Raw genomic sequence first — 115,343 nt, forward strand, 5'->3', positions numbered from 1 at the left:
TCCGATAGCAATACGTTATCCTAGAGGAAAAGGTGTTATTGAATATTCTTGGAAATTGCCATTTGAGAAAATTAATGTCGGAAGTGTTTCTCAAATCAAAAAAGGAGATAAATTTGCATTTATCTCTACAGGAACTATTGGTAATAATGTAGTTAGAGCAATGGAGTTTTGTGATAGTACTGAGTGGTCACATTATCACTTTATGTTTGTAAAACCATTGAATGAGGAGGTATTACATCGTATCTGTCAGGAGCATGAAAGGATAGTGACATTAGAAGATGGAACAGTAATAGGAGGTTTTGGTAGTATAGTAAGCCAGTTTGTTACCAAGTATTATCCTCATATTGCGGTAGAAATATTAGGAATAAAAGATACATTTATAGAACATGCAACTGTGTTAGAACAACAACAGTTATGTGGAATAGATACAGAAAGTATAGTTGCAATAATAAAGAATTAAGTTTTGGGAAAGATTAAGAAAGGTTTACTTGGTTTAATTGTATTAGGGAGTTGTTTACAGACGTATGGACAAGAAACGACAGAAAGTAAACAACCAGAAAATAAGAATGTTCAAAATGTAAAGAAAGATACTTTGCGTATAGAAGAGAACCCATATAATCCATTAATGGGAGTGATTCCATATAAAGATTATAGTGGAGGGACGATTATATACGATAAGAATGATAGAGGAGAACCTTTCTTAAAACCTGCAGTGTATGTAGAGAGAAAGAAACCTAAAATGAATAAGATAAAGACTAATTATAATCCTAATATAAATTTAAGTCTTTTACCTATTAACAACGAGATAATAGGTTATTGGGAAAAAGAAAATCGCTTAGGGTTAGACTTTAATCAGATTGCTTTTGTCAATTGGAGTGCTGGAGGAGATAATTCTATTTCAGGACTTTTAAAAGGAGAATTTGGACGTAAGTATATTAAGGGGCGATTATTATGGGAAAATACATTAAATTTAAGATATGGTCTTAATAAGCAGTCTGGAAGAGAATCTCGTAAGACAGATGATGTATTAGAATTAAACTCTGCTTTTGGGTATAAGTCTTCTGCAATTTCGGATTGGTATTATGTAGCGAAGCTAAACTTCAAAACGCAGTTTACCAACGGATATAATTATCCTGATACTGATAATCCTGTATCAGCTTGGTTTGCTCCTGCATACTTATTCGTCGGGGTCGGAGCGGAGTATATAGATCCTAAGACAGAGATGAAGTTTTATATTTCACCATTAACGCATAAAGCAACATTCGTTTTAGATCAGACATTAGCAGATCAAGGAGCATTCGGTGTGACTAAAGCAGAGAAAGATGACTTAGGTAATATTATTAGACGTGGATCTAAGTATAAAGCTGAGATAGGTTTTTTATTGAGTAGTGAATGGAAGAGAGAGATATTTAAAAATATGTTTTATCAACATAAACTAACTTTGTATAGTGATTATCTAAACAACTTTGGTAATGTAAATGTCATGTTTGAGATGAAGTTAGACCTTAAGGTTAATGATTATGTACGTGCTAATGTAGGAACGTATATGATTTATGATGATAATGTAAAGAATAAAGTTGTGAGAGATGGTGTGCAGGTTATGGAAGGCCCTAAGGTGCAGTTTAAACAAACTTTAGGAGTAGGATTAACTTACGCGTTTTAATTCTAAGAAGCTATGAGAAAATTACTAGTTATAGGTACTGTATTGTTGAGCAGTTTTATCGCTCATGGACAAGAATATATTGAGTCAAACGAAAATATAAATGAAACTGTTCAGGATTCTTTAAAAACAGTTGATTTTAAATATAGAGAAGATCAGTTTTACTTCGGTATCACACATACTTTAATGCAAGATAAACCTGCTGGTTTTTCTCCAAGTTCTGTATCTATAGGAATGAATGGAGGTTTTTTAAGAGATTTTCCTATTAATAAATCTAGAACAGTGGCTATAGCACCTGGAGTAGGATACTCGTATCTAAACTTAAGAGGTAATCTTGGGATTACACCAGATAATGAACATGTTATTTTAGGCTCTTATAAGAAAAGTAGTTTATCATTGCATGCTATTGATTTTCCTATTGAGCTTCGTTGGAGAAACTCAACACCATATAGTCATAAGTTTTGGCGTGTTTATTTAGGATTTAAGGCTAGTTATGTTTTTGGAGATCGTACGAAAACCACTACAGGTGATTACTCTGCTACATTTAAGGGGGATCCTAATGTGAATAAATGGTTGTATGGAGTTTATCTATCAGCAGGATTTAATACATGGAATGTTTATATGTATTATGGATTGAATAATGTATATAAAGATGAGGTATTGAAGTGGGATTCTAATAAACTAAGACTTCTAAATGTAGGAGTAATGTTCTATATTTTATAGTTGATAAAAATATAGACTAGTGAAGGTATAATCCCAATACAAAAACCTTGAATAATTTCTTTAGATGTATGTGCTCTAAGTAGTAATCTAGAACAAGCAACTATCCCGATTAAAAAGACGAAAAGAATTACCCCGATAATATTAGGTTGTTGTAGTTCCACTAGTACATGAATGTAAAACATAAAACTAGTAACTAATGTAGTGATATGGACACTTGACTTCTGTTTTAGTAACCCAAATAATAGAAGTAGGAGATAACTATTCATTAACCCCCAAATGTATAAGCGTATTGTATAAGCACTATTGTTATATAGAATATAATCCTTTAGCATAAACAATAAAACAATGTTAATGATAAAAGGGATGATACGCTCTTTTCTTGAGCTGACCATAACAGAAGTATTGACAAGCTTAAGAGATCTCAACAAAAAGTATATGCATATAGGCAATAGGCAGGTCGTAATTAGAACTTGCCCTAATATAATAGACATTTCTACTGAAGAAAAGTAGAAATGAGCCAATGAAAAATACAATAAAGTCGTTAAGAAAGGGACTGTTATTGGATGAAAAATATAAGAGAATAATTTCGCTGTTTTTTTCATTTAATAATCAGTATTAAATACGTTTACGCATTCTCGCTACAGGAATGTCTAATTGCTCTCTATATTTGGCTACTGTACGTCTAGCGATAGGATAGCCTTTATCTTTAAGTAACTCTGCTAGTTTGTCATCAGGATAAGGTTTTTTCTTGTCCTCTTCACCGATGATGTTTTGTAATATCTTTTTAATCTCTAGCGTAGATACTTCTTCACCTTGATCATTAACCATTGCTTCAGAGAAGAAGTTCTTGATTAGTTTAGTACCATAAGGAGTGTCTACATATTTACTGTTAGCTACCCTAGATACAGTAGAGATATCTAGTCCTACTAAATCAGCAATGTCTTTTAAGATCATTGGCTTTAGTTTGGTCTCATCTCCTGTCAGAAAGTATTCTTCTTGGTATTCAACGATAGCGTGCATGGTTACAAATAATGTTTCTTGACGCTGTTTTATTGCGTCGATAAACCATTTAGCACCATCTAGCTTTTGTTTGATGAATTGTACAGCATCTTTCTGTGCACTAGAAGATTTTGCAGATTCCTTATACGACTGTAGCATCTCTTGATAATCTTTAGAGACGTGAAGTTCAGGTGCGTTTCTTCCATTTAATAAAAGCTCAAGTTCACCTTCATTAATCTTAATTGTAAAGTCGGGCACTACATGTTCTATAGTGCGTTCATTACCGATATAAGCTCCTCCTGGTTTTGGATTTAGTTTTTCTATTTCATCGATAGCGTTTCTAAGTTTTTCTTTAGAAACACCATATCTCTGTAATAGTTTATCGTAATGTTTTTTTGTAAAAGCATCGAATTGATCTGCTATAATTTCCGTAGCTAGATCTACAGCATCTGACTGTGTTTTGTGTTTTAACTGTAACAGAAGACACTCTTGTAAGTCTCTAGCGCCTACACCAGCAGGGTCTAGTTCTTGTACGATTAGTAATATTCTTTCTACAGTCTCTTCGTCAGTATAGATACCTTGAGTGAATGCTAAGTCATCTACTAGATCTTGAGTTTCACGTCTTAAGTATCCCATATCATCGATACTTCCCACTAAGAACTCTGCAATCTTTCTGTCGCTATCATTTAACATGAAGGTGTTTAATTGATTTAACAGATCTTGATGAAATGATTCATGTGCGATGATAGGCATTTCGTACTCATCATCATCTTTACTGTAGTTATTCGCTTGTAATTTATAGTCAGGAGTTTCATCATCACTTAGATATTCATCTATATTGATGTCTTCTGCTTCTATGCGCTCATTGTCATAGTCTTCAAAGTCATTGTCAAATTCATCCACGTCTGTAGACTCATTTTCTTTACCAGTCTCTAGCGCAGGATTCTCAATTAGCTCTTCCTTCAGCCTTTGTTCAAAAGCTAAAGTGGGTAATTGTATTAACTTCATCAACTGGATTTGTTGAGGAGATAATTTTTGAGATAATTTGAGTTGTAAACTTTGTTTAAGCATTCTTTTGAATATTAATTACAAATAAAAAAAATGTTTACTTTAAAACATAATCTTTTTCAAATTTAATGAAAATATGTGATAAAGTAAACACTTTTATAAAGGTATTATGATGTTAGAACTCTGCGTTCTGCGGTGTTCTAGGGAAAGGAATTACGTCTCTAATATTCGTCATTCCTGTCGCAAATAATACAAGACGTTCAAAACCAAGTCCAAACCCACTGTGAGGAGCTGTTCCGAATTTTCTTGTATCTAGGTACCACCAAAGTTCTTCTTTGTCAATGCCCATTTTTTCAATTTTCTCTAAAAGAACATCGTAGCGCTCTTCTCTTTGCGAACCACCTACGATCTCTCCGATACCAGGGAATAAGATATCCATTGCTCTTACTGTTTTACCATCTTCATTCATTCTCATGTAGAATGCTTTGATTTCAGCTGGGTAGTCAAATAAGATTACTGGACACTTAAAGTGTTTTTCTACTAAGTAACGCTCATGCTCACTTTGTAAGTCTGCACCCCATCCATCGATGATATATTTAAACTTTTTGTTTTTATTAGGCTTACAGTTTCTTAAGATATCTACAGCCTCAGTATAGCTAACACGCTTAAAGTTGTTGTCTACTACGAAGCGAAGTTTTTCTAATAGACTCATTTCACTGCGTTCAGCTTGAGGTTTTGTTTTTTCTTCATCTTGTAAACGCTTATCTAAGAAAGCTAAGTCATCAGCACATTTATCTAATACGTAGTTGATTACATATTTGATAAAGTCTTCTGCTAAGTCCATATTGTCGTCTAAGTTATTAAACGCAACTTCTGGTTCGATCATCCAGAACTCTGCTAAGTGACGAGATGTATTTGAGTTCTCAGCACGGAAAGTAGGTCCGAATGTATATACTGAACCTAATGCCATAGCATAAGTCTCAGCTTCTAATTGTCCAGATACAGTTAAGTTAGTAGTCTTTCCAAAGAAATCTTGTGAGAAGTCTATCTTTCCTTCTTCTGTACGAGGTAGATTATTTAAGTCTAAGTTCGTTACTCTGAACATTTCTCCTGCTCCTTCTGCATCAGATCCTGTAATGATAGGTGCATTGAAATAGAAGAATCCATTTTCTTGGAAATATTTATGTACAGCATAAGATAAAACACTACGCACTCTCATAATTGCTCCAAATACATTTGTACGGATTCTCAAGTGAGCATTCTCACGTAAGAACTCTAGAGAGTGTTTCTTAGGTTGTATCGGATACTCTTCTGGATTAGCTTCTCCATATACTTTAAGATTTTCAACTTGTATTTCTACAGTTTGACCAGCCCCTTGGCTCTCTACTAATGTTCCTCTAACTGAGATTGCAGCTCCTGTGTGAATCTTTTTTAACAACTCTGCTGGGAACTTATCTAAATCAACAACACATTGAATATTGTTAATCGTAGATCCATCATTCAAGGCGATAAATTGGTTGTTTCTAAACGTTTTTACCCATCCTTTTGCTTTAACTTCATGGAGTAGACCTTTGCCTGCCAGTAGATCGTTAATTTTCGTATGTTTCATCGTGATTTATAATTTTAATAATCAGTGTCTTATTTAGACAATTTCAAATACTTGCAAAAATAGTAAAATATTGTGTATTATGGAATAAAGAAATTGTCATAATGAGGTAATAATTATGAGAGAATAAAGAATTCGTCGATTATAGATAAGGAATAGAAGTGCTCTAATCGTAGTGAAGAGTAGAGAACTATGTAATGAACGAGTGTTAGAAGGGAGAAGCAAAAGAAAAGCAGCCTAACCATAGACTGCTTTTTAAACGATTATTTAGCGTTTTTCTTTTTGTTGATTCTGTCTTCCGCTTTTTTCATAGCAGCTTGTTGAGAAGTAATATTGTGCTCTTTAGCATAATTAAGAACTTCTAACGTGGTGTTATAGATGTTTTCAGTGCGTTTTAAAGCTTCATCTAAGCCATAATGAACAATCTCACCAAAAACATTAATAATTCCTCCTGCATTGATTAAAAAGTCGGGAGCATAGACGATACCTCGTTCTTGTAGTCTTTTGCCGTGTATAGCTTCTATTGCTAATTGATTATTAGCTGCTCCTGCTATTACTTTTGCTTTGATTTTTTCGATAGTATCATCATTGATAGTTGCTCCTAAGGCACAAGGAGAATAAATATCTACTTCTTCTGAGTATAGGTCTGTACCTGTAAATATCTCAGTATTGTATTTTTTAGCAACTTCAGCTACTCTCTCTTCATTGATATCTGTGATTGTAACTATAGCTCCACTAGCAGTTAAGTGTTTTACTAATGTCTCGCCGACATTACCTATTCCTTGTACTAGCACTTTTTTGCCTTCTAGGTTATCTGATCCGAACTGATAATGTACTGCAGCCTTTAATCCCATAAATACGCCATAAGCAGTCACTGGTGATGGGTTGCCTGATCCTCCTAGACTTTCTGATATACCAGTCACATGAGGTGTAATGGTATGGATTAGATCCATATCAGCAGTAGTAGTCCCTACGTCTTCAGCTGTGATATATCTACCACTAAGAGAGTTGACATATTGAGCAAAAGCTTTGATGAGTTCTGGGCTTTTATCCTTTTTAGAATCTCCCATGATTACAGCTTTTCCTCCTCCTAAGTCTAGTCCAGAGATAGCAGATTTATAAGTCATTCCTCTAGAGAGGCGTAGCACATCATTTAGAGCTTCCCACTCTGATGTGTAGTTCCACATTCGTGTTCCACCTAATGCAGGACCTAATGTAGTGTTGTGTATACCGATGATTGCTTTTAAACCAGAATCTTTATCATGGCAGAACATGATTTGCTCGTGATTATCAAAGGATAGTTGACCAAATACAGGTGCTATCTTTTTGAGTTCTTCTGGTGAATAGATTGTTGTATTCATAATCAATGTATTTTGGTGTTAGTTATCTATAAAGATAAGTAAAATGTGTTGATTATGAGTGTGGTAACTTTTGTTTCCGATAAAAATAAGGATATCGCAATAACAACTCTCTAATTAGAAAGTATATGACAAAAAAAAATCCGCATACTTGCGGATTTTTTTAAACTTTCATGATTTCTGCTTCTTTTACAGCTAGAATATCATCTATTTTTTTTACGAAACCATCAGTTAATTTCTGAACTCTTTCTTCAGCATCTTTACAGATATCTTCAGATGTTCCGTTTTTCTCTTCTTTTTTGATATCGTTATTTGCGTCTTTACGAGCATTTCTGATACCTACTTTAGCATCATCTGCTTCAGATTTAGCTTGTTTAGCTAAGTCTTTACGTCTCTCCTCTGTTAATGCAGGGATATTGATGATAATGTTGTCTCCGTTATTCATCGGATTTAACCCTAGATTAGCGATCATAATCGCTTTTTCGATAGGTTGTAACATGTTTTTCTCCCATGGAGTAACTGTTAATGTACGTGCATCAGCTGCATTTACATTCGCTACTTGAGATAGTGGAGTCTGTGATCCGTAGTAGTCTACGAATACTGCTCCTAACATCTGTGGAGATGCTTTCCCAGCACGGATGTTTAATAATGTTTTTTCTAAGTGAGCTACAGTATTGTCCATAGACTCTTTGGCAGCGTCGATTATTAAATTGATTTCTTCTGTCATAACTATAGATTAATTAACGTTTACGGATACAGTAGTTCCTACTGAATCTTCTCCTTGGCAAACTTTTAATAAATTATCTTGTTTATTCATATCGAATACTACGATAGGCAATTCATTCTCTCTACTTAGAGTAAATGCTGTAGTATCCATTACATTTAGTCCTTTTGTCAAACAATCGCTGAAAGAGATTTTTTCAAATTTAACTGCTGTAGGATCTTTTTCTGGATCTGCAGTATATACACCATCCACTCTTGTTCCTTTTAAGATTACATCAGCGTTAATCTCTACTCCTCTTAATACAGCAGCTGTATCAGTAGTGAAGTAAGGGTTACCTGTACCAGCACCGAAGATTACGATTCTTCCTTTTTCTAAGTGACGAACAGCTCTCCTTTTGATATAAGGTTCTGCTACAGCCTCTATTTTTAAGGCAGTTTGTAATCTAGTTAACATTCCAGCAGCTTCTAATGCTCCTTGTAATGCCATACCATTGATAATGGTAGCAAGCATTCCCATGTAGTCACCTTGTACTCGGTCCATTCCTACATTTGCTCCAGCAACGCCTCTAAAAATATTTCCTCCACCTATTACAATCGCAATTTCAACACCTAAATCGTGAATTTTTTTTACTTCAGCAGCATACTCTGCTAATTTCTTAGGATCAATACCATATTGTTGATCTCCCATTAAGGCTTCTCCACTTAATTTTAGTAGAATTCTTTTGTACTTCATTGAAAGATATTTTTAAAGTTTTGCAAATATAAAGATTATATGCTTCTATGGAATAGCTTTTTTAAAAATATGTTGATTCTCTTCGAATGTCTCTTTGGCTGTTTGATATCCTAAGTCATAAATCTCATCCATTTTCTTTTTACTGCGTTCGAAGGTAGAGTAGAGTGTAAGCTCTTTGGGCTCTATAAGCCAGTCACATAGTTTGCTTAACTTAGCATTATTGATTGTTGTCATCAGTTCATATGCTCTGAAGGTTACAGATCGTATAGACGTTAGACTATCAGCACTTACTTGTTGAATAGGTGTCACATTACTTCCGATGATATAGTCACATTTGCTTTTTAGGAGCTCGATAGGGAAGTTATTGATAATTCCTCCATCGCTATATATTTTATTACCTATCTGATAAGGTGAGAATATACCTGGGAAGGCACTAGACGCAAGGATTGCATCTACTACTTTTGTTTTTTTAGTGAATACGTGCAGTTTTCCATTGACGATATCAGTAGCATTAATGTAAACAGGAATGTCTAATTCACCAATGGTTAAGTCTCCAAATACTTTGTTTAGGTATTTATCAAATGCGTTTACATCCATTAACCCTGCTTTCTTTAGAGTGAAGTGTTGCCAGTTGAAGATATTGACAGATTTAAAGAACATTAATATCTCTTTAGGTTCTATGCCTCTTGCATATAATGAAGATACTATAGAGCCTGCACTAGTACCTGCTAGATAGTCTGGTTTGATATGTTGTTCGTCTAAAAACTGTAATACTCCTGCATGGGCTATTCCTTTATAACCACCACCTGATAACACTAATCCGATTTTGGTTTTATGTATCATAATTTAAATTATTAAGCACGTCTAAAATGATCTATTCTATTAAGAAATACGTTACCCTAAGCTATTAACGGTCTAAACATGTCGCTTAGGTGTTAAATTTGCTTGGACAAATTACCTCTCTGACTTTTGTCATCATTTTATTTGCTGTAAAAGGTTTATCTTTGGTAATAACAAACAATAAAAGTACACAAAATGATAAACATTGATTCAAAATACATTGACAAAAGTTTTAGTTATACTGAATTTAGACAATTTGTTACTGATGCACTGACTAATGATAAAGCTTCTCTAGAGCTAAGCGACGATTATTTAGCTTATGCAGAGCTAAATGAGGCTAGACTTCACCGTTTAGACAAGACCATGAAGGTAGAAGAAGAAGTAGCTAATAAGTTAATTAGCTTAAAGAAAAAGTACACTTGGATAGTGATAACGGAATGTTGGTGTGGAGATGCAGCTCAGATTGTACCTATTCTTAATAAGATGGCTGAAGTAGCTCCTAATATTGAGATGAGATTAGTATTGAGAGATAAGAATCTAGAACTGATGGATGCATTCTTAACGAATGGAGGTAGAGCTATCCCAAAGATGATCATTGTAGAACAAGATACTTTAAAAGTATTAGGACACTGGGGTCCAAGACCTGCTTTAGGACAAAAAGTAGTGACAGATTATAAAGCTGCTCATGGTGTAGTAGACGAAGCTGGTAAAGTAGAACTACAGAAGTGGTACACGAAAGATAAAGGACATGAAGTACAAAAAGAAGTAATCGAGTTAATGACTTCTTTTGAATAATAACTAAAAAACGCTCTTTCAAATTTTTGAAAGAGCGTTTTTTAGTTATAAATAAATGATTTTAGCCTCACTGAAGGATCTGTAATCAATAAAGTAATGTTTTAAACATAGAGAGTAAAACTATCTAACGATAGGACCTATGATGTTTAGCCTAGGGTCTAATGACATTCCAGCAGGATTACATCCAGGTGCTCCTTCAGGTATAGTCTGTCCTAATTTTTCAAAGTATGTTGCCCATACAGGGAATGTTTCTTTAGTGTACTTTGACTTATACGTCATTGGGTATAGATAGAAAAAACTTTTATTCTTATTAGATGCTTTAAAGGCTTCATAGATAAGTTCTGAACAGTAGTATTTACCATTAGCATATAGATAATTGACATCATAAGGAACACCTACTTGTTTTATAGCAAATTCCTTTGCAGCAGGAATTAGTTTAGTCAGTTTACCTTTTAGACGACCTATGTACATAGGTTCTTTTGTTTTGTTTAGGAAGTCTTCCATCGGCGTAATACATACTTCAGGCCAAGTAGCTTCTATGACTTGTAGACTACCCTCGTGTTCTATAACCATCCCCATATGATTAAAATTTAAATCATTATAACCAAAAGTTACTTCATTAATAGCATCACATAAGGGACCACAATCTATGTTTTGAAAAATAAGGTCACCTTCTTGATATTCTGTTTTTTGTCCCCAAGATAGTTGTGTGATAAAAATAAATAGGAAAAGTATATTACGCATAAGTTATGTTTTTAACCCAAAACAGATAGTAAATAAAGGCAGAGGTGTAACTATGACTATTTATTATCATTGTTCTAATGTGATATTAGAGGTGATAAAAGCAGGATAGGATACACTTAGTTAGTGCTATTTATCTATTATTTATTTTGGTTTTAGGCAAAGATAGGTGGAACATTACTGATTTTCAAATCGTTTTAACCATTAGTATGAATGGTTTACTAAGAAAAAGCCATGCTTTACTTATTTGTGGTGGGTGAAGAGTATTAGTATGCCTATTTTCGTGCTAAGAAAAAAATGTTATGTCGTTGATTATAAATAATAAAAAGTGTGTTTTATCTATACTAGGGCTTTTTCTTTTATTAGGCTGCAAAAAAGTAAAAGAGGATCCTAAAGGAATTGATGATTACCAGAAGTTAGAGAAAATGGAATATACCCCAAATGAAAAAGAAAGTGAATTATCATTCTTTCTTGTGGAAGGGATGGATCGCGAAGGCTTGCATTATACTGGTGAAGTAAAACTAAAAGGAGATGTCGGTGCTGGGTATATAGCGAGTGACAGTCTAGGTATTCGATTTTATATCGAGATAGAACGCTCTCAGGAAGGAGGACTCTTAGGTATGGATACCAATGGTAATGTCTATCAACTTGCTTTTAAAAGAGAAGAGTAAAAGGCATGATGATTTAACTGTAAGATGATTACAACTTATAGGATCGTAGTAAAGTAGGTAGGAATATTCATTTTATCACTCCCTCTATCTCTCCTCAGCCTTCAGTGCTTCTAAGACAGACCGCGCTCCATAAATAACCCCTTCATGCGTATTATTACTCGAAGAATATTCTCTTGACTTTATTTCTTTTATGATTTTCTTTCTGACTTGACGGATGAGCCCAGGTGGTAGTTCTTTTTTAGTTGTGGACTCTTCTTCCATAAGAGAGTTAGGAGGTGAAGATTCAATTATATTATCAGCTGTAGGTACAAGTGTTCTCTCGCTTTCAGTTCTCCTATTCCCAGTTTCTCTGTTCTCATTTTTCTCATTCTCTGTTCCCTTGTTACTTGTTCCACGGTTCCCAGTTTCTCTGTTCCCAGTTTCCATACTCTCCGTTCCCTCGTTCCCCGTTTCCTCAAATCCAGTTCCCTCGTTCCCTGTTTTCTGTTCCCCGTTTTCTGCTTCTAAGATCCCATGAAAGCAACTTGTACTATGTACACTACCATCTTCTGCTTTCCACATACTCCACAGGTAGACTTTCCCCTCTTGCCATTCTTTTGGTAGAGCGAAGTGAGCATATCTATCTTTGCGTTGTCCGATAGTAGGGATAGTCATGAATTTATCTAATTCTTCGTGATACGCCATGATCGTTAGTGCGTCTGTATCGAGCGTCAGCGGATTAATCAGATGATTATCCCACTGTACTTTTAGCTTACCTGTCTTTAATCTATTGATTTTCTTGATCACAGCAGGAGCTAGGGTTCCGATAGAGAGCAGCACCTTGTCTATTTGTACATATTGCTCTCCTTCATGCATTGTGATGCCTTGTTTCATCAGCCTAGAGATCATTTGTTCTTTTCCTGTCATCCATTTCTCTCCGTTGTACACCGCAGGGCAATGCGCATTGACAAAATCCTTGAATTTACTCGCAAAGGTAGAGACGAGACTCATATTATCCCATTGTTTCAACTGTGCTTCCGTCGCTTTTTTACTTGATTTTAGCGGCTTAGCGCGGAGTATATTTCTCCCTCTCCAGAGTACGCCCACTACGGTTCCTACCTTTCCTACTACAGCGCCTAATATTCCTTCTTTGATTTCTGCCATGATTATCTCTTTTTTTGGTTATTACAAGGTATAAAATACTGATATATGATTATTTAACTGTTCAAACAATCGATAAAAGAAGTTGTCCTAGTGTACATCACACTTTATAAAAATGAGGACATGAAATGAAGAATATCAAAGCGAATGATTTCGCCTTCTATAGAGCTTATTTTGAATATCTTATAATCACCTATCGTTTTCATAAAAGAAGAATAGAAGAAGTATAAAAGGACTATTATTGAGCAAAAGTTGCTTTAACCCCGTTATCATCCTAGTATTGTCCTATAATTGCCCAAGAAAAGGCTCTTATGGTTCAGTTTTACTGACTTTGTCAAATGGTTGGTGTGATTTCTGTTTTTAATAAATGACTGATATACAATCTATAATGTTTTTATGCAATTAAAAAAAATTAGAAAAAAGGAACCTTTTAGCAGGATTGGTTTTCTTCAAGTGGAGACAAGTGAAGGAAATAAGAGAAATTAGAGAGGGTATTCTTGTTTTTTGGCTGTAATAAGAGCGAAAAGAAGAAAAAGTGTTTTTAAATTTTTGGGTAATGTGATGTCGCGGATTATAAATCCGCGCCAACGAGTCTATTGAGTTAATTCTGTAAGTCACTGATTTAAGGTTACTTATTCGTTATCTATGTCACACTGACGATAGGAAGGGTCTCACACGTAACTCTACAATCATGTAGAATGAGATTCTTCGCAAGCTCAGAAGGACAACGAGAACGGATGTGTAGGATGGGGGTGTTCGCAGGCTCAGAATGGATATTGGGAGTGGAGTAGTGTAAGTCACGGATTATAAATCCTCGACAATAAGCATGAGATTCTTCGCAGGCTTAGAAATACAATAGGCGTAAACGATACGATACAAAAAAAGCCACAAGATATCTTGTAGCTTTTTGATTATATATTGTTAGCGATTGCTTTTAATACCTGTTCTTCGAACTCTTCTGGAATAACTGCGTAGATAACATCGAAGCCTCTGATTTTGCTTTTGGGTAAGGCGCTCAGAGGTACTTCAGGGGTTACTTTGCTTCCAAAGATATAAACTAGAGATTAGATATAAGTCACTTAGCCTATCATATCAATAGTTAGTCTGTCTCGTCATTTAAGTACATTATGGCGAAGATAAATATCCTTAATTTCTAATTAAGTGAAGTGTTCTTCATTCTTTATTATATCTCATAATACTCGCGTTCCCATGTAGACTTAGGATTCCAGTTTATTAGGCTGTCTCCATATTTTTCTTTTTGATACGCCTGCATTAGTTTCAGTTTTTCTGGCATTTCATTCCAGTTAGGTATTGCAGATTGATTGCGTTTGCCTTTTAAGATAGCATCTACACTAGCATAGATACGCTCTGGCTGTATCCAATGAGTAAAAGGAGTGATGTCGATTAGTTTAGACATAGTCAGAGCATCAATATCTTCCGTGTAGTGTTTATCTATGGTCTCTAGAATATTCATGAGATAACTGTATTGTTCTTGTACAAAGTCTACGCCACATATAGCGCCATGACCAGGAACTACTATTTCGGGTTTGATCTCATTGATGATGCGATCTAATACTTTTACCCAATTTATGATACCTTTTTCACTGTAAGCAGAGCAGCCATTGAATACCACATCTCCTGCGAAGAGTACTTTCTCCTTTGGCATCCATAATAGTACATCACTATTAGAGTGGGATGGAGCTACATTTAGTAATTGTAACTCAGTGTTGCCAAGGTTGATTACCGTGTCATCAGTTATTTGTATATCTGGATTTATCCATTCAACTCCTGTCAAATCAAAACCTTCGAATTCGGCAGCGAAGAAGCGCTCCCCAATAGTAGACTCTAATGAGTCTTTACCGCGTTTAATAACAGCATCCATCCATTGAATATTCTCTGTGAGACGTTCTTGTACTGCGTTGTGGTGCATAATGATACACGAGTCTTCAAATACCTTGTTTCCCCATGTATGATCACTATTGTAGTGAGAGTTTACTACATAAGCAGGAGTTTTATTATTACTTATTTCGGTATATGCCTCTTTCATTTCTTGTGCATGAAATAGGTCAAAGAACGTATCGTATACCAGACCTTTTCCACGGTTAATGAAACCAGCATTAGCCCAACTTATTCCTCTGTATGGTGATATAGCAGCGAATACATTATCTGCTATTTCGTAGACTTTTATCCTTTGTTCTTGGATAATTCTTCCTCTTTTCTTTAAGTTGTTCATAGCTATGTGTTTAAATGATTTGTAATACAAAATTAAGATGATGATTAGAAAAGAAATGCACAATATAATGGTTAATAATGTGCAATTTGTTATCTTGTAGTTATGGGATTTATACTTGAGTAGGATGAAAAAAATAGAGAGATATAGTTTTAATTCGATAATAAAGAATCATACAGATCTAACTGCGTCTGGCGTCTTTATAACAAATGGAGAGGAAGATATAAAAGACTATTTTGCGTTTATTCCTCATAGTATAGATGCTTGTGTTATTGGATTAGTGACAGGTGGTGAGGCACAAGTAAGTATTAATTTGAGAGAATATCATCTAAAGAAAGGAATGCTAATCGTACTGCCTCCTAATGCTATAGTGGTGCCGATTAGTTTTACAGAAGATCTAAAGATGAAGTCTATCATGTTTACTTTTGACTTTGTGGCTCCACTCGCTTTGATACACGATTTTAGTATTGATCTACAGCTGTATAAATCTCCAGTGATTACTTTAAATGAAGCAAATTATAGTGTTGTAAAGAGGCTTTACAAGCTGATCAGTCAATGCTATTATGATACAGTTAATTTTACTCCGCATGATGTGTTAGAGCATCTGCTTTATGCATTGATTATTCAGATTAGTCAATTAATGAAAACCTTGAAATCTAAAGCAAAAAGTAGTAGTCGTGCAGAGTGTATTACAGAGGATTTCTTTGTGTTACTGTATAAACATTATAAGAGGGAGAAGGCGGTAAGTTTTTATGCGGATAGATTAAGTATTTCGACTGCTTATTTGACAACCACAATTCGCAAACAGACAGGGCATTCTATTCTTCACTGGATAAGTGAAGCTGTTGTATTATATGCGAAGTCATTGTTGAAGTCTTCTAGGATGAGTATTAATGAGATATCTGAAGAATTGGGCTTTAAGGAGACTACCTTGTTTTGTCGTTATTTTAAACGTTATACTGATATGACACCTAACCAATATCGAGGACTTAAAGTGTGAGGTTTTTTTGGTTGACAGTTTACAGTAGAGGGTTTACAGTTTACAGTTTTGCCCTTTGGGCATTATGTACTTAAATGATTAATATAGTAGATTAAACGATAAAAAAAAACGATTTCACAGTTTCACCGAAAGACGATTTTATGGTGTGATTATTGATAAGATTATTTGGTTGTAAAATATTTAATATTAGTATTTTAAGTAAATAATTAATTGTTTTAGTTCGGTAATAAACCGAACTTATGTATCTTTGTAATCGTTAACTATGAGGCTAATCGGTAAGAAATTACTTCTTAAAGCAAAAAAGAAGAATATTGGAAATAAATTACTTTGCCTTGCAATTGATAAATTAATTGAGGATTTAGAACGGTTTGTTTCTTCTAAAGAAGATATGTATATGCTGAGAGCAGATATGGATTGTGTGCACAGTGAAGGATTCTATTTCTTTGATATTCATATCCATAGGACTCTTGTGTTGATTGAGTTTGATGAGGAAGGGGAGGCGACTATATTATGGGTTGGTGCTCATCAAGAGTATGAAAGTATCTTTAACCCAAATTACGCATTAGCCAAATACTACAAAGCAATTCTACTTCATAGTTCTTTCATTAGCTCTAAAACCATACTATAGTATGCTTTAATCACTAATTCAGACCTATTTTGTATAATTACTTTTCGTTTATATGTCTATTGCATAATTCGGGTTTAAAAATAATAAAAAGACAATAGAGAAGTGGTTGAGAAATAATAATTACATTGAATAGATGAAGGCATATTTTGATATAGACGCATTGGTTGAGTCAGGCTTGATTAGAAGTGAGCTAGAGTATGAGCGTGCATTAATCGCAGATAGAAAACTGCGTATATTAGCTAAAGACAATAGTAAGCTAAAGAAGTTGCGTATGGAGCTTAGAGCGCTGATAGAGAGTTATGAGAAAGAAGAATGGAGTGACGTAGATACTTTGACTGTTGAGAAATTGAGAGAGAGTGATGAGGCAGAGCGTATTGCTGAAGTAGAGAGAATGTTTTTTGAGGAAAGAAAGCAATTGATTAGAAAAAAGCTAAAGGAATTGGATTTGACACAAGAGAATTTAGGTTTTGTTCTAGGGCATAAGAGTAAGACGCATATGTCAGAATTAATGAATGGTATAAAACCTTTTACTTTGAAGGATTTGATTATAATCAACAGGGTTTTGCAGATAGATATAAGTGTGCTTGTTCCTAGGTTTTTATCTAAAGAAGATCAAGCTAAGATTAATAAAGCTGTTGAAGGATTGAATAAACCTAAAGTTAGGTTGGTGTTTTAAGTTTTCGTTTAATACTTAACGGTAGATAGTTCACAGTTTTGTCTTTCGGAGGACCATGTACATAGATGATATGAATGTATTGTGTGACACGCATAATAATGCGTCTGTACCTTGATGTAATAAATGTGAATTGGATTGTGTGAAAAGCTGGTGTATTATCGAAGTATTTAAAGATGTTTTTAAGAGAGAGAACAGTAATTAGTTTTGCCCTTTGGGCATCATGTACTTAAATGATTAATATAGTAGATTAAACGATAAAAAAAAACGATTTCACAGTTTTACAGAAATACGATTTCACAGAAAAACAAAAAAGCCACAAGATATCTTGTAGCTTTTTGATTATATATTGTTAGCTATTGCTTTTAATACCTGTTCTTCGAACTCTTCTGGAGTGACCGCGTTGATGACATCGAAGTCTCCGATTTTGGTTCTGCGTAGGGCGCTTAGGTGTGCTCCAGAGTTTACTTTGTTTCCAAAGTCATAAGCTAGAGAGCGGATATAAGTTCCTTTAGAACACACGACTCTAAAATCAACATTCGGAAGGGCTGTCTTCATTAATTCAAACTCTTCTATGGTGATAGGTCTAGTCGCTATCTCCACTTCTTCTCCTTTACGAGCGTGCTCATACAGACGTTTTCCATCTTTCTTAAGCGCAGAGAAGATAGGAGGGCGCTGTTCTGTAGTTCCCATAAAGGATAGTCTAGCTTCTTCTAGCAGATCCTCTGTAATATGCTCTGTAGGGAAGGTCTGGTCTATCTCTGTCTCTAAGTCATAAGATGGAGTAGTACCCCCTAGTGTGATCGTCCCTGTATATTCTTTTATTTGTCCCTGTAATTCACTGATTTGTTTTGTGGCTTTACCTGTACAGATGATAAGAAGTCCTGAGGCTAAAGGGTCTAAAGTCCCAGCATGTCCTACTTTAATCTTTTTTAAGTCAAAGTGCTTTTTTAATAGCCATTTAATTTTGTTTACTGCCTGAAATGATGACCAGTGCAGCGGTTTGTCTATTAATAGTATTTGCCCACTCTGAAAGGCTTCTGTATTGTATTGTATCATTCTTATTTAAGGTATCCGAAGTATAATAATAGTATAGCTCCAGCTATAATTCTGTAGTATCCCCAAGGTTTAAAACCGTACTTTTTAATGATTCCGATGAAGAATTTAATAGCAACAATTGATACAATAAATGCAATAACATTCCCTAATAAGAATAACTTCATATTATCAGGATTGTCAAGTAGTATCTCATATCCGATTCTTCCTGATTCATATTTTTTTAGTACAATAGAGTACACGGTCACAGCTGCCATCGTAGGCACAGCTAAGAAGAATGAGAACTCTGCAGCTACTTGTCTAGAAAGTCCTTGTTGCATACCTCCAATGATAGATGCAGCAGAACGGCTCGTACCTGGCATCATCGCAAGACACTGCCAAAACCCAATAGTAATAGCTTGTTTAACAGTAATGTCTTCTTCGCGAACTGTCTTAGGGTTCTTAAAGTATTTGTCTATAAAGATTAATACAAAACCACCAATAATCAACATAATCGCGATATAGATAGTCTCTCCTAATACCTTGTCAATGGCTTCGTCAAATAGCTTACCTAATACTAGAGCAGGGATAACTGCTAAGACTAGTTTTTTATAGAAGTTCAGTTTGCTGAAGTCAAAGAACTTTCTCCAGTATAGTGCCACTACGGCTAGAATAGCTCCAAACTGTATAGCTGTTTGAAATAATTTTACGAATTCGTCTTCTTGAATACCATAAGCAGAACTTACGAATATCATATGTGCAGTAGAAGATACTGGTAGATACTCTGTTAATCCCTCTACTATGGCTAGGAGGATAGCTTGTATTAAATCCATTTAATGTAGTTATATTATTTATTGTCTTTTTTAAATATTGCATAAACTGCTACCCCTATCCCGATAAAGAATACTGTAGGAGCTAGATGAATACGTCTAAAGCTATAGATGTCTTCATTAAACTCTGTAGGAACATCGTTAGTAGCACCAGCCATTAAGAAAAAACTAAGTGCAATTAAGGCTATACTTACCAGTAGTATAATATAGTTCTTCTTCGTAAAAAGAAGTACATTCTGGTTTTGATCTTGATCTTTCATATTTAATAAAGTTCGTCTGATTTTAGGTTTAAGAATCTTTGTGTTGCAAAGAATGTACTGATACTAGTGATGATTCCTCCTAAGATTAATATTCCACAGGATACGATCACTAGAGGCATATAATCTTCTTTAGGGTTGATATTTAGATCAGGTAGTTTACTGTCTGCATAGAATGTTAGGGCAGTAATAGCCATGATAGCTAGCAGAGAGCCTATTAGCCCTAGCTTCATACTATGTCTGATAAATGGGCGTCTGATGAAGCGCTTTGTCGCTCCTACCATTTGCATGGTCTTAATCGTAAAACGACTAGAGAAAATTAATAGACGTAGAGAACTATTGATTAATAGCATAGATATAACCGTAAGAAAAGCTGCTATAATAAGCACCCACTTCGTGATCTTATCTACATTCTCATTGACTAGATCTACTAGTTGTTTGTCATATTTTATATCGCTTATCGCTGTATTAGCATTGAATTCTTTAAGGATAATATCTATACTGTCATTAACGACATATTCTCCTTTTAAGTGAATGTCGTAAGAGTCTTGTAGCGGGTTGAATCCTAAGTAATCGACGAAGTCTTCACCTAATGTCTCTTGGTGTTCTTTGGCAGCATCTTCTTTAGATACGAAACGATGTTCCTTTATATAGGTGTGCTTTTCTAGTTTCTTTCCAAATTTCTCTAATTCAGCTTTAGAAGTATTCTTCTCAAAGAATATAGTCATAGGTATATTCTCTCTAAAGTTGTCAGAGATTTTTTTAGAATTAATAACGAATAGACTTAGCGATCCTAATAGGAATAGGACCAAGAAAATACTAAGTATAACTGAAAAATAAGACGAAATTAGTTTTCGCTTTTGATATTTTTCATAAGAGCTAGCCATATATCAAATTTTAAGTGCGTAAAAATAACAAACAAAAATGTTTTTATTGAGACAATAACGATTAAAGTTTTCTAATTGTTATAAATATAGTTTATTTTTGCCTGAATTGACGGTTTTTTTTGTCAAACTTAGAATAGTGCTAGAAAATTAGTTTTGTTTATTTAGGATTCAAGATGAGTTTTCTAGATTATTACAGTGTGATCGAAGAACTAACCAAAGTATAAAAATTGATATATATAATAGTATGAAGTATTATCCAAACGAAATTGAAGCTAAATGGCAGAAATTTTGGAAAGAAAACCAAACTTTCAAAACAGAGAATAATGTTGACAAGCCTAAGTATTACGTATTAGATATGTTTCCTTACCCATCTGGAGCAGGATTACATGTGGGGCACCCACTCGGATACATAGCTTCGGATATTTTTACTCGTTATAAACGTCAAAAAGGTTTTAATGTTCTTCATCCACAAGGATATGATAGCTTCGGGTTGCCAGCTGAGCAATATGCTATCCAGACAGGACAACACCCTGCTGTGACTACAGAAGTAAATATTGATCGTTATAGAGAACAATTAGATAAGATCGGTTTTTCATTTGACTGGAGTAGAGAGGTGCGTACTTCGAATGCGGATTATTATAAACACACACAATGGATATTTATCCAATTGTTCAATTCGTGGTATAATAAAGTAAGTGATAAAGCAGAATCTATAGATACATTAGTAGCTATCTTCGAAAAAGAGGGGAATGCAAATGTACAAGCTGTGTCTGATGATGCAATCGAGATCTTTAGCGCTGCTCAGTGGAATGCGTTATCAGCTGATGAGAAAGAGGTGATTCTATTAAAATATAGAATGACTTACTTAGCAGAAACTGAAGTAAACTGGTGTCCTGCTTTAGGAACGGTATTAGCGAATGATGAGATTAAAGATGGTCTGTCTGAAAGAGGTGGGCATCCTGTAGTTAGAAAAAAAATGAAGCAGTGGAGTATGCGTATTTCTGCTTATGCAGAACGTCTACTTCAAGGGCTAGAAGATATCGACTGGACAGAGAGTATTAAAGAGAGCCAAAGAAACTGGATAGGGAAATCTGTGGGAGCATCTGTAGTATTTAACTTAAAAGAAAGTGATGATACAATAGAAGTGTTCACTACTAGACCTGATACTATCTTTGGGGTGAGTTTTATGACTCTTGCTCCAGAGCATGATTTAGTAAGAAAGATTACTACTGCAGAACAAAAAGAAGCTGTAGAAGCGTATATAGATGCTACTTCTAAGAGAAGTGAGCGTGACCGTATGGCTGATGTGAAGACTATCTCTGGTGTGTTTACTGGAGCGTATGCTGAGCATCCGTTCACGAAAGAACCTATCGAAATCTGGATAGGTGATTATGTGTTAGCTGGATACGGTACAGGAGCGGTAATGGCTGTTCCATCTGGTGATACAAGAGATTATGCTTTTGCAAAACACTTTGGTATTACAATCAAAAATATCTTTGACCAAGATATCTCAGAAGAGGCGTATGCAGAGAAAGAAGGTTTCTTATTAATTGAATCTGATTTTTTAAATGGATTAGGATTTAAAGAAGCTACTCTTAAGGCTATCGAGGCATTAGAGAAAATAGGACAAGGAAAGGGGAAAACAAACTACCGTTTGCGCGATGCGGTATTTTCACGTCAGCGTTATTGGGGTGAACCATTCCCAGTGTACTATGTGAATAACCTTCCTAAGATGATTGATAAAAAATATTTGCCAATCGTTCTTCCTGAAGTAGAAAAGTATTTGCCTACAGAAGATGGTCAACCACCTTTAGGTAATGCTGCTGTATGGGCGTGGGATACTGCTAATAATAAAGTAGTAGAAAATGAAAAGATAGACGGGGTAACGGTATTCCCTCTAGAGTTAAATACAATGCCTGGTTGGGCTGGTTCTTCTTGGTACTGGATGCGTTATATGGATCCTCAGAATACAGAAGATATCGCTTCTCCAGAAGCATTAGCGTATTGGCAAAATGTAGATTTATATATAGGAGGTAGTGAACATGCTACTGGACACTTATTATATAGCCGTTTCTGGAACAAATTCTTAAAAGATATGGGAGTAGCTCCCACAGAAGAGCCTTTCAAGAAATTGATTAATCAAGGAATGATTTTAGGTACTTCTGCCTTTGTTTATAGAATAGAGGGCACAAATAAATTCATTTCTAAAGATATGATCAAGGATGAGAAGGTTCAACAGCTATATGCTTATGTTGGATTAGTTAATTCTTCATCAGAATTAGATACAGAAGGATTTAAAGCATGGAGACCTGATTATGCAAATGCAGAGTTTGTATTAAATGCGAGTGGTAAGTATATCGTAGGACACGAAGTAGAGAAGATGTCTAAGTCGTACTTCAATGTAGTGAATCCGGATGATATCTGTGATGAATATGGAGCGGATACACTTCGTCTGTACGAAATGTTCTTAGGGCCATTAGAACAAGCTAAACCATGGAATACAGCTGGTATCTCAGGTGTAGCTGGTTTCTTAAAGAAATTATGGAGATTATATGCTGATGATAATGGTGTAATCGTGACGAATGATGAACCAACAGCAGAGATGTATAAATCACTTCATAAAACGATTAAGAAAGTGACTGAGGATATAGAGAATTTCTCTTTCAATACTTCAGTTTCACAGTTTATGATTTGTGTAAATGAATTGTCACAGCTAAAATGTAATCACAGAGCTATTTTAGAACCATTAGCAATTGTGGTATCTCCTTATGCTCCACATATTGCAGAGGAATTATGGTCTATGCTAGGACATACTACATCTGTGACGTATGCAGAGTTCCCAGAATTCAATGCATCTTACTTAGTAGAGAGTGCAAAAGAGTATCCTGTGTCGTTTAATGGAAAGATGAGATTTAAGATTGAGTTACCATTAGATTTATCAGAAGAAGAGATTAAAGCAATCATCTTAGCAGACGAAAGAACAGTAGCTCAACTTCAGGGTAGAGAGCCTAAGAAAGTAATTATTGTTCCTGGTAAGATTATTAACTTAGTTGGATAAATTACGGAATGATTTAAGTCTTAAAGTGTACTTAGAATCACAGATAAATAAAAAGCCTCAACAGTGATGTTGGGGCTTTCTTTTTAATTAAAAAAAGGTTATTAGATTTAACTAATAACCCTTTGTATTATATGGTGTGATTTATTTGCCTGGGCGCAATAAAAGTGAGAGTTCAAAGTCTTTTTGAATAGCTCTCAGGTTGCGTTCTGCTTCTAGTCTAGTTTTATAATTTCCTACTAAAACTTTGTAAGAAGGATTGGTATAAATTATCGTAGCATTAACATCTGGGTAAAGTCTTCTAAAGTTGTTTAAGGCAACTCTCGCTTCTGCGTTTTTGCCGTAAAAAATCTGAATTTTGTATTTATCGTTAACAGTTGTTGACGTATTTGTGTTTTTCTTCTTATTTAGTAGTTCTTTTATGGCTGAGGGTTCGTTTAAAGTGGTTTTAGACGATTGAGCTATAATTACGTGATTAGTAAATAGAACTAGAATTAAGACAAGAAAATTTCTTAAAAATCTCATAATGAATAATGTTTATGGCAAATTTACAAATTATCTTGATAATGAGGTAATCGTATGTTATTTAGAACGTATATAAATTGTATTTTAAGCATAGTAAAGGTTTTAAGAGTAACTCATAAATTGTATTTTTGTCGGAGTTTGTAAATAAGGTGTATAAGATAGCGGTCTAATTGGCTGTTAAATAAGACCAAGTTTAGTTGAAAATCATTTTATAACTATGAAAAAAGTGGGTAACCATAATTCGTTTTCAAAGATTTTATTCTTTTGTTTAGCGTTAATGCTATCGTTTACTACAATTTCGTTTGCTCAAGATGTAGCAAAAGGTAAGGAATTGTTCAACTCTAACTGTGCGGCTTGTCACAAGTTAGATGGAGTGTCTACTGGACCAGCTCTTCGTGGAGTAGTTGATCGTCACGATGGAAATGTAGAGTGGCTACACAAGTGGATCAAGAGTAGTTCTTCATTGATTAAATCTGGAGATGCTGCTGCTGTTAAATTGTTTAACGAGTGGAATAAGGTTGTTATGAATGACTTCCCTGGATTATCAGACGAAGACATTGATAATATCTTAGCTTATACTTCAGAAGAGAAAGCTGCTCCAGCGCCTACAGGTGATGTAGCAGGAGGAGCTGCTGGGCAATCTAACAATGATGGTGTTTCTAATATTATTGTATTAGGGGCTTTAGTTGTTGTATTGATGCTTCTAGTAACTATGCTATTCTTCGTTAAGAGAGTATTAAACAAAGTAGTAGAGGTTAATGGATTAACTCCTGAAGTACGTAAATCAATTCCATTGTGTACAGCATTCGTTAAAAATAAATTTTTAGTGATTGTTTCTGTTATCGTATTAGTGTTATTCGGATCGTACTTCGCGTATGGATGGATGATGCAAGTAGGTGTTGACCAAGGGTATGAGCCAGTACAACCAATTCACTTCTCTCACAAGATTCACGCTGGAGATAACGGTATTGACTGTAAATACTGTCACTCTGCTGCAAGATCTAGTAAAACTTCAGGTATTCCTTCATTGAACGTTTGTATGAACTGTCATGAGAATATCAATGAGTTTACAGGTGAAGCTGGAAAAGACTACGGTAAGTACACTCCAGAATTCTATACTGCAGAGATTCAAAAATTATATGATGCAGTAGGATGGGATCCTTCGACAAATAAATATACTGGAAAAGAGAAACCAGTTAAGTGGGTTAGAATTCACAATCTTCCTGACTTCGCATACTACAACCACTCTCAACACGTAAATGTTGCAGGTTTAGAATGTCAAACTTGTCACGGACCAGTTGAAGAAATGGAAATTATGAGACAACACTCTCCATTAACAATGGGATGGTGTATTGACTGTCACAGAAAAACTGACGTTAAGTTAGAGAGCAATGAGTACTACGCTAAAATTCACAAAGAATTATCAGAGAAGTACGGAGTTGAGAAATTGACTGTAGCTCAAATGGGAGGTTTAGAGTGTGGTAAATGTCACTATTAATAAATTAAGAATAAGAAGCTAATATATATATACAATGGCATCAAACAAAAAATACTGGAAAAGTGTTGAGGAGCTGAATGAAAATAGTTCTATTGTTGAGTCGCTAAGAAACAATGAGTTTGTTGAAGAAATTCCTACTGATGAATTTCTTGGAGATCAAAGTAAATTGTCTTCTTCATCAACTACTCGTCGAGACTTTTTGAAATATGTAGGTTTTTCTACTGCAGCAGCAACTTTAGCTGCATGTGAGGGACCTGTTGTGAAATCTATTCCGTATGTAGTACAGCCAGAGGAGATCATTCCTGGTGTTGCAGATTATTATGCAACAACTATTGCTGATGGATTTGACTTTGTAAACGTTCTGATCAAAACTCGTGAGGGGCGTCCAATCAAAGTTGATAATAACAGACTAGCTAATGCTTACTCAGGAGCTAACGCTCGTGTGAACGCATCAGTTTTATCGATGTATGATAGCCTTCGTTTGAAAGGTTCTAAAATCGGAGGTAAAAGTGCTTCATGGGATGAAGTAGATGCAAAAGTTAGAGCAAGTCTACAAGATGCAAAAGCAAATGGAGGAAACGTTGTATTATTAACGAATACAATGGCTAGCCCATCTACTGATAAAATTATAGCAGAGTTTATCGCTGCTAACCCAACGGCTAAACACGTTGTATATGATGCTGTATCTTCATCTGCTGCTGCAGATGCTTATGAGAAAGCTTATGGTGTACGTGGATTAGCAGATTACGATTTCGGTGCTGCTGATGTAATCGTTTCTGTAGGTGCTGATATCTTAGGAGATTGGCAAGGTGGAGGATACGATTCAGCTTATGCTCAAAAACGTATTCCTAAAAATGGAAAAATGTCTAAGCATATCCAAATGGAGGCAAATATGTCTTTATCAGGAGCTAATGCTGACGTGAGAATTCCATTAACTGTAGCTAATCAAAAAGCTGCTTTAGTTAAGTTATACAATGCTATCGTAGGAGGAAGTGCTTCTGCTCCAGCTGTAGATAAGTACGAAGATGCTATTAAAAAAGCAGCTAGTCAACTTAAATCTGCTGGAAATAAAGGAGTTGTTGTAACAGGTCTTGATGATGTAAATGCTCAATTATTAGTATTTGCAATCAACGAAGCGTTACAGTCAGAAGCTTTCTTACCAGAGCAAACAAAATATGTTAGACAAGGTAATGCTACTCAAGTAGGACAATTAGTAAAAGATATGAACGCTGGTAAAGTTCACACGTTGATTATGTCAGGTGTTAACCCAGTGTATACTTTAGCTGATTCTGCTGCTTTCGTAGAAGGATTGAAAAAAGTAAAAACTTCAGTTTCTTTCTCATTGAAAGAAGATGAAACAGCTTTACTTTCTACTGTTGCTGCTGCAGCTCCGCACTACTTAGAGTCTTGGGGAGATGTAATGATCAGAAAAGGTCACTACTCTGTAACTCAACCTACAATCCGTCCATTGTTTGATACTAGACAATTACAAGATTCATTATTATTATGGTCAGGAAGCAATACTGCATACTATGACTATGTTAAGAATGTAGGTAAGTCTTATGTAGCTGATAAAACTTGGAATCAATTAGTACACGATGGTTTTGCTGTTGTTGGAACAAACTCTAAAGTAAGTGCTTCTGCTGATTTTTCAGCTGCTGCATCTGCATTAGCTTCTGCTAAGAAAGTAGATGGTTTAGAGTTAGTATTCTATACTAAAACTGGTATGGGAGATGGACAACAAGCTAATAACCCATGGTTACAAGAGTTCCCAGACCCTATCACTCGTGTATCTTGGGATAACTACGTAACTGTAGCTCAAGCTGATGCTGAGTCATTAGGTATCAAGAACTACCACGTTGCTAATGGAGGTCTTAATGGTAGCTATGTGACTATCGAAGCTAACGGTGTTAAATTAGAAAAAGTGCCAGCTCTTATCCAACCAGGACAAGCTCAAGGAACTATCGGTTTAGCATTCGGTTACGGTAGAAAAGCTGCATTAAAAGAAGAAATGCAAGTAGGTGTTAATGCTTACACATTATACAAAGACTGTAATGGAGTACAAGGTGCTGCAATTACTCAAGTAGGTGGTGATCACGAGTTCGCTTGTGTTCAGTTACAAAACACTTTAATGAGTAGAGGTGATATCTTAAAAGATACTACATTAGAGATCTTCAATACAAAAGATGCTGAAGACTGGAATATTAAACCTGTGGTTTCTTACGATCACCAGACTGTACAAGCTTCTACTATTGATATCTGGGAATCATTTGATAGATCAGTTGGACATCACTTCAACTTATCAATTGATTTAAATGCATGTACTGGATGTGGTGCTTGTGTTATCTCTTGTCACGCTGAAAATAACGTACCTGTAGTAGGTAAGTCAGAAGTGAGAAGAAGTAGAGATATGCACTGGTTACGTATCGATAGATACTATTCTTCAGAAGATACATTCGCAGGAGATATCGAGAAAAAAGTTAATGCAAGTGGATTCGGAGAATACCGTGAAGTGTTCCAAGAATTAGAACATCCAGCTGAAAACCCACAAGTGGCTTTCCAACCTGTAATGTGTCAACACTGTAATCACGCTCCATGTGAGACTGTGTGTCCAGTAGCTGCTACATCTCATGGTCGTCAAGGACAAAACCATATGGCTTATAACCGTTGTGTTGGTACAAGATACTGTGCAAACAACTGTCCTTACAAAGTTAGACGTTTCAACTGGTTCTTATATTCTCAGAACGATGCTTTCGATTACAACATGAATGATGATTTAGGACGTATGGTATTAAACCCAGACGTTGTAGTTCGTTCAAGAGGGGTAATGGAGAAATGTTCATTATGTATCCAAATGACTCAATCTACAATCTTAAAAGCTAAGAATGAAGGTAGAGCAATTCGTCCAAATGAATTTGAAACTGCATGTTCTGCAGCTTGTTCAAGTGGAGCGATGGTATTTGGTGATGTAAATGATAAAGAGTCAGAAATTACTAAATTAGCTGAGTCAGATAGAGCTTACCATTTATTAGAGCACATTGGAACAAAACCAAATGTATTCTATCACGTTAAGGTTAGAAATATCTAGTTAAAAGAATTATTAATTAAAGAAACATATAAAGGATTATGTCGTCACATTACGAAGCACCCATTAGAAAACCTTTAGTTATTGGTGAGAAATCATATCACGATATAACTGTGGATGTGGCTAGACCTGTAGAAGGGAGAGCGAATAAACTATGGTGGAGAGTTTTTACTTTAGCTTTATTAGCGTTTCTATGGGGAGTAGGTTGTATGGCTTACACTGTAGGTACAGGTATTGGAACTTGGGGATTAAATAAAACCATTGGATGGGCTTGGGATATTACCAATTTCGTTTGGTGGGTAGGTATCGGTCACGCTGGTACGTTAATTTCTGCAGTATTATTATTATTTAGACAAAAATGGAGAATGGCGATCAACCGTTCTGCTGAGGCAATGACAATTTTCTCAGTAGTTCAGGCTGGTTTATTCCCTATCATTCACATGGGACGTCCATGGTTAGCATACTGGGTATTACCTATTCCTAATCAGTTCGGATCGTTATGGGTTAACTTTAACTCACCATTATTATGGGACGTATTCGCGATTTCTACGTATTTATCAGTATCATTAGTTTTCTGGTGGACTGGTTTACTACCTGACTTCGCTATGTTACGTGATAGAGCTATAACGCCATTTACAAAAAGAATATACTCAATCTTATCATTTGGTTGGTCAGGTCGTGCAAAAGACTGGCAACGTTTTGAGGAAGTGTCATTAGTATTAGCTGGTTTAGCTACTCCTCTTGTACTTTCTGTACACACGATTGTATCTTTTGACTTTGCTACTTCAGTTATCCCTGGATGGCACACTACAATCTTACCTCCATACTTCGTAGCAGGGGCTATCTTCTCTGGATTCGCAATGGTAAATACCCTGCTTATCATCATGAGAAAAGTTTCTAACTTAGAAGATTATATTACTGTACAGCACATAGAGTTAATGAACATTATTGTAATGATCACTGGTTCTATCGTTGGGGTAGCATATATTACTGAGTTATGGGTTGCTTGGTATTCAGGAGTAGAGTATGAACAATACGCTTTCTTAAACCGTGCAACAGGACCTTACTGGTGGTCTTACTGGTTAATGATGACTTGTAACGTAATTTCTCCACAGGTAATGTGGTTCAAGAAAATTAGAACTAATATCTTAGCATCGTTTGTTATTTCTTTAGTAGTAAACGTGGGGATGTGGTTTGAGCGTTTCGTAATTATCGTTACATCATTACACAGAGATTACTTACCATCTTCATGGACAATGTTCCAACCTACATTCGTAGATGCTGGTATTTACATCGGTACAATCGGTTTCTTCTTCGTATTATTCTTATTATATTCAAGAAGTTTCCCTGTAATTGCGCAAGCAGAGGTAAAAACAATCTTGAAATCTTCAGGAGAGTTTTACAAAAAAGAAAGAGACAGCAAAGAGAATCATCAATCTTTAAATCATTAATATATTATGAGTAATAAAGTAATTCACGCACTATACAACGATGATGATGTGTTGTTACATGCTGTAAAAGAAACACGAGATGCTCATCATCATATTGAAGAAATCTATACGCCATTCCCAGTACACGGTCTAGATAAGGCTATGGGATTAAAACCTACAAGATTAGCTATCTGTGCTTTCTTGTATGGTTTAGTTGGACTTTCTTTCGGTACATTCATGATGTATTATATTATGATTGTAGATTGGCCACAAGATATTGGAGGTAAACCAAGTTTTAGCTTCATTCAGAATATGCCATCATTCGTTCCAATTATGTTTGAGATGACTGTATTATTTGCAGCTCACTTAATGGTTCTTACTTTCTTTATGAGAAGTAAATTATGGCCTTTCAAGAAAGCTGAAAATCCTGATGTAAGAACTACAGATGATCACTTCTTAATGGAAGTAGCTTTGAAAACTGATGAAGCAGCAGCGATTGAGTTCTTCAAACAAACGGGAGCAGTTGAAGTTAAAGTAATTGAAAAGCAATTGTAGAATGAAAACGATATATAAAATAGTAGCTTTAGTAGGGGTATCAGTTTTGACTACTTCTTGTTTTAATAAAGAACGTTCAAACTATCAATTCATGCCAAATATGTACGAATCATCGGCATATGAGACATATTCTGAAGTTCCTACTACAGTTTTTAAAAATGGTAAAGAAGGTCAATTACCTGCTGAAGGATCTATACCACGCGGATTTTCACCTGAGGAGTATGATAATACTCCAGAAGGTTTAGCAATGGCTAGATTAAATCTAAAATCACCATTATCTGCTGAGGAGAAAGATTTAGAAAAAGGTAAAGAGTTATATACAATTTACTGCTCAGTTTGTCACGGAGGAGCTGGGGATGGAAAAGGTAATTTAGTGAAGAAAGAAAAATTCTTAGGGGTTCCTAACTATAAAGATAGAGAACTTACAGAAGGAGGAATCTACCACGTAATTACTTATGGTTTGAATTCAATGGGATCTCATGCTAATCAATTGACTCAACACGAACGTTGGTTAGTTACAGATTACGTATTAAAATTGAAATCAGAATAATAAATTGTAAAACTTATTTGAAAGTTTAGATATGTACACATTTTCAAAAAATTTGAAGACTTTTGCAATCGTCCTTATGGTTCTTGGACTTGTAGGGATTGCGTATGGTTTCTTCAGTGCCCCTAAGACAACTGCTGAAGTAGAGCAGATCTTAACTGAGCAAGCTCATCACGATGGTGGTGAGCATCATGTATCCGCTGCAGACCACTCTGTGTCTGACGCTGATCATGCTGAACATCAAAAACATTTAGAACATGTTCTTGGTCAAATGCAAAATAAACCTTGGACAGCGTTATATGTAGCTTGTATTTTCGTTATGCTAGTAGCTGTAGGTATTTTAACTTTTTATGCTATTAACAATGCTGCTAGTGCTGGATGGTCTCCAGTATTATTTAGAGTAATGGAAGGATTATCTGCTTATGTATTACCAGGATCAGTTATATTCTTCGTGATTTTATTAATTTCTGTATTGGGAGGAAACCATTTATTTATATGGGCTGACCAAGCAGTAGTTGATGCAGATCCAATTATTCAAGGAAAAGCTGGATACTTAAACGTACCTTTCTTCTTAATTAGAACAGTTATCTATTTAGCAGGATGGAACTTTTATAGAATTTATGCTCGTAAACAATCTTTAGCTTTAGATGAGAGTGGTGATCAAACTTACTACAAAAAGATATTTAAAGCTTCAGCTGCTTTCTTAGTATTCTTTATTGTTACTGAGTCTATGGCATCTTGGGATTGGATTATGTCGATTGATACTCACTGGTATAGTACATTATTCGGATGGTATGTATTTGCTAGTTTCTTTGTAACAGCTATTACAACTATCGCTTTTGTTACTCTTTATTTAAAGAACAAAGGATACTTAGAATATGTTAATACTAGTCATATTCACGATTTAGCTAAATTTATGTTTGGATTAAGTATATTCTGGACTTATCTTTGGTTCTCTCAATTCATGTTACAGTGGTATTCTAATATTCCAGAGGAGGTAACTTACTTCATCTTCAGAATTCAAGAGTATAACTTACCATTCTTCGGAATGTTAGTATTGAATTTCTTATTGCCATTATTATTATTGATCAATACAGATTTCAAACGTTTAACTTGGATTGTTGTAATGGCAGGATCTTGTATCATCGTAGGTCACTATATTGACTTCTTTATGATGATCTCTCCTGGTACAGTTGGAGGTTCTTGGTTTATTGGTGTTTCTGAGATAGCATCACTTATTTTCTTCATTGGATTATTTATCTATGTAGGATTTAGTGCAATTGCTAAAGCGCCATTATTAGCTAAGAATAACCCATTGATTGAAGAGAGTAAACATTTTCACTATTAATATTTAAAAATAAACAAATGACAAGTTTATTAATATTAGCTGCAGTTGTATTATTAGGAGTTGCTGTATGGCAATTGACGAAAATATTTGATTTAACTCAAGTAGGTTCTCACCCTGATGATATTTCTACAGAGATCGCTAATGAGAAGGATAATAACATCAATGGTTATTTGACTTTCGCTTTCTTAGGATTCATCTATATCTTTACTATCTTCTGTTTAGTTGAGTATGGAAGCTTTCCTTTGATGGATAACCCTGCGTCAGAGCACGGAAAAGAGGTTGACAATTTAATGTGGATCTCAATGGGGTTAATTTTTGTTGTTCAAATTTTTACTCAGTTCTTATTACACTACTTTGCATTCAAAGGACGTGGAATAAACGGTAGAAAAGCTCGTTTCTATTCAGATAATGATAAGTTAGAAGCTCTTTGGACAATTATTCCTGTAATTACATTATCAGGTTTAATTCTTTATGGATTATTTGCTTGGAATGATATTATGTTTGTAGATGAAGAAGAAGACGTTCTTATTGTTGAAGTATATGCTAAACAATTCGGATGGGATGTTCGTTACTCTGGAACAGATAACACTTTAGGTAAAGCCAACGTTCGTTTTATAGAAGGTATCAATTTAGTAGGGGTAGATATGTCTGACCCGAATGCTGCTGATGATAAAATGGCAAAAGAATTACACTTACCAAAAGGTAAAAAAGTAGTATTGAAATTCCGTTCTCAAGACGTACTTCACTCAGCTTACTTACCTCACTTTAGAGCACAAATGAACTGTGTTCCTGGTATGGTTACTCAGTTTGCTTTCGTTCCTACTGTTACTACAGCAGAAATGAGAGAGCGTGAGGCGATTGTAAAAAAAGTTAGTAATATTAACGATATTAGAGCTGAAAGAAGCCAAGAGTTAATCGCTAAAGGAGAAGAGGCATTAGAACCTTATTCATTTGATTATTTAATTTTATGTAATAAGATTTGTGGAGCTTCTCACTATAACATGCAAATGAAAGTTGTTGTAGAGACTCCTGAAGAATTCGAATCTTGGTTAAAAGAGCTTCCTACATTAAAAGAGCAAGTTGCTGCTGAAAAAGCTAGCAACGCACCTGCTCCAGCAGTAGAGGAAGTTCCTGCAGCAGTTGAAGAAGTTGAAACTGAAGCTATCGCTCAAGTAGGAAAATAAAACTCACATATTAAAATCAATCTATAACTATGTCAGTAGAAGGACACGAAAACAATCACGATCACTCACATGATCATGATCATCACGATAAAGGGAACTTCTTTACTAAATATGTGTTTAGTTTAGACCACAAGATGATTGCTAAACAATACTTGATTACAGGTATTATTATGGGAATCATCGGGATTGGAATGTCTCTGTTATTTAGAATGCAAATTGCTTGGCCAGAAGAATCTTTCACAGTATTCAAATGGTTTTTAGGTGATAAAATGGCTCCTGATGGAGTTATGAAAAATGATGCTTATCTTGCCCTAGTAACGATGCACGGTACCATAATGGTATTCTTCGTTTTAACTGCTGGATTAAGTGGTACGTTCTCGAACTTACTTATTCCATTGCAGATTGGAGCACGTGATATGGCTTCAGGATTCTTAAATATGTTATCTTATTGGTTATTCTTCATCTCTGCAGTATTAATGATTATTTCATTATTTGTAGAAGGAGGACCAGCATCTTCTGGATGGACAGTATATCCTCCGTTGAGTGCATTACCACAGGCTATTCCTGGTTCAGGAATGGGGATGACATTATGGTTAGTATCTATGGCAATCTTTATCGCATCTTCTTTAATGGGATCGTTAAACTATGTTGCTACAGTAATTAACTTAAGAACTAAAGGAATGTCTATGACAAGATTACCATTAACAGTGTGGGCTTTATTTACTACAGCTATTATTGGTATCGTATCATTCCCAGTTTTATTATCAGCAGCTTTATTATTGTTATTCGATAGAAGTTTTGGAACATCATTCTTCTTATCAGATATTTATTTAGCTGGAGAGGTATTACATTACCAAGGAGGATCTCCTGTATTATATGAGCACTTATTCTGGTTCTTAGGTCACCCTGAGGTATATATCGTAATTTTACCAGCGATGGGTATTACGTCAGAAATTATTGCTTGTAACGCTCGTAAACCAATTTTCGGTTACCGTGCGATGATTGCTTCTATCTTAGGTATTGCTTTCTTATCAACAATTGTATGGGGACACCACATGTTCGTATCTGGTATGAACCCATTCTTAGGATCTGTATTTACATTTACTACATTGTTGATTGCAATTCCTTCAGCAGTAAAAGCATTCAACTATATCACTACAATTTGGAGTGGTAATATCCAAATGAACCCTGCAATGTTATTCTGTATTGGATTCGTATCTACGTTTATTACAGGAGGTTTAACAGGGATTATTTTAGGAGATTCAACATTAGATATCAACGTTCACGATACATATTTCGTTATTGCTCACTTCCACTTAGTAATGGGTATTTCTGCTCTTTACGGAATGTTTGCTGGTATCTACCACTGGTTCCCTAAAATGTTTGGACGTATGATGAACAAAAACTTAGGTTATATCCACTTCTGGGTAACTGCAGTTTGTGCTTACGGAGTATTCTTCCCAATGCACTTCATCGGATTAGCTGGTTTACCACGTCGTTATTATTCAAATACTGCATTCCCATTATTTGATGAGTTCTACGATGTAAACGTGTTAATTACAGTATTCGCTTTAGTAGGATCTGCTTTCCAATTAGTGTTCTTATGGAACTTCTTCTATAGTATTTTCTATGGTAAGAAAGCTACTCAGAACCCTTGGAGAAGTAACTCTCTTGAGTGGACTACACCAGTTGAACATATTCATGGTAACTGGCCTGGTGAATTACCAGTTGTTTACAGATGGCCTTATGACTATAGTAAACCTGGATTACCAGAAGATTACGCTCCTCAAAACATGCCATTCGTTGCAGGTGAAGAGGAATTACATCACTAAGATTATATTTCTTATAGATATTAAAAAGTCATCCGAAAGGATGACTTTTTTTGTTAGTGTAGACTCTGATATTTGAATTATATTTGTACTATGAATGAGAATTTAAACCCAACTAATAAGCACTTTTCTTCTGATGAATTAGATGTTGAGAAGAAGTTACGCCCGCTGTCTTTTGATGATTTTGCTGGGCAAGATCAGGTATTAGAGAATTTGAAGATTTTCGTTGAAGCTGCTAATCAAAGGGGAGAAGCTTTAGATCATACTTTGTTTCATGGACCTCCAGGACTTGGTAAGACTACATTAGCTAATATTTTAGCTAATGAACTTGATGTGGGAATTAAGATCACTTCCGGACCAGTTTTAGATAAACCAGGTGATTTAGCTGGATTATTAACTAATCTTGAGGAACGTGATGTTTTATTTATTGATGAGATTCATCGTTTAAGCCCTATAGTAGAAGAGTATTTGTATTCTGCTATGGAGGACTTTAAGATTGATATTATGATAGAGTCTGGTCCGAATGCACGTACGGTTCAGATTCATTTAAATCCGTTTACATTAGTAGGTGCGACAACTCGTTCTGGTTTATTGACTTCACCAATGCGTGCTCGTTTTGGTATTCAAAGTCGCCTTCAGTATTACAATAAGGAACTATTAGCCACTATTATTGAACGTAGTGCTTCTATATTAGGTGTTCATATTGATCTAGAAGCTGCTATAGAAATAGCGGGAAGAAGTAGAGGAACACCTCGTATTGCAAACGCATTGTTGAGACGTGTACGTGATTTCGCACAGATAAAAGGGAATGGTGATATTGATATCGAGATTTCTAAATACGCCTTAAATTCATTGAATGTAGATTCTTTTGGATTAGATGAAATGGATAATAAGATATTGAGTACGATTATTGATAAGTTTAAGGGAGGACCAGTAGGATTATCTACCTTAGCGACTGCTGTTTCTGAGAATGGTGAAACAATAGAGGAAGTTTATGAGCCTTATTTAATTCAAGAAGGTTTTATTGTTCGAACTCCAAGAGGGCGTGAGGTAACTGACAAAGCTTATAAACACTTAGGTAGAGAAAGAATTCATCCACAAGGTGGGCTTTTTGATATATAGTGGTCATAGAAGTGATTAAATGATTGAAAATAAAAGTAAATATTCTAATATTATAAAAGCCGAGGCCAAACGCCTTGGCTTTTCGTCTTGTGGTATTTCTAAAGCGGATTTCTTAGAAGTTGAGGCTCCTCGTTTAGAGCAGTGGTTGAATAAACAAATGCATGGGCAGATGTCTTATATGGAGAATCATTTTGATAAACGCCTTGATCCTAGATTACTTGTAGAAGGAGCGAAAAGCGTTGTGTCATTAACTTTAAATTACTACCCAGAAGAAAGACAAATTAGTGATAGTTATAAAATATCTAAGTATGCTTATGGAGAGGATTATCACCATGTGATAAAAGATAAGCTGAAAGAGCTTCTGTACTTTATAGAAAGTGAAATAGGGGCTGTAGATGGACGTGTATTTGTTGATTCTGCACCAGTCTTAGATAAAGCTTGGGCAGCTAAGGCTGGCTTGGGATGGGTCGGTAAGAATAACAATTTGATTAATAGAAAAAGCGGTTCTTTCTTTTTTATTGCTGAATTAATAATTGATTTAGAATTAGAAGAAGACGGCCCTACTACTGATCATTGTGGAACGTGTACTAAATGTATAGATGCTTGTCCTACAGAAGCTATTGAAAGTCCTCATATTGTAAACGGGAGTAAATGTATTTCATATCTCACCATAGAATTGAAAGATGATATTCCAACCGACTTTAGTGGGAAATTAGATAATTGGATGTTTGGTTGCGATGTGTGTCAAGATGTTTGTCCGTGGAATCGCTTTGCATCTCCCCATAAAGAGCAAAGATTTATTCCTAATAATGCGTTAATAGAGTATTCAAAGCACGAATGGAAAGAACTTACGAAGGAGACTTTTAATGAAATTTTTAAAAAATCCGCAATTAAAAGGACGAAATATGAGGGCTTGTTGCGAAATATGCAATTTTTAGGGGAGTGAATTTCGTAAATCCGAATTATATTACAAAAAGGTTATCTTTGTTCATCACGTTAAATGTAAATATATGAATAAAGATAGTTTACGTAGAGAAGCACTTAAATACCATGCTGAACCAACGCCTGGTAAGATACAAGTTGTTCCTACGAAGAAGTATTCATCACAAAGAGACTTAGCCTTAGCATATTCACCAGGTGTAGCAGAGCCTTGTCTGGAAATTGCAAGCGATGTAAATAATGTATATAAATATACAGCAAAAGGAAATTTAGTTGCTGTTATCTCTAACGGTACTGCAGTACTAGGACTTGGAGATATCGGAGCTGAAGCATCTAAGCCAGTAATGGAAGGAAAAGGGTTGCTGTTTAAGATTTTTGCAGATATTGATGTTTTTGACATTGAAGTAGATACTACTGATGTAGATAAGTTTATCGAAACTGTAAAAAACATTTCTCCAACTTTCGGAGGAATTAACTTAGAAGATATCAAAGCTCCAGAATCTTTTGAAATCGAAAGAAGATTGAAAGAAGAGTTAGATATTCCTGTAATGCACGATGACCAGCATGGTACTGCTATTATCTCAGCAGCAGCTTTGCTAAATGCAGTAGAGTTAGCTGGTAAGAAAATGGAAGAAATTACGATGGTAGTTTCTGGTGCAGGTTCAGCTGCTATCGCATGTGCTAAGTTGTATGTAGCTTTTGGTGTTAAACAAGAGAATATAAAAATGTTTAACAGTAAAGGTGTTTTAAAGAAAGACGATACACGTATTTCAGATTTACAAAGAGAGTTTGCTGTTGATAGTGATATCTCTTTAGCAGATGCTTTAAAAGGGACTGATGTATTTATCGGATTGTCTACTGCGGATGTATTAAAACCAGAAATGCTTTTAGGGATGGCAGATAACCCAATCGTGTTTGCGATGGCTAATCCAAGACCTGAAATCGACTATAACCTTGCAACTTCTACACGTAAGGATGTTATTATGGCTACTGGTCGTTCTGACTTCCCTAACCAAGTTAATAACGTATTAGGTTTCCCTTATATCTTTAGAGGGGCATTAGACGTACGTGCTACTAAGATTAACGAAGAAATGAAGATGGCTGCTGTAGTAGCTTTGGCTAAGTTAGCTAAAGAGCCAGTGCCAGAGCAAGTAAATATTGCTTACGGAGAGACTAAGTTTACTTTCGGTAGAGAATATATTATCCCAAAACCATTTGACCCTAGATTGATATCTGTTGTTCCTCCTGCAGTTGCTAAAGCAGCAATGGAAAGTGGAATAGCACTTGCTCCAATTACAGATTGGGAAGAATATAAATCTTCTTTAGAAGAAAGAATGGGGTCAGATAATAAATTAGTACGTATGTTAATCAACCGTGCTAAGACTGAACCAAAACGTGTGGTATATGCTGAAGCTGACCATTTAGATGTATTAAAAGCTGCTCAGATTGCTTATGAAGAAGGAATGGTGACTCCAATCTTATTAGGAGATAAAGAAACTATTCAAGAGCTTAAGAAAGAAATAGAGTTTAATGATGATGTAGAAATTATTGATCCTAAGTCTGATGAGCAAAAAGAAAGAAGAGCTGCTTTTGCTAATGCTTATTGGGCAACTAGAAAGCGCAAAGGAGTTACTTTATACGATGCAGGTAAACTAATGTTAGAAAGAAACTACTTTGCATCTATGTTAGTGAATGAAGGGCAGGCAGATGCTATGTTGACAGGATATTCTCGTAGTTATCCTAATGTAGTTAAACCTATCTTAGAATTAATACCTCGTGCGCAAGGTGTAAGCAGAGTAGCTACAACGAACTTAATGATGACGAAGAGAGGACCAATGTTCTTAGCAGATACTGCTATTAACCCTGATCCTACAGCTGAAGATTTAGCTAAAATAGCCGTGATGACAGAGAAGACTGTACGTATGTTCGGTATGGAACCTGTTGTTGCAATGTTATCATATGCTAACTTTGGGTCTGCACCTAATGCTTCTCCAACAAAAATGAAAGAGGCAGTTAGTATCTTACATGATCAACATCCAGAGATGATTGTAGATGGTGAAATTCAGATCGACTTCGCTTTAAATAGTGAAATGTTGAAGAAGAAATTCCCTTTTTCTAAGTTAGTAGATAAGAAAGTAAATACACTTATTTTTCCTAACCTAGATTCTGCTAATATCACTTATAAAATGTTGAAAGAATTGAATAAAGCGACTTCTATTGGTCCTATTATTTTAGGTTTAGATAAAGCTGTTCACGTATTCCAACTAGGTGCTAGTGTTGATGAGATGGTTAATATGACAGCTGTAGCTGTAGTAGATGCTCAAGTACGCGAGAATCGCAAAAAGAAATAATATACTGGTACTCTGAATAGTAGTTGTGCGATTAGTTATTTGTTAGTAGATAGTTAATATTTATTGTTATTTTTGAAGTAAAATTTGATATAATAATGATAGCACATATTCAAGGACGCCTAGTAGAAAAAACAGCCACAGAAGTGGTAATAGATTGCGGGGGAGTAGGATATCTTATCCATATTTCCCTGCATACTTTTTCTCAAATTGGTTCCTCAGAAAATTTGAGATTATATACTTACCTACAAATAAAAGAAGACGGACATACTCTGTTCGGTTTTATAGATAAAATAGAACGTGAATTATTTAAACTATTGATATCAGTTTCTGGTATTGGTGGTAATACTGCGCGTAATATGCTTTCATCTATTGCTCCTAAAGAGCTTCTACAAGCTATTGCTTCTGCTGATGTAAAAACAATCCAGTCTGTAAAAGGGATTGGTGCTAAAACTGCTCAGCGTGTTATACTTGACTTACAAGAAAAGGTAATAAAATTGTATAATATTGATGAAGTTTCTCCTGTTATTAACAATACAAATGCAGATGAAGCGTTATCAGCTTTAGAGGTATTAGGTTTTGTACGTAAATCAGCTGAGAAAGTTGTTGATAAGATTATGAAGCAAACACCTGATGCATCTGTTGAATTCATCATTAAGCAAGCTTTAAAAAACTTATAAATTTTGAGGGGGCAATTTCCTATATCAAAGTCAATTTTTTTTTGGCTAGTTGTTCTTTTTTTGAGCGTACAAGGGATGTATGCTCAAGATCCAGATGAACAAGTAGCTGATAGTTTACAAACTCAATATGATATTGGGAAAATTGTCATACCTGATCCTAATCTTATTAAGGAAGCATACTCCTATGATCCTTTAACGGATAGTTACTACTTTACTAAAACCTTTGACGGATTTAATGTCAATTATCCTCTTGTATTAACTCGTAAAGAGTTTGAAGAGCTTATTATGCGTGCAGAGTTGCGTAAGTATTTTCAGCAGCGATTTAATGTAATGCATGGACGTGAGGAGAACGAAGAGATCAAGCGTGATATGTTACCACGTTATTATGTGAATTCGAAGTTGTTCAGTACTATTTTTGGATCGAATACTATTGATGTTAAACCTACAGGATCTGTAGAGTTTGATATGGGAGTTCGTTATAGTAAACAAGATAACCCTGTAGTATCTACGCGTAATCGTAAGAATATGGCGTTTGATTTTAATCAACGCATTAGTATGGGATTACAAGGAATGGTAGGTACTAGACTAGCTGTGAATATTAATTATGATACCCAGGCTACTTTTGACTTCCAGAATATGATGAAATTATCTTTCGCACCAGACGAAGATGATATCGTACGTAAAGTAGAAGTAGGTAATGTAAGTATGCCTATTAGTGGTTCGCTAGTTAGAGGAGCACAGAGTTTATTTGGGGTAAAGACAGAATTACAATTCGGTAGAACCACTATTACAGGAGTATTCTCAGAGCAGAAGTCTCAGACGACTTCTATTCGTGCTGACGGTGCAGGAACATTAGAAGAGTTCGAATTAGATGCGTTAGATTATGATGAGGATAGACACTTCTTTTTATCTCATTATTTTAGAAATAACTATGATGAGGCTTTAGAGAAATATCCTTTTATAAAAAGTAGAGTAAGAATTACCCGTGTAGAAGTATGGATAACGAATCGATATGGACGCGTTAATCAAACAGGTAATAATGCACGTAATATTATAGCTATACAGGATTTAGGAGAAGGACAGAATAAATTAGGAAGACCTAATGCAGATGTTGTTTCTAAGCCTGAGCCTGATTTCTTTACTATCAATGGAGTGCCTAATGCATATCCTGATAATGCGAATAACCAATATGACCCAGGAAACATTGGGGGTAATTATTTAAATTCCTCTATTCGATTAAACACATCAGGTGCAAGTGGATTTAATGTATCTGTACAAGAAGGACGAGATTTTGTACGTTTAGAGGGAGCACGTAAGTTAAGTGCCAATGAGTTTACATTCCATCCTCAGTTAGGATACATATCATTACAACAAAAACTTTCTAATGATGAAGTTCTTGCTGTAGCGTTCCAGTACTCTATTGGAGATAAGATATATCAAGTGGGGGAGTTTGGTACAGATGGAGGTATGACGGTATTGCCTCCTGGTGTAGATGAGGCAAACCCAGATGTGCCACAGAGTCAATCGCTTATTCTGAAGCTATTAAAAAGTAATTTTACTTTAGTAGGGCAGCCAGTATGGAAACTGATGATGAAGAATATCTATCAGATTCCGAATGCGATGTATATCTCACAAGATAAGTTTAGATTCAATATTCTTTATACAGATCCGAGTCCACTGAATTATATTAGTTCTGTGGATGGGAAGCCATTGCCTCCAGATGTAGAGCGCACACCATTATTAAAAGTATTCCATTTAGACCGATTGAATTATACGAATGACCCTCAGCAAGGGGGAGATGGTTTCTTTGACTTTTTGCCTAATGGAGGAATGCAAAACACGTTTGATCCTACTAATGCAGGTAATATGAATAATGGTTATGGTAATAATAACAATGGTGGCTATGGTGGTAATGGAGGATATGGCGGTAATAATGGAGGCTTTGGAAACAATGGTGGTTTTGGAAATAACGGCGGATACGGGAATAATGGAGGGTATGGCAACAGTGGAGGATACGGAAATAATAATAACCAATACAACAGCAATACATTTGATGGGATTACGATAGACCCAATGTATGGTCGTATTATTTTTACGACTGTTGAGCCTTTTGGAGAGCACTTATTTAAAAAGCTTTCGGCTAATCAGTTAAGTGAAGATTATAACGAATCTAGTTCATATAATAAAAACCAATCAAAGTATGTCTTTAGAAGTATGTATCGTACTACTAAAGCAGAAGCTCTACGAAGCCAAAATGAGAAGAATAAATTCCAGTTAAAAGGGAAATTCTCTAGTTCAATGGGAGAAGGTATTCCTATTGGATCATTTAATGTCGCTCCAGGATCAGTTATTGTAAGAGCAGCAGGTAGGGTATTAGTAGAAGGAGTAGATTATACAGTAGATTACAGTAGAGGTCGAGTGATGATATTAGATCCAGGACTACAAGCATCTAATACACCGATCGAAGTTTCTGTAGAGAATAATACGATGTTTGGTCAGCAGACTAAGCGTTTCTTCGGAATGCACGTAGAACATAAGTTTAGCAAAGACTTTATATTAGGAGGTACATTCTTACAGATGTCAGAACGTCCATTTACTCATAAGTCGAGTTATGGTCAAGAAGCTGTGAATAATACAATCTGGGGATTGAATGCACAGTATTCTACTGAAGTACCTTTCTTAACTAGAATGGTTAATAAGTTACCTAATATAGATACAGATGTAGAATCTAGAGTTTCGTTTAGAGGAGAATTTGCTTATTTAAAACCAGGTTCCTCTAAATTAGATCAGATGAATGGTGAAGCAACTTCTTACATTGATGATTTTGAAGGAATGCAATCTATTATTGATGTTAAGTCCCCTCTCTCATGGAAGTTATCGAGTGTACCAGTAGGATTCCATGGATTGAATGAAATAGATAGTGATAGAGATAAGGTGGATGTAGCTTTGCCAGCATATTCTCTAGAGGATGGATATAGAAGATCTAAGATGTCATGGTATTCTATTGATCCAACATTTTATGTAGGGAGCAAACCAGATGGGGTAAGTGAGTATGATTTATCATCTAATAGAACACGTAGGATTTACAGTGAAGAGTTATTCCCTGACAAAGATATTGCTTATGGAGAGAGTCGAGTGATTAATACACTAGACTTGACTTATTATCCAGAGGAGAGAGGACCTTATAATTTTAATAGAAGTTATCTAACGAACCCTCGCTCTTTAACACCTAGAAAAAACTGGGCAGGTATTATGCGTGGTTTAACGACTACGAACTTTGAACAAGCGAATATTGAGTTTGTAGAGTTTTGGGTAATGGATCCGTATGTAGGAAAGAGTGGTGATGCATTAACTGTTCAGAATACAGGAGAGCTTAGATTAAACTTAGGTTTTATCTCTGAAGATATTTTGAGAGATGGACATAAGCAGTATGAGAATGGACTACCTGATACAGGAGCTAATGCAGTAACAACGATTAATACTGTTTGGGGGAAAGTACCTTCAGCTCCTTCATTAGTTTATGCATTTGATAATAATGCAGAGAATAGAAGGTTACAAGACGTTGGACTTGATGGTTTAAATGATGAAGAAGAAAGAGCTTTCTTTAAAGATTTTGCAGGATTTAGTGATCCAGCAGCAGATAACTTTGTACATTATTTAGATGCTCAAGGTGGAATATTAGAGCGTTATAGAGATTATAATGGTTTAGAAAATAATAGCCCAGCAGGCGGTGGGAGAGCAGGAAATAATCAGCCTGATGCAGAAGATATTGATGGGGATAATACCATGAATACTATTGATGCATACTTTGAGTATAAGGTAAAAGTGAAGCCTAACACTATAGTAGGTGATAAATATGTTACAGATGTCAGAGAAACTAAAGTACAGTTACCTGATGGATCTGTATCTGATGTAAGATGGATTCAGTACAAAATCCCAATTGATACTAAAGGGAAAAAAGTAGGAGCTATAGAAGATACGAGATCAATGAAGTTTATGAGAATGTATCTTACAGGTTTCGAGAAACAAGTAACACTTCGTTTTGGAACTTTAAACTTAGTTCGATCGGATTGGAAGCGATATGACAGAAACCTCATAGAAGATAATTCAGGGACTAATGATGAGAAATACTCTAATACAGGAATAGATGTATCTTCTGTGAATCTAACAGATAATTATGATCGTAAACCTATTCCTTACGTAACTCCTCCTGGAGTAAGAAGAGAACAGGTTTATATGAATAATACATTGATTAATCAGAATGAACAATCACTTTCATTAAAGATATATCCAAAAGATTTAAATGCTTATCCTTCAGGTTTACTTTCGAATGATGCTAGAGGAGTATTTAAGATCTTTAATGTAGACATGCGTCAGTATAAAAAACTGAGAATGTTTATCCATGGAGAGTCTTTAGAAGGTGGCGCATCGAGACGTTTACAAGATTATGAGATGGCAGCATTCATCCGTATAGGTAGTGATGTTATTGAGAACTTCTATGAAGTAGAGATACCATTAAAAATAACAAATGGTGGAGAAACTAACCCTGATGCGATTTGGCCGGAAGAGAATGAACTAAATCTTCCTATAGACTTACTTGCAAAGTTAAAAGTGATGAAGATGGGAGAAGTATCTCGTCCTGGTTTTGACAGTTCTAAGATATTTTATGTAAATGAAGAGGAGTTAAATCCAAGTGCTGGAGATAAGCCTAATAAAGTAAGACTTGGTATAAAAGGGAATCCAAACTTTGGAAAAGTAAGGATGATGATGATAGGGATACGTAATATCTCGCCAGGAGCAGAAGCCTTATCAGGAGAGTTCTGGTTTGATGAATTACGTATGTCAGATATGGATAATAAAGGAGGATGGGCAGCTACAGCTACAGTTGATGCTAATATAGCAGACTTTGCTAATATCTCTTTGACAGGGATGAAGTCTACTATTGGTTTTGGTGGATTAGAACAAGGGCCTCATGACCGTAGTCGTGAAGATAGAAAGTCGTACAGTGTAATGACTAACGTAAACTTAGGACAACTGTTACCTAAACGTTGGGGAATCACACTGCCATTTAATTATGCTATCAGTGAAGAGTTTATTACGCCTGAGTACGATCCGATGAATCCTGATTTAAAGCTTAGTTATATCAAGTCTGGAGCGAAGACATCAGCTGAGGCAGAAGAGGCTGAGAAGAGAGCGATGGACTACACGAAGCGTAAGAGTATAAACTTTATTGGTGTTAATAAGCAGAGAGGACCAGAACAAAAGAATCGTATCTATGATATAGAGAATATTACAGTATCTCACTCGTATAATGAGGTGAGACACCACGATTTTGAAATAGAGTCAATGTTAGAACAACAAGTGAGATCATCACTTGATTATACTTATGCTTTCGAAACGAAGTCTGTAGAGCCTTTTAAAAACATCGGTTTTATGAAAGGGCAATATTGGGGACTATTGAGAGACTTTAACTTTAATTATCTACCGACTAATATATCGTTTAGTTCTAATATTATGCGTCAGTATAATAGACAAGAGTTTAGACTAATAGATGTAGAAGGGATAGGTTTAGATCCATTGTATAGAAGAAATTATTTCTTTAACTATAACTTTGGATTCAATTTTGACTTGACTAAATCTCTTCGTCTAAGTTATATCGGAGGTAGTAATAATATCGTTCGAAACTATTATGACAGTGTAAATGGAATCGTAGATAATACGAATACAATATGGGATGATTACTTTAATATTGGTGAGCCTAATCAGTTTACACAGCAGTTAACAGTGAATTATGAATTGCCTTTTAGTAAGATTCCAGTATTGTCTTTTATCCGTTCTAACTATGCTTATACAGGTAGCTTTAACTGGCAACGTGCATCAGACGCTTATTCTAATATTGACATAGACGGTATTAATTATTCTTTGGGGAACACGATTCAGAATGCGAGAACACAACGTCTGAATACTACTTTAGGTATGGAGACTTTGTATCGTTATTTAGGGTTGGTGAAAAGCTCTGATCGCAGAAGAACGCCTTCTAAAGCGAAAAAAGCAACTATCGTTCCTGGACAGAAAGTAGTACAAGCGAAAGAAGATACTAAGAAAAAAGACAAGAAGGAGAAAGGGGAGCCATCTGCATTTGGTACTGCTACGAAAGATTTATTAATAGGAGTATTAACATCTGTAAAGAATATCCAGATTAATTATTCTGAGAATAGTGGTACGATGTTACCAGGTTTCTTACCTACTGTAGGTTTCTTTGGTACGTCTAAACCTGATTTAGGGTTCGTATTCGGTAATCAAGCAGATATTAGATATGATGCTGCTCGTAAAGGGTATTTAACAGATTACCCAGAGATGAATCAACCTTATACTACGATTAGTAATAAGACACTTAACCTGAATGCTTCAATATCTTTAATACCTGACTTGACTATTGATCTTTATGCTGAACGTATGAAGTCTGATAACTATTCAGAACAATTCGTGGTAGAGAACAATGAGTATATAGGACAAGCACCTTATAGTTATGGAAACTTCAGTATGTCTACGGTGATGTTAAGTACAGCTTTCTCTAGTAGTGATTTAATGAGTTCAGCTACTTTTGACAGAATGTTGGATAATCGTATTATCGTAGCAAATAGATTAGCTGTAGAGCGTGGTATTGATATTACCAATCCTGCCAACTTAGATAGAGAAGGATTCCCTATCGGGTATAGTAAAGGAAGTCAGTCTGTATTATTACCATCTTTTGTGGCGGCGTATACAGGTAAAGATGCGAATAAGGTTTCGACAGGTTTGTTTAAAGGAATGCCTTTGCCTAACTGGAACTTGAAGTACAGAGGACTGATGAGAATAGGATGGTTTAAAGATAATTTCAAGAACTTCTCTATTAACCATGGATATAGAGCCTCTTATACATTGGGGTCTTACAGTTATAATACGGAGTATTATAAAGCTCCGAATGAAGTAAATAAATATGGTAATTACCCTAGTGAATATGTTGTAAACAATGCTACATTATTTGAGCAGTTTAATCCTTTAATCCGTTTTGAAGTGGAGACAAAATCTTCGATCAGAATGTCTTTAGAGATGAGAAAAGATAGAATGCTATCGTTGAGCTTTGACAATAATTTATTGACAGAGACGAATGGGAATGACTTTGTATTAGGATTGGGGTACCGTGTCAAAGACGTAGGGTTTAACTCGATGTATGCTAACAATGGAATGGGAGGAAGAATCGCTAGTGATATTAATATTAAGGCAGACTTCACATTGACGAAGAGAGAGACGGTAGTGCGCTATCTAGACTATGGAAATAGCCAGACTGGTGGAGGACAAAATATGTGGTCGTTGAAATTGTCAGCAGACTATATGTTGAGTAAGAACCTTACAGCGCTCTTCTTCTATGACCATTCATTCTCTAAAGCCGTTATTTCGACTATGTATCCAATCACGAATATTCGAGCAGGTTTTACAATGCGATATAATTTTGGAAATTAACGGATATTGGTTCCACATTATGTAATAATATTATACATTTGCTAAAAACTTATTATAATGAATATACCAGCTAATTTAAAGTACACTAAAGATCACGAGTGGGTAGCTATCGAAGGAGATGTTGCTACAATTGGAATTACTGACTTCGCTCAGAGAGAACTTGGAGATATCGTTTATGTAGAAGTTGAGACATTGGATCAAACTTTAGATAGAGATGAAGTTTTCGGAACTGTAGAAGCAGTAAAAACCGTTTCTGACTTATTCTTACCATTGTCAGGAGAGGTGATCGAGTTTAACGAAGGCTTAGATACAGAGCCAGAGTTAGTGAATACTGATCCTTACGGAGCAGGATGGATGATTAAAGTAAAAGTGTCTAATATGGATGAAGTATCATCTTTATTATCAGATGCACAATATAAAGAATTGATTGGGGCGTAAAACTTTTTTTGTATTAGGAATACTATGGACAGGTCTTGTATTAGCAGGTTGCCTGTTGGATAGTGATACTATTGCAAAAGCACCAAGATTTGATATCCCATATAAAGACAAAGTAGCACATTTTACTTTTTATTTTGTATTTTCCATAATTTGGTTTGTATATTTAGTGAAAAGTAAGCCAAATAGGTCTAGAATTTGGGTAAGTATTCTTATCTTTACTATTGCTAGTTTAATGGGAGGCACTGTAGAGTTATTACAGTATTACTTCACTTCTTCTCGAAGTGCAGAATGGGCTGACGAATTAGCAAACTGTCTAGGTAGTTTATTTGGGGTATTACTATGTTTGACTCTTTTTAGAAGAAAGAAATAAGATTTAAAAATGACCCCATCATGGGGTCATTTTTTTTGTTTTAAATATATTTAGATTATGAGAGACTTAAGGGAATTTATGGATTCTACTTATTTAAAATTAGCTGATCAAGCTGGTTTAACTGAAGTAGAAAATAATCAGGTAGTAGCTGATTTAATTCAAGAAGCAATTGATGAGAAATTTAAATTAGCAATGATTCGCCCTGACCAAGTAAAGATGGGACGAAAAATGGTGGATGCTGCTAACTCAAAGGTGGCGATCGGTACAGTTATAGATTTTCCAGAAGGGAACCGCGGTCTAGAGGCGAAGTTAGCTGAAGCTAAACAAGCCATTGCTGATGGGGTGGATGAGATTGACTATGTAGTTGATTATACTGCTTTCCAAAAAGGAGAAGTAGAACAAGTAAAAAAAGAAGTAGCAGAGTGTACGAAGCTAGGTCTTGATGCTGGAAAAGTAGTGAAGTGGATTATAGAGACTGCTGCTTTGACAGATAATCAAATTGTGCAGTTAACAGCATTGATTAAAAATGTGGTGTTATCGAAGTTCAATGAGAAAGATTATGAGAAAGTGTTTGTGAAATCTTCAACAGGATTCTATAAAACAGAAGGTGGTAAACCGAATGGTGCTACACTAGAAGCAATGATTTTAATGTTAGAGAACGCTGGGCCTCTACCTGTAAAAGCTTCTGGAGGAGTACGTGATAAAGACTTCGCGATCAAATTAATTGATTTAGGAGTGAAACGTCTAGGAACTTCTTCTGCTAAGATCATTGTTGACGGATCAGGTACAGTAGATAATTACTAAGATTACATTTTAGTTCTATATGAGAGCATCTAAACTAGATGCTCTTTTTTTGTGCCTTGTTGTGAGATGCTTTTTTGCGGTTTTAAGGAGTTTTATCACAAGTATTAGATAAGTGCATTGAATGTTTAGATAAGCTTTTAAACTTATTGTTTTTAATTAGAAATAGCGAAGAGGGTTATAATATCGTATATGCATAAGGAATCATTATGGGTACGATGAGATGGTTATGGAATAATGATAGGGTAGTGATAGCATTAAAACTAGCCAAAAATATGCGAGCAGTATGGCAACACTATGCGACCACTATGCGATAACTGCCGATTAGAAAGGTTTAAGATGTTGTAAATAAGTAGATTATTGTTTTTTTTGTAATGCTGTTTATTTAAGCCTGTTTTTGAATTGATAATAAAGCTGCATAGCGTATTAATGTTGGAATGAATAGCGTTGTATTTTTTCTAAAAAGGTGTTTTGTTATCAGGATTACTTTGATAAGATGGTTGCATTCTATTTTATTGTTGTTGAATAACTATAATGCCTTGTAGAATTTTTATTTCTAAGTCAGAAAGTAGATAACATTGGATGTGTTTTATGGCTTTGTTTTTTGAAGAGGATTATCCTTGTGTTTCTATATTTTAGTGTTGGAATTTAGAAAAAGAGAAGAATACAAGTTGTATTATTTTGGTTGTGAATTGCATTAAATTGACTTAGTAGCTATTGGTATAAGTGTAAGAATTGTTAAAAAACATATTTAATTCGTTTTGATAGTCATAGCAATCTTAGTTGTTTGTGATTATCATCAATGTTTCTTTTGTGAAAGTGCTGATTTATTTGAATGTTTTTTTTTTAGAACACTAAAGACTGAGGATATTTAAAAAAAGGTTATATTAAAGGCTGTCACGTTTGTTTTTAGGTATTGTTTTAAAAATTGAACTATATTTGCACATCATTAAAAACAAATGAAAACAGCTTTGAATTTATCGTCTGAAAAAAATACGTCAACTTCTGTGTTGACGGAGTTTAAAGAAATGACTAAAATGGGGTTGGCACTCAGCGTAGTTTTTTCTACCATAGCTGGTTACTTTTTAGCTATACCCGATTTAGGAAGTATTGACATTCTTACAGTACTAGCTCTTGCTATAGGAGGATACTGTATGGTAGGTGCTTCTAATGTATTTAATCAAATTATAGAGAGAGAGCTAGATGCGAAGATGACTCGTACTATGAATCGTCCTATCGCGTCTGGAAGAGTTAAGCCTAGTGCAGCTTTTATTTTAGCTTGTACGCTTACAGTATTAGGTATCGCTATCCTTTATGTAGTGAATCCTAAGACGGCTATGTTCGGTGCTATCTCTATCTTTTTGTACACGAGTGTATATACACCGTTAAAGACTATTACCCCTCTATCAGTTTTCGTAGGAGCTTTCCCAGGTGCTATTCCTTTCATGTTAGGATGGGTAGCGGCTACTAATAACTTTGGTATAGAGGCAGGAACATTATTTATTATTCAGTTTTTCTGGCAGTTCCCACACTTCTGGGCTATTGGTTGGTTCTTATATGACGACTATAAAAAGGGAGGATTCTCTATGTTACCTACAGGAGAGAAGGATTCTAAGACTGCGACACAGATTATCTTATACACGATTTGGTTAATCATTGCGTCTGTATTCCCTGCATTTGGAGTTACAGGTAGATTATACCTAACACCTGTATCAGCTGTGCTAGTGTTATTAGCAGGATTATGGATGTTATGGGCAGGAATAAAACTGTATAAGAAAAGAACAGATAAGGCAGCACGTTCACTGATGTTAGTGAGTGTGACGTATATTTCGTTAATACAGATAATCTATATACTTGATAAAATTTTAAGATAACAATAAATGGATATAACAGCTCAAGAACAATACGAAAGAAAAGGAAAGGCATTAAAGGTGATGATGCTTTTCGGGATAGGTAGTATTATGATGGTCTTCGCTGGTCTAACGAGTGCTTATGTAGTAAGTAAGTCACGTCCAGACTGGTTAGCAGAGTTTCAATTGCCAAATTCTTTTTTATATAGTACATTAGCAATCGCAATAAGTAGCGTTACTATGCACTTAGCATATAAGGCTATAAAACAAAATGATCGCAATAAAACAACTACTTATCTAGTTTCTACTTTGATATTAGGATTGTTATTCGTTTTTTTGCAGTTCAAAGGCTTTAATGAGGTAATATCTATGGGATATTTCTTCACTGGGAGTGAGAGTACGATTACCACATCATTTTTATATGTGATCGTAATAGTGCACATCGCTCACTTAGCTGGAGGGGTTTTATCACTATTGTATGTAATTTATAATCATTTTAAACAAAAGTATAATTCACAGCAATATATTGGAATTGAATTGTGTGCATGGTTTTGGCACTTTTTGGATTTATTGTGGATTTATTTGTTTTTATTTTTTACATTCTTTAAATAAAAAAAATAAACTAAATTTGAAAACTTTATAACTAACAACATTTTATGGGAGCGACAGTTACTACAGCAGCTACTAAAGAAACTACTTGGGGTGGAGGAAATGAGCCTCTTAAAGTAAGCTATGGTAAAATGATGATGTGGTATTTCATATTATCAGATTCATTAACTTTTTGTGGATTCCTTGTAGGATACGGGTTTACTCGTTACAAATTCATGGATACTTGGCCGATTGCGGACGAAGTATTTAATCACTTTCCATTTTTACACGGTGTAGATGCGCCGATGTTCTATGTGGCATTGATGACTTTTATTTTAATTTTCTCTTCAGTTACTATGGTATTAGCTGTAGATGCTGGACATCAAATGAAAAAGAATAAAGTAGCAGTGTACATGTTCTTAACGATCATAGGAGGTTTAGTATTCTTAGGATCACAAGCATGGGAGTGGAAAAACTTTATTAACGGAACTTACGGAGCAGTAGAGACTCGTGGAGGATCTATCTTACAGTTCGTAGGAGAAGATGGTAAACAGATTGCATTAGGTGATTTTGCAAAAGTAGATCCAAACAGAGATGAGGCTACTTTAACAAGAGCTAAAGCTACTTGGTTTGTAAAAGGAGAGAATGCACCTACATATTCTTTAGCAGAAGTAAAAGCAGGTTTTGAAGCTAATCCTAACGTAAGAATTAGAACTCAATTAACTACAGATGCTAAGCACAAAGAAATTTTAACTAGAGAGCAATCAGTTAAACGTTTAGAAGATGCTGTATTAGTAGTAGAAGGAGCTAACTTAATCCGCAATGAGTACGGACATAAAGTATTCGCAGATTTCTTCTTCTTCATTACTGGATTCCACGGATTCCACGTATTTACAGGGATTTTAATTAATGTAGTAATTTTCTTCAACGTATTATTAGGAACTTACCAAAGAAGAGGTTCTTACGAAATGGTTGAAAAAGGAGGATTATACTGGCACTTTGTGGATTTAGTATGGGTGTTTGTATTTACATTCTTCTATTTAGTTTAATTTTAAAAATAAAGTAAAATGGCAGCAGAAGGAGCACATCATTCAAATACAAAGAGAATATGGACAGTATTCGTAATCATGTCTGTAGTTACTCTAGTAGAGGTTATCTTAGGTATTATTAAACCTGAATCTCTACACCACGTACATATTTTTGGATTAAGTTTATTGAACTATATCTTCATTATCTTAACGATTGTTAAGGCATACTACATTATGTGGGCATTTATGCACTTAGAACAAGAGAAATCAGCATTCAGATGGTCTGTAGCAGGAGTTCTTACTTTCTTATGTGTTTATTTAATCACTTTAGTGTTGACAGAAGGTAATTACATCTTCGATGTATTCCAAAACTCACAATATAAGTGGATATTTTAATAACATATTATTATATATTTTAAAGGCGGTTTATTGACCGCCTTTTTTTATTTTTGTTAGTTAGTCAACATTGTGTAAAAATGAAAAAATATTTAATTCTAACGTTGCTGTTTGTGATGCCTATTTGTGCATACTTATTCTTTGCAACAGGTGTTAATCAATTTAAGCGTTTGCCTATAATTACTGAAGGTGTTCAGGATTTTCCAAATGGAACTTCGTCCTTGGACAAGATGCCTTCTTTAGACGGTAAGATTACTGTATTAGGTTTTCCAGGAGCGCATTTGTTCCGCGATAGAGGAGATGCCTTTAATTTAAATCAGAAGATATATAAACGATATAAAGATTTTGAAGATTTTCAGTTAGTGATGGTATTGCCTTATGGAAGTGAGGAAGCCGCTCAGAAGGTAGTAGATGAGTTGAGCCCGATATCTGATATGTCTAATTGGAATTATCTATTCTTAAAACCAGAGGAGATACAAGAGTTCTTTAATTCATTGGGTCTTGTTGGCAAGTTAGATAGTGATTTAGCAAGTAGCAATGTCTATCTAGTGGATAAAGACCGAAATGTACGTGGACGTAAAGGAGAGAATAAAATAGGGAATTATGAGTATAAGGAAGGTTACTCAACAATATCAGCAGCAGAGTTAAATAATGATATGATGGATGATGTGAAAGTGCTTTTGGCTGAGTATCGATTAGCATTAAAAAAATATAAACGAATTAATACAAACGAATAATATGAAAGACAAGTCGTATATCTGGATCTCACTTATTATTTTAATATTTGGAATTTGGGCTGTGCCTAAGATTATTAAAAAGTTTGAGAAAGCTGATTTAGAAATTATAGGTACTGCACCTAAATTTGAATTAGTGGATCACAATAATAAGACGATTACCAATGATAATTATAAAGGGAAAGTATATTTAGTAGAGTTCTTCTTTGCTAACTGTCCTACTATCTGCCCTATTATGAATGCGAATATGTTGAAAATACAAGATACATTCTATGGAAAATTAGATTTTGGTATTGCTTCTATTACGATAGACCCTACTCGTGATACTGTAGAGGCTCTACATACTCATGCAGAAGGATTAGGAGTGAAGAATCCATATTGGCATATGATGACGGGAGATGCTAAGTATATTTATGATTTAGCGAAGAAGTTTAATTTATACACAGGAGTTAATCCTGATGCACCAGGTGGTTTTGAACATTCAGGTTTATTTGCCCTGATAGATAAGGAAGGGAATATTCGTTCTCGTAAAGATGAGCATGGTAATCCTGTAGTTTATTACGATGGGACCAGTGATGAAGGTGTTGCTTGGTTAAAGGAGGATATAAAGGCATTATTAGAAGAATAATATTATTAAAATGGAAAACAATATTGAACAAAAGTACAATAAGTGGATATGGATACTTTCTATCGCAATACCTGTGGTAGTAGCTATCCTATTTGGAGTTAATCTACAGAAACTAGGATATGATGTAAAACCGTTATCATTTTTACCTCCAATCTACGCTACTATTAATGGACTTACCGCTGTATTATTAGTATGGGCAGTAATGGCTATTAAAAAAGGAAATAAGCAATTACACGAGCGTTTAATCAAATTGTGTATTGCATGTTCAGTAGCTTTTTTAGCGATGTATGTGGCTTATCACATGACTTCTATTGAGACGAAGTTTGGAGGAGAGGGAATTATACGTCCTATCTATTTCTTTATTTTGATTACCCATATTTTATTGTCTATTATCATTATTCCTTTTGTTTTGTTCACGTTTGTACGTGGTATTTCTGGATCTTATGCTAGACATAAAAAGTTAGCTCGTATTACTTACCCTATGTGGTTGTATGTAGCTGTGACAGGAGTTATCGTTTACTTGATGATTTCGCCTTATTATATTAACTAATACAATTAAGTAATGATGAAAAAGTTAGTTTGGGGTCTACTGTTTTCTGTATTTTTCTTTTCGGGTGAGGCATTTGCTCAGTGTGCGATGTGTCGAGCTACATTAGAGACAGAAGACGGAGGAGTGAAAGCAGAAGCTGTAAACGACGGAATAGTGTACCTAATGATATTTCCGTATTTGCTTGTTGCTTTTGCTATGTATTTTAGTTATAGAGTATATAAAAACAAAAAAAGTACAAAATCATAACAGAAAACCGCTACTATTAGCGGTTTTTTTTATTACTTTATACTTGAGTTATAATTAATTATTAATTTCAGAAGAGTATATCGAATATGGTTAATCGCTACTTTCTAAAAGGTACTTGTATAGTACTGGGTTTATATTGTTCTTTTGTGAAAGGACAAGAACGTACTCTATGGTCATTAGAGAAGTGTATTGACTATGCAATAGAGAATAATATTCGTATTAAGCAGTATGAGTTAGATGAACAAAGCGCAGAGATTAATAAGGATATCGCGATAGGCAGCTTCATGCCTAATGTCAATTTAACCGGAAGTCATTCATGGACTATCGCAGATCAGCCAGATCAGTTAACAGGTATGGTAGATAGTAAGACTATTCAAGCGACAAATTTAGGTCTGGGTATGAAAGTAGATTTATACGGAGGACTGAAGAAACAGAATATGTTGGTCAAGGCTAGATTATCACATCTAGCTTCTCAGTATAAGTTGCAAAAGATGAAGGAGGATATTGCGTTGAATGTGATTAATTCTTATTTGCAGATTTTGTTTAATAAAGAATTGGTAAAGACGAATCAAACGCAATTAGAATATGACAAGAGTCAGCAGGAGCGTACGCAAGAGTTAGTGAATGAAGGTGTTGTACCAGCAGGTGATTTGTTAGAAGCCAAAGCGACTGTGGCTATAGATACACAGCGATTAATTATTTCACAGAATGAATTAGTGATGGCTCGTTTAAACTTAGCTCAATTGCTTCAAATCAAGTCCTATGAATCTTTTGATATTGTAGATACGGATTATGAAGTGTCAGAGTCAAGTATGCTTAGCTATAGCCCTCAAGATATTACTAATAGAGCTACTGAAGTATTGACAGATATCAAAACAGCAGAAACGAATGTGCTGATGGCAGAAAAAGATGTAAGTATAGCTAAGTCTGCTTATAGCCCTACTCTACAAGCATTTTATAATCTAGGTACGAATATGAATTACCAAGATCGATTAGTAGAAAATCGCTTATTAGAATCTACTTCTGAAGTAGGGTATGTAGAAGGATCTAATCAGCGTGTATTGCGACAGAATAGTATGGCTGTATACGGTGGGCCTAATTCTTTTTTCAATCAGTTTAGTGATAACTTTAATTCGAATTTTGGTTTAAGTCTAACGATACCTATTTTTAATGGTTTCTCTACTCGAAATAGTATCAAATTAAAAAAACTTACGCTACAACAGATAGAGAATGAAAGAGAGGTAATTGCACTGAATTTAGAGCAGCTCGTGTTTAAGGCTTATACAGATACGGAGAGTGCTTATCAGAAGTATGAGGCTAGTAATGCAAGTCTTGAAGCAAGGAAGCTGTCTCTAGAGTACTCAAAGGAGCGTTATTCTGTTGGCTTAATTAATATCTTTGAATTAAATCAAAATCAGACTTTATTTGTGACGGCACAGTCAGATTTATTAAAGTCTAAATATGAATACATTTTTAAAACCAAGATACTAGAGTATTATTTTGGTATCCCACTTTTTAAACATTAGAGAGATGAAGAAAAAATACATCATAGTAGTTGGTATCCTTATAGTGGCTGTCTTACTTATTGGAAAGTTTGTTTTCGGTAAAGAAGAAGATCGTACTAAAGTAGAAACGATAGAATTAGAAAAGACGAATATTATCGAGACAGTATCAGGTACAGGAAAGATACAACCCGAAATAGAGATTAAAATATCTTCAGAAGTATCTGGAGAAATCATAAATTTGCCAATCAAAGAAGGACAGGTCGTTAATAAGGGAGATCTATTAGTCGTAATTAATCCAGACTTATATACTTCTGCTATGGAGAGAGTAGAGGCGATGTTAGCGACGAGTAAAGCTGGATTATCACAGGCTGAAGCTCAGTTAAAAGAGGCTAAATCTAATTATGATCGAAATAGTAGATTGTATGACAAGGGAGTGATTTCGCGTTCTGAATGGGATCTAGTAGTGCGAACGTATGAAGTGGCTAAAGCAGCTCAATCTTCTGCTTATTATAATGTAGAGAGTTCTAGGGCTGCACTAGCAGAGTCAAAAGCTAATCTTCTTCGAACGACGATATACGCACCAGCTTATGGTACGATTTCTAGAGTGAATGTAGAGTTAGGAGAGCGAGTGTTAGGTACCCAACAGATGGCAGGTACGGAGATTTTAAGAGTGGCTAACCTTAGTGGAATGGAGGTAGAAGTCGATATTAATGAAAATGATATCGTAAAAGTGAAACTAGGTGATGAGACAAGAATTAATGTAGATGCCTATCTAAAAAAAGAGTTTAGAGGTGTAGTGACTAGTATTTCTAATTCTGCTTCTAATCAGACAGTATCAGCTGATCAGGTAACGACTTTTAAAGTAAAGATTAAAATCTTAGCAGAATCATACCAAGACTTGGTAAAAAAGGATATTGAGAATTACTCTCCATTTAGACCAGGTATGACTGCAGCTGTAGATATTATTACTGATGTTAAGAATGATATTTATGCGGTACCTATTAGTGCTGTGGTAATGAAAACACCTACTGATACTGTTATGAATAAAACAGAAGGAAAGAAGATATTCGATAAAGAGCTTATGAGAGAAGCTATATTCGTTAATGATGGCGGTACAGCAAAGCTTAAATTTGTGAAAACTGGAATAAAAGACGACTCGAATATTCAAATAATAGAAGGCCTTCATGCTGAGGATGTGATTATTACAGGGCCATATTCGACTGTAAGTAGAATCCTTCAACATGGAGATAAAGTAGAAGTAGAAAGTAAAAAATAATAATGATAACGATTTTATCTATTGAGACAGCTACTAAGAACTGTTCTGTCTCATTATCAGTGACTGGTGAAGTAATAGCGTGTAAGGAGATAGCAGAAGAGAATTTCTCTCATGCTGAGAAGCTACACGTTTTTGTAGAAGAAATATTAAAAGAGAATAACAAGACTTTAAAAGATCTTTCGGCTATAGCGATTAGTCAAGGACCTGGGTCATATACAGGCTTGCGCATAGGAGTATCTTCAGTGAAGGGGCTTTGTTATGGATTGTCGATTCCTTTAATAGCATTAGACACTTTAGAGATATTAGCAAGACAGGTGGAGGTGACAGAAGGACTGATCGTACCAATGCTAGATGCTAGACGTATGGAAGTGTTCTCCGCAGTCTTTGATAAAGAGTATAATAAATTAAGTGAAATAGAGGCAATCGTTATTGATGAAAACTCTTTTAATCAATATAAAGGAACAAAATTACATCTGATAGGGGATGGAGCAATGAAGTGTAAGGAAACATTAGGTACGGAAGGTTTTATGTACTATCCTGAGATTACATATCCTTCTGCAAGTGAAATGGGAGTGATGGCTTATGATAAGTATGTGAAAGAAGAGTTTGTGGATGTGGCTTATTTTGAGCCTTTCTATCTTAAAGACTTTGTTCTCATTCAAAAGAAGAAATAAATAATAATAAATAAGGGCTGCTAATCTATAAATTAGCAGCCCTTATTTATTGAATAATTATCTATTATAGCGCATCACTAATTTCTCTCGCTTTTAAGAGTACATAAGATGTAGCAACGGTAAAGTTATCATTCTCTACCCATATCTGTACGGTGTACGTAATCTTAGTATCTAATAACTCTCTGATTAATATTCTAGGTCTTGGTTGTGAAAGTACTTTGTCATAGGAATCTAGCTCCTCTTGTAGTTTTTCTATAAAGACTGTTGTGTTTTTAAGTAGAGTTGTTTGCACTGCTATTTCAGCTCTTCTAAGGTTGTTCTGTGTAATATTTTTAATCTTACCATTAGATAGTACTCCGTTAGGGATATACACTATATTGTTCTGATAAGTTAGTACCTGAGTGGAGAAGATATGTATGGTTAGTACTTTACCTGTTTCTCCCTGTGCCTCTATAATATCTCCTATTCTAAATGGTTTAAATAGAATAATTAATACACCTCCAGCGAAGTTACTCAATGATCCTTGTAATGAAAGACCAATGGCTAAACTCATTGCACCAATAATGGCTACAAAAGAACTAGTTTGTATACCAAGCTTTGAGGCGATGATAACAAATAAGAGTATTCGCATTCCCCAGATTAATACATCTAGAATAAAGCTAGAGAAAGTAGGGTCTATATTCTTTTTTAAGAATATTCTTTTTGCTAATCTCTGTAAGAAGCGAATAACCCATAGACCTATACCTAAGATGATAAGTGAAGTCACTATCTCAGGTATATAGGTAATAATATCTTCAATGTATCTAGATAATAAAGTATCTAATTTTTGCATATTTTATAAAGTATAATTATCTATCTGTGTATGATCTGTATCAGGTGCTAAGCACGCTCTCTCTATACAAATATAATGTAAAGTCTCTTCTGTAGGTGTATACTTAGCTAAGTAAGGGACAGTCGATGGTGAGGATACTGAGAATACAGAAGCTCTCGTTATTATGTTTTCTCTTCTCGATAGATTGTGTTGAAGAGCATCTGCACCCACCCATGTTAACTCAAGTGGTTGCTCTAAATATAGTTGTAGCAATAGCCAATGTGAGTATGCTGAAGGATAATCAACAGTAGAGAGTACAGTATTCGTCATATTAATTGTGAGATCACTGTAGTAACTATTCTCGTATAGCAAACCGAGTTTGTATAAATTTATAGCCATAATCGCGTTAGAAGAAGGGATAACATTATCCTCTGTTTCTATCGCTGGTGTAATAGTATCTTCTTGGTTATGCTTGCTAAAATAAAAGAACTTGCTCTCGTGATCTAAGAAGTGGTCTAAAGAGTAGTCCATAAGATTTTTGGCTTCTGTGATGTATTGTTGTTCTTCTGTGTGTTCAAATAGATAAATTAATCCTTGTATATAAAAGGCATAATCGTCTAAGAAAGCTTCTATCTTGGCATTTCCATCTTTATACGTACGCAATAGTCCACGCTCTTCACACCATAGGTTATTGTGGATGAATAGGTGTAATGCTTTAGCTTGTTCTAGATAAGCTGTGTTTTGAGTAGCCGTGTATGCATCTAATAATCCTGTGATGTACATAGCATTCCACGAAGTGAGTGTTTTGTCATCTAGGCGTGGCTTAGGTCTATTCGCTCTATACTGTCTTAGAGCTGTTTCCCATTGCTTTTTTTTATTTTCTAAGTCTTCAAGAGGGATATTATTCTCGTTAGCGATATCTATTAATTCACGGGTTTGGATTAATACATATTGGTTGTTCTCCCAATGTCCAAAAGAATTGATATTAAATACAGTACTGAATAAAGGGAAATCTTGTTGGACTAATTCTTTTAATTCTTCTATTGTCCAAATATAGAAAGCACCTTCTTCCAGCTGGTTGTGACTGTCTAAACTGTCTGCATCTAGTGCTGAATAATATCCTCCTTCACCATTAGCCCAATTGTTAGTAATAAAATTAATTGTCTTGTCAATAACTTCTTTGTAGAGTTTATTGTGAGTACGTTTATATCCATCTGCATATACAGATAACAGTTGTGCATTGTCATAAAGCATTTTTTCGAAGTGAGGAATATGCCATTTATGATCGACAGAATATCTAGAGAAACCACCTTCTACTGTATCAAATAGACCTCCCCATGCCATTCTAGTTAACGTAAGGTCTATGTATTCTAATAGTTGTTGATCTCGGTGTAATACTCCTTTTTTCTGTAAGTATAGTAAGTTAGTAGGCATCATGAACTTTGGCGCTCGTGTATACCCTCCATATTCCCAATCAAAACTCTTTTTCCAATTCTCTAATACAAGGTCTGTATTGAATCTAGATTCCTCTTGTGCTATAGGTGCTTGACTTAGAATAGATATTCCTTCTTGTAGTTGTGTTGCGAAATCTAGTACAGTATCGCGTTTTTCTTTGTACAGGTGATGTAACTGTGATAAAGAATCTATCCAATTTTGTCTTTTAAAATAAGTTCCTCCCCATATTGGTCTACCATCAGGCAAACAAACAACATTTAAAGGCCATCCTCCTTGTTTTGTCATAATTTGGATTGCTTTCATATAGAAGTTATCTAGATGAGGAAGCTCTTCACGATCAACCTTGATAGAGATAAAATGTTGATTCATAAGATCTGCTACCTCTTGGTTCTCAAAACTTTCTTTTTCCATAACATGACACCAGTGACAAGTAGAGTATCCTATGCTGATAATAAGAAGTTTGTCTTCCTGCTCAGCTAGTGTTAAAGTTTCCTTATTCCACGCTTTCCAATAAATAGGGTTATTGGCATGTTGTAATAAATAAGGGCTTGATTCTAAGTGTAATAAATTCATGATGAGATTATGATATTGTTGTTGCTTAACAAAAGTAGTCAAATGTATTTTAACTATAAAAAGAAGCTGAAGGATTAATAACGTTAAGTTAACATAGGTATGAATTATTATAATCAATTTTGCGGCACACTTAATTTAAATAGAATTTATAAATGGAACAGATTTTTATTGTAATGCTTATAGCCCTTGGGGTATTAGCTATTATCGATTTAACTGTTGGAGTAAGTAACGATGCGGTGAACTTCTTGAATTCAGCATTGGGTTCAAAAGCGGTTACTTTTAAGACAATTATGATTGTAGCTTCACTAGGTATTCTAGTAGGAGCGATATTTTCAGGAGGGATGATGGAGATAGCCCGAAGTGGTATATTCGTCCCTAGTATGTTCTCCTTTAATGATGTGATGGTCATCTTCCTCGCGGTGATGATTACCGATGTACTACTTCTGGATGTGTTTAACTCTTTAGGGTTGCCAACATCTACTACAGTATCTATTGTTTTCGAATTATTAGGTTCTGCAGTATGTCTTGCTGTAATCAAAATCGTATCTAATAACGATAGCTGGTCTATGTTGCCAGATTATATCAATACGGAGAAGGCCACCGAGATTGTAGTCAGTATATTACTGTCAGTAATACTTTCTTTTACGTTAGGTACTTTAGTACAATACGTTTCTAGGTTGATCTTTACCTTCCAAGTGGAACAAAAGTTAAAATACTTCGGAGCGATATTCGGAGGGGTAGCTATTACTGCTATTACTTTCTTTATCTTGGTAAAAGGATTAAAAGGTGCAAGTTTTATTACAAAAGAAACTAGTAACTGGATTGGAGATAATCAGTTAACTATTATAGGGATTAGTTTAGTGTTTTGGACTATATTCTCTCAATTACTGATGAGTATCTTTAAGTTAAATATACTTAGAGTAATTATCGTTATCGGAACATTTGCATTAGCATTGGCTTTTGCAGGTAATGACTTAGTGAACTTTATAGGTGTGCCTATTGCAGCATTCCAATCATTTGAGTTCTTTATGGCATCGGGTCAGTCTCCTGATACTTATATGATGCATAAGTTAGCAGAAGAGAGTGTAGTTGCTCCTTTCTATTTTTTAGCCATTGCAGGTATTATCATGGTGTATACTTTATGGACATCTAAGAAAGCGAAGAATGTAATCGAGACAGAAATGAGCTTGGCAAGACAAGATACAGGAAGTACAGAGGAGAAATTCTCACCTAATATTCTGTCTAAGGTTATCGTTAGAGGTATGGTGTTAATCGGTATGGGAGTGAATTACTTCTTGCCAAAATCACTACAGCTCAAAATGGATAAGCGCTTTGAGATTCCTAAGAAACCAAAGAGTAGAACTCCAAAGGATGAACCAGCATTCGATATGGTACGTGCTTCAGTGAACCTTATTGTGGCGAGTATCTTGATCTCTATCGGTACTTCTATGAAATTACCACTATCAACTACTTATGTGACTTTTATGGTGGCGATGGGTACATCATTTGCGGATAGAGCATGGGATAGAGACTCAGCTGTGTATCGTGTAGCAGGGGTGTTTAATGTGATAGGTGGTTGGTTCGTAACAGCTATTGTAGCATTTATTGCTTCTTTTGTGATCGCTTATGTATTAAAAATAGGAGAGATCTACGCTTTAGTAGGAATGTTAATTCTAGTGGGAATTTTATTATACAGAAGTAATAAAATGTATAATAAGAAGACAAAAGAAAAAGCAGATAATGAAGCGAAGTTAGATAGCGTTGATATTATGACTATCCAAGGGGTAGCTTCAGAAAGTTCTTCTCAAATCGCTAATGTGATTACAAGAGCAAATGAATTATATACTTCGGTGATAGATGGTGTGGCTCTGCAAGAATTGACAGAATTAAAGAAAAGTAGAAAGCAGCTTAAGAAGCTAGAAAAAGAAGTGGATAACTTACGTGGTAATGTGTACTTCTTTATTAAAAATCTAGATGAAACTTCTGTAGAAGCAAGTAAATTCTATGTATTGACACTAGGGTATCTACAAGATATGATTAAGTCTATCAATTTTATTGCTCAGAATAGTTATACGCATATTGACAATAACCATAAGAAACTGAAGTTTAATCAAATTAGAGATTTAAAACTAATAGATAAAAAGCTTCAAGTATTATTCGATAAAGTAATCATATTATTTACAGAAGAAAAATTCTCTGAGATAGAAGAAATCCTACAGGAAAAAGATGATTTAATCGCTACTGTAGATAAGTTAATCCAGAAACAAATCATTCGTATTCGTACGACAGAGACAAGTCCTAAAAATAGTAAGTTATACTTCTCTATTTTATTTGAGACTGATGATCTAATCAAGTCTACAATTGGATTGTTAGAATTGTTTCGAGATTTCGAAATTGATGTTAAGAGGAAGTCATTCAAAAGAATGAGCTAATCTATATTTAATTTAAGTGAAGAAATGAGGTTGCCTAGGCAACCTCATTTTGTTTTTATGATATTTAGGAGTGTAATGAAGTAGATTTCTGATTTTCTACCTTCTACTTAGATAATAAAGCACAAAAAAAGGTAGGGGCTGTCTCATAAAGACAGCCTCTTTTTTATTCAATATTTGGTATATCTATACTTTTAAAATTTGTTTATTTCGTTGATTATCAGTATTTTTAAATCTTAAATCAATGTGTTTATGGCAAAACAATCCCCTAGATTTAAATACTACGCTCAGAATCAAATGAGCTTGATTCCTCATTCCTTAGATGATTTTATTCCTAAATTACATCCTGTACGTATTATTAATACAGTAATAGATAAGTTAGACTTAGAAAGCTTATATGATAGCTACTCTAAATGTGGTGGTATCAGTTATCATCCTAAGATGTTGCTAAAAGTTTTAATCTATGGTTACCTAAACAATGTATACAGTAGTCGCAAGCTTGAGCAGGCTTGCTTAGAGAATGTTCATTATATGTGGCTGAGTGGTATGTCTTACCCAGACCACAATACAATTAATCGTTTTCGCTCTTCAAAACTTAAGGGTTATATAGAGCAGATCTTTACTCAGATTGTTGAATTATTTATAGCCGAAGGTTTTATCAGTATTGAAGAGGCTTATATTGATGGAACTAAAATCGAAGCCAATGCTAATAAATTCACCTTTGTTTGGAAGAAAGCTATTTCAAATTATAAAGAAAAGATGGTTCAACAAATCCTAGAGATATGGGGGTATGCAGACTCTATTGCTAGACAAGAAAGTGAACTTCCACCTCCTCCAGATTTTAAGAAAATAGATACAGAAGCTATCTCTCAAGCCATTGATACATTAAATGCAGCGCTAAAAGACAATCCAGATGTTGATCAGAAAGTAAAGAATAAACTGAAGTATATTACTAAAGAGTATCCTACAAAAATTCAAGAGTACCAAGAGCATGAAGCTATATTAGAAGATCGTAATTCTTATTCTAAAACAGATAAGGATGCTACTTTTATGCGTATGAAGGAAGATCATATGAATAGTGGTTTTCTAAAAGCAGGCTACAATGTTCAAATATCAACCAACAATCAATATATCCTAGCCTATAGTATACATTCAAACCCAACTGATACAACTACATTAATACCTCACTTAGAAAAATTCAAAGAGAATTATGGAGTATATCCAAAGTCTGTTATAGCAGATGCAGGGTATGGTAGTCAAGAAAATTACACCTATTTAGAGGGGGAAGAAATTAAAGCTTTTGTGAAGTATAACACTTTTGATCAAGAGCAGGAACAAGTAGAAAAAAAACCAAGAAAGAATGCTAAGCAAAGTACAAAGCCTTTTACAACAGATAAATTGTTTTACCAACACAAAGGTGATTATTTTGTATGTCCTATGGGACAAAAAATGCACTATATTGGAGATACAACAAAAACTACAACTACAGGCTTTATCCAAACATTAAGGCAGTATCAAGCTAAAAATTGTCAAGGTTGTCCTTTAAATGGTGTGTGTCATAAAGCAAAAGGCAATCGGACTATAGAGATAAACTTTGAATTACAACGACACCGAAAACAAGCAAGTAAATTACTCACTACAAAAGAAGGTATTGACAAGCGTAAACAAAGGTGTCACGATGTAGAAACAGTTTTCGGAAATATTAAACAGAACCATGGGTTCCGCCGATTTATGCTTCGTGGTAAGGAAAAAGTCGCAATAGAATGGGGATTATTGGCAATTGCACAAAATATCAGAAAGAGAGCTGCCTAAAAAGACTCTTTTTACCCTTTTTTTTCCGAAATGTTTTTTTCAATCCTCTAAGGTTGCAATATTTCAAAAAAAATCCCCTAAAACAATATCTAAAATATCAGAACAAAGAGGGCTGTCTCTTTTTGCAATGAGACAGCCCCTACCTTTTTCTTTATATCTAGTTGTTTACTATCCGTTATAAGCTTCTACAATGATTTTCTCATCGTTAAGCATATGTCTTAGCATTCCTTCTATACCATTCTTTAAAGTGAATGTAGAAGAAGGACATCCGCTACATGCTCCTTGTAAAAGTACATGTACAATATTAGACTCCTGGTCATATTTTTGGAAAGCGATATTACCACCATCAGCTTGTACAGCAGGTTTTACGTTTTCTTCAAGGATATTAATGATGCGTTGAGACTTTTCATCTAAAGAGTCAAAGTGTTCGTCAGCTGCCGCCTCAATTGCTTTAACATCATGAATAAGCGATTCGTCTACTGCTAGATTACCATTTTCTAAGAACTCTTTGATAAAGGCACGAGTAACCTGTACTAATTGATCCCATTCGAAAGAGTCATATTTAGAAATAGAAACATAGTTCTCATCAATGAATACTTCTTTAACGAAAGATTGTTTAAAAAGCTCTTTAGCAAGAGGAGAAGCACTAGCTTCATCTATATTTTTAAACTCTACACCTTTTTTTGTTAATAATTTATTGGCAACGAATTTAATTACTGAAGGATTTGGTGTTGATTCAGCGTAAATAGTAATTGGTTGCTTTTTTATTTCTTTTTTAGAATCTATTAAGATTTTCTTACCTTTAGCCAAGAATAGTTCTATCTGATCTGCAACGGTTTCTTTTACATCATCCCACTCGACAATTGAAAATTTTTCGATGGCGATAAAATTATTTGAGATATAAACCGTTTTAACAAAAGGAAGATAGAATAATTCCTTCGCTAAAGGTGATTCTGCAGTCTCATCAATATTTTTGAACTCGTGGTTTTCTCCCTTAGCTATAAAATCTGGTAAAACAAATTTTATAATTGTTGGGTTTGACGTATTTTGAATTTGTATTTTTGACATGTTAATTTAGTTTTTTTCAAAATTAGCAAAGAAAAATGCTAAGCGTCACGAAGATAAGATTTTTAAACAATTAATTAACATTAGTAAGCACTAACAATTTAATATAGCGATAAAATGGGCAAAAGAATGTGGCTTTCATTATTTGTACTTTCAGGAGTTCTGTCAGTAGGAGCTGTAGCTGGAGGTATAAACCCTTTTGAATATCTAGGTAATAGAGAGATAGTTGAGGTATATAATGACCAAGATGAGCCAAAACCTGAGGTGAAAGTTGGGAAACCTCATGATATAGAACAGGCTCTTCCAAAGAATAGCACATCAGGGAATTTTAGAGTATTCTTAGGTGAGGCAATAAAAAACAAAACAACTGGATTAGTTGTAGATGCTGAGGGAAATGCTATTGTTCCTGAAGGATATATCTATAGTTTTCACAATACTCAAGATGAAGCTAATCGCAATACGAATAAAATAATAAGCGAAATTCTTTATGAGGATAAGTTTAATCCTACTACAGCACCATTGACTAGGTTTCTTAGAGTGCAATCTGTAGTAGATGCTACAAAAGTAACGGTTAGCCCATTTTTAATTAAAGTGAAGCCAGAAGAAGGAGCTACATTAAATGATAGAGTTACAGGACGTCCTGATCAGTATCAAAATGCTGATAAAGAAGGTAATGCTACATTTGTTTTGTTAGAGGATAAAAACCAGTTGTACTACGGAAATTCTAATACAGAGCTTTTCAAAGTAGATGGTACTAGTAAAACTAAGCTAACAGATGCTGAGATTAATAAGTTTACTACAAATAAGAACCAATTAATTGAAGCGAAGATCGTTCTTGATGGAGAGACTGCTACACGTCAGTTCACGCTTTTTGTAGAGAAGTTAAAAGTGAGTGGCGTTAACCCAGTATTAGAATCTGTAGAGACAAGAAAAGACGATACAAATAGATATGGTAATTACGACTTGAAAAAGACAATACCTGCTTTATTAGGCACTGGTGAAAATCCAGACTATTATACGATTACTTTTCACAAGACTGCTTATGATGCTCAGAGAAATGAGAATCCAATAGATATCTCTAAACCTTATGAGGGAGCGCATGGGACAGATGCTACTGCACGCATTTCTTATAAGTTGGCTAAATCAGCTAATCCTCTTGTATCAACAAGTCAGAAAGTAGTGTTTAAAGTAATAGATAAACCAATTATTCCTCCTCTTCAGAATGTTTCTTATTGTGATAGTAAGATTGCTTCATACAGTTTGACTATAGATGGTCAAACAAAAGTAATAGCTGATGGGCGTACCATAGCTACAGATGAAGAACAAGCAGCAGAAGGATTTGATCCTAAGGGAAAATATTCTATAGGATATTTTAATTCAGAGGAAGACGCAATCGCGAATACAAATAAAATAGTAGGAGTAGAGATAACAGTGAAGTTAAATGAGACTCGCAAGATATGGGCTCGTTTAACGAATTTAGAAGATAAGAATTTCAATACTGCTTTTTTCTACGCTTCTTTAGGATATGATAATTTAAAGACAGCAGAAGTGTCAACTCAAGTTTTTCATTACTGTCAAGTAGAAAATAATACAGGAGAATCTACTGTGAATTTAAGAAGATATGAGGGGACTGTAATGGGGAAAACTTCTATTACAAATACACCAAACTTAAATCCTACAGATAAAATAACAACTGTATATTATGAAAATGAAAAGGATGCAGAAGCTGATGTAAACCGTATGCCTGAGAGTAAAGTAACGGCTTACCCTATTAAGATGGGAGAAGTAAAAGGACCGATTTATACTAGAGTGATCATGACGGAAGGTTTCGATTGTAAGGCGGATAATTACTCTTCTTTTAAAGTTTCTCTTGGGGTAGAATTAGCTATAGATTATTTCCCTAAAGAAAGCACTCAACAACTTTGTATTAATACAGAGACGAATGAAATAGCTCCTGTCGTATTAAGTGTGGAGAATAAGGATGTAAAAGGTAGACCTATTGTTATAACATGGCAATATGAAGTAAGTCGAGAGAATGGGTGGATAGTGTATAATACAGTACCTGGAAGTGGGAACCAGACTTCGATTAAGATAGATAAATCTGGTAATTATAGAGCAATAGCAAGCTATGCTACTTCTCCTTATCCTGGAGTACAGTCTTGTTCAACAGAGACGATAGTATGGACAGTAAAAGCACCACCAGTAGCGGTAGTGGAAGGAGTAGATGCAACAGGAATGCTGAACAGTATGGAGATTGATGAAAAAGGAGAGACGATGGTGCGCTTAGGTGTATTAGATGGAGGAACAAGTCCTATTACAGATGGTTATGATTTTGCTATTGATAATAGTGCATTCCAACCTTCAAGTCAGTTTTATAATATACCAATAGGAGAACATATTGCTTATGCAAGAAATAGAGTAACAGGATGTTCTACATCAGTTAAATTCTCAGTGTTTGGTTATCCTAAGTATTTTACTCCTAATGGAGATGGATATAATGATACATGGAATATACCAGGTCTAAAAGGACACAATGAGGCTCGTATTTATATCTATGATCGTTCAGGTAGATTATTAAAACAGTTAAGCCCACATACAGAGGGATGGGATGGAACATGGAATGGAAAACCGATGCCGTCTACAGATTATTGGTTCACTGTGGAGTTTGTAAATGATTTTAAAGCTCCGAATGATATGAATGGACGTAAGGTAAGTTATAAAGGACACTTTTCTTTAAAAAGATAATTAAGTTATGAATATAATAAAGAAGCGCTATTTAGCTATAGCATTATTGATTTCTCAAATTGGTTTTGCACAAGAAGGACTAACGGTAAATTCTGAATATTTAGCAGATAACTATTATCTTTTACATCCTGCTATGGCAGGTATTAAGAATAGTACGAATGTTAGATTGACTGTAAGACAACAGTGGAGTGGTGTAGATGATGCTCCTCGTCTTATGACAATGAATGCCAGTACTCGTCTAACCGATCAATCAGCTATCGGAATTATCGGATTCAATGATAAGAATGGTTATCACTCACAGACTGGTTTTAAAGCGACGTATGCTCACCATATTACCTTTAGTGAGTCACGTTATGACTTAAACCAATTGTCATTTGGATTGAGTGCAGGTTTTGCTCAGACGAAGTTAGATGAGAGTGAGTTTGGAGGATTTGATCCTAATGTAGCAGGAGGACTAGAATTAAAAGATTCTTATTTCTCAGTTGATTTTGGTGCAGCTTATCACTATCAGAATTTCTTCTCTATGTTTACAGTGAAGAATGCGGTAACGAGTTCTAGTAAATTATACTCGGATACAGAGAGCAATAACTTTAGAAAATATATTTTAGGTGCAGGGTATGCATTTGGAAATACGAGATATGGAACAGGTTGGATCTATGAGCCATCTATATTAGCTCAGTATACTGAAGAGCGTGAGGATTTTGCACTAGATGTTAATATGAAGGTTTATAGACAGTTTGATTTTGGTAAGATTTGGGCTGGAGCGTCTTTTAGATCTAACTTTAATGGAACAGATTATTTCGAGAATGGGAAGTCTAAAACACAACGTTATCAGTATATCTCTCCAATGCTAGGAGGAAACTATAAGAATGTTAGTTTTGCATACTCTTATACTAAACTAATGGGAGATCTTACTTTCGGTGATGGTGCTTTCCATCAGTTTACAGTAGGGTTTAATATATTTCCTAAACGTACAAGTTTAGAGTGTAATTGTCCAACTGCAAAAGATTAAATAATAAAAAAATCCCGATATTTATCGGGATTTTTTATTGCTATATATTATGATTATAAAAGAAATAAGAGGAAAATATCCTCAAATACCTGAGGACTGCTATGTGGCAGAGAATGCCACTATAGTAGGTGATGTTACATTCGGAGAGAAGTGTAGTGTATGGTTCAATGCTGTCATTCGCGGTGATGTGAATTCTATTACGATAGGCGATAAGGTGAATATACAAGATGGGGCTATTGTCCATTGTACCTACTTAAAGCATCCGACTGTGATCGGTAATAATGTTTCTATAGGGCATAATGCTATGGTGCATGGATGTACAATACATGATAATGTATTAATTGGTATGGGAGCTATTGTAATGGATAATTGTGTTGTACACAGCAATACAATAATTGCTGCTGGCGCTGTTGTCACTCAGAATACGGTAGTAGAGGCAGGTTCTATATATGCTGGTATGCCTGCTAAAAAGGTAAAAGATATAAGTGCGTCAGACTTTGGGGGTGAGGTAGAGCGTATAGCAGATAATTATGTGATGTATTCTAGTTGGTACAAATGATTAATTAAGAATTAAGAATTTGTACAATTATATACAAGTTGTAGGTAATATACATAAAGTCGCGGTAACGAGAACAAGGCGAATGAGAACAAGGCGAATGAGAACTACATTTTACATATAAATAAAGGTCTAATACTGACGAAGTATTAGACCTTTATTATAAGTGATATTTTTTTGTCTATCCTAGAAACTCTTTAACGATATCGAAGAACATTTGAGGGTTCTCTGCATGTAACCAATGTCCTGTATTTGGAATCGTTTTGATGATTGCATTAGGGAAGTGTTCTTGGATAAGTACTTCATCCTTTTCTTGAATGTACTTAGAGTTTCCCCCTCTAATGAATAACGTGTCTCCTGTGTATTCAGCACCTTCTTCTACACCTTCACCTACGACATCTTCATTTTGATTAAAAGCATTCAGATTGAATCTGAAACCTAGTTGTCCTGGTTCTACCCAGTATAAACTTTTTAATAAGAAAAGTCGTGTACCGATTTCGGGAATATGAGAAGCGATGGTTTCTTCTACTTCTTTTCGACTTGGTTTAGTAGAGAAGTCAACAGCGTTAAGCGCTGCTAATATATCCTGATGATGTGGGGCGTAGCTGCGCGGTGAAATATCTGCTACAATTAGTTTTTCTACTTTAGCTGGGTAACGAGTGGCTAACTTCATCGCTACTTTTCCTCCCATAGAGTGTCCTAATATGATAGCATCACATATAGCGTGATAATCCATATAACGAACGATGTCCTCTACCATAAAATCATAAGACCAATCGTCAGAATGAAAACTGCGACCGTGATTTCTAAGATCTAATAGGTGTACTTCGTAACCTACTTCTGCCATTTGTTTACCAAAAGTATTCCAGTTGTCAGACATTCCCATATATCCATGCATAACAATTAAAGGGATACCTTCGCCTTCTATTTTAGAGTATAATATATCTGCCATTATTGTAATTTTCTGATGTACATATTTACTACATTTTCTAATCCTAGGTAAAGAGATTCAGATATTAAGGCATGACCTATAGAAACCTCTAGTAGGTTAGGAATATTGTTTTTAAAGAATTCAATGTTGTCAAGACTTAAATCGTGTCCTGCATTAATTCCTAATCCAAGTTGGTTTGCTAATTCAGCAGCTTGAGTATAAGGTATGATAGCGTTTTCATTTCCTTTTGCATATTCAGCAGCAAAGTTTTCAGTATATAACTCAATGCGGTCAGCACCTACAACTTTAGCACCTTCTACCATTTCTAATACTGGATCTATGAAAATAGAAGTACGAATATTACGTGATTTACACTCTTGAATTACTTCTTGTAAGAATGCTTTGTGTTTAATGGTATCCCATCCAGCATTAGAAGTAAGTGCATCTACAGCATCGGGAACTAATGTTACTTGGGTAGGTTTGCACTCATATACTAAGTTTAAGAAGTTATCCATAGGATTACCTTCTATATTATATTCAGTGTAGACTACGTCTACTAAATCACGTGCATCTTGATAACGAATATGTCTTTCGTCAGGTCTAGGGTGTATAGTTACTCCTTGAGCTCCGAATTTTTGTACATCTTTGGCTACTTGCAATAAATTAGGAACATCTCCTCCTCTTGAGTTTCTTAGAGTAGCAATTTTGTTGATATTAACAGATAGCTTAGTCATAAAATAAAGTTTTAAAGACAAAAATACAAACTATAATTAACGTCTATTGTTTTATTTTTGATTATTTTGCACTTCTAAATAATAACCTTGAATTATGTTATCTCCTGACTTCTTTCTACTCACAGATTATCCTATCTGTAAATTGAATACGCTTATTAAAGATGTACTTCCTTATCTAGAAAAAAGTAATTATTCTCATCTTCCTGTGGTGAATAAAGATGAAATCTGGATTGGCAATATCAATACAGAAGATATTTATACAGCTGATATCGATAGCACTATTCAGGATGTTATGTATGATTTAGATAAGTTCTACCTTTTAGAGTCTTCGAATTTGAATCCTTTTGATTTTTTTGATTTGTTTAGTCAGTGTGATACGAATACTATTCCGCTATTAGACGAAGAAGGTAAAGTAAAAGGAATATATTCTAAAGAATATTTGTTAAATGAATGGAGTAAAACAATGTTTTTTGATGAAAAGGGTACTACTTTTGTCATTGAAAAAGGACATTTAGATTACAGTTTCTCAGAAATAACACAAATAGTAGAAGGTAACAATGCTAAAATGATAGGTCTATTACTATTGTCTAACAATAATCATAATACTCAACTATTAGTTAAAACTAATAGTGTCAATACAAAGGTTATTTTAGATGACTTAAGACGTTATGGTTATGAGATAGTCAGTACACTTTCTGAAGATACGCATATTAATGATCTAAAGGAAAGAACAGAATACCTTAATAAATATCTAAACATATAATATGAAGTTTGCGATTTATGGACAGACTGCCAAACCTATAGTACAAAATATAGTACGTAGGTTATTTAACTTATTTCAAAAATACGAAAACACAGAGGTCGTATTTGAAGAAAAGTTTTACAGTCTATTGAATGAACAAGATATTCTTGATAAAGAATACCAAACGTTTGGAACGAATAATCCATTGACTAGTGAAGTGGATTTTTTTATTAGCGTGGGAGGTGATGGGACAATGCTACGCGCCGCTAATTTTATTAAAAATACGGATATCCCAATTGTGGGAATTAATGCAGGTAGATTAGGATTTTTAGCTAATGTACAACACGATAATTTAGAGGAGCATATTCCTTTGTTGTTTGAAAATAAGTTTAAGAGATCAAAGAGATCCTTGTTGAGCTTAAATTGTTTACCTGAAGAAAATAATGCTTTTGATATTCAGTATGCTTTAAACGAGGTGACTGTATCAAGAAAGAATACAACCTCTATGATTACAGTAGAAACTTATTTAGATGATGAGTTTTTAGCTACTTATTGGGCAGATGGATTGATTATATCTACACCTTCAGGGTCTACTGGTTATTCATTAAGCTGTGGAGGGCCGATAATAGAACCTGAGACGGGATGTTTTGTGTTAACTCCGTTGGCACCGCATAATTTAAATGTGAGACCGTTGGTTATTCGAGATAATTTGACAATTAAGTTAAAAGTTAGTTCAAGAGAGAAGCAGTTCTTAGTGTCATTAGATACAACAACAAAGGCAGTGGATAATGATACTGAGTTAATTATCACTAAAGCTCCTTTTACAGTAGATTTAGTAGAGTTCCCTACTCAAAGTTTTATTAAGACATTGAGAAATAAATTACTGTGGGGAGAGGATAAGAGAAATTAAAAAAGTCAACGAACTATATACTTTTTAAGGGTTTTCTACGTTTAGAACAAAATAGCTTAACCTCATTTGGGCAATCCGTGAGAAAAAAATAGATTTTGAAAGGTCTATATTACTATATTTGTAAATTATTTTAACAGAATGAATAAAATTCTTATATCTCTATTACTGCTACTTACAACAGTTATAGCTAAAGCTCAGATTCACGAATTCGGTGTAGGGCTTGGTGGTTCTAATTATGTAGGAGATATTGGTTCTACTCAATATATAGCACCAAAGGATATGGGGTACAATGTGTTTTATCGTTGGAATAGAAGCCCTCGACATTCTTTTAGAATTAGTTATTCACATCATAAAATAGGGGGTGATGATGCTAAATCTGATATGGGAAGTCGAAAAGAAAGAGGATATAGTTTTACTAATACTGTTCAACAATTATCGGTAGGTATTGAATTTAATTTTTTTGAGTTCGATTTACACCAAGAGAATTTTGGTTTTACACCTTACCTTTTTGTTGGCGTATCAGGTATAAGATATAACGATATTTACTTTAGACCAAGTACACCTGTAGAAGGATTTGAGTCGACAAGTGTAGATTTAGTAAAAGGAGGTAAGAAAAATTCAATGACTATACCTTTTGCGGGTGGGTTAAAATTAAGACTTACGCCTAAGATAAATCTGAATGCTGAAGTAGCTGCACATTATACTTTTACTAATAATTTAGATGGAAGTAGTCCTACAGAAGCAAATAAAAAGTCTTATGGTTTTGGTAAAAACGGAAATGATTGGTTTTTTTACTCAGGTATATCGATAAGTTATACTTTTGGAAATAACCCATGTTATTGTGCAGATTAAATGAATTTGAAAGAACAGATTAACACAGACAACTTACCTAATCACTTAGCCATCATTATGGATGGTAACGGTAGATGGGCAAAACAAAAAGGATTTCTAAGAACGCTAGGCCATGAGAATGGTGTTAAGTCCGTGCGTACTACTATTAGCACATGCGTTACGTTAGGAATTAAGCATTTAACTTTATATGCGTTTTCTACTGAGAATTGGAATCGTCCCAAATTGGAAGTAGATATGTTAATGAAATTATTAGTGAAGTCACTAAAAAAGGAACTCCCTACTTTTACGAAAAATAATATTAAACTTAATGCTATTGGTGATTTATCTTTATTGCCAGAAAAAGTACAAGCTCAATTAAGAGACGTATTGGATCAGACTAAAGACAATACTCAAATGACTTTAACATTAGCGTTGAGCTATGGTTCTAGAGCTGAACTAATAAAAGCTGTAAAAGAAATTTCATTTAAAGTTAAAAATAACTTAATTTCGGAGGCTGATATAGATGAATCAGTTATAAATAATCATCTTTACACGAGTGATCTACCTGATGTTGACCTATTAGTTAGAACAAGTGGAGAGCAACGAATAAGTAACTTTTTGTTATGGCAAATCGCTTATTCTGAGCTTTATTTTACAGAGGTACTCTGGCCGGACTTTACGGAAGAGGAACTTTATAAAGCCCTTCTTACTTATCAGAATAGAGAAAGAAGGTTTGGAAAAACAAGTGAACAAATAAAATAAAAAACGAATCTAATGTTTCAAAAAGGTACATCTCTTTTTGCACTGTTTATTGCTGGTCTAGTATACTCTCATGTGCATGCACAGGACAGTATAAAAGCCCCTTCTTTTGAAGCTCCTAAAATCTATACCTTAGGAGATATAACAGTGACAGGAAAATATAGCTTAAACCCACAAACGATAGTTACTTTTACAGGGCTTTCTAAAGGCCAAAAAATAGCTGTGCCTGGAGAAGAGCTTTCGCATGCTCTTACAAAGTTATGGAAGGTTGGTTCATTTACTGATATTAACTTCTACGAAACATCTGTTGTAAATGACACTATTAATCTAGAACTAACTTTAAATGAGCTGCCTCGTTTAAAAAGTGTAAAGATTAAAGGTTTTAAAAAGGCAAAGTCTGAAGCTCTTATCAAAGAAGCAAAACTGAATAGGGGTAAAATTGTTAATGATAACTTTCTGTCTACTACTAAGTATTTCTTACTAAATAAGTATAAGAAAGATGGTTATTATAATACAAAAGTAACGTTAAATACTATTCCAGCTGACTCGACAGGCCGAACAGTAGAACTATTAGTTGGAATAGATAAGGGGAAGAAAGTTCGTATAGAAGAGATAGCTTTTAGTGGTAATACGCAATTAAGTGATAAGAAATTGAAAAAAGCAATGAAGGAGACTAAGCAACGTAGTCCTTTCAATCCATTGCGCATTTTCAAACCTTCTAAGTTTATCAAAGCTAAATATGAAGAGGATTTAGATAAGCTTGTTAGTAAATATAAAGAGAATGGTTATAGAGATGCTCGTATAATTGCTGATACAACAAGTTATAATCCTGAAACCAATAGAATAAGTATAAATATTGATGTTACTGAGGGGAATAAGTATTACTTCGGTGATATTCGTTTTATTGGTAATACTGTTTATACAAATAGCCAATTAAAACAGGTATTGGGTATCGAAAAAGGAGATGTTTATAACGGAGTCTTACTGGATAAACGTATAGATGATAAGACTGATCCTGATGGGTATTATATATCAAATGTGTATCAGAATAATGGATATTTATTCTCTAACGTAAACCCAGTTGAGGTTAGAACAGCTAATGATACAATCGATTTCGAGGTAAGAATTGTGGAAGGACCTATCGCAAGGTTTAATAATATTACTGTTTCTGGTAATGATAATACACATGACCACGTAGTTCATAGAGATATAAGAACTCGTCCAGGGGAGATATGGAGTAAATCTTTAGTGATGGAAACAATCCGACGATTAGGAGGATTAAATATTTTTGATGCACAAGCTATTATTCCAGATGTGAAAAATGCTGATCCAAACTCTGGAACAGTTGATATCGATTGGCAAGTAACTGAAAAAGGATCAAGCCAGGTTGAGTTACAAGGAGGATACGGTGGTGGAGGATTCATCGGTACATTAGGACTATCATTTAATAACTTCTCGTTGAGAAATATATTTAATAAGAAGTCTTATAAGCCTTTCCCAATGGGAGATGGACAATCTTTATCACTACGTCTACAAGGAAGTACTTACTATCAAACCTATAGTATAAGTTTCTCTGAGCCATGGTTCGGAGGACGTAAGCCTATTAACTTCTTTGGTACAGTAGCATATAGTACACAGAATCTTTATGATTATGTGAATCGTCGTACAGATAGAAGTAGAGGATTTGATATTACAACATTGCAATTTGGTATTGCTAAACAATTAAGTGTGCCAGATGATAACTTTGTATTATCTCATACTTTGAGTTTTCAATATTATAATATGAAAAATTATAATACAGGATTATTTACATTCGGAGATGGAGACTCTCGTAACTTAGCTTATCAGATTGAATTAAGACGTGATAATCGTGGTAATGACCCGATTTTCCCAACGTTTGGTTCATTCTTTAGTGTTAGTGGTAAGTTTACTGCTCCATATTCGTTGTTTAACAATGTGGATTATAAAAATCTTGGTGATCAACAAGAATATAAATTAAGAGCAAAAGCAGGAGCGATAGATCCAGTAACTGGAGCGACTATCCCTGTAGGAACTTATTTAGATTCTAGCTATAGACCAGTTAATAATTGGGAAGATGCTACAGCAGATGTGGCTAAAGTAGACCAAAAGAAATTTAATTGGTTAGAATACTATAAATTAAAATTCAAAGGAGATTGGTATACAACTATCTATGATAAATTAGTAGTTCGTGCACTAGGAGAATTTGGATATATGGGAGCTTATAACAATAATAGAGGAGTAGTTCCGTTTGAAAGATTCTATGTAGGTGGTGACGGACTAGCAAATTATTCATTAGATGGTCGTGAGGTAATTCAGTTAAGAGGATACCAAAATCAGACATTAACTCCATATAATGATAGAGGAGAACAAATCGGAGGTACTATTTATAATAAATTTTCGTTAGAATTACGTTACCCTATTACATTAAAGCCAAGTGCATCAGTTTATGTGTTGACTTTCGCAGAAGCAGGGAACTCATTTGCATCGTTTAAAGACTATAGTCCGTTTGAATTAAAACGTTCTGCTGGTTTTGGTGTTCGTGTGTTCATGCCAATGTTCGGATTGTTAGGTATTGACTTTGGATACGGATTCGATTCTGTACCAGGTACTACTCAGAAGAGTGGATTCCAAACACACTTTATTCTTGGGCAATCGTTTTAATGTACTAGTTACATCATAAAACTTGATTTAGAATGAAAACGTATTTAACTTTATTATTTAGTATTTTTGGATTAGTATCGGTAGTGGCTCAAGGTGGTAGTGCTCGTGTAGCCTACATTGATATGGAGTATATCTTAAGTCAGACACCTGAGTATCTACAGGCTACTACCCAGTTAGATGAAAGAGCGAATACGTGGAAAGGTGATGTTGATAAAAAGAAGGCTGAAATCAAAAAGCTAAAAGATAACTTAGCTGCTGAGCGAATTCTTCTAACTAGAGATTTGATAGAAGAGAAAGAAGAAGAGATATCAATATTAGAGGAAGAACTTTTTCAATATCAACAAAAAAGATTTGGAACGTCAGGTGATTTGATAACACAGAAAATCATGTTGGCTAAGCCAATACAAGATCAAGTTTTTGCTGTAGTGGAAGATATTGCTGAAGCTCGTAAATTTGATTACGTTTTAGATAAAAATTCTGAAGCTACTATGGTGATTGCTACAAAAAAACACGATATTAGCGACTTAGTTTTACGTAGACTAGCTACTGCCCGTAGAAAGCAAGGTATGACTAAATCAGAAGCACAAGCTGTCGAAGAAGAAGAACAGAAAGAGGATGCAATGTCTCTAAGGCAGAGTAGACGTGAAGAGCAACAGAGACGTAAAGAAGAAGCTGAACGTATCATGCGAATTGAAGAGAAGAAGAGAAAAGAAGAGCTAGCAAACGATGTTAACTATCAGAAAGAGCAAGAACTTAAGAGAAGAAAAGAGGAACAAATCAAACAGCAGATAGAGAAGCAAGAGAAGCTGAAACAAGAAAAAGCGGATAAGATCGAAGCTCAGAAGAAGTTGATTCAAGAGCGTCAACAGCAAGCAGAGGATAAACGTCTTCAAAATGAGAAGAACAGAGAGCAGGTAACTCAAGAGCGTCTAAAAATGATGGAGGAGCAACAAGCTGAGTCAGATAGACGTAAAGCAGAAAGAGATAGACTGATACAAGAGGAGTTAGAGAGAAGAAAACAACAAGCTTTAGATCAACAGTCGAAAAAATCTTCTGTGGATATCGAGAAATTACAAGAAGAACGTAGAATAGCTCAAGAAAAAAGAGAAGCAGAGCAAAAGCGTAAGCAGGAAGAGGCGTTGAAAAGGAGACAAGAGTTAATAGATGAGTCTCTACGTAAGCAAGAAGAGCGAAGACAGCGTATCTTAAAGGAACAAGAGGACCGAAAGTTATTAATCTTGCAAAAGCAAGAAGAAGCGAGAAAGAAAGCTGAAGAAGCTAATAAAAAGTAGAATAACAATAAAATATAAATCAAAAATCGAGAAAGATGAGAAAAATGAAATCTTTATTAATTGCAGCTACAATGTTTTTCGGAGTTAGTACTACAGCGGTAATGGCTCAATCTAAAGTAGCACATATCGACGTAAGAGCTTTAATGACAGAATTACCAGCGATGAAAAATGCTAATGCTGAATTAAAGAAAATAGGTGAGGGATACGAGAAAGAAATTTCTACAATGATGTCTACTTACCAAACTAAGATTCAACAATACCAAGCAGAAGCTGCTACTGCAGGAGATGCTAAAAATGAAGAAAGAGCTAAAGAAATCGATGAATTACAACAAAGAATTCAACAATTCCAAACAACAGCTCAACAAGATTACGGTAAGAAAGAATTAGAGTTAACTCAACCTATCGTAGAAAAAGCTTTGGCAGCTATTCAGAAAGTAGGAAAATCTAAAGGATTTGACTATGTATTAGATTCTTCTAATGGTTCTGGAGTTTTATTAGCTGGAGGTGCAGACCTTTTAGCTGATGTAAAAAAAGAATTAGGAGCTAATTAATTTTAGTTTAACTAGATAATCATAATCAAAACCGCTCTTGTTAAAGAGTGGTTTTTTTTATATTTGTATATGACTAAGAACAACCCTATAGGTTTATTTGACTCTGGAATAGGAGGAACAACTATCTGGCAAGAGATTAATCTCTTAATGCCAAACGAAGACACCATCTTTATAGGTGATCAGCTTTATGCTCCTTATGGAATCAAAACAAAACAAGAAATAATAGATTTATCTCTTAAAAATGTTGAGTATTTAGTCTCTCTGAATTGTAAGATTGTAGTAGTAGCATGTAATACGGCAACGACCAATGCAATAAGCGAGATGAGAGCTAGATGTCATATTCCTATTATAGGAATTGAGCCTGCTATAAAACCAGCTACTATCTTAACGAAGACTTCTAAAATAGGTATATTGGCCACTAAAGGAACAATTACAAGCGACTTCTTTACTTCTAAGGTTAAGATGTATCCTGATATAGAGATCATTGAGCAAATAGGTTATAATCTAGTTAATTTGATAGAAAATGGAGGAATTCATTCTCAAGAGATGAAGGATTTACTTCGTTCTTATTTAGAACCAATGGTAGAGAAAGGAATAGATACTCTAGTTTTAGGTTGTACACATTATCCTTATCTAATTCCTATTATAGAAACTATTATTCCTAAAGAAATAAAGATTATAGATTCTGGTAAAGCAGTTGCTAAACAAACGAAAAAAATACTTGAAGAATTAGACTTACTTACAACACGAGAAAGTAAAGGAACTAATTACTTTTTTAGTAATACAGATACCTCTATTCTTAAAACATTTGTTCCTAGTAATGGGATAGTGGAATATAGAAGTTTTTAGTCTATGTAGATTAAGAAATATTGTAAAAAGAGATATACCGAGTGTATATCTCTTTTTTATTGACTGTTTTTGTTGTTAGATAATCAGTGGTTTAATAAAAATGCAAGATGTTGTTGATTTTTAAATATATGTGCTGTTAATGTATGCATGCATAATTCTTTTAATTTGTTAATTGTATTGTATTAAAATGAGTTTATTTGAGTTATATTTTAATAATAATTAAAAAGTAAAAATATGAATGTTAAAAATAGGCTTAAATATTTGTAAAACTAATAGAACTGTATATATTTGAGATAAACGAATTATAAATAACAGTTAATTATGATAAGAAAAATATTATCACTGTCTCTACTTACTTTGATATCGACTTCAGCCTTTGCTGGAGGATATAGAGTTGCAATGCAAGGAAATAAACAACTTGCAATGGGACATACGGGAGTAGCAGTCATAAGTAGTGGTGCGGAATCTTTATTCTTTAACCCTGCTGCATCTGTTTATTTGGAAGATAAGTTTAATTTTTCAGGAGGTGTTAGCGTTTTAGTCGCTGATACTAAATTTCAGAATAAAACTTATGGATGGGAGAATGAAACTCGTAATCCAGGAACACCATTCTACGCATACGGTACTTATAAGGCTACTGATTGGATGACAGTTGGTCTAGCTATCTATTCGCCATATGGTAGTAAAGTGGAATGGGATAAAGATTGGCAAGGTTCACACTTAGTTAATAATATTGATTTAAAAGCAATCTATTTTCAACCAACGGTAGCTATTAAAGTTAGTAAACACTTCAGTTTTGGTGGAGGACCTATTTTCGTAAATGGTGGAGTGACATTTAATAAAAACTTGTCTCGTAGCATGACTGATGAGCAAGGGAATAGAACGAATGTAACAGTAGAAGCTAAGAACGTTACTGCTTGGGGATGGACAGCTGGATATATGGTGAATGTAGATGATCATCTAAGATTAGGATTAAACTATCGTTCTAAAATTGTCATGGATGAAAAGAGTGGTAAGTCAAAATTCTATGATGTACCAGGATATGGTCAAGGATTGTTTAAAAACGGTAAAATTAAAGCAGAAATGCCTTTGCCAGCAGAATTGGCAGTAGGAGCGTCTTATACTTGGAATAAGTGGTTATTTGCTTTTGATTATAATAGAACATTCTGGAATGCCTATAAAGCATTAGAGATAGAATTTGTGGATAACCCTACAATTGGAACATCTGTAAATCCACGTAACTATAAAGATTCAAGTACATATCGTTTAGGATTACAGTATACAATGAATGATCAGTTAACACTTAGAGCTGGTTGGTATTATGACGAAAGTCCTGTACAAGAGGGATACTTTGCTCCAGAAACACCACGTAATGATTCTCGTGCTTATACAGGAGGATTTAGTTATAAGTTTAAGAATGGTATAGCAATCGATATGTCATTGACTTATTTACACTTTAGTGATACAAATAGTTCTTATGATTATTTTATGGAAGATGGTCAGAATGTGTCTTTTGGAGGAACTTATAAGTCTTCTGTGATTAGTGGAGGCCTTGGTGTGAGCTATAGTTTTTAATTTAATTAAAAAGAAATCATGAAAAAAAGATATTTATTATTATTACCTGCCATTGCTTTATTAGCATCATGTGAGCCTTCTATCAAAGATGAAATAGATGGAGGAACATATTATGCAGGAGAAGCTGACTTTAGTTCGTATGTAGCTGTTGGAAACTCTCTTACTGCTGGATTTATGGACGGTACTGTTTTCAAATCAGGACAGAAGAACTCATTTCCAAATATATTAGCAACCCAATTTAAAATAGTAGGTGGTGGCGAGTTTACTCAACCATTATTTGAAGATGATATGAATGATGTCGGAGGTTTATTATTTGCAGGGCAAGAGAATCCGGGCTTTCCAACAAGAATGATTGTTAATATGATGCCTGGAGCAGATGGACAAGCTATAGGGCCTCAGAATATTGATAGAGCAGTAACTATAGAAGCAACTAAGCAACAGAAAAAAGCATATCACAATGCTGGTGTACCTGGTGCTAAGACTTTCCATTTAATAGCGCCTGGTTATGGTAATCCATCAGGGTTATTAACTACTCCTGCTACCGCTAACCCATACTTTGTACGTACGGCTACAGCTGATAATGCGACAGTATTAGGTGATGCGATGAGCCTAAAACCGACATTCTTTACGAACTGGATTGGAGCTAATGATGTATTAGCATATGCTACTTCAGGAGGAGAAGGTGTGGATCAAAATAAAGCAGGGGGAACTAATCCTGCTATGTATGGTTCAAATGATATTACTCATGCAGGAGTGTTTAAGCAAGTATACGAGCAAATTACAAATACACTAACTTCTGAAGGTGCAAAAGGTATAGTAGCTACTATTCCTGATGTGACCGCTATTCCATTTTTCACTACAGTACCTTATAATCCATTATCTCCTAAACTTATCGGTGAAGGGAATATAGATCAACTAAATAGTCTAATAGGATTATTAAAGCAAATTTTAGCAAAAGGAGGTCAAGGGGATAGACTTCAGTTGATATCTAAAACTTCAGCTAACCCACTTTTGATTCAAGATAAAACTTTGGCAGATATGTCTGCTTTATTAGAAGGAGGGGTAACACAAGTAGTAGGGGCAGGTTTGTTTCCTGTAAAATTAACACCTGAGCAAATCAAGTTTATCGCGATGTCTTATGGACAAGCTAGACATGCTACTGCAAAAGACTTAATGCTGTTAACAAGTAAGGCACAGATTGGAGCTTCATTACCTCAATCAACGGGAAATCCTACAATGGATGCTATGCTGAAAAAAGGAGTTAGTTTCCCTATCAGTGATTCTTTTGTACTTAACCCTACAGAACAAGCAAATATCAAAGAAGCTACAGTTCAATTTAATAGTATTATTAAAGCAACAGCTACTAGTAAAGGATTAGCTGTAGCTGATATGAATGATATCTTAAATAAAGCAGTTTCTGGACTTAGAGTAGAAGATGGTCAAATCTATACAGCTAATTATTTCCAAGGAATGGGGAATTTAAATACGGTTATGTTTTCATTAGATGGAGTACATTTAAATGGAAGAGGATATGCATTTATAGCTTCAGAGATTTTAAGATCTATTAATAAACATTATAAGGCTAGTATACCATTAGTTAATCCTGCTGTATACCCTGGGCCAACATTAATGGTTGGTAATAAGTAAAATTCTTTTTAATTTTAAACAAAAAATTAAATATGGGATTTATCATTAGATTATTAATTACTACTGGTTTAGTTGTTTTATTAGCAAATATTTTACCAGGAGTTTTTGTAGAGAGTTTTACTACTGGACTATGGGTGGCAGTAGCGCTAGGGATATTAAATATGTTTTTAAGACCTATTTTAGTGTTTATGACATTACCTGCGACTATTGTTACTATGGGATTGTTCTTACTTGTAATTAACGCAGTTATCATACAGTTAGCAGCCTATTTTGTCAATGGATTTACGGTAAGTGGATTTTGGACTGCATTACTATTTAGTGTTGTCTTGACATTTTGTCAATCTGTAGTAAATGGGTTTTTACAAAAAGATGAGCCTAGAAGAGGATAAAAAAATTAATAGTTGAAATACAATTACTTAAAAAGTTGTTTGGGTTGTAAAAATAATATATTTTTGCAACCCAATTTTATATGTAAATACATCAAAAATGAATATTACAAGAAATAATGTAGATGCTCTTAATGCAATCGTAACTATTGAGCTTGCAAAAGAAGATTACCAAGGTAATGTAGATAACGTTTTATCTAACTACAAAAAGAACGCAAACGTTCCTGGATTTAGAAAAGGTGCAGTTCCAATGAGTTTAATCGTAAAACAATATGGTAAAGCTGTATTGTTCGAAGAAGTAAACAAAATTTTGCAAGAAAAATTAAGTAACTATCTTGTAGAAGAAAAATTAGATATTTTAGGAAATCCATTACCAGTAGCTAATGATATTAACTGGGATGCAGATGTATTAAAATTTGATTTTGAATTAGGATTAGCTCCTGAGTTTTCTTTAGACTTAGAAGGTAAAAATAAAATCAAGAAGTTCAAAGTTGTAGCTGATGATGCTATGCTTGACGAGCAAGTTGAGTTTATTCAAAAACAATACGGAAAAATGATCTCTAAAGAGGTAGTAGAAGAAACATCAGAAATGGTAGGTACTTTCGCTAACGAAGAAGAGGGAATCAATAATGAAGTTAAGATTGCTGTAAGCGATATCAGAACTAAAACAAACCAAAAGAAATTTATTGGTAAAAAAGTAGGTGACCAAGTTACTGTAAGTACTAAAGGTTTATTCGAAGATGACCATAAATTAATGGAAGTTTTAGCTGTTGATCATGATAAAGTTCACGGATTAGAAATTGATGTAGTATTTACTATCAACGAAATCAATGAAACAGAGAAAGCCGAATTAAACCAAGAGTTATTCGATAAATTGTTTGGAGAAGGAGTTGTTACTTCTGTTGAGCAATTAAAAGAAAAAATCAAAGAAGATGCTGAAAAGCAATTTGCTAGTCAAGCAGATCAAAAATTCTTAAACGATGTTTACGAACATTTATTAGAGAATACTTCATTTGAATTACCAGCTGCTTTCTTAACTAAATGGTTAATGGATGCAGGTGAGACTCCAATGACTGCTGAAGAAGCTGCTGCTGAGTACACAAAATCAGAAAAAGGTTTACGTTACCAATTAGTAGAAGGAAAAGTAATGTCTCAATATGACTTACAATTAAACTTCGAAGAAATTAAAGAATATACTACTAAGTTGATTAAAGATCAAATGGCTCAGTTTGGACAAATGGATCCTGAAGCTAAAGTAGTTGAAGATATTGTTGCTAGAGTAATGACTAACCAAGATGAAGTTAGACGTATTTCTGAGCAAGTAATGAATGAAAAAGTATTAGCTTTATTTAACGATAAAGTAAAAGCTGAAGTAAAAGAAGTATCTTACAAAGATTTCGTTAAGGAAATGTACGGAGAATAATATCCGGAAAAAAATAAGTATATTTGAGCGTCTTTCTGTTAAAGAGAGGCGCTTATTTTTTTATATAGTATTTAAAATAAATTGAAGAAGAATATGGATTTTGGTAAAGAGTTTCAAAAATTTGCTACAAAGCACCAAGGAATAAATAGTATGTACTACGATAAAATCGTTAGTAGTATGACTCCTTACATTATAGAAGAAAGACAGATGAACGTTGCTTCTATGGATGTGTTCTCACGTTTAATGATGGATAGAATCATCTTTATGGGAACAGCTATTGATGATTATGTAGCGAATATTATACAGGCGCAGTTATTATTCTTAGAAAGTGTAGATAACGAGAAAGACATTAGTATCTATGTGAACTCTCCTGGAGGAGGTGTTTATGCTGGATTAGGTATCTATGATACAATGCAGTTAATCAAACCTGATGTAGCAACGATTTGTACAGGTATGGCAGCATCAATGGGAGCTGTGTTATTATGTGCTGGAGCTGCAGGAAAACGTTCTGCATTACCACATTCACGAGTGATGATTCACCAACCATTAGGAGGAGCACAAGGACAAGCTTCTGATATCGAAATTACAGCTCGTGAGATATTAAAATTAAAAGATGAATTATACGAAATCATCTCTAAGCACTCTGGACAATCTATGGAGAAAGTACATCATGATAGTGATCGTGACTACTGGATGATTGCACAAGAGGCTAAAGAATATGGAATGATTGATGAGGTTTTAATTAGAAAATAATTTATGGCTAAAGAAGAAATGTCATGTTCATTCTGTGGGCGTGCTAAATCTGATACAAATATTCTAATTGCTGGTATAGATGCTCATATTTGTGACCGTTGTGTAGAGCAAGCTTATGGTATAGTATTAGAAGAACAACAGTCAAAACATTTAAGTGATTTGTCAAGTGATTTATTACTTAAGAAACCAATGGAAATAAGAGCGTTCTTAGATGAGTATGTCATAGGACAAGATCAAACTAAGAAAGTAATGTCTGTAGCTGTTTATAATCACTATAAACGTCTTCTACAAGAAATGAATGGCGATGATCAAGATATCGAAATCGAAAAGAGTAATATCTTGATGGTGGGACAGACAGGTACAGGTAAAACATTAGTAGCAAAAACAATTGCTAGAATGTTGAACGTACCATTAGCTATTGTAGATGCGACAGTATTAACAGAGGCTGGTTATGTAGGAGAAGACGTAGAAGGTATTCTTACTAAACTTTTACAAGCTGCAGATTACGATGTAGAAAAAGCAGAACGTGGTATCATCTTTATAGATGAGATAGATAAAATCGCGCGTAAGAGTGATAACCCATCTATAACACGTGATGTATCAGGAGAAGGAGTTCAGCAGGCTTTATTAAAGCTTCTAGAAGGAAGTATAGTAAATGTACCACCTAAAGGAGGAAGAAAGCATCCAGATCAGAAGTTTATTGAAGTAAACACAAAGAATATTCTTTTCGTAGCAGGAGGAGCTTTTGACGGAATTGAAAGACTTATTTCTAAACGATTAAATATGCAAGCTGTAGGATATAAGTCTACAGTAGAAGGAGATCAAGTAGATCGTACTAACCTAATGCAGTATATTATTCCAAAGGATATTAAGGACTATGGATTAATCCCTGAGATTATTGGAAGGTTGCCTGTATTAACGCATATGGATCCATTAGATAAGACGACATTGCGTGCAATTCTTACGGAACCTAAAAATGCTCTAATAAAACAATATGAAAAGCTATTCGAAATGGATGGTATTAAGTTCTCTATTACTGATGAGGCATTAGATTATATTGTGGATAAAGCACTAGAGTATAAGTTAGGTGCTAGAGGATTGAGATCGTTATGTGAAGCTATTCTAACAGACGCTATGTACGAGTTACCTAGCCAAGATGGAGTAAAAGAGTTAAATGTAGATAAAGACTACACGGCTCAGGCATTAAATAAAAACTTATTGCAACGATTAGAAGTTGCATCATAATAAAAAAGCAGGAAAGATCTTCCTGCTTTTTTTTATTGAGTAAATTGTTTTCTCAATTTCATATATTTCTTAAGTTGGTTGGATGTTATTCTGTTCTGATTAATTAATAGATTTAATTTATTATCTAATACATTAATATCTAACATGAGATCAGAGTATCTTTTTAAGGCCTCTTTATTACCATATAGCGCTTTCGGGTATATTTCTGAGTAGATAGAAGCATGTTGACTGTAAATAGTCAATATAGAGTCTATTTCTACTTGGTAAGCTTTATCTTCTTCTGTAGGCTCCATTACTGTATATCGCCCTTCATTACAACCAGAAAAAAGAAGAAAGAAAGAGATAACTAATAGATAAACATATTTTTGCATAATACAGCATGATTTATGGAAGGTAAAAGTACTGGCTAAAAATGACAGTGTTTTACGGAAAACCTCATTTAGTGAATATTTATGTCAAAATGATTGATGAGTATTAGAGTTTACTGTAGTATTTAGCTAATGGAGGAGAGTCCGGGTTTAAATGATTCCCATATCTTTTACAATACCAATAAGGTGTGTTGTGTTTTTAGCATTAAAAGAAACTCTTAAACGGCTTATTCTCTTTTCGATACTACTTGTACTTGCTATCGATAAATTATCTTCTTTAAACTTATGGCTCATTTCACTTTGAGAGTACCCTTCTGCTAGTAGACGGAGAATAGTTAAATCTTCCTCTTGAAGTACTAGTGTGACAGGATTATCTTTTACATCCTTGATATCTGGTGATAGATAAGGTTTTTCCTCTTGTTGGATATAGGTGATAGCCGCTAGTAGTTCTTTAATACTATTTCTCCCTTTGCTGATATAAGCATTGACTTTTAAATCATCTATTAATTCACTTACTTCTATAAATCTGTTTTCTATAGAATAGACAATGATTTTAAGATTGTCATCTTGTTCACGTATTAATTTGATTAAGTCTGCTCCTCCCTTTAGTTTAGTTTCTCTATAGTCTTCTTGAAAAGACAAGTCAGAGATGATTAAATCAAACGGTGAGTTATTGTTCTTAGCACCTTGAATTTTTAGCCAAGCATCATCACAGTATTTAGTACTGTATACTTCGACCTGCGGAATGTTGTCACTTAGGGCTTGTACAATACCAATATTGATACTATCATAATCCTCGACAACTAATATCTTTTTAAACATAATTTTTTTTCGGTAATTGGATATTATACTTTACACCCAGTTTATTAGTTGAATCAAATATAAATGTTCCTCCAATATTAGTAATACGGTTTTCCACATTTGAAAGCCCATTTTTTGATTTAATATCCTCCTGTATGATTCCTACACCGTTATCAGAATAGAATATTTTAAAGTGTTTTTTATCTTCACTGAATTTGAACACTACTATAGTAGCCATACTATGTTTCTTCATATTGACTAATAATTCTTGTATTACTCGATAGATGGTTATCTTTTGATTCTTATCAAGTAAAGAAAAATCAAAGTTGTCAAGCCCTGAGATGATAATCTGGCAGTTAGCAGTAGTGTATTCATTGAATAAATTAGTCAAATGGGTAACAAAGGTTTCATCCGTTGCAATAGAGCTATGTTGCAGAGAAATATTTCTTGCTTTTTTATAGATAGACTCCAGATCAGATAGTAAATGATTCTTTGTTTCTGGAGTTTGAAGATTAAAGTTCTGTGTATACGTTAATGCATTGAATACATCATTCGCTAATTCGTCATGTATCTTTTTAGCAATTTTAGTTTCTGTTAAGTAAGACTGTTGAATCTTATCTAGTCTATGACGATGTTTTATTCTTCTGTAAATAAAAGATGTAATCACTCCACCTGCCAATAAACAAAGAAGACTCACATAAAGAGCATTTTTACTTCTAGCAGATACTAGTTCACTGTGTTGTAAATCAAGTTTTAGCTTAATGTTCTCTTGTTCATGTTGTTCAAAGTCATAACGTATTTTAGCGAATTGATTCTTCGCTTGTTGAGTCTCCGTAGCGATTTCTTTAGAAAGGTCTATATAATCTGCATAATACTTAGAGGGACTGTCTGTACTTGACTTGATGAGGTATTCAAGTGCTTGTAGTTTGTCTTTTTTATTTTTATTAGTTGTAGTGATTTCATAAGCCTTTAAGGCATAGTCATGTGCAGAGTGATAATCTTTATTTAAGGTATAATATTCTGCTAGGTTGATATAGCTTCTATAGATGTCATTTTGATTGATATCGTTTAGTCTTATAGCTAAGGCTTCTTCTAATTCTTTTAATCCTTGTGATTTGTCTTGTAAGTAAAGGGCTTTTCCTAAGTTGTTCAAACATCTTGCTTGTTCTAGAGGCATTTCTTTAAATACATTAGAAGAAAGAATGTCTTGTAAAATATCAATTGCTTTAGTGTATTCTTTTAAACTAATATAATTAGAAGCTATATTGTTATTTATTATAGCTTTGGCTTCAACTGATATATTGGAAATTCTAAGTGACTTATAAGCATATTTATTGGATAAATCATAATCAATTAGCTCTGAGTAGCAGGTTGCTAAAATTGAATATATATAGTTTTTAAAAGTAGGAGATATATTATTAGTTTGGGAAATTTCATTAACAAGTATTTCTTGAGCACTATTGGGATCCCCTGCTATCAAGTATATAGTTGAGATCCTTAAATTATTATAAGTAATACTTTCTGTTTTAGCAAGATGTTTAAATAACTGATTTGATTTTAAATAATTATTAAAAGCGCTGTCTAGTTGATTTAAGTGATAAAGGCTATCAGCTTTTTGCTGATAGTGATATGCACTGTCTAATTTCTTTAAATCAATCACTTTAGTATCATCACTCTTATTACAAGAGCATACTAAAAAGGATAAAATTATTATCCATAAAAAATTCGAGGAATAAGAAGTGAGTAAAGTTCTTTTCATTCTTCGAATTTATAGTTTTTATTTGATGCTTATGGTATTATTTTAGTCTTTTAATTGGTGTACTTCTCCAATCAATACATTCTTGTTCATTCATCCCTTTCGTTTTAACCTCTTTCTTCATCTGAAGTTGATTATCATCTTCATCAATATGCTTGTATCCAATAGTATTACTACTTTTACTGATGTATCATAAATTGGTGCTAATCATATAGTATAAACTATGTTTTAAAAATAAAGTTTAGAGAATAAAAGTTATTCTCTAAACTTGGTAAAATCATTACTGTTTTATAATATATTATAATTGTTTATTTTTCAGTTCATAATTTATTAAATAGTTATATTATTTATTATTTTCTTACAGGTGGTTTAATAGGTGGAACGCCCCAATCATCTTTTTCTATTTCTTGGTCGTTTATATTATTCATTGTTTTTCTTACAGGTGGCTTAATAGGTGGAACGCCCCAATCATCTTTTTCTATTTCTTGGTCGTTTATATTATTCATTATTTTTCTTACAGGTGGTTTAATAGGTGGAACGCCCCAATCATCTTTTTCCATCTCCTGATCCATTCCATTCACTTTAACCTCTTTCTTCATTTGAAGTTGGTTGTCATCTTTATCACAGCTTACCATTGATAATGTGATTACGCCTAATAGCATTGCTACTTTTACTGTTTTTTTCATCTTGTTTAATTATTAAGTTAGATGCGAAAAGCAGTAATACATGCTGAGGGAAGCGAGTTGTTTAAGTGACATAAAATGGCTTCCTTGTTATTTTAGTATCACGAGTAAACAACCCATATAAATGTTTCGTACTTTTGAAACATCACAACACGTATCTGATTTTCGACACAGCAAAGGAAAGGCGACTTTTAGAGTGCAATGTGTTGTAAATCTGATGATTCCGATGATTCTGATAATTCCGTTTTACATTGAATTATAATTATGACCTTACTAACGATTAATGACTATACAGATAGTTTAAAAAAACATATTAATAAAGTTCAAGATTTACCTCAGTACACAGTTCTGTTATCTCCATCACCTGCACAATTGAGAAATTATTGTATTGGACTGTGTAGAGAAGATTTATCTCCTGACGATAAAATAATTCTTAAAGATTTTTTTAGAGGTGATAGCACAGAGCTAAATGATATTGTTAATAGTATTAATAGATTTGAACTAGGATGGTTTAAACCTATTCAGAGTTTTTTAGGCAAAAAAACTGATACATCTAAGAACCATGCTGTACTAGAAATGGTGGCCTTAATGTATGATTATGAACCTAGACCGTATGGTAAGTTTAGAAAAAGTAGTGTAGAGATAGAAGAGGGGAGTGTAGCTGATAATCAAGCTGATTCAATTATTGTTGAAGAGAAAAGAGAAGCAGTAGAAGAGAAAACTATTGAAGATAATATACCACCTGTTCAATCATTTGCAGAATCTCTGCCTACTACTACACCGAAGAATAAATTTAAGCGCAATCTAGTAATTTTCACAGTGATTATAATAGGCTTATTAGGTGTTGGTAGTTTAGTGAGTAGTATGTTATCAAATGATCAATGTATGAAGTGGGAAGGAGATAGATATGTGGCTTATGACTGTGGTGAGGCTACAATAAAGAGTTTTGCAGGGGTAAGTAATGAGCCTGTCCCTTATGATAAAAGCATACTGAAGAATTTTAAACAAATAAGTGTTGATTGTGATACCGAGTTTTTTAGGAAAGGAAAACCGAAGGTATGGTTTGTCAAGACTGGAGAGGGAAAACATGATTATTTTAATAACCCAGGAACAGGGGTACATCCTATCTCTGGTAAGTCTTTAAGACCAATCACGCAATATCATCTAAATAAATACATCTACTCTAAGTGTAAATAAAAAAGAGGTTAGACATCACTAAAGACTGTCTAACCTCTTTTTATTGTAGATTCCGATTATTCCGATACATAATCACCTAAGTTTGATTAATAATTAGCTTTTTGTAAGTACAGAAGAAGTGAAATAAAAGTATTTTAAACAACGGAATAATAAAATCTCTCATTACCGAATTTAAAATAAAGTACTTAAAATTCTATTTCTGATCAGTGTTTATTGATGAGTTAAAGATAGTTTTGTTTTGATCTGCTAGGGGATTGCTTGAGGGGTTCTTGCACATTCCTTCGACAAAAGCACCTTCTAGGTAAGGAAACCCCTAGGAATGTGCTAGCAATCCCCTAAGAAGTGCAAGCGAAACGCTCTTTTCCTATTCATTAACAACGAAATTAAAACGTGTGTATTTATTTAAAGAATTTAATTTTTATTTCTGCTTTAACCTATTCATAAGGATTGAATACTCTAAAGTAAGTAAAAACACAGTATAGTAGAATCACTATTTATTCTTTCTCATCTCTAATGGACGTGTTCCTGTAAACTCACAGAACGCATTGCTAAATGCTCCTAGCGTAACATATCCTACTGTATTGGCTATTTCGCTGACAGAGTGCTCAGTCTTCATCAGTAGTTCTATGGCTTTCACGATACGCAATGCTTTTAAGTATTGTAAGAAGGAGATTTGTAATTCAGCTTGGAAGAGGCGTGATACAGAGCGTTCACTCATATTAAACTTGTTACTGATATCAGTCAATGTTAATGGAAGTCCAAAACTACTGTCTAGATAGTCTGTTATCTTAGTAATGCGTGGATTATCACTAAATGGAAGTTGTAACTGTATATTCTTATTGATAAAAGTGGGTAGAATATTTTTTAAAGCTTGTAGAAAAACAAAATTAGGCGTGTCTTGATTGACCATCTTATCATGCCAACACACCGTATAAGCTATCATCTCTATTAATAGATCTGAAGCGGCATATATCCCTAGTGTAGTATAAAAAGGATCTTTATCATCATCAGAGATATAAAAATACAAGGAGTGAAGAACAGTAGCAGAGTTACTTAATCTCAATATATGTGGTACTCCCTCAGGGATCCAAAAGAAGTACTTCGCTGGTACAACATAAGTGACATTGTCTACAGTCACATAAGTTATCCCTCCTTCTACATATGTGAGTTGTCCTTTTTGATGTTGATGTAAAGGATATCTTTTTGTCGATTTCTCATGATTGATAAATACGCCTTCTTCTATACTATCGATAAACTCTAAGGAATCGATGATCTTCATTGTAGTGTTTCTTTTTAATGAGCGCAAAAGTATATAATGATTTTGTCTGTTTTGAATAAAAAAATGACTATTTAAGAAATACAAGATATATCGTACTCATTTTACTTTTGTCCGATTTTAAAAACAACGTATGAAACTTGGGGATTTCCACTTATTAGCTGTACTCACCAGCTGTGTTACTATGGGGTATTGTCAGAGTACTACTCTATCAATTTCCAACAAGGATACAATACAACTCAGTATTCAAGAGATTTGGGAACAAACAGATCTTGGTAGTAAAAGAAGCTTGATTCAAGCCAAAGAACTACAGATTAGAAAAGAGAATACGGATGATGCACGCATCAGTAGATACCCTGTGTTTAATGCCTTCGGTAAAGCAGAAAAGGCAAGTAATATCCCTGTTTATACAAACGGAATATTTAATAAACCTGAACAACATGATGTGATACATACGCTCTATAATACAGGAGTGTCTATGTACTTAAATCTATATAGTGGCAATAGACAAAATCTAGAAATAGAAGAGCGAAAAACTTTAGAAGCTAAAGCGAATATCGAGGCAGATATGACTAAATCAGAAGTTCGGTTAGAGGCAATCAAGAGTTATTTGGCTTTAGCGAAGCTAACTCGTTTTAAAAAAGTGATTACACAAGATATTGCCGAACATAAAGAGCAGTTAATCGAAATAGAACATTTATATAAGAATGGAGTAGTGTTAAAAAGTGATGTTCTTCGTGCGACTATGGAAATCTCGAAGAGAGAAATGACCTTAGTACAACTCCAAAATGATCTCTCTATAGAAAACCAAAAGCTGGTTATATTGACAGGGCGTAAGGATACAGATTTTATTAAACCACAAGATTCCTTCAATGAAGAGTTATTCTTAGAATCTTATGATGAGGCTTTAGATATTGCCTTAGAACATGGGTTTAAACACCTGCTGTCAGAGGAGAGCTTGGTATTAAGTGAAATCGAACAGAAAAAGGTGAAAGCTAATACTAAACCTAGTATTGGCTTAATAGGAAACTTCACTATGGCTAATCCACAGATATTCTTGTATCCGTATAATCCTAGTTGGTACAGTTTAGGGACTATTGGAGTACAGGTATCATTTCCTATTTCTAATTTATATCAGAATGTACACAAGGTTCGCAGTCGTGCTTTAGAACATGAGAAAGAGGAGTTACAACATCAATATGTACAAGATCAAATAAAAGAAGAGGTACAACAGGCATATTTAAGATATCAAGAATCATTGGTACAGATAGAGGTGTGTACAAAGAATAAAGAATATGCGGCAGAGAATGCACGTATTACTAAGAGTACTTATTTTAATAAAATTTCTTTGCTTACAGATTTATTAGATGCTGATGTACAACATTTACAAACACAATTTGAACTAGAAGCTGCCAAGTTAGACAGCATTTATAAATACTATACTCTTCAATTCGCTAAAGGCTTATTATAATGGATATTAAAACTCGTATTAAAATTACAGATCGCCTAATCACACGTATTACGCGCTATCTAGCTTCTATTATTATTTTGATAGGAAGTCTTTGGGGAATTCACACACTATGGATGTATTGGAAATATGAACAAACCAATGATGCTCAAGTACAAGAGTATATTAATCCTGTTATTTCTAGAGTAGGAGGATTCTTAACAGAAGTGCGCTTTGAGGAGAATCAAATAGTGAATAAAGGAGATACACTATTAGTGGTAGATAATCGAGAGTACACTTATGATCAAGCGACTACTTCTGCTGAGATAGCGAAACAGTATGCATTGATAAAGGAATTAGATGCGCGACAATATACATTGTCTCAAACTGCTGCTGCTGCAAAGAGCCAAATCCAAGGGAGAGAATCTAAATATCATCAACAGGAGTTGGATTATCAGCGATATAAGAAACTCTATGAAGAAGATGCAGCTACTGCACAAATGCTAGAGGAGAAGCAGGCACAATTAAATATAGGACAGAGTGATTATAATACTAGTGTAGAGCACGCTCGAGCTGCTACAGCTAGTATAGCAGATATTGAAGCACAGAAACAAGTTTTATTAAAAGAGATTACTCGATTACAAGAACTTGAGAAGTATAAGAATCTGACTGTAGGTTATACCGTTATCACCGCACCTTATAGAGGGAGAATGGGGAAGAGGAGCATAGACTTAGGTCAGATGATTTCTGTAGGGCAGGTGCTTACCTATATCGTTAATGACGAAACACCGAAGTGGATTATTGCTAATTTTAAAGAAACACAAATACGCAATATACAGATAGGGCATCAGGTAGAGGTAGTCGCAGATGCCTATCCTGATAGGCAGTTTATAGGAAAGGTTATTTCTATAGCCCCAGCTACAGGTTCTAGTTTTTCTTTATTACCACCAGATAATGCCACAGGTAACTTTGTAAAGATTGTACAGCGTATTCCTGTACGTATAGAAATAATATCACCTGCTGATTCGGAAGAATTATTAAAAGCGGGGATGAATGTCAATGTTTTTATAGCTAAAAAACAATCTAATGCAAAATAACGAAGCGTCTCAGTTATTCGTTGATTGGATTCCAGAGTGGATGATACACGTCATTCTTTTTGTACTTTTAATGCCGAGTATTGTCTTGTTTTTTCTGCCAGCTGCTAATGCTACAGCAGCTGCAGGATACTTTGGATGTGATCCACGAGACATTCAGTTTTCTGTATCTCTATTGTATGCAGGTTTTGTCTCTTTTTATAGTTTAGAACGACGTTTCTTTACGTATTTAGCGACTAAAGAATACTTTATTCTATTTAATGTATTACAGATAGTAGGCTGTATAGTACTGTATAATGTACAAGCGCTATGCATTGTTTTTCCTGTTCGCTTTTTACAAGGAATGTTATTTGCTAGTACAGTTAATCTATCTATTTCTACATTATATGTCCGTTTAGATAGTTCTAAAGCTAGGGAGATTAGCTTCTCGTGCTTCTACGGTATTTTGATTTGTGCAACACCCTTTAATCAATTAATTACTTCAGATTTAGTTGATCAGTACGATTATTCCTTTTTGTATAAGATAGCTTCTTTTTCTTTTATACCAGGGTTAATATTAATTATGCTGACTATGCGCTTTGTACGTCTCCAGCGTAAGTTGCCATTGTATAGCTTAGATTGGGAGAGCTTTGTGTTATTTGCTGTAGTGGTAGTACTGTTCGGATATCTTACTATTTATGGGCAACAGTATTATTGGTTTGCTGATCGCGATATTCGTTTAATAGGATTGACGATCTTGATTACCTTATTCTTCTTTGTATGGAGACAAAAGCATCTGAAGAGACCTTATATTAATTGGCATGTATGGAAGTACCGCAACTTTAAGATAGGGTTATTCTTATTGTTTATTCTTTATATCTGTCGTTTTGCATCAGGGATTACAAATACACATTTTATTAACTCACTTCATTTAGACCCGAGACACCTTTCTTATCTAAATAGCTTTAATCTAATAGGACTTGTGACAGGAGTGATACTTGCATGTGTTTGGTTGATTAATCGTCGCCCTATGCGCTTTATATGGAGTCTAGGATTTATTGCGCTGTTTTTGTTTCACGTGGGGATGTATATGCAGTTTGCCCCTAGTGCTAATCCAGATGATTATTATCTTCTTTTGTTTTGTCAAGGTTTAGGAGTAGGAGTGTTAATGGTGCCTATTATAGTTTATTGTGTTACTTCAGTACCTGTATCACTTAGTGCTTCTGCAGCAGCTGTATGTTTAGGTGTACGCTACTTTGGTTATACATGTAGTATAGCGATTATGAATTATTATAGTTTGTACAGTTCTAATCGTCATTTAAGTCGTTTCTCAGATTATTTAAATATAGCTAATCCTATACTAGAGACTAAGCTTACTCAGAATACTATGAAGTTAAAAAGTAGAGGTATGCCCAGTTCTATAGCTGAGAAAGCAAGTGAAAAGATAATGTTATCTGATCTTAGCAAACAAATAGAGTTGAGGTATGCAATGGATTATTTCGAGATACTTAGTTTACTTTTATTAGTGATTATAATCTTAGTACTCTTCACGCCTTATTTAAGTAAAACATGGGTTTACTTAAAATCAAAAAGTGTTTCACCCTTTTAGTTTTATATTTTTTTTCAAAAAAGTAGGAGAGTCGTCTAGTACTCTTCTGCTTTTTAGTTATGGTCAAAAAAAAAATCCTAAGCGTTAACTTAGGATTTTTTTGTACTCCCAAAGGGACAAATATCGAACAATTTTATTAAAGACTTAGATAGTTTAGCAACAATTCTATAGAATAAAAAGACAAAATACTTTATTGCAAATAGGAAAATTATCATTTTGTGTAGTTTCCCTATTTAATTTATGATGGTTACCGTTTAAACTATCAAAAAATAATTTTAAAAATTAATAGGAAAAAATACTTAGTGTGGCTTATATAGGTGGTTTTATTTTAGTTGCTTAATGTGTTTTAAATCAATGAATTGTGATTTTGATAATTAAATGTTTGAATATGTTAATTTGTGTTTTTTTAAAAAGTATGATATAGTTATAAAATTAACAGTTAAATAATTGTTGTTGTTATTTTAACTGTATTTTGATACTTGTATTATCTTATTTTAATATTAAAATTATTTATAAATCATCATAATAAGTTGGTTATTCAAATAATATTAAGAAATTTTTATTTTAATATTTTGTTAATTAAACTTAACGTATTAAGTTCGTTATCAGAAAGAGGAAGTCGAATAAATATTTCAATTCGTAGCATTTTAGATGTATAATCATGCAGGTTATTAAAATCCTGTCTTCCTCTTTTCTTTTTCATCTTAACATTTCTTATTATGGATAGAAAGAAGTTTATATTAAGTAGTTCATTCTTTCTATTGGGGATGAATTTTCTAAAAGCATCTACGCTTATACCTTCCAGTTGTTTTCAAGAACCTATTAAAGGTAACACTAACATTAATCTTTTACTTAAAAAGGCTGCTGATTTGCGTAAAAGCAATTTTGTAAAAAAGCAAAATAAAGGAGCTATGAGTAGAAGAATGTTTTTTTCTTCTCCAATTAATGGTACGAATAATATTTATGCTATTTATGATCAAATTTTAGAAGATAGTCCTACTGAAATACGTGCTTATAATGGTAAACGTAAGTTAATGCTTCAAGAATCAGAGTCAGTCCTTGATATTGTTAATATGTACTTAAAAGGGGTGGAGTTAAATAGTCATGATGCACTTTTTAAAGATAGGTTAGCTAAGGAATATTTACGAGTTCTAACAGGTAGTTTTAAGTCTATTAAGAGTTTGCCTAGTCCTTTAAATAATAAAAAGAAACTATTAGATGCGATAGAAAAATATTATGTAGAGGCAATAGCATTAGATAGCAATAATCAGCAGCTATTGGTTCAATTAGAAAAGCTTAGAGAATTAAAAGGATTAGGTTTTTTTGAGGTAGATAGTCGTAAGAATAAACAGCTAAAAAACAGAAAAAAAGCCAATAAAGCTTTGGTACGAAACGAGAATCGTTTGATGACAAGTAATGATCACTTAAAAAAAATAAAACGTTTAAATGCTAGAAATATAGATGATTATAGAAATAGTGAATTACAGCTTAGTGAAAAAAAATACATTAAAAGTCTTCAGAAAGAAAAAAACTACGCAAAAGCCGTAGAAGAGTCTGTGAAGTATTATAAACGAAACCCTGAGGATGTAGATGGATTGAAGTTGGTACGTATAACACTAAAGAAGAATAAACGCTATGATCTATTAGAATCCATAGAACGAGATAATAATAAAAGGCAAAATACATTATGGTCTCATATAGCACTGTTTAACGTACTTATGAAAAGGATAGAGCTAACACGAAGTAAGAATTATACAGAACTAGATACTATTCTTTTAAATGCAAAAAAGTTAGCAGAGTTTAATAATGAGAAGTTTGAGCTCAAGTGTAAAGAACTTTTTCTAGGAATTTATAAGAAAACACCTTCAATGTCTCAACAATTGTTAGAATACGGACAAGAGTTAGTAGGTCTGAGGGTACCTTATCGAATAGATCGTTATACTAGATTATGCGTAGACTATTATATGTCTATAGGAGAGATAGATAAAGCCTTAACAGCTATCGATATAGTGGTGAGCTTAAATACAGACTCACAGTTAGAAGATGGTATTTTAGATACATTAAAGCGTATAGCAGAGTTTAGAGAAAAGACTATAGAAGGACAAGATGAAGAACTTATCTTCTTAAAACAAAAAATATTAAATGCTTAGGGTTATGAATAAAGTTATATTAAAAGTATGCCTAAGTATTAGTTTGTTACTTAGTATACAGGAATGCTTAGGACAAATAGCTATCACGGAAGTATTATATGATACTGCGTTTGATGAGCAACCAGCAACTTTCATGAAGGGGCATACGCGAAATTACTATACATTTAAAGATAAAGCACATCACTTAGGGGAATATATTGAACTTTATAATTATACAACAGAGGATATACCGTTAAAAGGATGGTTTATTTATGATAATGCAAGTAAATATAATTTACCAGAAGATATTGTTTTAAAATCTCAAGAATACTTAATAATAGCCTATCGAGATCTTGAAAATAAGAAAGATATCGGAGATTATTTTTCTATTTTTTATCCTACAGTTAAAAATAAGAGAGGTAAGGTCATTTATCAAGATTATATGATTCTCAATAATAAAAAAGACGACATAGCTTTATTTACGAAAAGTTTAGCAGGAATTGACTTAAACAGAGAATTTTTGATTGATCGTGTGAAATGGGATAATACAGGTCAACAAAAAAGTAGTAATGAATTAAGAGATAAAGGATATAAAAGTTTAAATAATAGAAACTTTTATGTGAATTCGCTTCAGTTAGAGGCAAATGGGAGATATGTTGAGAAATCAGCTACTCCATTTACAGCTACCTATCTACCCAAAACACAAAGGTTATTAGATATTCCAATAGTTCAAGAAGCATTATTAGAGAATGTGGCTAAGTATGATTGGTCTGCTTACGTAAATGAACTCATTATGCAAATATGTAATTTAAATATTTCATTAGTTCAGCAATTTCCTAAAGGGAATTATAGTAAAGGAGAACTATGTTTCATACATGACGCAGCTGGAAACTATCTAAGAACAGAGGTATGTAGAACATCTAAAGTAATGAGTACTCCAATTATTAAAACTAACATAATAGATGAGATCGAAAAAAAGACAATACCTAAAACTATTAGTGAGTACCGAGATTATATCGTAGTATATCCTAATCCTACTTCAGGTAAAATAAAAGTGAGTATCGATGAAGTAATACGTGGTAAAATTGTTAAGACAGAAGTGTTTAGCGTTACAGGAGCTTCAATCCTATCAAAGGAGGTAGAGTATAAGCAAATGGAGGTCGCTATAGATATTACGTCATACCCTGTAGGGGTTTATATCCTTAAGTTTAGTCTACTTACAGGAGAATCATTTAGTGTTAATGTTATAAAGAAATAAATATGTTAAAATATATAAAGACTTTATACGTCATATTATTTTTGGTCTTGTCTAATTCTATTCTAGCTCAGAATGGAGAGGTTTCACTTGTATTTGATACATCTGGATATCAAAAGGACCAAAATAATCAAAGAGCCTTTAGTGCGCCAATAACTAAAGATAATACGATTGCTTCTATTAAGGGAGAGGGAACGGTTGGAAGTACTGGAGGATTTAATTATGTAGTACCTATTGATGTGGTGCAAGGGGTGAATGATTTTCAGCCTAATTTATCTATTGTTTACAATAGCCATAGTGGTAATGGTGTCGCAGGATGGGGATGGAATATATCAGGTCTATCTATTATTAGTGTTGGATCTAAGAGTAAAGAGTTAGATGACAGTAATAGACCAGTACAGTATGACGGTAAGGATCCTTATTACTTAGATGGAGCACGTCTATTATCTGCTGATGGAGTAAACTTTAAAACACTTTTATACTCTGAAATTAAAATTCAAAAGGTTAATAAGGATGACTTTAGTTTTATTGTATATTATCCAAATGGCAAGATCGCTAAGTATAAGACTGTTAGTAATAGTGGTGAAGCATTAAGAGAAACACACATGATCAGTGAGATGAGCGATGCTAATGGTAATAAAATACAGTATGAGTACTTCGTAGAAACGGATAATATTTATCTGAGTAAGATTACCTATGGACATAGTACAGCAAGGAATTGTATAAAATTTAACTATAAGAATAGAAAGGTATCCCAAGCTAAGTATCAAAGAGGAAGGACTGCATTTAATAAGAAAGTATTGAGTGATATCGTGGTATGTACTCCAGGTAATGAGAATGGTGTGTATAAGAAATATAATTTGACATACGATTTTATTCACCAGAATAGTATAGAACGATTAATTAAAATAGAAGTACAGAACTCAAGAGGAGAGTTGTTAAACCCACTTCGTTTTACTTATACCACTGATAAATCTAAGGGAGTTCTAGATTATAAATATGAGAGGTTTAGCTATTTAAATGATATAAGAGGTATTGGAGATATTGTAGTGGGGGATTTTATGGCTACGGGAAAATTAACTCCGGTTTATGAAATAGAGGTATTGAATTCACATAAGAGCAATAAACCAAGATTAATAAAACTTTGGAATACTGGTAAAGGTGAAGTTGAGAAGTATGAAAATCAAAATAAAAGATTGTATTCTGGTAAAGCATTGGTTGATAAGACTGTTGATGGAAAAACTGAAAGGATTATTTCACATGGAGATTTATTATTGACCTTAAAATCTGATTATTCTAAGAATGATAGAGATGAGTACGTTCTAAGTTTTTATGATCTAAGTGGAACAAGTAACTATAAAGACCAGAGTTATGTTAAATTTTCTTTACCTGGAATTATAGTAGAGAATGACTATACTTATGTGAATGTTCCAGAAAAAGATTGGCAAGGTAAACCTACTGCATGGACAAAGAAAGAAAAAAAGTATAGTTCTAAAGATATAGAGTATCCTCATAATACTTTAAAAAGTACTAATATTAGAGATAAGAAGCATCGTAAGATATTATTAGCTGATTTTAATAATGATGGATTAGTAGATTTGTTGATTTTCTCTCCTAAAGGAGTGGATAAAAACTCAAGAGCAACGTTCCATTTTTATGAAATAGGTAAAATAGAGAGACATCAACAACAGATAGAGTTAAAAGAGTTAAAGTATAACTCAGATGTGAAATTTGAAGAAGATACCAATGTGTATCCTATAGATTTTGATGGAGATGGTTTAGCTGATTTTATGACTGTTACCGATAAAGGAGAGTTACAAATGTTAAAATTAGATTCTGAGAATCTAAGTATATCTAAAATTTATATAGGTATTGATAAATTAGATAATTTTACTAAGAAGACTCCTATCATATTCGGTGATTTTAATGGTGATGGATTAACAGATTTTATAGTTCCAGATAAAGTGTATGATTTAGATAAATCAGATGCAAAATCAGAATTGACTAAAATGAGTAGAGATAAACTCGAGTGGTGGTCTTATATTTCTACAGGAAAACAATTAATAAAAGAAAAGAAAGACTTTACAGAACAAAAACTAGCATATATAACTCCTTCTCAGCATCATGATATTAAAAGGTCTAGTGGTTGGGATAAGTTTTGGTCAGGTACTCCAGATAAGTATAGAGGAACTGAATATGGCACATCTAATATTATGGCGATCGATGTTAATGGAGATGGTGTGACAGACCTAGTGTCTTTTAGAAAGTTTGGAAAACTGAGATATGAAGAAAATTTAACTAGAACAAAATATGATAAAGATATAGGATTCGAATCTCCTTTAAAAGAGAGAGACGGAATACAATTTTATATAGTGAATAGCACAAGTAATGGTGATTTTAAAGTAAGTAGCTCTCCTGTCCGAAATGAAAAAGGAGAAGCTGGTTTTTCTCTTGCTACTACTAATATATCGCCATTTTCTTTGATCCTAAATAAATCAGATTTTAATAGTCTAAATGCATATAAGAATGGTATTATTATACACGACCCTATTGAGAGACGTGAGATTCATTATACGATAGATAATGATGGCTTTGTAGAAGGACAGCTTAGTGCAGTAGACAATGGCGCAGGTAGTGTACTTAATGTTGAATATAGACCTATGTCAGAGGATAATAATACAAAGGACGAGAAGATATATACATTTAGTAATTTAAACCTGCCTTATCCATATTATGTTCACAAGAGCAATGGTGGGTTTAGATTAGTACATAAGATACACAGCTTAACTAGTGATAAAATATTGACAAAAGAATATAGATATCACAATGGTATTCAACACCTGCAAGGGAAAGGATTTATTGGATTTCAGCAGACGAAGTCCAGTGAAACATACGAAAGCGAGTTAAAAAGTGATGGAAAGTATCGTATTAAGGATTTTTCGAAAGGCATGTTTTGGAGAATAAATACATATGATCCATTAATGGATAACGTACAGATTAGTGCTACTTATGGTAGTTTATCTGAAAAAGCACTGTTTAGTAAATCTACAGTTATTAATAAACGATACGACAAAGGGAATAAAAGTTATATTATCGTACCGATACAAGAGACAATGTATGATTACTTAAATGGCTTCGAGACGTCTAAGACGAATTGGTATGAGAGTGGAGCATCAACATTCTATTTGACTAAAGCAGAGACTAACTATTATAGTCCTTCTTTAAATGGTTCTAGCAGAACTCTATCAGGTAGTAAAATAGAAGAGTTCTCTTACTTACCTAAGTTTACAGATAGTGAGTCAGGTGCGATATTTTATGGGCTGTTTAGTGAGGTAAAGACTACATCTAGAAGAGGTAATGACAGTTTTAGTTCTAAGGAGGTCTTTAAGTATAATACAAAAGGAGCTGTTAGTTCTAGTCAAAAGTATGGTAATGGAACAGCAGCAATAACGACAGAATACGAGTATTACGATTTTGGAGGAGTAAAGAAGGAAAAGGTGTTCACTGCTGGTATAGCTCCATTAGTAACGTCTTATGAGTATGATAATAGTAAGCGTTTTGTCATTCGTACAGTAGCTCCAGATGGATTAGTGAGTACTAGTGTGGTAGATACTTATGGAAAAGTGCTATCTAGTACAGATGGACTAGGTAGAAGTACAAAATTTAATTATGACAGCTGGGATAATGCTATTACAGTGACTGATTATCTAGGTAATAAAGTAATGACTACACGTTCTAACAGTACTGCTAAAGGGGGTAAGTATGATGTGACTGTTACGGGAGCAGATGGAAGTGTATCAATCACCTCTTATGATGTATTAGATAGGGTAATCCAAACTAGAGTAAAGACTCTAAATAACAAATGGTCTACCACGCGTACAGAGTATGATGTATTTGGCAATGTTGTACGCAGTAGTCAGCCGTATTATGAAGGAGAGAATGTAAAATGGAACAGTACTGTGTATGATAGGCTACAACGACCTGTGTTAATCGTAGATTATAAAGGACGTGAGTTTAAGACCTGTTATGAGAAGAATAAGGTAACTGTAGAGGATGGTCATAAAAAGATGAGTAAATGGGTGGATGCTCAAGGATATGTAATCAAAACACAAGATCAAGGAGGAGTTATACTTAATACCTATTATGCTAATGGAAGTCTAAAAGAGGCAAATTATGACGGAATCAGAACTAGTATTTCTATTGATGGTTGGGGTAATAAGACACAATTAGTAGATCCTTCTGCTGGTACTTATACTTATGCTTATGACAATCTAAGTCGTTTACTAAAAACAACCACTCCTAATGGTGGACAGACTACTTATACTTACGACGAACTAGGTAGAACAAAAGAAGAAAAAACAGTAGGAGGCAAAGAAGAAAATACGAATATTGCTATTAAATATAGTTATGATGAACGTACTAAGTTACCAAATTCAGTAAGTGGTAATTACAATGGACAACAATTTAGTTATACAACTAATTATGATAAATATGGAAGAGTCTTAGGTAAGATAGAGAATACCCCTAAGTTTATTTATAGCAATACCTATCTGTATGATCAATTAGGTAGAGTGGATGAAGTTAATATAAGCACAGCACTTAAGGATAGTGGAGTAACTTCATCCTCTAAAGTCGTTAATGTATATGATAGCAGTGGTATCTTAAAAATGCAGAAAGACGGTAGAGGAGGGAATGCTATTACGATTTGGGATATTCAAGATGTAATGGCTAATGGCTCTGCTAAAAAAGTGGCGTATGGAAATGGATTTAGTGTAGAGAATTCTTATAGTCCTAATGAGTATTTATCGAATATAAGACACAGTCGGAGTGGTCATTCTTTAGTCGATATAGGATATAACTATAATGAAAAAAGAGGAACATTATCAACGCGAAATGATAAAGTATTTGGCAAAAATGAGAGTTATACTTACGATGATCTAGATAGATTATTAACAGAGAGTACGAATGGTACATTAGTGAATGAGTATACTTATGACCCTAGAGGACGAATTACGTCTAATACTGAGGTAGGAAAGTACAACTATAACTCGTCAGACTATCGACTGCAGAGTATCAACTTTAATGACAAAGGAAGTAAACTAGTACAAGATAGGGGATTCGCTGTAGTGAAGTACAATATGTTTAAGTCTCCTAACGAAGTTTATTTAGAGAAGAAGGGAAGAATTAATTATGAGTTTTCTATCTTAAAGAGTAGATATGCGGCTTACTTTGGCAGTACGGATGAAAAATCGAAACAACCCATACAGAAGTATTATTCTGCTGATAAGGCAATTGAAATAGTTGTTACGAAAGACAAAACACAGATAATTACTTATGTGACAGGAGACCCTTATAGTGCTAACTATATCAAAATAGATGAAGTTAAAGGTACTAGTATAAATAATTCAAAATGGTATTATCTGCATAGAGACAATCAAGGAAGTATAGTAGCGATATCTGATAGCAATGGGAATAATATAGAACAGCGCTACTTCGACGCTTGGGGTAATCTTAAGGGTGCTAAGATAAAAGGAGCTAATCAAACTATAAATGCGTTAGGATGGACAGCAGCACTACTAATAGATAGGGGATATACAGGACATGAACACTTGTACACTGTGGGATTAATCCATATGAATGGACGTATCTATGATCCTGCATTGAGACGATTTTTATCTCCTGATAATTATGTACAAGATAATACGAGTACACAAAGTTATAATCGCTATGGTTATGTGTTAAATAATCCGTTACTTTATACTGACCCTAGTGGAGAGTTTATCCCTTTAGTTACAGCTATAGTTGTAGGAGTAGCTATAGCAGTAGGAACTACAGCTATTATTAATATCGCTAATGGAGTACCATTCTGGTATGGTATGGGTAAATCTGCGGCTATGGGGGCTTTAAGTGGAGCGATATCCTTTGGGATAGGATCTGCCGTCTCTTCACTAACTAGTACCGTAAGCTTCTTTGCCCAGGCTGGTATGCATGGTGTATCAGGTGGGCTGATGAGTGAGTTAGATGGTGGTAAGTTTATCTCTGGCTTTGCTAGTGGAGCGATTAGCTCGATGATATCCAGTGGTATCGGTAAATTAGGACCAAAGACAGATGCTAATGGTAACATCATCAAAGAAGGTGTATTAAGCGCTAGTGATACTAAGGCAATGATGATAGTAGGTGGTGGATTATCAGGAGGTATATCTTCTAGTATAGCAGGAGGAGACTTTATGAAGGGCATGCAGCAAGGACTGATCACCAGTGGGCTAAATCATGCGATGCATGAGGCGACTTCTGGATGGGATCAGGATCCACCTTCTAAAGAATCAAGTTCTTCAAATGATTTATGGGATAAAATAGTTAGTGCTTGGGCTGATTTTACAGGAGGAAGTGAGGCAACTCGAGTACACTCTGAAGCGATGTCTTTATCTACAAGTTCAACAGGAGGAGTGGATTGGGCAGGGTATGGTGCCTATACATTAATGATGGAGAAAGCCTCTAATCCTGGAAATTTAGAAATGGGAAGAGGATTGTTTGGTAGGACTTCTATTGCTGGTGGAGGAGTAACTGCTAGACTACAGAAATACGTTACAAAAGCAGCTAACAGAATTGATGCCCTAGGAGATTTGGCTTTTACTAATAAACAGTTAGCTGCAATTCAAAGAAAGCCTTCTTTAAGAGCAATGTATAGAGGAAACCGTATTGATGTATTAGCTAGAAGTTATATTGAAAAAGATAGATCTTTAAGGCATCTTAAAAGCAATTATTCAAAGGGTCCGGATTTTGTTGATCCAAAAACAGGTCAATGGTGGGATATGACTACACCTGGTCAATGGCAAAAACATGTTAATCAGTATGGGCCAGGAGGGACATTATTGAATACAAAATAGAATTATGATAAAGAAAAAAATGGTTGACAGATGGAATTTATGTCAAAAATTAAAAATGGTTAAGGATAAAGTAGGGAGTCTGTTGTTAAAAGGAGGAGAGTTGTCTTCAATTAGTAATTCTATTGAATTTGTTGAAGGAAAACTTGATTTAAGAGGATTAGATTTAAAAACTAAAACTATTCGTAAGTTAAAAGTTTGTGATGCTGATTTTAGTTTCTCAATGTTTAACGATTGTTGGGTTGAAAAATCTTTGTTTGAAAGATGTTACTTTGAAAAAGTTGATTTTTCTAGCTTTTCAGATCATGGGAATATTTTTAAAGAATGTGTCTTTAAAAATTGTAAATTTAACGGTGCAGTTTTAGGTTATGATGGAACTAAATTTTTAGAATGTGAGTTTATTCAATGCAGTTTTGCAAAAGCAATTTTTATACGACCAGAGTTTGTGGGTGTTTTTTTTAAAAACTCTCGTATAAAAGGCCTTGATTTTAATGCTTCTTCATTTGAGGAATGTGATTTTGAAGGTCAATTAAATGATATATGGTTTAGAGGAGGTTTTCCTTTAAAATCAGATAACAAAGAGTTTGGTAGTCCTAAGAAAAATGAGATGAAAAATGTTTCATTTGTCAATGCTGAACTACATGATTTGACTTTTAGCGATCATTGTAATTTATTAAATGTTGAAATTAATGCTTCTGGAAAGTATTATAAATTTGATAGATGGAGTGAGAGGCTTCTCTTAATGAAAGAAAGTATATCTAATTGGAATGTGGAGGAACAAAGAGAAATAGAGATATTTATAAATGTTTATTCTGTACATGCTCAGAATCAAGAATGGCATATTCTAAATATCGAAGATGTAGAAAGAGAATATGGAAAGGAAATAGCATATAAAATAGTCTCGTTCTTAAATTCTATTTAAAAGTGTGCCTATAAGTAATTATTGATAATTTTTTAATGAGAACCTATCATATACAATACAACCTCCTGAATAATACTGTTTAGGAGGTTTCTTTTTTATATTGTTTGAATGACGTTATTATTTTGAGTGAATAATGATTAATTTTATTAAATAAATAAAGTCAGTTCTTAGTACAGGCTGGTAAATATGTTGTGTCAAAATGTTTGATAAATGATCTAATTAGTAAATTTTAGAAGTACTGATACATGTATTAGGATTAAGTAAGAAGAATATGAATTTAATTAGAAATAATAAATTACTATATACTTTTGATGATGAAGTTGTAAGTAAGTTCGTTTATGATATTGATAAGAATAAAATAGAATTAAGCTTCGACGGTTTCTATGATTTAGAAAAAGATGAAGTGATAGATAGAAAATGTATCTTAATTATTGAAAGTTGGAGTAAGGCATTATCTAGATTATATCCTAATTCTAAATTTGATAACTTAGAAAGTAGTTTTGGTATAATAAGTATGATTGTTGCTGTTAATGTGGAGTATGATGAAGTATATATGACTGTAAGTACAATTGATAATCGTCACTATGATTTGATATTTTTAAAACCTTCATTGTATATATCGTTGATTTAGTGATTTGCCTGATTAATTTGTTGTATATAATGTTACAAACTTTGTATAAAGATTCATTAAAATAATTTTAACTCCTAAGCAATTATGTTTAGGAGTTTTTTATGCTCTTTGAATAATGTTTTTCTGTTGAGAGAATAATGGTTAAATTTATTAGATAACAAAAAGTTATTTCTTAGTATGGACTGGTATGCATGGCGTATCAGGTGGGCTGATGAGTGAGTTAGATGGTGGTAAGTTTATCTCTGGCTTTGCTAGTGGAGCGATTAGCTCGATGATATCCAGTGGTATTGGTAAATTAGGACCTAAGACAGATACTAACGGTGTGGTCACTGAAGGTGTATTAAGCACTAGTGATAATAAGGCAATGATGATAGTAGGTGGTGGATTATCAGGAGGTATATCTTCTAGTATAGCAGGAGGAGACTTTATGAAGGGCATGCAGCAAGGACTGATCACCAGTGGACTGAACCATTCGATGCATGAGGTAGTCTATAGTTCAAGTAGTTCAAACAGCAAGAGTTTAGTTGATTATGAAGGAGAAATGCAAGATGCAATAGCTAATAGAACAACATATTTAGAAGGACAAATAGAAAGTTCAAGAGAAAAGTTATCAACCTTAGATCCTTCAAAAGGGAGATATACAAAATTGAATAATAAGATTGGTGATTTGGTAGATCAGATTACTGAGCTTGGTAAAGCTTCTAGGTCAATTAATAGTGTTTTAGACAACATTAAAAGTGGAAAGTATATTGTTAATGTGTTTAAAAGAGGGACAATAGTTAGTGGTGGTAGAGAGTTACATGGCGGTTTAAGTTGGGGGAGTAATAGGAATATTTTGAATATCTATTATAATGGAAAAACCAATGTATTAATACATGAAGCAATTCATGTTCATAATGTTATGTTTTCTAAACCCATTATATTAGTTCCTTTTGAAGCAAATACTCTTGTAAGGTTTAAGATTTATGGTTCAGAAATAGCTGCTTTTAGAGTTTCTTATAGTTTAGGTGATAAATTAGGAGTTGGCTCTATGGAGCAAATTACAGATGATTTTTTGAAAAAGAATGGCTATTAATTTATGTATTATGAAAAATTTTTTTTACTTTATTTTGTTTAATGTAGGGTGTTTTGCTCAACAAAAAGAAGCAATAGAATTATATGTAAGTGAGAAAGGAACTCGTTTGTTCTTAGATTATAAGAATGAAGAATATGCTTATTCATCTCATTCAGATGTTTTAAAGTTAGATATTCATACTTTAATTAATCCTATAGAAGCTTATGGCAGTTTTAAAAGAGTTGACGATAAAATTATTCAATTAAATAATGAACAGCCAGCAAGGATAAGAGATTTAGTTAAGGATTATTTTAAAGTTAGTTTTACTAATAAAGGTGAGCTCGTTAAAGATAAAATAGAAGTAAACTTAACTATTAAAAAAGGGTATTATGAAGAGTACTTTGAAGATCCCAGTAAGTATAATAGTCATCAAGAATCTAAATATATTATAACACTGTGTTCAGAGAAATATTTAGTGAGTGATTTTGACAAAGCTAGAGGCACAAGTGGATGTATTGTGCTAAGAGAGGGCATGAATATTTTGTCTTCAGGAGATTACGGAAGGTTGAGGGGGGAGTTTTATCTGAAGGTTTATCCTAATTTTTATAATCCTGTGAATAGAGAAGGTACAGTGTATGCAGCTTCTATTTTAAGCCCAAAGTTTAAGTTTCATAAAAGTATAGATATAGAGTTAGATCTAGATCCACTTATGTTTTGTGTAGCTAATTTTGATGGTGATTATATTCGAGTAATTTCTGATACCATCCTTGAGTTTAGAGGAGAGCGATTATTTTTGAATAAAGATGCAAAAGTTAAGATTGACAAGGAGGGAGGTATAAATTATTATTACTATTAATTTTAAAACTATACTGTGTATGGTACTCACTTTTATAGTGACAGTGTGTTTTGGGAATAATGATTAACTTTATTAGAGAAAATAAGTTACTTTCTTAGTAAAAGCAGAAAAGCATGGCGTATCAGGAGGACTGATGAGTTTGATGGTAGTGGTAAGCTTACCTTTGGCTTTGCTAGTGATACTAAGCTGATAATATCGGTAAATTAGACTCGAAGACAAATGTTAACGGTGTACTAAGTGGCTTGTAACACTAAGGCTTTGATGATAGTAGGAGGTTGGCTATCTGGAGGTATTTCCCTTAGTATAGCTGCTGGGGATTTTATGAAGTGTGTATTAAAATGATTGGTTATTAGTGTTTTAAATTGTGTGATACATAAAGTTGTGAATGGAGATGATAAAAAGTGAAGTAATTTAATTCATAATTGATTTACCCGTTGCACATTTTAAATAATAGGTTTCTTTAAAGTATTTAGATTTCTATTGTGTAAGAATTTATTAATATATTGAATTGTAGTCAAGGCAGTTACCTTAGATAGTATTCTGGTTTTATATCCATCAAAAGATTTAACATGATTACGTCTAATCATAAACTGATCACAAAGTTGTGAGAATAAGGTCTCAATTCTTTTTCTTCCTTTTTGGTATAAAAAGAATTGAGGTTTATAATCAAGTTGATTTTTTCTTTTAGGAGTACTTAACTCAATATTGGCACTCTCAAATAAATCTAATTGTACCTTGCTTGATAAATAACCTTTATCTCCAACTAACACACAATCATTTATTTGATATTTTACATCTTCTAAATATTTGATATTATGTACAGAAGCTTTAGTTAAATCTAGACTATGAAAAACACCTTCAAATGAACAAACCGCATGTAGTTTATATCTATAAAAATGCAAGGATTGAGAGGCACAATAGCCTTGATTTGGAGAAGTATCGTATTGCTCTTTACAAATTTTAGCTCTATTACTTCTTGATAGTTTACAGACCTCTAATGGCATACTATTAATAATAAAATGAGTTTGATTATTATTTAATAATCCAGAAATTTTAGCTCTTAAAGCTTCAATATGAAAAAACAAACGACGTTTCCTTCTATTATAAACACTGCATTCTATTTTGTGTTGTAATTCTTTAGGTAAAAGTGTAAACAAATAATTCTCACTATCTATACAAGATATTCAGCTGTTAGGCAAACACTTATTAGTTCGATATCACTTAGTTTAGGTTTTCGTCTTTGATAAGAAAGTAAAGTATTTTCACTAATTGACTGTAAAACTTCTAAGACTCTTTTGTAATTTGCAAGCAAGTTGTCCATTGGTAAATTTTTGGGTAGGATCTTAAATTTACTGCTTATTATAAGCATGGGCAACTTTTTTTGTTACTTATTCATAATGCACAACGGGTAATTGATTTATATATAAATAGGGGTAACGATAAAAATTAGCATATCTTTATTTGTTTAAAATTTATCATATTTTAAAGTATTCAATTAGTATCCAACTAACACAGAAAAGCTCAATATGAGATACAGAAATCCGTAACCCCCTCAATATTTTGAGTTTATATCCTATTTAGACAAAAACTAGCGACTTCGGAGTAGTTTTCCATCCCTCTGCAAGAGCAAGTCGTTTTGATGGCACGAATGTAGTTTCGAGTGCCTCAAAACATAACTTGCTGTAATCTTTCGATTACTAAATCCATCAATTTTACAAAGTAAAATCCATAGTGATTTCATATTAAGAAATCACTCACTATTTGACACTAAAGTGCCAAGTGCAACTTTAAAATTCCATTTAAAGTTTTCAAACTGTATATATACTTTCTTTGCTGTAAGATAGTAAGGTAAGTTTTACAATTACCTATGAAATAGCATTTTAAAGCTGTTTTAAAATGATCTTGGTGTAAAAACGTATTAGTATAATGTTTCCAACAAACTAAAACTTACAACTATCCATAATGTAAAATGTAAACCTTTAAAAAAATACAATATGAAAACAGTAAACCAACCATCAAAAAAAGACAATCAAAGTGAGTTAGTCGATGAAGACTACTTAATGAATATCATGAGTGGTGATATGGAAGTTAAGCCTGCAAAACAAGCTAAGCCAATCTTAGAAGAAAAAGAAGAACCTCTAATCCAAGAAGAAGTAACAAAAGTCAAGGAGAAGAAGCCAAAGAAAGAAATAGCAACTACTAAATACCAAGAGCTTTTTCTAGTTAATGAATTTCCTTCATCCAGAGCAGGAAAGGTTGTTTATATCCGACCTGAGTATCACGAAGTATTACTTCGTATAGCCCAACTGGCTAAAGAAGAAAAAACAACGCTTTACTCTTATTTAGACAATATCTTAAAGCAACA

At 34.1% G+C, this 115,343-nt stretch carries 92 protein-coding genes and 1 pseudogene (2 of these 93 cut by a window edge); 67 read left to right on the forward strand and 26 right to left on the reverse strand.

Going from position 1 to position 115,343, the window contains the following annotated elements; all coding sequences use genetic code 11:
- The 3 genes in view from MYRA21_RS08270 to MYRA21_RS08280 are tightly spaced (at most 12 nt apart) and all read left to right on the forward strand, a layout consistent with a single transcriptional unit that may run on beyond the window.
- On the forward strand, nt 1-460 hold the 3' end of the coding sequence (locus MYRA21_RS08270) for a 1-deoxy-D-xylulose-5-phosphate synthase (RefSeq protein WP_006257393.1). It extends 1,307 nt beyond the left edge of the window; the window shows 460 of its 1,767 coding nt (coding positions 1,308-1,767); the start codon falls outside the window, past its left edge; the stop codon is at nt 458-460.
- Between the two features lie 3 nt (nt 461-463).
- On the forward strand, nt 464-1,663 hold the full coding sequence (locus MYRA21_RS08275; RefSeq protein WP_006257392.1) for a DUF3078 domain-containing protein: 1,200 nt from the start codon (nt 464-466) through the stop codon (nt 1,661-1,663).
- Between the two features lie 12 nt (nt 1,664-1,675).
- A complete protein-coding gene (locus MYRA21_RS08280) occupies nt 1,676-2,383 on the forward strand; it encodes a porin family protein (RefSeq protein ID WP_006257391.1) in 708 nt (235 codons plus the stop codon).
- On the opposite strand, the gene MYRA21_RS08285 is transcribed toward MYRA21_RS08280, so the two are convergent.
- The 7 genes from MYRA21_RS08285 to MYRA21_RS08315 form a co-directional block, all read right to left on the reverse strand.
- On the reverse strand, nt 2,371-2,775 hold the full coding sequence (locus MYRA21_RS08285) for a hypothetical protein (RefSeq protein ID WP_230456705.1): 405 nt from the start codon (nt 2,773-2,775) through the stop codon (nt 2,371-2,373). The genes MYRA21_RS08280 and MYRA21_RS08285 overlap by 13 nt on opposite strands.
- Before the next feature lie 223 nt (nt 2,776-2,998).
- Nucleotides 2,999-4,453 (reverse strand): RNA polymerase factor sigma-54, encoded by a 1,455-nt coding sequence (rpoN, locus tag MYRA21_RS08290; RefSeq protein WP_006257389.1) that lies wholly within the window; start codon nt 4,451-4,453, stop codon nt 2,999-3,001.
- A 112-nt stretch (nt 4,454-4,565) separates the two neighbouring features.
- A complete protein-coding gene (gene asnS, locus MYRA21_RS08295; protein WP_006257388.1) occupies nt 4,566-5,999 on the reverse strand; it encodes an asparagine--tRNA ligase in 1,434 nt (477 codons plus the stop codon).
- 260 nt (nt 6,000-6,259) lie between these two features.
- On the reverse strand, nt 6,260-7,357 hold the full coding sequence (locus MYRA21_RS08300) for a Glu/Leu/Phe/Val dehydrogenase dimerization domain-containing protein (RefSeq protein WP_006257387.1): 1,098 nt from the start codon (nt 7,355-7,357) through the stop codon (nt 6,260-6,262).
- A gap of 160 nt (nt 7,358-7,517) precedes the next feature.
- Nucleotides 7,518-8,081 (reverse strand): ribosome recycling factor, encoded by a 564-nt coding sequence (frr, locus tag MYRA21_RS08305; RefSeq protein WP_006257386.1) that lies wholly within the window; start codon nt 8,079-8,081, stop codon nt 7,518-7,520.
- Nucleotides 8,082-8,090: 9 nt separating this feature from the next.
- A complete protein-coding gene (gene pyrH, locus MYRA21_RS08310) occupies nt 8,091-8,810 on the reverse strand; it encodes a UMP kinase (RefSeq protein ID WP_006257385.1) in 720 nt (239 codons plus the stop codon).
- 45 nt (nt 8,811-8,855) lie between these two features.
- Nucleotides 8,856-9,653, reverse strand: coding sequence for a patatin-like phospholipase family protein (locus MYRA21_RS08315; RefSeq protein ID WP_006257384.1), 798 nt, complete (start codon nt 9,651-9,653; stop codon nt 8,856-8,858).
- 192 nt (nt 9,654-9,845) lie between these two features.
- Between MYRA21_RS08315 and MYRA21_RS08320 the strand changes: the two genes are divergently transcribed.
- Nucleotides 9,846-10,445, forward strand: coding sequence for a thioredoxin family protein (locus MYRA21_RS08320; RefSeq protein WP_006257383.1), 600 nt, complete (start codon nt 9,846-9,848; stop codon nt 10,443-10,445).
- A 120-nt stretch (nt 10,446-10,565) separates the two neighbouring features.
- On the opposite strand, the gene MYRA21_RS08325 is transcribed toward MYRA21_RS08320, so the two are convergent.
- Entirely contained in the window at nt 10,566-11,189 is a 624-nt protein-coding gene (locus MYRA21_RS08325) for a YiiX/YebB-like N1pC/P60 family cysteine hydrolase (protein WP_006257382.1), read from the reverse strand.
- A gap of 299 nt (nt 11,190-11,488) precedes the next feature.
- Between MYRA21_RS08325 and MYRA21_RS08330 the strand changes: the two genes are divergently transcribed.
- The gene (locus MYRA21_RS08330; protein WP_006257381.1) at nt 11,489-11,857 is read left to right on the forward strand and encodes a hypothetical protein; all 369 of its coding nucleotides are present in this window, start codon (nt 11,489-11,491) and stop codon (nt 11,855-11,857) included.
- A gap of 84 nt (nt 11,858-11,941) precedes the next feature.
- On the opposite strand, the gene MYRA21_RS08335 is transcribed toward MYRA21_RS08330, so the two are convergent.
- Complete coding sequence (locus MYRA21_RS08335) at nt 11,942-13,000, reverse strand: DUF6266 family protein (protein WP_006257380.1); 1,059 nt, start codon at nt 12,998-13,000, stop codon at nt 11,942-11,944.
- Between the two features lie 1,180 nt (nt 13,001-14,180).
- Nucleotides 14,181-15,230: an MBL fold metallo-hydrolase gene (locus MYRA21_RS08340; protein ID WP_006257377.1), complete on the reverse strand. Its 1,050-nt coding sequence runs from the start codon at nt 15,228-15,230 to the stop codon at nt 14,181-14,183.
- Between the two features lie 124 nt (nt 15,231-15,354).
- On the opposite strand from MYRA21_RS08340, the gene MYRA21_RS08345 reads away from it, so the two are divergent.
- From MYRA21_RS08345 to MYRA21_RS08355, 3 genes are all read left to right on the forward strand, one after another.
- Nucleotides 15,355-16,227 carry an AraC family transcriptional regulator gene (locus MYRA21_RS08345; RefSeq protein WP_006257375.1) on the forward strand — a complete coding sequence of 291 codons (873 nt, stop codon included), beginning with the start codon at nt 15,355-15,357 and terminating at the stop codon, nt 16,225-16,227.
- Between the two features lie 262 nt (nt 16,228-16,489).
- Nucleotides 16,490-16,855 carry a type II toxin-antitoxin system HigB family toxin gene (locus MYRA21_RS08350; RefSeq protein ID WP_006260555.1) on the forward strand — a complete coding sequence of 122 codons (366 nt, stop codon included), beginning with the start codon at nt 16,490-16,492 and terminating at the stop codon, nt 16,853-16,855.
- 133 nt (nt 16,856-16,988) lie between these two features.
- A complete protein-coding gene (locus MYRA21_RS08355; protein ID WP_006257373.1) occupies nt 16,989-17,531 on the forward strand; it encodes a helix-turn-helix domain-containing protein in 543 nt (180 codons plus the stop codon).
- Between the two features lie 339 nt (nt 17,532-17,870).
- Here the strand turns inward: MYRA21_RS08355 and truB are convergent, their stop codons facing one another.
- The 4 genes from truB to MYRA21_RS08375 are packed head-to-tail and all read right to left on the reverse strand — an operon-like array spanning nt 17,871 to nt 20,537.
- A complete protein-coding gene (truB, locus tag MYRA21_RS08360; RefSeq protein WP_006257372.1) occupies nt 17,871-18,587 on the reverse strand; it encodes a tRNA pseudouridine(55) synthase TruB in 717 nt (238 codons plus the stop codon).
- A 2-nt stretch (nt 18,588-18,589) separates the two neighbouring features.
- A complete protein-coding gene (locus MYRA21_RS08365) occupies nt 18,590-19,396 on the reverse strand; it encodes an undecaprenyl-diphosphate phosphatase (protein ID WP_006257371.1) in 807 nt (268 codons plus the stop codon).
- 14 nt (nt 19,397-19,410) lie between these two features.
- Entirely contained in the window at nt 19,411-19,653 is a 243-nt protein-coding gene (locus MYRA21_RS08370; RefSeq protein WP_006257370.1) for a DUF3098 domain-containing protein, read from the reverse strand.
- A 2-nt stretch (nt 19,654-19,655) separates the two neighbouring features.
- Nucleotides 19,656-20,537 (reverse strand): ABC transporter permease, encoded by an 882-nt coding sequence (locus tag MYRA21_RS08375; protein WP_006257369.1) that lies wholly within the window; start codon nt 20,535-20,537, stop codon nt 19,656-19,658.
- Nucleotides 20,538-20,781: 244 nt separating this feature from the next.
- On the opposite strand from MYRA21_RS08375, the gene leuS reads away from it, so the two are divergent.
- Nucleotides 20,782-23,595, forward strand: a complete 2,814-nt coding sequence (gene leuS, locus MYRA21_RS08380) for a leucine--tRNA ligase (protein ID WP_006257368.1) — start codon at nt 20,782-20,784, stop codon at nt 23,593-23,595.
- Between the two features lie 141 nt (nt 23,596-23,736).
- On the opposite strand, the gene MYRA21_RS08385 is transcribed toward leuS, so the two are convergent.
- On the reverse strand, nt 23,737-24,117 hold the full coding sequence (locus MYRA21_RS08385; protein WP_006257366.1) for an SPOR domain-containing protein: 381 nt from the start codon (nt 24,115-24,117) through the stop codon (nt 23,737-23,739).
- Nucleotides 24,118-24,334: 217 nt separating this feature from the next.
- Here MYRA21_RS08385 and MYRA21_RS08390 point away from each other — a divergent pair, with 217 nt between their 5' ends.
- The 27 genes from MYRA21_RS08390 (at nt 24,335) to tsaB (ending at nt 59,269) form a co-directional block, all read left to right on the forward strand.
- Nucleotides 24,335-25,615, forward strand: a complete 1,281-nt coding sequence (locus MYRA21_RS08390; RefSeq protein ID WP_006257365.1) for a cytochrome c3 family protein — start codon at nt 24,335-24,337, stop codon at nt 25,613-25,615.
- Between the two features lie 34 nt (nt 25,616-25,649).
- Nucleotides 25,650-28,703 carry a TAT-variant-translocated molybdopterin oxidoreductase gene (locus MYRA21_RS08395; protein ID WP_006257364.1) on the forward strand — a complete coding sequence of 1,018 codons (3,054 nt, stop codon included), beginning with the start codon at nt 25,650-25,652 and terminating at the stop codon, nt 28,701-28,703.
- A gap of 38 nt (nt 28,704-28,741) precedes the next feature.
- On the forward strand, nt 28,742-30,151 hold the full coding sequence (nrfD, locus tag MYRA21_RS08400; RefSeq protein WP_006257363.1) for an NrfD/PsrC family molybdoenzyme membrane anchor subunit: 1,410 nt from the start codon (nt 28,742-28,744) through the stop codon (nt 30,149-30,151).
- Nucleotides 30,152-30,157: 6 nt separating this feature from the next.
- Nucleotides 30,158-30,685 carry a DUF3341 domain-containing protein gene (locus MYRA21_RS08405; protein ID WP_006257362.1) on the forward strand — a complete coding sequence of 176 codons (528 nt, stop codon included), beginning with the start codon at nt 30,158-30,160 and terminating at the stop codon, nt 30,683-30,685.
- 1 nt (nt 30,686) lies between these two features.
- Complete coding sequence (locus MYRA21_RS08410; protein ID WP_006257361.1) at nt 30,687-31,235, forward strand: cytochrome c; 549 nt, start codon at nt 30,687-30,689, stop codon at nt 31,233-31,235.
- 31 nt (nt 31,236-31,266) lie between these two features.
- Entirely contained in the window at nt 31,267-32,580 is a 1,314-nt protein-coding gene (locus MYRA21_RS08415; RefSeq protein WP_006257360.1) for a hypothetical protein, read from the forward strand.
- 17 nt (nt 32,581-32,597) lie between these two features.
- Nucleotides 32,598-33,764: a cytochrome c oxidase subunit II gene (locus tag MYRA21_RS08420; protein WP_006257359.1), complete on the forward strand. Its 1,167-nt coding sequence runs from the start codon at nt 32,598-32,600 to the stop codon at nt 33,762-33,764.
- A 29-nt stretch (nt 33,765-33,793) separates the two neighbouring features.
- Nucleotides 33,794-35,596, forward strand: coding sequence for a cbb3-type cytochrome c oxidase subunit I (locus tag MYRA21_RS08425; protein WP_006257358.1), 1,803 nt, complete (start codon nt 33,794-33,796; stop codon nt 35,594-35,596).
- 90 nt (nt 35,597-35,686) lie between these two features.
- Nucleotides 35,687-36,715, forward strand: a complete 1,029-nt coding sequence (gene ruvB / locus MYRA21_RS08430) for a Holliday junction branch migration DNA helicase RuvB (protein WP_006257357.1) — start codon at nt 35,687-35,689, stop codon at nt 36,713-36,715.
- 19 nt (nt 36,716-36,734) lie between these two features.
- Nucleotides 36,735-37,661, forward strand: coding sequence for a tRNA epoxyqueuosine(34) reductase QueG (gene queG, locus MYRA21_RS08435; protein ID WP_006257356.1), 927 nt, complete (start codon nt 36,735-36,737; stop codon nt 37,659-37,661).
- Between the two features lie 64 nt (nt 37,662-37,725).
- Nucleotides 37,726-40,005 carry an NADP-dependent malic enzyme gene (locus tag MYRA21_RS08440; RefSeq protein WP_006257355.1) on the forward strand — a complete coding sequence of 760 codons (2,280 nt, stop codon included), beginning with the start codon at nt 37,726-37,728 and terminating at the stop codon, nt 40,003-40,005.
- 95 nt (nt 40,006-40,100) lie between these two features.
- Nucleotides 40,101-40,682, forward strand: a complete 582-nt coding sequence (gene ruvA / locus MYRA21_RS08445) for a Holliday junction branch migration protein RuvA (RefSeq protein ID WP_006257354.1) — start codon at nt 40,101-40,103, stop codon at nt 40,680-40,682.
- Nucleotides 40,683-40,685: 3 nt separating this feature from the next.
- Nucleotides 40,686-48,185 carry a cell surface protein SprA gene (gene sprA, locus MYRA21_RS08450; RefSeq protein WP_006257353.1) on the forward strand — a complete coding sequence of 2,500 codons (7,500 nt, stop codon included), beginning with the start codon at nt 40,686-40,688 and terminating at the stop codon, nt 48,183-48,185.
- A gap of 57 nt (nt 48,186-48,242) precedes the next feature.
- Complete coding sequence (gene gcvH, locus MYRA21_RS08455) at nt 48,243-48,623, forward strand: glycine cleavage system protein GcvH (RefSeq protein ID WP_006257352.1); 381 nt, start codon at nt 48,243-48,245, stop codon at nt 48,621-48,623.
- Nucleotides 48,613-48,993: a VanZ family protein gene (locus MYRA21_RS08460; RefSeq protein WP_006257351.1), complete on the forward strand. Its 381-nt coding sequence runs from the start codon at nt 48,613-48,615 to the stop codon at nt 48,991-48,993. The genes gcvH and MYRA21_RS08460 overlap by 11 nt, the downstream gene beginning before the upstream one ends.
- 57 nt (nt 48,994-49,050) lie before the next feature.
- Entirely contained in the window at nt 49,051-49,797 is a 747-nt protein-coding gene (gene deoC / locus MYRA21_RS08465) for a deoxyribose-phosphate aldolase (protein ID WP_006257350.1), read from the forward strand.
- A gap of 956 nt (nt 49,798-50,753) precedes the next feature.
- Nucleotides 50,754-51,668, forward strand: a complete 915-nt coding sequence (cyoE, locus tag MYRA21_RS08470; RefSeq protein WP_006257349.1) for a heme o synthase — start codon at nt 50,754-50,756, stop codon at nt 51,666-51,668.
- Nucleotides 51,669-51,674: 6 nt separating this feature from the next.
- The gene (locus MYRA21_RS08475) at nt 51,675-52,256 is read left to right on the forward strand and encodes a cytochrome c oxidase subunit 3 (protein WP_006257348.1); all 582 of its coding nucleotides are present in this window, start codon (nt 51,675-51,677) and stop codon (nt 52,254-52,256) included.
- A 44-nt stretch (nt 52,257-52,300) separates the two neighbouring features.
- The gene (locus MYRA21_RS08480) at nt 52,301-53,281 is read left to right on the forward strand and encodes a cytochrome c oxidase subunit 3 (RefSeq protein WP_006257347.1); all 981 of its coding nucleotides are present in this window, start codon (nt 52,301-52,303) and stop codon (nt 53,279-53,281) included.
- An 18-nt stretch (nt 53,282-53,299) separates the two neighbouring features.
- Nucleotides 53,300-53,656 (forward strand): cytochrome C oxidase subunit IV family protein, encoded by a 357-nt coding sequence (locus MYRA21_RS08485; RefSeq protein ID WP_006257346.1) that lies wholly within the window; start codon nt 53,300-53,302, stop codon nt 53,654-53,656.
- Nucleotides 53,657-53,772: 116 nt separating this feature from the next.
- Entirely contained in the window at nt 53,773-54,393 is a 621-nt protein-coding gene (locus MYRA21_RS08490; RefSeq protein ID WP_006257345.1) for a hypothetical protein, read from the forward strand.
- Between the two features lies 1 nt (nt 54,394).
- Nucleotides 54,395-55,018, forward strand: coding sequence for an SCO family protein (locus MYRA21_RS08495; protein ID WP_006257344.1), 624 nt, complete (start codon nt 54,395-54,397; stop codon nt 55,016-55,018).
- Nucleotides 55,019-55,028: 10 nt separating this feature from the next.
- The gene (locus MYRA21_RS08500; protein WP_006257343.1) at nt 55,029-55,568 is read left to right on the forward strand and encodes a DUF420 domain-containing protein; all 540 of its coding nucleotides are present in this window, start codon (nt 55,029-55,031) and stop codon (nt 55,566-55,568) included.
- A 12-nt stretch (nt 55,569-55,580) separates the two neighbouring features.
- The gene (locus MYRA21_RS08505; RefSeq protein WP_006257342.1) at nt 55,581-55,814 is read left to right on the forward strand and encodes a hypothetical protein; all 234 of its coding nucleotides are present in this window, start codon (nt 55,581-55,583) and stop codon (nt 55,812-55,814) included.
- 146 nt (nt 55,815-55,960) lie between these two features.
- Nucleotides 55,961-57,340, forward strand: a complete 1,380-nt coding sequence (locus MYRA21_RS08510; RefSeq protein ID WP_230456706.1) for a TolC family protein — start codon at nt 55,961-55,963, stop codon at nt 57,338-57,340.
- A gap of 4 nt (nt 57,341-57,344) precedes the next feature.
- Nucleotides 57,345-58,595: an efflux RND transporter periplasmic adaptor subunit gene (locus tag MYRA21_RS08515; RefSeq protein WP_006257340.1), complete on the forward strand. Its 1,251-nt coding sequence runs from the start codon at nt 57,345-57,347 to the stop codon at nt 58,593-58,595.
- 2 nt (nt 58,596-58,597) lie between these two features.
- Nucleotides 58,598-59,269 carry a tRNA (adenosine(37)-N6)-threonylcarbamoyltransferase complex dimerization subunit type 1 TsaB gene (gene tsaB / locus MYRA21_RS08520; protein WP_006257339.1) on the forward strand — a complete coding sequence of 224 codons (672 nt, stop codon included), beginning with the start codon at nt 58,598-58,600 and terminating at the stop codon, nt 59,267-59,269.
- A gap of 64 nt (nt 59,270-59,333) precedes the next feature.
- Here the strand turns inward: tsaB and MYRA21_RS08525 are convergent, their stop codons facing one another.
- Both MYRA21_RS08525 and MYRA21_RS08530 read right to left on the reverse strand, forming a co-directional pair.
- The gene (locus MYRA21_RS08525) at nt 59,334-60,101 is read right to left on the reverse strand and encodes a mechanosensitive ion channel family protein (protein WP_006257338.1); all 768 of its coding nucleotides are present in this window, start codon (nt 60,099-60,101) and stop codon (nt 59,334-59,336) included.
- Nucleotides 60,102-60,104: 3 nt separating this feature from the next.
- Nucleotides 60,105-62,108, reverse strand: a complete 2,004-nt coding sequence (locus MYRA21_RS08530) for a thioredoxin domain-containing protein (protein WP_036496592.1) — start codon at nt 62,106-62,108, stop codon at nt 60,105-60,107.
- Between the two features lie 152 nt (nt 62,109-62,260).
- Between MYRA21_RS08530 and MYRA21_RS08535 the strand changes: the two genes are divergently transcribed.
- Together MYRA21_RS08535 and MYRA21_RS08540 are read left to right on the forward strand one after the other, a co-directional pair.
- Nucleotides 62,261-64,540 (forward strand): inorganic phosphate transporter, encoded by a 2,280-nt coding sequence (locus MYRA21_RS08535; RefSeq protein ID WP_006257336.1) that lies wholly within the window; start codon nt 62,261-62,263, stop codon nt 64,538-64,540.
- 249 nt (nt 64,541-64,789) lie between these two features.
- Nucleotides 64,790-66,349 carry an IS1182 family transposase gene (locus MYRA21_RS08540; RefSeq protein ID WP_006261699.1) on the forward strand — a complete coding sequence of 520 codons (1,560 nt, stop codon included), beginning with the start codon at nt 64,790-64,792 and terminating at the stop codon, nt 66,347-66,349.
- 168 nt (nt 66,350-66,517) lie between these two features.
- On the opposite strand, the gene MYRA21_RS08545 is transcribed toward MYRA21_RS08540, so the two are convergent.
- On the reverse strand, nt 66,518-67,417 hold the full coding sequence (locus MYRA21_RS08545) for a NifU family protein (RefSeq protein WP_006257335.1): 900 nt from the start codon (nt 67,415-67,417) through the stop codon (nt 66,518-66,520).
- A gap of 114 nt (nt 67,418-67,531) precedes the next feature.
- On the opposite strand from MYRA21_RS08545, the gene MYRA21_RS08550 reads away from it, so the two are divergent.
- The 3 genes from MYRA21_RS08550 to MYRA21_RS08560 are packed head-to-tail and all read left to right on the forward strand — an operon-like array spanning nt 67,532 to nt 71,730.
- Nucleotides 67,532-70,159 carry a T9SS type B sorting domain-containing protein gene (locus MYRA21_RS08550; protein ID WP_230493135.1) on the forward strand — a complete coding sequence of 876 codons (2,628 nt, stop codon included), beginning with the start codon at nt 67,532-67,534 and terminating at the stop codon, nt 70,157-70,159.
- Between the two features lie 7 nt (nt 70,160-70,166).
- Nucleotides 70,167-71,171 carry a type IX secretion system membrane protein PorP/SprF gene (locus MYRA21_RS08555; protein WP_006257333.1) on the forward strand — a complete coding sequence of 335 codons (1,005 nt, stop codon included), beginning with the start codon at nt 70,167-70,169 and terminating at the stop codon, nt 71,169-71,171.
- Between the two features lie 49 nt (nt 71,172-71,220).
- Nucleotides 71,221-71,730 carry a gamma carbonic anhydrase family protein gene (locus MYRA21_RS08560; protein WP_006257332.1) on the forward strand — a complete coding sequence of 170 codons (510 nt, stop codon included), beginning with the start codon at nt 71,221-71,223 and terminating at the stop codon, nt 71,728-71,730.
- 178 nt (nt 71,731-71,908) lie between these two features.
- Here the strand turns inward: MYRA21_RS08560 and MYRA21_RS08565 are convergent, their stop codons facing one another.
- Nucleotides 71,909-72,679 carry an alpha/beta fold hydrolase gene (locus MYRA21_RS08565; RefSeq protein ID WP_006257331.1) on the reverse strand — a complete coding sequence of 257 codons (771 nt, stop codon included), beginning with the start codon at nt 72,677-72,679 and terminating at the stop codon, nt 71,909-71,911.
- Nucleotides 72,679-73,392, reverse strand: coding sequence for a pyridoxine 5'-phosphate synthase (locus MYRA21_RS08570; RefSeq protein WP_006257330.1), 714 nt, complete (start codon nt 73,390-73,392; stop codon nt 72,679-72,681). Before MYRA21_RS08570 ends, MYRA21_RS08565 begins: the two co-directional genes overlap by 1 nt.
- 94 nt (nt 73,393-73,486) lie before the next feature.
- On the opposite strand from MYRA21_RS08570, the gene MYRA21_RS08575 reads away from it, so the two are divergent.
- From MYRA21_RS08575 to clpX, 14 genes are all read left to right on the forward strand, one after another.
- Nucleotides 73,487-74,155 (forward strand): CBS domain-containing protein, encoded by a 669-nt coding sequence (locus MYRA21_RS08575; protein WP_006257329.1) that lies wholly within the window; start codon nt 73,487-73,489, stop codon nt 74,153-74,155.
- 1 nt (nt 74,156) lies between these two features.
- Complete coding sequence (locus MYRA21_RS08580) at nt 74,157-75,044, forward strand: NAD kinase (RefSeq protein ID WP_006257327.1); 888 nt, start codon at nt 74,157-74,159, stop codon at nt 75,042-75,044.
- A gap of 138 nt (nt 75,045-75,182) precedes the next feature.
- Nucleotides 75,183-75,896 (forward strand): DUF6089 family protein, encoded by a 714-nt coding sequence (locus MYRA21_RS08585; RefSeq protein ID WP_006257325.1) that lies wholly within the window; start codon nt 75,183-75,185, stop codon nt 75,894-75,896.
- Nucleotides 75,897-76,637 (forward strand): isoprenyl transferase, encoded by a 741-nt coding sequence (locus MYRA21_RS08590; RefSeq protein ID WP_006257324.1) that lies wholly within the window; start codon nt 75,897-75,899, stop codon nt 76,635-76,637.
- Between the two features lie 12 nt (nt 76,638-76,649).
- Nucleotides 76,650-79,316, forward strand: a complete 2,667-nt coding sequence (locus MYRA21_RS08595) for an outer membrane protein assembly factor (protein WP_006257323.1) — start codon at nt 76,650-76,652, stop codon at nt 79,314-79,316.
- A 32-nt stretch (nt 79,317-79,348) separates the two neighbouring features.
- Entirely contained in the window at nt 79,349-80,608 is a 1,260-nt protein-coding gene (locus tag MYRA21_RS08600; RefSeq protein WP_006257322.1) for an OmpH family outer membrane protein, read from the forward strand.
- A 35-nt stretch (nt 80,609-80,643) separates the two neighbouring features.
- The gene (locus MYRA21_RS08605) at nt 80,644-81,159 is read left to right on the forward strand and encodes an OmpH family outer membrane protein (protein ID WP_006257321.1); all 516 of its coding nucleotides are present in this window, start codon (nt 80,644-80,646) and stop codon (nt 81,157-81,159) included.
- A 69-nt stretch (nt 81,160-81,228) separates the two neighbouring features.
- A complete protein-coding gene (murI, locus tag MYRA21_RS08610; protein ID WP_006257320.1) occupies nt 81,229-82,008 on the forward strand; it encodes a glutamate racemase in 780 nt (259 codons plus the stop codon).
- Nucleotides 82,009-82,329: 321 nt separating this feature from the next.
- A complete protein-coding gene (locus tag MYRA21_RS08615) occupies nt 82,330-83,583 on the forward strand; it encodes an OmpP1/FadL family transporter (protein ID WP_006257319.1) in 1,254 nt (417 codons plus the stop codon).
- Between the two features lie 18 nt (nt 83,584-83,601).
- On the forward strand, nt 83,602-85,230 hold the full coding sequence (locus MYRA21_RS08620; RefSeq protein ID WP_006257318.1) for a hypothetical protein: 1,629 nt from the start codon (nt 83,602-83,604) through the stop codon (nt 85,228-85,230).
- A gap of 32 nt (nt 85,231-85,262) precedes the next feature.
- Entirely contained in the window at nt 85,263-85,619 is a 357-nt protein-coding gene (locus MYRA21_RS08625; protein ID WP_006257317.1) for a phage holin family protein, read from the forward strand.
- Between the two features lie 97 nt (nt 85,620-85,716).
- Nucleotides 85,717-87,039 carry a trigger factor gene (gene tig, locus MYRA21_RS08630; protein ID WP_006257316.1) on the forward strand — a complete coding sequence of 441 codons (1,323 nt, stop codon included), beginning with the start codon at nt 85,717-85,719 and terminating at the stop codon, nt 87,037-87,039.
- A gap of 93 nt (nt 87,040-87,132) precedes the next feature.
- Nucleotides 87,133-87,792: an ATP-dependent Clp endopeptidase proteolytic subunit ClpP gene (gene clpP / locus MYRA21_RS08635; protein ID WP_006257315.1), complete on the forward strand. Its 660-nt coding sequence runs from the start codon at nt 87,133-87,135 to the stop codon at nt 87,790-87,792.
- Between the two features lie 3 nt (nt 87,793-87,795).
- Nucleotides 87,796-89,037, forward strand: coding sequence for an ATP-dependent Clp protease ATP-binding subunit ClpX (gene clpX / locus MYRA21_RS08640; protein ID WP_006257314.1), 1,242 nt, complete (start codon nt 87,796-87,798; stop codon nt 89,035-89,037).
- Between the two features lie 32 nt (nt 89,038-89,069).
- Here the strand turns inward: clpX and MYRA21_RS08645 are convergent, their stop codons facing one another.
- The 4 genes from MYRA21_RS08645 to MYRA21_RS08660 all read right to left on the reverse strand — a co-directional run bounded on the left by MYRA21_RS08645 (nt 89,070) and on the right by MYRA21_RS08660 (nt 92,648).
- The gene (locus MYRA21_RS08645; protein ID WP_006260559.1) at nt 89,070-89,408 is read right to left on the reverse strand and encodes a hypothetical protein; all 339 of its coding nucleotides are present in this window, start codon (nt 89,406-89,408) and stop codon (nt 89,070-89,072) included.
- A gap of 147 nt (nt 89,409-89,555) precedes the next feature.
- A complete protein-coding gene (locus tag MYRA21_RS08650; protein ID WP_006257311.1) occupies nt 89,556-90,227 on the reverse strand; it encodes a response regulator in 672 nt (223 codons plus the stop codon).
- Nucleotides 90,220-91,965: a tetratricopeptide repeat-containing sensor histidine kinase gene (locus tag MYRA21_RS08655; RefSeq protein WP_006257310.1), complete on the reverse strand. Its 1,746-nt coding sequence runs from the start codon at nt 91,963-91,965 to the stop codon at nt 90,220-90,222. The genes MYRA21_RS08650 and MYRA21_RS08655 overlap by 8 nt, the downstream gene beginning before the upstream one ends.
- A gap of 347 nt (nt 91,966-92,312) precedes the next feature.
- Entirely contained in the window at nt 92,313-92,648 is a 336-nt protein-coding gene (locus tag MYRA21_RS08660; RefSeq protein WP_006257309.1) for a hypothetical protein, read from the reverse strand.
- A 261-nt stretch (nt 92,649-92,909) separates the two neighbouring features.
- Here MYRA21_RS08660 and MYRA21_RS08665 point away from each other — a divergent pair, with 261 nt between their 5' ends.
- Nucleotides 92,910-93,842 carry a hypothetical protein gene (locus MYRA21_RS08665; protein ID WP_006257308.1) on the forward strand — a complete coding sequence of 311 codons (933 nt, stop codon included), beginning with the start codon at nt 92,910-92,912 and terminating at the stop codon, nt 93,840-93,842.
- Nucleotides 93,843-94,332: 490 nt separating this feature from the next.
- Here the strand turns inward: MYRA21_RS08665 and MYRA21_RS08670 are convergent, their stop codons facing one another.
- Nucleotides 94,333-95,121: an AraC family transcriptional regulator gene (locus MYRA21_RS08670; RefSeq protein WP_006257307.1), complete on the reverse strand. Its 789-nt coding sequence runs from the start codon at nt 95,119-95,121 to the stop codon at nt 94,333-94,335.
- A 130-nt stretch (nt 95,122-95,251) separates the two neighbouring features.
- Here MYRA21_RS08670 and MYRA21_RS08675 point away from each other — a divergent pair, with 130 nt between their 5' ends.
- The 10 genes from MYRA21_RS08675 (at nt 95,252) to MYRA21_RS08720 (ending at nt 112,978) form a co-directional block, all read left to right on the forward strand.
- Nucleotides 95,252-96,589, forward strand: coding sequence for a TolC family protein (locus MYRA21_RS08675; RefSeq protein ID WP_006257306.1), 1,338 nt, complete (start codon nt 95,252-95,254; stop codon nt 96,587-96,589).
- Nucleotides 96,589-97,662 (forward strand): HlyD family secretion protein, encoded by a 1,074-nt coding sequence (locus MYRA21_RS08680; RefSeq protein WP_006257304.1) that lies wholly within the window; start codon nt 96,589-96,591, stop codon nt 97,660-97,662. The genes MYRA21_RS08675 and MYRA21_RS08680 overlap by 1 nt, the downstream gene beginning before the upstream one ends.
- Nucleotides 97,652-99,247, forward strand: a complete 1,596-nt coding sequence (locus MYRA21_RS08685) for a hypothetical protein (RefSeq protein WP_006257301.1) — start codon at nt 97,652-97,654, stop codon at nt 99,245-99,247. The genes MYRA21_RS08680 and MYRA21_RS08685 overlap by 11 nt, the downstream gene beginning before the upstream one ends.
- 719 nt (nt 99,248-99,966) lie before the next feature.
- Nucleotides 99,967-101,397, forward strand: coding sequence for a hypothetical protein (locus MYRA21_RS08690; protein ID WP_039328840.1), 1,431 nt, complete (start codon nt 99,967-99,969; stop codon nt 101,395-101,397).
- 4 nt (nt 101,398-101,401) lie between these two features.
- On the forward strand, nt 101,402-102,634 hold the full coding sequence (locus tag MYRA21_RS08695) for a lamin tail domain-containing protein (protein WP_039328842.1): 1,233 nt from the start codon (nt 101,402-101,404) through the stop codon (nt 102,632-102,634).
- 2 nt (nt 102,635-102,636) lie between these two features.
- Entirely contained in the window at nt 102,637-109,518 is a 6,882-nt protein-coding gene (locus MYRA21_RS08700; protein ID WP_039328844.1) for an RHS repeat-associated core domain-containing protein, read from the forward strand.
- Nucleotides 109,519-109,522: 4 nt separating this feature from the next.
- Nucleotides 109,523-110,437, forward strand: coding sequence for a pentapeptide repeat-containing protein (locus tag MYRA21_RS08705; protein ID WP_039328846.1), 915 nt, complete (start codon nt 109,523-109,525; stop codon nt 110,435-110,437).
- A gap of 271 nt (nt 110,438-110,708) precedes the next feature.
- The gene (locus tag MYRA21_RS08710; protein ID WP_039328848.1) at nt 110,709-111,068 is read left to right on the forward strand and encodes a hypothetical protein; all 360 of its coding nucleotides are present in this window, start codon (nt 110,709-110,711) and stop codon (nt 111,066-111,068) included.
- Between the two features lie 187 nt (nt 111,069-111,255).
- Complete coding sequence (locus MYRA21_RS08715; RefSeq protein WP_039328850.1) at nt 111,256-112,143, forward strand: hypothetical protein; 888 nt, start codon at nt 111,256-111,258, stop codon at nt 112,141-112,143.
- A gap of 10 nt (nt 112,144-112,153) precedes the next feature.
- Complete coding sequence (locus MYRA21_RS08720) at nt 112,154-112,978, forward strand: hypothetical protein (RefSeq protein WP_144246094.1); 825 nt, start codon at nt 112,154-112,156, stop codon at nt 112,976-112,978.
- Between the two features lie 443 nt (nt 112,979-113,421).
- Here MYRA21_RS08720 and MYRA21_RS08725 read toward each other — a convergent pair.
- A pseudogene (locus tag MYRA21_RS08725) lies at nt 113,422-114,299 on the reverse strand (IS982 family transposase).
- 673 nt (nt 114,300-114,972) lie between these two features.
- On the opposite strand from MYRA21_RS08725, the gene MYRA21_RS08730 reads away from it, so the two are divergent.
- A protein-coding gene (locus MYRA21_RS08730; protein WP_052237534.1) for a DUF3408 domain-containing protein crosses the window boundary here: on the forward strand, nt 114,973-115,343 show its 5' portion. It continues 64 nt past the right edge of the window; 371 of the gene's 435 nt are visible here — the first part of the coding sequence; the start codon lies at nt 114,973-114,975; the stop codon falls past the right edge of the window.

The sequence above is a fragment of the Myroides sp. A21 genome (assembly GCF_000807225.1).
Lineage (GTDB): Bacteria > Bacteroidota > Bacteroidia > Flavobacteriales > Flavobacteriaceae > Flavobacterium > Flavobacterium odoratimimum.

Bases quoted from the DNA above. Each gene is read 5' to 3' on its own strand.
- MYRA21_RS08675 (WP_006257306.1), top strand. From the start codon at position 95,252: ATGAAACTTGGGGATTTCCACTTATTAGCTGTACTCACCAGCTGTGTT.
- MYRA21_RS08590 (WP_006257324.1), top strand. From the start codon at position 75,897: ATGAATTTGAAAGAACAGATTAACACAGACAACTTACCTAATCACTTA.
- MYRA21_RS08575 (WP_006257329.1), top strand. From the start codon at position 73,487: ATGTTATCTCCTGACTTCTTTCTACTCACAGATTATCCTATCTGTAAA.
- queG (WP_006257356.1), top strand. From the start codon at position 36,735: ATGATTGAAAATAAAAGTAAATATTCTAATATTATAAAAGCCGAGGCC.
- MYRA21_RS08335 (WP_006257380.1), bottom strand. From the start codon at position 13,000: ATGGCAGAAATCAAAGAAGGAATATTAGGCGCTGTAGTAGGAAAGGTA.
- ruvA (WP_006257354.1), top strand. From the start codon at position 40,101: ATGATAGCACATATTCAAGGACGCCTAGTAGAAAAAACAGCCACAGAA.
- MYRA21_RS08315 (WP_006257384.1), bottom strand. From the start codon at position 9,653: ATGATACATAAAACCAAAATCGGATTAGTGTTATCAGGTGGTGGTTAT.
- MYRA21_RS08680 (WP_006257304.1), top strand. From the start codon at position 96,589: ATGGATATTAAAACTCGTATTAAAATTACAGATCGCCTAATCACACGT.
- MYRA21_RS08685 (WP_006257301.1), top strand. From the start codon at position 97,652: ATGCAAAATAACGAAGCGTCTCAGTTATTCGTTGATTGGATTCCAGAG.
- MYRA21_RS08365 (WP_006257371.1), bottom strand. From the start codon at position 19,396: ATGGATTTAATACAAGCTATCCTCCTAGCCATAGTAGAGGGATTAACA.
- pyrH (WP_006257385.1), bottom strand. From the start codon at position 8,810: ATGAAGTACAAAAGAATTCTACTAAAATTAAGTGGAGAAGCCTTAATG.
- murI (WP_006257320.1), top strand. From the start codon at position 81,229: ATGACTAAGAACAACCCTATAGGTTTATTTGACTCTGGAATAGGAGGA.
- MYRA21_RS08550 (WP_230493135.1), top strand. From the start codon at position 67,532: ATGGGCAAAAGAATGTGGCTTTCATTATTTGTACTTTCAGGAGTTCTG.
- MYRA21_RS08440 (WP_006257355.1), top strand. From the start codon at position 37,726: ATGAATAAAGATAGTTTACGTAGAGAAGCACTTAAATACCATGCTGAA.
- MYRA21_RS08410 (WP_006257361.1), top strand. From the start codon at position 30,687: ATGAAAACGATATATAAAATAGTAGCTTTAGTAGGGGTATCAGTTTTG.
- MYRA21_RS08595 (WP_006257323.1), top strand. From the start codon at position 76,650: ATGTTTCAAAAAGGTACATCTCTTTTTGCACTGTTTATTGCTGGTCTA.
- MYRA21_RS08330 (WP_006257381.1), top strand. From the start codon at position 11,489: ATGTCGTTGATTATAAATAATAAAAAGTGTGTTTTATCTATACTAGGG.
- MYRA21_RS08285 (WP_230456705.1), bottom strand. From the start codon at position 2,775: ATGGTCAGCTCAAGAAAAGAGCGTATCATCCCTTTTATCATTAACATT.
- deoC (WP_006257350.1), top strand. From the start codon at position 49,051: ATGAGAGACTTAAGGGAATTTATGGATTCTACTTATTTAAAATTAGCT.
- MYRA21_RS08500 (WP_006257343.1), top strand. From the start codon at position 55,029: ATGGAAAACAATATTGAACAAAAGTACAATAAGTGGATATGGATACTT.
- MYRA21_RS08670 (WP_006257307.1), bottom strand. From the start codon at position 95,121: ATGAAGATCATCGATTCCTTAGAGTTTATCGATAGTATAGAAGAAGGC.
- MYRA21_RS08555 (WP_006257333.1), top strand. From the start codon at position 70,167: ATGAATATAATAAAGAAGCGCTATTTAGCTATAGCATTATTGATTTCT.
- MYRA21_RS08345 (WP_006257375.1), top strand. From the start codon at position 15,355: ATGAAAAAAATAGAGAGATATAGTTTTAATTCGATAATAAAGAATCAT.
- MYRA21_RS08570 (WP_006257330.1), bottom strand. From the start codon at position 73,392: ATGACTAAGCTATCTGTTAATATCAACAAAATTGCTACTCTAAGAAAC.
- ruvB (WP_006257357.1), top strand. From the start codon at position 35,687: ATGAATGAGAATTTAAACCCAACTAATAAGCACTTTTCTTCTGATGAA.
- MYRA21_RS08690 (WP_039328840.1), top strand. From the start codon at position 99,967: ATGGATAGAAAGAAGTTTATATTAAGTAGTTCATTCTTTCTATTGGGG.
- MYRA21_RS08375 (WP_006257369.1), bottom strand. From the start codon at position 20,537: ATGGCTAGCTCTTATGAAAAATATCAAAAGCGAAAACTAATTTCGTCT.
- truB (WP_006257372.1), bottom strand. From the start codon at position 18,587: ATGATACAATACAATACAGAAGCCTTTCAGAGTGGGCAAATACTATTA.
- MYRA21_RS08580 (WP_006257327.1), top strand. From the start codon at position 74,157: ATGAAGTTTGCGATTTATGGACAGACTGCCAAACCTATAGTACAAAAT.
- MYRA21_RS08695 (WP_039328842.1), top strand. From the start codon at position 101,402: ATGAATAAAGTTATATTAAAAGTATGCCTAAGTATTAGTTTGTTACTT.
- clpP (WP_006257315.1), top strand. From the start codon at position 87,133: ATGGATTTTGGTAAAGAGTTTCAAAAATTTGCTACAAAGCACCAAGGA.
- cyoE (WP_006257349.1), top strand. From the start codon at position 50,754: ATGAAAACAGCTTTGAATTTATCGTCTGAAAAAAATACGTCAACTTCT.
- MYRA21_RS08660 (WP_006257309.1), bottom strand. From the start codon at position 92,648: ATGAAAAAAACAGTAAAAGTAGCAATGCTATTAGGCGTAATCACATTA.
- leuS (WP_006257368.1), top strand. From the start codon at position 20,782: ATGAAGTATTATCCAAACGAAATTGAAGCTAAATGGCAGAAATTTTGG.
- MYRA21_RS08560 (WP_006257332.1), top strand. From the start codon at position 71,221: ATGATTATAAAAGAAATAAGAGGAAAATATCCTCAAATACCTGAGGAC.
- MYRA21_RS08585 (WP_006257325.1), top strand. From the start codon at position 75,183: ATGAATAAAATTCTTATATCTCTATTACTGCTACTTACAACAGTTATA.
- MYRA21_RS08715 (WP_039328850.1), top strand. From the start codon at position 111,256: ATGCATGGCGTATCAGGTGGGCTGATGAGTGAGTTAGATGGTGGTAAG.
- rpoN (WP_006257389.1), bottom strand. From the start codon at position 4,453: ATGCTTAAACAAAGTTTACAACTCAAATTATCTCAAAAATTATCTCCT.
- frr (WP_006257386.1), bottom strand. From the start codon at position 8,081: ATGACAGAAGAAATCAATTTAATAATCGACGCTGCCAAAGAGTCTATG.
- MYRA21_RS08665 (WP_006257308.1), top strand. From the start codon at position 92,910: ATGACCTTACTAACGATTAATGACTATACAGATAGTTTAAAAAAACAT.
- clpX (WP_006257314.1), top strand. From the start codon at position 87,796: ATGGCTAAAGAAGAAATGTCATGTTCATTCTGTGGGCGTGCTAAATCT.
- nrfD (WP_006257363.1), top strand. From the start codon at position 28,742: ATGTCGTCACATTACGAAGCACCCATTAGAAAACCTTTAGTTATTGGT.
- MYRA21_RS08485 (WP_006257346.1), top strand. From the start codon at position 53,300: ATGGCAGCAGAAGGAGCACATCATTCAAATACAAAGAGAATATGGACA.
- MYRA21_RS08385 (WP_006257366.1), bottom strand. From the start codon at position 24,117: ATGAGATTTTTAAGAAATTTTCTTGTCTTAATTCTAGTTCTATTTACT.
- MYRA21_RS08515 (WP_006257340.1), top strand. From the start codon at position 57,345: ATGAAGAAAAAATACATCATAGTAGTTGGTATCCTTATAGTGGCTGTC.
- asnS (WP_006257388.1), bottom strand. From the start codon at position 5,999: ATGAAACATACGAAAATTAACGATCTACTGGCAGGCAAAGGTCTACTC.
- MYRA21_RS08405 (WP_006257362.1), top strand. From the start codon at position 30,158: ATGAGTAATAAAGTAATTCACGCACTATACAACGATGATGATGTGTTG.
- MYRA21_RS08655 (WP_006257310.1), bottom strand. From the start codon at position 91,965: ATGAAAAGAACTTTACTCACTTCTTATTCCTCGAATTTTTTATGGATA.
- MYRA21_RS08505 (WP_006257342.1), top strand. From the start codon at position 55,581: ATGATGAAAAAGTTAGTTTGGGGTCTACTGTTTTCTGTATTTTTCTTT.
- MYRA21_RS08600 (WP_006257322.1), top strand. From the start codon at position 79,349: ATGAAAACGTATTTAACTTTATTATTTAGTATTTTTGGATTAGTATCG.
- MYRA21_RS08325 (WP_006257382.1), bottom strand. From the start codon at position 11,189: ATGCGTAATATACTTTTCCTATTTATTTTTATCACACAACTATCTTGG.
- MYRA21_RS08615 (WP_006257319.1), top strand. From the start codon at position 82,330: ATGATAAGAAAAATATTATCACTGTCTCTACTTACTTTGATATCGACT.
- tsaB (WP_006257339.1), top strand. From the start codon at position 58,598: ATGATAACGATTTTATCTATTGAGACAGCTACTAAGAACTGTTCTGTC.
- tig (WP_006257316.1), top strand. From the start codon at position 85,717: ATGAATATTACAAGAAATAATGTAGATGCTCTTAATGCAATCGTAACT.
- MYRA21_RS08565 (WP_006257331.1), bottom strand. From the start codon at position 72,679: ATGGCAGATATATTATACTCTAAAATAGAAGGCGAAGGTATCCCTTTA.
- MYRA21_RS08320 (WP_006257383.1), top strand. From the start codon at position 9,846: ATGATAAACATTGATTCAAAATACATTGACAAAAGTTTTAGTTATACT.
- gcvH (WP_006257352.1), top strand. From the start codon at position 48,243: ATGAATATACCAGCTAATTTAAAGTACACTAAAGATCACGAGTGGGTA.
- MYRA21_RS08340 (WP_006257377.1), bottom strand. From the start codon at position 15,230: ATGAACAACTTAAAGAAAAGAGGAAGAATTATCCAAGAACAAAGGATA.
- MYRA21_RS08415 (WP_006257360.1), top strand. From the start codon at position 31,267: ATGTACACATTTTCAAAAAATTTGAAGACTTTTGCAATCGTCCTTATG.
- MYRA21_RS08480 (WP_006257347.1), top strand. From the start codon at position 52,301: ATGGGAGCGACAGTTACTACAGCAGCTACTAAAGAAACTACTTGGGGT.
- MYRA21_RS08475 (WP_006257348.1), top strand. From the start codon at position 51,675: ATGGATATAACAGCTCAAGAACAATACGAAAGAAAAGGAAAGGCATTA.
- MYRA21_RS08525 (WP_006257338.1), bottom strand. From the start codon at position 60,101: ATGCAAAAATTAGATACTTTATTATCTAGATACATTGAAGATATTATT.
- MYRA21_RS08625 (WP_006257317.1), top strand. From the start codon at position 85,263: ATGGGATTTATCATTAGATTATTAATTACTACTGGTTTAGTTGTTTTA.
- MYRA21_RS08530 (WP_036496592.1), bottom strand. From the start codon at position 62,108: ATGAATTTATTACACTTAGAATCAAGCCCTTATTTATTACAACATGCC.
- MYRA21_RS08355 (WP_006257373.1), top strand. From the start codon at position 16,989: ATGAAGGCATATTTTGATATAGACGCATTGGTTGAGTCAGGCTTGATT.
- MYRA21_RS08710 (WP_039328848.1), top strand. From the start codon at position 110,709: ATGAATTTAATTAGAAATAATAAATTACTATATACTTTTGATGATGAA.
- MYRA21_RS08545 (WP_006257335.1), bottom strand. From the start codon at position 67,417: ATGTCAAAAATACAAATTCAAAATACGTCAAACCCAACAATTATAAAA.
- MYRA21_RS08620 (WP_006257318.1), top strand. From the start codon at position 83,602: ATGAAAAAAAGATATTTATTATTATTACCTGCCATTGCTTTATTAGCA.
- MYRA21_RS08645 (WP_006260559.1), bottom strand. From the start codon at position 89,408: ATGCAAAAATATGTTTATCTATTAGTTATCTCTTTCTTTCTTCTTTTT.
- MYRA21_RS08495 (WP_006257344.1), top strand. From the start codon at position 54,395: ATGAAAGACAAGTCGTATATCTGGATCTCACTTATTATTTTAATATTT.
- MYRA21_RS08720 (WP_144246094.1), top strand. From the start codon at position 112,154: ATGAAAAATTTTTTTTACTTTATTTTGTTTAATGTAGGGTGTTTTGCT.
- MYRA21_RS08650 (WP_006257311.1), bottom strand. From the start codon at position 90,227: ATGTTTAAAAAGATATTAGTTGTCGAGGATTATGATAGTATCAATATT.
- MYRA21_RS08540 (WP_006261699.1), top strand. From the start codon at position 64,790: ATGGCAAAACAATCCCCTAGATTTAAATACTACGCTCAGAATCAAATG.
- MYRA21_RS08490 (WP_006257345.1), top strand. From the start codon at position 53,773: ATGCCTATTTGTGCATACTTATTCTTTGCAACAGGTGTTAATCAATTT.
- MYRA21_RS08700 (WP_039328844.1), top strand. From the start codon at position 102,637: ATGTTAAAATATATAAAGACTTTATACGTCATATTATTTTTGGTCTTG.
- MYRA21_RS08535 (WP_006257336.1), top strand. From the start codon at position 62,261: ATGGAACAGATTTTTATTGTAATGCTTATAGCCCTTGGGGTATTAGCT.
- MYRA21_RS08370 (WP_006257370.1), bottom strand. From the start codon at position 19,653: ATGAAAGATCAAGATCAAAACCAGAATGTACTTCTTTTTACGAAGAAG.
- MYRA21_RS08420 (WP_006257359.1), top strand. From the start codon at position 32,598: ATGACAAGTTTATTAATATTAGCTGCAGTTGTATTATTAGGAGTTGCT.
- MYRA21_RS08395 (WP_006257364.1), top strand. From the start codon at position 25,650: ATGGCATCAAACAAAAAATACTGGAAAAGTGTTGAGGAGCTGAATGAA.
- MYRA21_RS08605 (WP_006257321.1), top strand. From the start codon at position 80,644: ATGAGAAAAATGAAATCTTTATTAATTGCAGCTACAATGTTTTTCGGA.
- MYRA21_RS08300 (WP_006257387.1), bottom strand. From the start codon at position 7,357: ATGAATACAACAATCTATTCACCAGAAGAACTCAAAAAGATAGCACCT.
- MYRA21_RS08390 (WP_006257365.1), top strand. From the start codon at position 24,335: ATGAAAAAAGTGGGTAACCATAATTCGTTTTCAAAGATTTTATTCTTT.
- MYRA21_RS08350 (WP_006260555.1), top strand. From the start codon at position 16,490: ATGAGGCTAATCGGTAAGAAATTACTTCTTAAAGCAAAAAAGAAGAAT.
- MYRA21_RS08705 (WP_039328846.1), top strand. From the start codon at position 109,523: ATGATAAAGAAAAAAATGGTTGACAGATGGAATTTATGTCAAAAATTA.
- MYRA21_RS08425 (WP_006257358.1), top strand. From the start codon at position 33,794: ATGTCAGTAGAAGGACACGAAAACAATCACGATCACTCACATGATCAT.
- MYRA21_RS08280 (WP_006257391.1), top strand. From the start codon at position 1,676: ATGAGAAAATTACTAGTTATAGGTACTGTATTGTTGAGCAGTTTTATC.